Origin of the sequence: Mycoplana azooxidifex, assembly GCF_014196765.1 — a bacterium.
Classification (GTDB): Bacteria; Pseudomonadota; Alphaproteobacteria; order Rhizobiales; family Rhizobiaceae; genus Mycoplana; species Mycoplana azooxidifex.
The window spans coordinates 1-113,268 of record NZ_JACIEE010000006.1 but is presented as its reverse complement, the minus strand read 5'-3'; the positions used below and the strand labels follow the sequence as shown (position 1 = coordinate 113,268).

Below are 113,268 nucleotides of genomic sequence, written 5' to 3'. Positions count from 1 at the left end.
CCCCGACAGCCCGGTGCATCTCGACCTCGCCCAGGCGCGCCAACTCTATTTCCAGGCCGCCTCCACCTTCGGCGTGCCGGAGGCCCAGTATGAACTGGCCCGGATGATGCTGTCGGGCGAGGGCGGTTCGGCCAACATCCACCAGGCCAAGAAATGGCTGAACCGGGCGCAGAAGAACGGCCATGCCGGCGCGATGGGCCTGCTCGGCAACATCATGTTCCAGGAGGGGCAGGGTGCCCGCGGCCTGGCGATGATGACGACGGCGCTCGACCGTTGCAGCCCGAAGGACCGCCCCTGGCTGCAGGAGATGCAGGAACAGGCGTTTTCGCTGGCAAGCGAGAAGGACCGCCGCAAGGCGATCGCAATGGCCGAGGAGGCCAAGGCCGGCGTCAACTGATCCCGCGGGATCGCTGTGATCCCAATTTTCGGTCAGATCGCCCGGTCAGACCGCCAGATGCGCGACGACGGGGACGTGGTCGGACGGTTTTTCCCAATTGCGGACGTGCTTTTCCACCTGCGCGCTGACCAGCCGGTCGGCGGCTTCGGGCGACAGCATCAGGTGGTCGATGCGGATGCCGAAGTTCTTCGGCCAGCATCCGCCCTGGTAGTCCCAGAAGGTGTAGAGCGGGGTGGCGTCGGTCGAGGCGCGGACGGCATCGGTGAAGCCGAGGTTCTCCAGCCGGCGAAAAGCCTGCCGGGTCGGCGGCAGGTAGAGTGCGTCGTTCTCCCACACTTTCACGTCCCAGCAGTCGTGCGGCTCCGGGATGACATTGTAGTCGCCGGCCAGCACGATCGGCTCCTCGAGCGCCAGGCGGTCCTGCGCGAACAGGGCCAGCCGTTCCATCCAGGCGAGCTTGTAGGGGTATTTCACCGGATCCTCCGGCGGATTGCCGTTCGGAAGGTAGATCGAACAGACCCGCACCACGCGGCCCTTCACGGAGAACACGCCTTCGATGAAGCGCGACTGCTCGTCACCGTCGTCGCCCGGCAGCCCGCGATTGATCTCGTCGGGCCGGATCTTCGACAGGAGCGCCACGCCGTTGAAGCCCTTCTGCCCGTGCGTTTCCACGTGATAGCCGAGCCCCTCGATCTCCAGGCGCGGGAACGCCTCGTCCTGGCATTTGATCTCCTGCAGGGCGACGATGTCGGGCTGCGATTCCTTGAGCCAGGCGAGCAGGTTGTCGATGCGCGCGCGCACGCCGTTGATGTTCCAGGTCGCGATCTTCATCGACAGTCTCCGATTCATGCTGGGCCCGGCCGGGCCGTCGCCTTTCTAGCCGCTCGCGTTTCCTTTGACAAACCGGATCGCTCGCCCGAGCCGTCCGTTGCGCGAGGCTTGCAGCGCTCTTCCACGACACGGCCCGTGACGAGCGCAGCACAAAGCCTGCCGCCGTGAGGATGGCGGCCATCGGGACACAATGATTCGAGAGGGAGGCGGCGAAAACGTCGCTGCCTCGTTACCCCAGCAGGTCAGATGGAGAAGCTGGTGCCGCAGCCGCAGCTCGCCACGGCGTTGGGGTTCTTGATCTGGAACGACTGGCCCATCAGGTTGTCGATGAAATCGATCTCCGAGCCTTCCATGTAGACGAGCGAGAGCTGGTCGATCAGGACGCGGGCCTCCCCCTTCTCCAGCACGATGTCGTCATCGGCGGGGGCATCGACGAGGTCGAACTTGTAGGAAAAGCCCGAACAGCCGCCGCCTTCGACCGAGACGCGCATGGCCTTCTTGGCCGGGTCGGTGCTCAGGATGCTGGCAATCCGCTTTGCAGCCGCATCGGAAAGGGTCACGTTCTTGTCGTTCATCAAGTTCCTCCGGGCGGGTTCAAGGTCCGCCGAGAATCGATTCCTTGCCGGTCGCTTCCGTCCCCGGCATTGCGCTGCATCGTAACACGTTCCGCAACCGCGTGATATTGCTGGTAAACAGCCATTGCGCTTGCGATGCGGCTTTACGCTGTGCACACTATAGGTATGAAGGCATCGGGGCCGCGTCAATGGGCGGCCCGAATGCAGGTGAGCTATGACACTGGACAGACATGCCCTCGGCTTCGGCGCAGGCCAGCGGGCGATCTATGCGGCCGATCCCTGGACGAGCCGTGGCCGTCTTTTCGAGGAGGGCAAGAGCCCGACCCGTTCGGATTTCCAGCGTGACCGGGACCGGATCGTCCATACGACCGCCTTCCGCCGCCTGAAGCACAAGACCCAGGTCTTCATCGCCGCCGACGGCGACCACTACCGCACGCGGCTGACCCATACGATCGAGGTCGCCCAGGTCGCCCGCGCGCTGGCCCGCGCGCTGCGTCTGGACGAGGATCTCGCCGAGGGCGTGGCGCTGGTGCACGATTTCGGCCACACGCCCTTCGGCCACACCGGCGAGGACGCGCTGCACGAGGCGCTGGCCCCCTATGGTGGCTTCGACCACAATGCCCAGTCGCTGCGCATCGTCACCAAGCTGGAGCGGCGCTATGCCGAGTTCGACGGGCTGAACCTGACCTGGGAGACGCTGGAGGGCCTCGTCAAGCACAACGGCCCGCTGCTGACGCCCGAAGGCGAGGGCACGCGCGGCCCCGTGCCGCAGCCGATCCTCGACTACTGCGCCCTGCACGACCTCGAGCTTGCGAGCTATGCCAGCCTCGAGGCCCAGGTCGCAGCCATTGCCGACGACATCGCCTACAACACCCATGACATAGACGACGGACTGCGCTCGGGCTATCTCTCCTTCGACATGCTGGAGGAGATCCCATTCCTGGCCGGCCTGATGACGGAGGTCCGGCAGCTCTATCCGAACCTCGAGCCCGCGCGCTTCACCCACGAGATCATGCGCCGCCAGATCACCGCGATGGTCGAGGACGTCATTGCCTACGCGCAGGCGTCGTTGCGCGCCGTCCGGCCGAAGAGCGCCGACGACGTGCGCCAGGCCGGCCGGGTCATGGCCACTTTTTCCGACGAGATGCTGGTCACCGACCGGCAGATCAAGAAGATGCTGTTTTCGCGGATCTATCGCCATCCCGACGTCATGCGCGTGCGCGCCAACGCCGCCTCCATCGTCACCGACCTGTTCAAGGCCTATATGGACGATCCGCAGCTGATGAAGGGGCACTATTGGGTGGATCATATCCGCGAGATGCCGCAGGCCGCCAGGGCGCGCCACGTCGGCGACTATCTCGCCGGCATGACGGACAACTACGCGATCGATACCCACAGGCGGCTGTTTGACCACACCCCGGAATTGCGATAGTCACCCGGCCGACTGGAAATTCAGCGCTTTGGGCGCCTTTGCGCCGCTTCCGGCGCGCGGATGGTGGAAATGAACGTCTTTACCGATTTCGAGCGCAGGATCAAAAGCGTATTGGAAGAAATTGATGTCGTGCGTGAAAAGCGCGCCGACCTCGATTTCGGCCGCGTCGGCGTCGAGCCGCCCCGCGATTCCAGCCATGGCGACGTGGCCACCAACGCCGCCATGGTGTTGGCCAAGCCGCTCGGCACCAATCCGCGCGCGCTGGCCGAACTGATCGTGGAAAAGCTGCGCCAGGATCCGGAAGTGGCCGAGGTCACCGTCGCCGGCCCCGGCTTCATCAACGTGCGCCTGTCGGTCGGCTACTGGCAGAAGGTGCTCGCCGACATGATCCGTAGCGGCACCGATTTCGGCCGCAGCGACGCCGGTTCCGGGCGCAAGGTCAATGTCGAATACGTCTCCGCCAATCCGACCGGACCGATGCATGTCGGCCATTGCCGCGGCGCCGTCGTCGGCGACGCGCTCGCGAACCTCCTGGCCTTCACCGGCTACGCGGTGACGAAGGAATACTACATCAACGACGCCGGCTCGCAGGTGGACGTGCTCGCGCGCTCCGCCTTCCTGCGCTATCGCCAGGCGCTCGGCGAGAAGATCGGCGAGATCCCGCCCGGGCTCTATCCCGGCGACTATCTCGTCCCCGTCGGCGAGGCGCTGGCGGCCGAATACGGCTCGAGCCTGCGGCTGATGCCGGAGGAGAAGTGGCTGCCGATCGTCAAGGACAAGACCATCGATGCCATGATGGCGATGATCCGCGCCGATCTCGACGCGCTGAACGTCCATCACGACGTCTTCTACTCCGAGCGGACCCTGCATGCGAACGGCGGCGCGCCGATCCGCACGGCGATCAACGACCTGACCTTCAAGGGCCACGTCTACAAGGGCGTGCTGCCGCCGCCGAAGGGGCAACTGCCGGAAGACTGGGAAGACCGCGAGCAGACGCTGTTCCGCTCCACCGAGGTCGGCGACGACATCGACCGGCCGCTGATCAAGTCGGACGGCAGCTACACCTACTTCGCTGCCGACGTCGCCTACTTCAAGGACAAGTTCGACCGCGGCTTCGACGAGATGATCTACATCCTCGGCGCCGACCATGGCGGCTACGTCAAGCGGCTGGAGGCGGTCTGCCGGGCGATCTCGGAAGGCAACGCCAAGTTGACGGTGCTGCTCTGCCAACTCGTCAAGCTGTTCCGCGACGGCGAGCCGGTGAAGATGTCGAAGCGCTCCGGCGATTTCGTCACCCTGCGCGAGGTGGTCGACGAGGTCGGCCGCGACCCCGTGCGCTTCATGATGCTCTACCGCAAGAGCTCCGAGCCGCTCGACTTCGATTTTGCCAAGGTGACGGAACAGTCGAAGGACAATCCGGTCTTCTACGTGCAGTATGCGCATGCGCGCTGCATGTCCGTATTCCGGCAGGCACGGGAAGCGTTTCCCGGCGTCGATCTCAATGCTGTCGACCTTGCCGCTGCAGTCGAGGGCAGCATAACCGACCTGGCCGAACTGCAGTTGCTTGCCAAGCTTGCAGAGTATCCCCGAATCGTCGAGTCTGCCGCACTGGCACACGAGCCCCACCGCATCGCTTTTTACCTGTACGATCTGGCCAGTGCCTTCCATGCGCATTGGAACAAGGGCAAGGATCAGCCGGACTTACGTTTTGTTAATGATAAGAACCGACAATTGAGTATAGCCAGACTAGGGCTGGTGTTTGCTGTTGCATCCGTTCTCAAATCGGGCCTTGCCATTACAGGTACGGCCGCCCCGGACGAGATGCGATAGCGTCACCATTTGCCCACAATAAGCTGGCAAACGCGATTTTGAAGCTTGTGAGTGGAGCAGTATGGCAGACAAGAATCTCGCGCGAAGCGGCCCCGCCGATGCCGACCTTCTGTCGGACGATGATCCTTTGGCGGAACTCGCACGCATTGTCGGCTTCGAGCCTCGCAATGTGCCCACGGCTTCCCGTCCGGTGCCGCCCGAGCCTCTCCAGGAACCCGTCTTCGATCTCGAGGATGAACTTCTGCGCGAATTCGCGCTCTACGACGCGCCCGCGCTCGATCCGGCAGGCGAGTTCGAGAGTGTGCCAGAGCCGGTGTCCGTCCATCGGGATGAAACGCTCGAAGAGACCTTCGGTGAGGTGATACCCGCCGTCGAGGTGGTTGAGACGCATTTGCCCGACCTGGTCGAGCCTTCCTACGAGGAAGAAACTGCATCGATCTATGCGGAAGAACCCGTATCTGTCGCTGGTTCCGATTGGCAGGATGAGCCAGCGTATGCCGAATCCGAGGTAGACGTCGCACTGCAGTCCGGTTTGGACGTCCAGCCGGCCTATGAAGGTGAGCAGGCTGTGCCCGCGGTCGAGTATCCGGTCGAATATTCGGAGGAGGTCGCCTACGAGGCGCCGCAGGCCGACGCACCCGTGACTCAGGCTGCCGCAGAATACGATGACGGCCCCGCAGGTCCGACGTTCCTCGGCCTCCAGCCGGCGGACTATTCTGCGTCTTTCGATGAGCCCGTCGCGCTTGATCTGGACCAGGAGCTCGAGCTTTCGCTGGGCGAGGCCTTTGCCGAAACTTCCGAGCCTTCGGTCGTCGAACCGCAGGAAGAGGCCGCCCCGGCGCACGCGTGGCCGCCCGTCGAGAGCCACGCGCATCACGACGTTCACGCCTATGATCCGGCCGCGGCCGGCTATGCCGTCGTCGATACCGGCGACGCTCATGCCGGTATGGTGCAGGAAACCTTTGTCGAGGCCCTGTCTGTCGTCGCGCTGCAGGGTGCTGCGGAAGCCGCGTTTGCATCCGCCCCGACCTATGCCGATCCGGTTCCGGTGACGCCGTCCCTCGGCGAGGGCGCACACTTCGAGGCCGAGGAACTGCCGGTTGAGATCGGCTCGGTCGATTTCGTCCCGGACTGGGTCTCCGACCCGCATGCCGATGCGGCGTTCGCTGCGGCCGAGGAGGCCCTGTCTCCCCATGCTGCCGAAGCCCTGGATGCGGCGGTCTTCGAGCCCCCGCATTCCTATGAGGTCGCCCCGCCGGCACGCGCCGCCGACGGCTTCGACATGGACGAACTGCTGGCGGAAGTCGAACGCTACCCCGTTCCCGAAAACCGCCCGCCGCTTGCGGCTCCCCAGGCGGCCTCCCTGGAGGCTCCGCGCCCGCGCCCCGGCATGCTCGAGGGCTTCTCGAACGTGAAGTTCGGTCGTGCGACCCCGGTGGCAATGGCCCGCCAGTCCGTTGCAGCCCCTGAACCCGTCGCGATCCCCGAGACAGCCTTCGCCGAACCTGCAGCGGCCGAACCGCTTGCCGTCGAGCCGGTCGTTGACGTCCCTGTTCCTTTCGCGCTGGACGACGACTTTGCCGCGCCCGCTGCTTCTGTCGCGCCGGCCGTCGAGAGCGCCGCTGCGGATATCGATGACCCGTTTGCGAATTTCGAGCTCGACCTGTCGGACATCGAATTCGATCTGGACGCTTCCGAGCTGATGCCGTCCGTACCGCCCGAGCCGCCTTCGGCGCCGGCGATCGCCGCCATGGCAGCGGCAACGGTGGTCCCCGCAACATCGCTCGCCGCGCCTGCTGTGACGGAGGCGGAACCTGCCGTGCCGGCGCAGCCGCCGGCACCGACACCTGTAGCCCAGACATCCGTAGCACCTGCTCCTGTCGTCGCCGCGCCGGCCGATGCCCCGGTCGTAGCGGTGGTCCCGGTTGTCCCGCACGCCGAACAGGCGTCCGCGCCGGTTTCGCGCACTGTCTCACCGGTCGGCGAGACGGAGCAGCAGGAGCTGGATTTCGTTCTGCCCTTCGATCCGTCGCTCATCGCCGACACCGATGTCGGCGTCGCGCCTGTTGGCGAACTCGACGTCCCGCATCTTCCCGCGGTCGACAAGGACAAGCCGCCGGTCCATCAGCCGGATTACGATCTCGACATCGATGCCGAGATGGCGCAGTTGTTCGGCGAGCCTGCGGCCGCACCGGCGTCCAGCCGCGCCGCTGCGGTTGGCGCCGCCGCCAATGTGGTGCCGTTCAAGCCCGCGACGGGCGATGCGGAGGAATTCGACAAGGCGCTCGAGGAAGATCTGCGGCGCTCGCTGTCGCAGCCCGAGCGCCATGCCATCCCGCTCGACGCCCAGCAGGTCGACGACGACGATTATGTCGGTGACGGCTACGACGAACCGGCCCGCCGCGGGCGTGGCCTGATGCTCGCCGCGGCCGCCGCAACCGTCGTCGTTCTCGGCGGCGCCGGCGTCTACGCGTTCCTGGCAGGCACCGGCGCAGTCGGCACCGGCTCCGGGGAGCCGCGCGTCATTGCCGCCGACAAGGCGCCCGTCAAGATCGTTCCCGACGAGCGCGGCGGCCAGAGCGTCCCCAATCAGGACAAGGCCGTCTACGACCGTGTCGCCGGCAAGTCCGACAGCGGCCCGCAGCAGGAGCAACTCGTCACCTCGACCGAGGAACCCGTCGATGTCGTCCAGCGCACGCTGACGCCGGAATCGCTACCCTATGACGGCCCGATCGAGGACGATCCGGCAGCCACCGCCGAAAACGCCGCTGCCGACGACGAACGGCTGCTGCCCGGCGTCGACGATCAGGCCGCCGAGCAGGACGCAGGCGAGGGCAACGGTCCGGTCGTCTCGCCGCGCAAGGTCAGGACGATGATCGTCAAGCCGGATGGAACGCTGGTCGCCCGCGAAGAGCCCGTAGCGCCTGCGGAAACCGCACCGGCCCTGGCGGAAGCCACGCAGCCGGCTGCAGGTGCGCCAACCGTATCCGCCGATGCCGGCCTGCGGGCTCAGCCATCGGACGGCGCTCCGGCTTCGCAGGATGGCGACGAGCGGGCATTGCAGGAACTCGCCGGCGCGGCCGTCGAAGAGACGGCACCCGTGCGGACGGTGACGACGACCCCGGTCGCCGCGACCAGTGTCGCCGCAACAGGTCTCACCGCTCCCGATGCCGCCGCAGCACCGGCGCCGCAGGGAGAGGTGCCGCAGGGTGAGGTAATGGTCGGCACGCCGGTACCGGTATCGCGCCCGGCCGAGCAGCCCGTCGACGTGGTCGGCACAGTGACCGAGCGCGGCCGCGTAACCGGAACGGCTCCGACCGAAACGGCGGCGCTCGCCAGCGAACCGGTCGCGCAGCCCGCCGCGGCTGCTCCGGCACAGGCGGAGGCCCTGGCAGCCGCACAGCCGGCCGCGGCCAATCCGGGCGGCTACGTGATCCAGATCGCGTCGCTTCCTTCGGAGGCCGAGGCGCAGTCGTCCTACAACAGCCTGTCGTCGAGGTTCGGCAGCGTCATCGGCGGCCGCGGCGTCGATATCAAGCGCGCCGAGATTGCCAACAAGGGCACCTATTACCGCGTCCGCATCCCGGCCGGCTCGCGCGAGGAGGCCAACGCCCTTTGCGCCAAGTACAAGGCCGCCGGCGGCAGCTGCCTCGTCACCCGCTGAGGGGCGCGAGGAACGTGAAATAATGAAATGGCGCGTCCCGGACGCGCCATTTTTCGTTCGGCGGCAGCGGTTGCTGCGGGTTTCCTGTGAAAGAAATCGCCCGGCTCTCTCGCCTTTCGCCGCTTAAAGCCTATGATTCGTCGCATGAGCGAATCGAAATCTTTCATCTCCGGCTGCAAGGGCCTTGTCCTCACCGATGACGAGAAGGCCTTCTTCAGGGACGAGCGCCCCTGGGGCTTCATCCTGTTCGGGCGCAACATCGGCGAGCCGTCCCAGGTGGCCGACCTTTCGGCCGCGCTGCGCGAGACGGTGGGCGGCGACCCGGCGATTCCCGTGCTGATCGACCAGGAAGGCGGGCGCGTGCAGCGGATCAAGCCGCCGCATGTACCTCAGTATCCGAATGCCGCAGCACTCGGCGCCATCTATCGACAGGACGAGGAAAAGGGATTGCGCGCAGCCTGGCTGATGTCGCGGCTGTTTGCCTTCGATCTGTCCCGCCTCGGCGTCAATGTCGACTGCCTTCCGGTCCTGGACGTGGCCGTTCCGGGCGTGCACGACGTGATCGGCAACCGCGCCTATGGCCAGGAGCCTAGCATCGTCTCCGCCATGGGTAAGGCTGCCGCCGAGGGCCTGAAGGCCGGCGGCCTGTTGCCGGTGATGAAGCACATGCCGGGGCACGGCCGCACGATGGTGGATTCCCATCACGACCTGCCGGTGGTCCATGCGCCGCTGGAGCAGTTGCAGGCGATCGACTTTCTGCCCTTCCAGCACCTGCGCGACGAGCTTATGGCGATGTCTGCCCATATCGTCTTCACCGAACTCGACGCCGACAATCCTGCCACAACCTCGCCGAAGGTGGTCCGCGAGATCATCCGCGGCCACATCGGCTTCGACGGGCTCCTGATGTCGGACGACGTCTCGATGAACGCGCTGAAGGGCGACATTGCAACCCGTGCGCGCGGGATCATTGCCGCCGGCCTCGATTTGGTCTTGCATTGCCACGGGATCATGGAGGAAATGATTGCGGTTGCCGAGAACGTGCCACCGCTGGTAGGAGAAGGCCGGCGGCGCGCGGAAGCGGTGAAGGCCGGTTTTCCCATGGCCGACGGAGCCGACGAGCTAGCCTTGCGGGAAGAATTCAATGCGCTGATCGCGGTCGCCTGAGGACATCTCGCGCCGCGTCGGCAGGCCGTTCTTGGAGTGCAGGTGTACGGATCGAGGTTCAAGCCGCAGAAGACGGAAGCATCGGGCGCAGCGCCGCTGGAGGAGCTGTGGCAGGATGACCGCGACCGCGGGCTGCATGAAGAGGGCCTCGTCGTCGATATCGCCGGCTTCGAGGGCCCGCTCGACCTGCTCCTGCATCTGGCGCGCACGCAGAAGGTCGACCTTTCCCGCCTCTCCGTGCTGGCGCTGGTCGAGCAGTACCTGGCCTTCATCGAGCGCGCCCGGCAGATCCGGATAGAACTTGCGGCCGATTATCTGGTCATGGCCGCCTGGCTGGCCTACCTGAAATCACGCCTTCTCATCCCCCAGCAGCCCAAGGACGACGGACCGAGCGGCGAGGAGATGGCGGCGACGCTGGCCTTCCGGCTGAAGCGGCTGGAGGCGATGCGCGATGCGGCGACGCGACTGGTCAACCGCAACCGCCTGGGTCGCGATTTCTTCGCCCGTGGCGCGCCCGAACATATCCCGATCCAGCGGCGTTCCGCCTTCGATGCCTCGCTCTACGATCTGCTCAACGCCTATGCGTCGCTGCGCCAGCGTCACGCCATCACCCAGGTGACGATCGAGAAGCGCACCGTCTGGTCGCTCGCCGATGCGCGCGAGATCCTGCACAGGCTGATGGGCGAGGTCGAAGACTGGACGGCGCTCGATCATTTTCTCCTGCGCTATCTCACCGAACCCTCCGAGCGCAGGACGGCGATGGCGAGCGCTTTCGCCGCCACGCTGGAAATGGTGCGCGAGGGGCAGCTGGAGATCCGGCAGGACGGCGTGTTCCAGCCGATCTTCCTGCGCCGCGGCGCGCAGGCGCAGCGGGGCGAGCAGGGGGACGACGATCATGTCTGAGGTCGACGGGCCGCAGGATGCCGCTCCCGCCGCCGATGAGGTTGCCACCGTCGTCGACCCGCGCCGGCTGCATGAGGCCGCGCGGATTGCCGAGGCGCTGGTCTTCGCCTCCGCCGGTCCCGTTCCGGAAGGCTATATCGCCGACCGCCTGCCGGCCGGCGTCGATGTCGGCCACGTCATGCGCCAGCTGAGGGCGCTCTATGCCGGGCGCGGTGTCAACCTCGTCCAGGTCGCCGACCACTGGGCGTTCCGGACCGCACCGGACCTGTCCTTCGTCGTCCGCAGCGACGAGGGCGAGGTGCGCAAGCTGTCGCGCGCAGCCCTCGAGGTGCTTTCGATCATCGCCTACCACCAGCCGGTGACGCGGGCGGAAATCGAGGATATCCGCGGCGTGCAGACGTCGAAGGGAACGCTGGACGTTCTGCTCGAGGCCGGGTGGGTGCGGTTCCGCGGCCGCAGGCGCACGCCGGGCCGGCCCGTGACCTTCGGCACGACGAAGGATTTCCTCGACCATTTCGGCCTGGAAGAACTGCGCGATCTCCCGGGGCTCGAGGAGTTGAAGGGTGCCGGGCTTCTGTCCGGCCGCATTCCGTCCAATTTTCAGATCCCCCTGCCGCTAGGCGAGGACGAACTGGCCGACGACGAGGATCCGATCACGCAGATGGACCTCGAGGAACTCGGCCTCTTGACACCGGGCGGAAAAGAAGACGAATAGCGGAAGCTTATCGTCGCCCTGAATTGCCGCGCCCTGAATTGCCGCCGCTGTTCACGGCGTGTCGGCAGAAGCGCCGGGGCAGCATGTGCCCGGTGCGAACTCGGGGATTGGCAGGGAATGGCTTCGGATTCGTCGAATCTGAACGGGATCGAGGCGCTGACCGCGTCCGCGGTGACCTTCGCGGCAAAGCTCTCCTTCGAGGACATCCATCACAGCTATCACGGCAAGGAGACGATCCGCGGCATTTCCATGTCTGCCCAGCCGGGCGAGGTTCTCTGCCTGCTCGGGCCGTCGGGGTCCGGCAAGACGACGCTTCTGCGCATCGCCGCCGGCATCGAGGCGCAGGCCGGCGGCCGCGTGCTCCTGAACGACCAGGAGATCGCCGGGCCGAAGGTGTTCCTGCCGCCCGAGCGGCGCGGCGTCGGCCTGATGTTCCAGGATTTCGCGCTCTTTCCGCATATGTCCGTGCTGGACAACGTCCGCTTCGGCCTGACGGCGATCCCGAAGGCCGGAGCCATCGCCGAGGCGCACCTGGCCCTGGAGCGCGTGGGCCTTTCGCACTATGCCGAGAAGTTCCCGCACGCGCTGTCCGGCGGCGAGCAGCAACGCGTGGCCCTTGCCCGTGCGCTTGCGCCGCGCCCGGCGGTTCTTCTGATGGACGAACCGTTCTCCGGCCTGGATTCGCGGCTGAAGGATTCCATCCGCGCGGATACGCTGGCGATCCTGCGGCATAGTCGCGCAACCGCCATCGTCGTCACCCATGACGCCGAGGAGGCGATGCGGATGGGCGACCGCATCGCACTTTTGCGTGATGGCCGGCTGGTGCAGGTGGGCACCGCGGAGGAACTCTATCTGAGGCCTGCCGATCTGTTTGCGGCCGGGTTCTTTTCCGAGATCAACGTCTTTCCCGGCCACGTGCGGTCGGGGCGGGTGGAGACGCCGCTCGGAAACGTTCCGGCAGGCCCCCTCGCGGATGGCGCAAAGGTGCGGATTGCCGTGCGTCTGTCGGGTATCGCCATCTCCGAGGCGGAGGGATCGATCCCCGCCCGGGTCCTGTCGCGACGGTTTCTCGGCGTCGTCGAACTGCTGGAACTGGCCATACCGGGGACCGACCAATCCGTCCGTGCGCGAATCAGGGCCGGGCAACTTCCCGGTGGATTGCGCGACGTCACGCTTTCGGCTAACGAGCGCGACATACTAGTGTTTGAAAAAGACACCTGAACACCTTACATCGGGTACGAAATCCTAGAGGGAGTAAAATAACATGGGTTCATTCAGCATCTGGCATTGGCTGATCGTTCTGGCGGTGGTGCTGCTGCTGTTTGGCCGCGGCAAGATTCCCGAACTGATGGGCGATGTCGCAAAGGGCATCAAGAACTTCAAGAAGGGCATGTCGGACGACGAGGCCGCCGCCGCGGCCGACAAGTCGAAGACCGTCGAGCACAAGGCTGACGAGACCAAGTGATCGGTCTGGACGCGACGCACGGTCGCGATCCCGCAAGGACATTGCCTTATGCTTGAAGTCGGCTGGAGCGAAATTCTCGTCATCGCCATCGTTCTGATCCTGGTGGTCGGTCCAAAGGACCTGCCGCAGATGCTCAGGACGTTCGGCCGCATGGTCACGCGGCTGCGCTCCATGGCGGGCGATTTCCGCCAGCAGTTCGACGAGGCGCTACGCGAGGCCGACCTCGACGACGTTCGCAAGACCATCGGCGATGCGCAGAAGCTGAACCCGATGAACGCCATCCGCGAGGCGGTCAATCCGCTGCGGCAGATGGGCGACGAGATCAAGGCCGACCTGTCGAAGGTCACGTCCTCGCAACCGGCCTCCTCGACGTCCACAGCCGCAGCCGACAGCGCATCCGAAACCTCGGATGCCGCCCCCGTCCCGCCGCCTCCCGTCGTCTCTGCCGCGGCTGCAGCGGCCCCGGCGGCTGCGGTTTCGGCAACGACGGCAGACCCGCTTCCCGCCGCCCCCGTGCAGTCGGTGACGGCAGCGCCGGTCGAGCCGGTCAAGCCCGCGGCGTCTGGAGCAAAGACTGCCGTGGCCAAGGCGCCGCGGAAGGCTGCGACTAACAAGGCCCCGGCCGCCAAGCCGAAGGCGGCACCACGGAAGGCTGCGGCCAGGGCCGAGGCGCCCGCCAAGGCGGCGCCCAAGGCAAAGACGGCGTCTACGCCCGCAGCCGCACCGGCTAAAAAGGCCACCACACGCAAGCCCAAGAAGGATCAGGCATGAGCGGCGAGTACGAGGACAAGCCCCAGCCGCTGATCGAACACCTGATCGAACTGCGCCGGAGGCTGATGTGGGCCGTGGGCGCGTTCTTCGTCGCCTTCCTAGTCTGCTTCTACTTTGCCAAGGCCCTGTTCAACATCCTGGTGCAGCCGTTCAAGTGGTCGGTCGAGTGGGCGGGACTGTCCCACCGCAACGTCGAGCTCATCTACACCGCGCCGCAGGAATTCTTCTTCACCCAGATCAAGGTGGCGATGTTCAGCGCGCTGGTGATCGCCTTCCCGATCATTGCCCAGCAGATCTACAAGTTCGTCGCACCGGGCCTCTACAAGAACGAGCGCGCGGCGTTCCTGCCGTTCCTCGTTGCGTCCCCGATCCTGTTTCTCATCGGCGCGGCCCTCGTCTATTTCTTCTTCACGCCCATGGTCATGTGGTTCTTCCTGTCGATGGAGCAGGGCGGCGGCGAGGGCGAGGTCTCGATCCAGCTGCTGCCGAAGGTTTCCGAGTATCTCGGGCTGATCATGTCGCTGATCTTCGCCTTCGGCCTGGTCTTCCAGCTTCCGGTGGTCTCGTCGCTTCTGGTGCGCGCCGGCTTCATCACCGCGCAGACCCTGGTCGAGAAGCGCAAGTACGCGATCGTGATCGCCTTTGTCGCCGCGGCCGTCCTGACGCCGCCGGACCCGGTCTCCCAGATCGGTCTTGCACTGCCGACCATCCTTCTCTACGAGATTGCCATCTACACGGCCCGACTCATAGAACGGCAGCGGGCGCGCGCCGCCGCGCAAGCGGACTCCGACGAGGAGGATACGGCGCAGGCGCCGACATCGCAGGAAGCCGACAAGGCTTAAAGCGGTCGACGGCTTCTGGCGGACGCTGTCGGGCGGAGAGGGCGAAACCCTGCGACGCCTGGAGCGACAATGCTTGACATCAAATGGATCCGCGACAACGCCGAGGCACTCGATGCCGCCCTCGCCAAGCGGGGCGCCGAGCCGCTGTCGGCAAGCCTGATCGCGCTCGACGAGACCCGCCGCACGCTCATCCAGACAGCGCAGGACATGCAGTCACGCCGCAATGCCGCCTCCAAGGAGATCGGCGCCGCGATGGCGCAGAAGGATATGGCCCTCGCCGAGAAGCTGAAGGCGGAGGTCGCCGGGATCAAGACCGGGCTTCCCGCCGCCGAGGAGGAGGAGCGCCGGGTCACCGCCGAGCTTACCGACGCGCTGTCGCGCATTCCCAATATTCCCCTCGACGACGTCCCGGTCGGCAGCGACGAGAAGGAAAACGTCGAAAAGCACAAGTGGGGCGCCAAGCCCGCCTGGAACCACAAGCCGCTCGAGCACTATGAGATCGGCGAGGCGCTCGGCTGGATGGACTTCGAGGGCGCAGCCAAGATCGCCGGCGCCCGCTTCACCATCCTGAAGGGGCAACTCGCCCGCCTGGAACGCGCGCTCGGCCAGTTCATGCTCGATACCCACACGGGGGAACACGGCTACACAGAAATCCAGCCGCCACTGCTTGTGCGCGATGACGCTATGTACGGTACTGGACAGTTGCCGAAGTTTAGAAGCGACTTGTTCAGCGCGGTCACAATCCCGGACTACGAGTTCATAGTCAACATTTCAGGCCCGGGTCTCGATCACGCCAAGGTAAATGAACTGGCCGATTTGTTTATCAAGCGTGGTGATCCGGAGAGAATAAGGGGGTTGATTAGACAGATCTGGCCTAACGATCTCAAGCGTCAAGAGGAAGTTGAGGGCGCGTTTGTTGGCAAGCGGCTTTGGCTGATCCCGACCGCCGAGGTGCCGCTGACCAACCTCGTGCGCGAGGAGATCCTGGCCCAGGAAAAGCTGCCGCTGCGCTTCACCGCACTGACACCGTGCTTCCGCTCCGAGGCCGGATCCGCCGGCCGCGACACGCGCGGCATGCTGCGCCAGCACCAGTTCATGAAGTGCGAGCTCGTCTCGATCACCGATGCCGAAAGCTCGATCGAAGAGCACGAGCGGATGACCGCCTGCGCCGAGGAGGTCCTCAAGCGCCTCGGCCTGCACTACCGCGTCGTCACGCTGTGCACTGGCGACATGGGTTTCGGCGCGCGCAAGACCTATGACATCGAGGTCTGGCTGCCGGGACAGGACACCTATCGCGAGATCTCCTCCTGCTCGGTCTGCGGCGACTTCCAGGGCCGGCGCATGAATGCGCGCTACCGCGGCAAGGACGACAAGACCCCGAAGTTCGTCCATACGCTGAACGGCTCCGGCATCGCCGTCGGCCGCGCGCTGATCGCCGTCCTGGAGAACTACCTGAACGAAGACGGATCGGTGACGATCCCCGATGTGCTCTTGCCCTACATGGGCGGACTGAAGAAGATCGAAAAAGCGAACTGAAGGGAAGACGGCGCCCATGCGCATCCTGCTGACCAATGACGACGGCGTCCATGCCGAAGGGCTCGCGGTCCTGGAACGGATCGCCCGGTCCCTGTCCGACGACGTCTGGGTCGTGGCGCCGGAGACGGACCAGAGCGGGCTTGCGCATTCGCTGACGCTGTCCGAGCCGCTGCGGCTGCGCAAGGTCGGCGACAAGCGCTTCGCGCTGCGCGGAACCCCGACCGACTGCGTCATCATGGCCGTGCGCGAAATCCTTCCCGGTCCCGCCGACCTGGTGCTCTCGGGCGTCAACGCCGGCGCCAACATGGCCGACGACGTCACCTATTCGGGAACGATCGCCGGCGCGATCGAAGGCACGCTGCAGGGCATCCGCTCCATCGCGATCAGCCAGGCGTTCCGCTACACCGACGGCCACACCGTGCCGTGGGAGGTGGTGGAGCGACACGCGCCGGACCTGATCCGCCGCCTGGTGGACGTCGAGCTGCCGGACGGCACCTTTTTCAACCTGAATTTCCCCAATTGCCCGGCCGATGCGGTCAGCGGCATCGAGGTCACCTCGCAGGGCAAGCTCGATTTCGGCATCACCATCGAGGAGCGCAAGGACGGACGTGGCTTTCCCTATTTCTGGCTGCGCTTCGGCGACCGGCGCGGCGACTTCCGTGCCGGCACCGACATTCATGCGCTGCGGGAAAACGCGATCTCCGTCACGCCGCTGAAGCTCGACCTGACGGACTATACGGTTCTGGACCGCGTCCAGCGCGCATTGGCTGAGTGAGAGGTGGCGATTGAGCACGGCACGGATGGTTGAAAAGGAAGGTTTCGCCGCGCTGGCGCTTCGCCTGCGCGGCCAGGGCATCAAGGACATCGAACTCCTGACGGCCGTGGAGCAGACGCCGCGCACCCTGTTCGTGCCGCCGCAATTTGCCGGCGACGCATATTCCAGCCGCCTGCTGCCGATCGATTGTGGCGCCTTCGTCGAAGGGGTCGATCTGGCCGTGCGGCTCCTGCATCTCCTGAACCTCAAGTCCGGCCAGCGGGTACTGGAAATCGGCACCGGCAGCGGCTTCACCGCCGCCGTCATGGGGCGCCTGACCGAGCGCGTGCTCACCGTCGACCGCTACCGCACGCTGGTGAGCGGCGCGCAGCAGGGCATCGAGAAGGCCGGTATCCGCAACGTCGTCGTCCGCCAGGCCGACGGCAGCAACGGCATGCCGGGCGAGGGGACCTTCGACCGCATCCTCGTCACCACCGCCTTTCCCGCCATGCCGCGGCTCTTTGCCGAGCAACTCGTCTCCGGCGGCATGCTGCTGGCCCCGGTGATGGTGAGCGACACCGAATGCCGCATGCTGAAGCTGGTCAAGACCGGCAGCCGCTTCGATCGGGAAGACCTGTTCGAGGTTCCCTACCTGCCGATCGTGCCGCATCTGGCGCAGGCGCTCTGAAACCTTAGACACGTGAGAATCACTTTCCCGCACGGGCCACGGCACCGGTGCGGCGCGCCTTCGCGCCCGTCGATCGCCCCTGCACGCTTGCTATCGACGCCAACGGTCGCAGCCGCCAAGGGGCACCTGGGCGGGCCGCAGGAGGAAACTGCGCTGCTCGCGCCCAAATGGTTAACAAATCGTTAACCATGGTCAGCTTCGCGCAAGCTTCGCGCCATACTTCGTTGGTCTAGACGATATCCACGTCAACGCACGGCATCTTTGGGCAATCTCGCCGCTGAGGGAGATGGGCATGCAAATCTCGAACAGGATCGCCGGGACGGCGACACAGGACAGCCTCGCCAACCTCGCAGCCCGCGCCGCCGGGCGGACCAGCGAGGAGACGGTCGAAGCACCGCGCCCGAGCGCTTTCACGGCAGGCAATCACGATCCATCCGATCGCGTGTCGCTCTCCGTCGAGGCCCTGTTCGTCCTCAGCGCATCCCGTGACACCCAGAGCCTTCCCGCCCTGTCGGAAGACGAGCGCAACAACGTCGTATCGCACACCCTCGAGGAACGCGAATACGCGGCCTTCCGCCACTTCCGCCAGGAAGGCGACATGAAGAGCTACTATCGCGCCTACATCGAATACTACGACAAGCTCCAGCCGCAGGACCAGTCGAGCCCGCGCTATGCCGGGAGCCGACAGATTGCCGTCTCCGCCCTTCGCTCGCTGGCCTATGCCGAAAAGGCGATGGACGACGCGGTCGGCGAGGCTCCGGCGGTGATCGACACGATCCTTGCGGGCGTGGATACCGTGCGCCGCGACGTGCCGCAGATGGCCGCGGTGACAGCAGGCCTCACGGGGGCAGAAGCCTTCCACGCGGTCGGCGTCTCGCGTGCCACCTCGATGTATCTGGGCAGCTTCTAAAGCTTATCCACGCACAATCTAGCCTTGCACGAACCTCGCCATTGCATCCGGGCGGGCGTCGCATGGTTATCAACATCTCAAGAATAAGCATCGGCGGGAGCGGTCTTAACCGGGCGGTAACTCTAACGCGCTTTAATCATTGCACGGCAGTTGGTTGTGTTTCGATTGGGTAGTTTGACATGCGTAAGAGTGTATCGCCGCGTTTTGCTAGAACCGCTCCACGGGTCCTCGTGGCGGTGTTGCTGGCCGGTGTGGCAACCGGCTGCAGTTCCGACGCCACCCGCTTCGGTGGATTGTTCTCCTCTTCCGACGACATGACGACAGGCTCCATCCCGCGCAGGGCGGGAAATGTCGGCTATGTCCCGCGCGGCGATGTCAGCAGCGCCGGAGGCGTTGTCGCCTCCAATCAGGGCTACGCGTCCCAGGGCGCCGTTTCCGATGCGCCCATGGCCATGGAGACTGCGGACAACTCCGGTGTGCGCCGTGCCAGCACGCCGATGACGGTCCAGCGTAACACGCTGTCGGATCCCTCTGCAGCGCCGGCTTCCCCCGGGCGTGAAGTCGCCATGGCCCAGCCGATGCCGAACAATGCGGCGCCAACGCTCTCGGATGCGGTCGAGCCGCAGGCCCGTGCCGCGGCCCCTGCGCCTAAGCGGGGAGACGGTTGGTCGACCGCCAATGCGCCGGTCGTGATGTTGCGGCCGGGCGAGAGCGTCAAGACGCTGTCGAGCCGCTATGGCGTGCCGGAGAAGGAAATCCTGAAGGCCAATGGGCTGAAGAACGCCGCCGCTGCCGAGCCGGGCCAGAGGATCACCATCCCTGTCTTCGGCACCGCGCGCAGCGCCGCCAAGGCGTCGATCGACACGGCTCTGGATCCGAACGGCAAGCAGCCGGGCAACAAGCAGGATACCGGCGCCGAAGTCGCCATTCTCCCGAACTCCGCCAAGGGGCGCGACAAGGCGGCCGGCGAGGCCGGCAAGGGCAAGATCGCAGCCGGCGGCGACGGCAAGCCGGAGGGCGGCTACGAGGTCCAGCCGGGCGATTCGCTCGCCAGGATCGCCGCAAAGAACGGTGTTTCGGTCGACGCGCTGAAGCAGGCGAACGGTCTGGACGGTGCCTCGATCCGTGTCGGCCAGAAGCTGCACATCCCAGCCGCCTCCAGGCCTGCCACCGACGGCACGATGACCGCCTCGCTTCCCGACGCCAAGAAGGCCACCGCACCCGTTACGGAAAAGGCCGAAGCCTATGCGCCCGTCGAGAAGAAGCAGACGCTGAGCGAAATCGAAAACAAGACCGATGTCACCGAGGAAGCGCCCGAGTCGACCGGCATCGGCAAGTATCGCTGGCCGGTCCGCGGCGCGGTGATCGCGGGCTACGGCGCGAATGTCGAAGGCAGCCGCAACGACGGCATCGATATCTCCGTTCCGGAGGGCACCCCTGTGAAGTCCGCCGAAAACGGCGTCGTTATCTACTCGGGCAGCAGCCTGAAGGAACTCGGAAACGCTGTCCTGGTGCGCCACGACGACGGCACCGTGACCGTCTATGGCCACGCTTCGAGCCTCAACGTCCAGCGCGGCCAGAAGGTGCAGCGCGGCCAGACGCTCGCAGCCTCCGGCATGAGCGGCAACGCCACCCGTCCGAAGCTGCACTTCGAAGTCCGCAAGAACGCCTCCGCCGTCAATCCGATGACGTTCCTCGAATAGCCGGGCGGCGGACCATCGAACGCAAAAGACAAGCCGCACCGGAAACGGGGCGGCTTGTCTTTGTTTTCGACCTGCCGTGCTCGCGAGGAAGGGGTATTGCGCCGGCTATTGGGCGAGCCTCTTGCCGACGCGGCCGGCGAGATCCTGGATGAACTGCCAGGCAACTCGGCCGGAGCGGGATCCGCGCGTCGTCGCCCATTCGAGGGCGTCGGAATGGATCGCGCTGCGGTCTCCTTCGAGGCCGAAATGGTCGGCATAGCTGTCGATCATCGCGAGATAGTCGACCTGGCTGCATTTGTAGAAGCCCAGCCACAGGCCGAATCGGTCGGACAGCGAGACCTTTTCCTCGACCGCTTCGGAGGGATTGATGGCGGTGGACTGTTCGTTTTCCATCATGTCGCGGGGAAGCAGGTGGCGCCGGTTCGACGTGGCGTAGAGGATCACATTGTCCGGCCGGCCCTCCACGCCCCCGTCAAGCGCCGCCTTCAGCGACTTGTAGGAGGTATCGTCGTGGTCGAAGGAGAGGTCGTCGCAGAAGACGATGACAGACGCGGGCGCCTCCTTGAGGATCTCCATCAGTGCCGGGAGGGTCGAGATGTCTTCGCGGTGCACCTCGACGAGCTTCAGCGCCGTCTCGGTGGTCGCCGCCGCACTGGCATGGACGGCCTTCACGAGCGATGATTTCCCCATTCCGCGGGCGCCCCAGAGCAGCACGTTGTTCGCCGGCAGGCCCCTGGCAAAGCGGAGCGTGTTGTCCAGGAGGATGTCGCGGACGTGGTCCACGCCGACGATGAGGTCGATGTCGACGCGGTTGGGCCGGGGCACCGGCTGGAGATAGTGCCGCGCCGGGGCCCATACGAAGCAATCGGCGGCGTTCCAGTCGTTCTCGGCCGGCGCCGGGCCCGCGAGCCGTTCGATCGCGGCCCGAAGCCCGGTGATTTCGTTCAACAGCGACTGAATCTGTTCGTCCTGCACGTGCCTGCTCCATCCCTTTTTCCAGCCCCTCGGGCGGTAGCATGGAGAGGTCTGGCGGGAAAGAGAGAAAACCCTGAATTTCCGGCAGAATCTGGGCTCGATTGTTGCATTCAGGCCGGTCTTGCCTATAGTCGCGCCCACTGCTGCGGGTGGAAATGCATCCCCCGGCGTCCAGTTTCGAGGAGTTTTTGAATGTTGATTACCGAGGCTTTCGCCCAGACGGCGCCGGCTGCTTCCCCGGGCGGTACGGATCTTCTGATGTCCGTCCTGCCGTTCCTGCTGATCTTCGTGGTGATGTATTTCCTCATCATCCGTCCCCAGCGCGCCGCCATGAAGCGCCGCGAGGAGCTCCTGAAGAATATCCGCCGCGGCGACCAGGTCGTCACCGGCGGCGGCGTCATCGGCAAGGTGACGAAGGTGATCGACGACAAGGAACTCGAGGTCGAGATTGCCGAAGGCATCAAGGTCCGCGTCGTGCGCAGCGGCGTCACCGAGGTCCGCGTCAAGGGCGAACCGGTCAAGGAATAGTATGGTCCTGCCGTCCGGCGGGCCTTTTGGCCCCCGCCGGACGGCGCCTGGGATATCCACCGGCAGCGTGCCGGGCATTTCGAGATGGCTATGCTGCAACCCGCCCGTTGGAAAACCTCGCTTGCCTGGCTCGCCGTCGTGGCGGGCCTTCTTGTTCTGTTACCCACCGTTCTGACGGATGCGCAGAGGTCGGCCCTGCCTGGCTGGCTCTCGTCGCTGCGGCTGACGTCCGGCCTGGATCTCAGCGGCGGCGCCGGGCTCGTGCTCAAGATCGAGCGCGCCGACGTGGAGAGCGACCGGCTGCTGGCCGTCGTGAACGAGGTCGGGCAGACGCTCAGAAACGCCCAGATCCCCTATACGGGCCTGTCCGGGACCGGGCGGAACGTCGCCGTGCGGGTGACCGATGGCGCCCGCGTGGAAGATGCGCGCGCAGCCCTTGCCGCGATCGCCGGAACGCGCGTGGGCGCGCCGGAAACAGGAGGTGCGATCCGCCTCGAGATTACGGCCGAATCGGTTGCCACGGCCGAGGCCGAAGCCACAGCCTCTGCGGTCGAGGTCGTCCGGCAGCGCGTCGCCGGTGCAGGCGGTGTGGACGCGATCGTCGAGCATGCCGGCCCCGGCCGCATCGCCCTGCAGGTTCCGGGTTATGACGATCCCCAGCGGCTGAAGGACGTTCTGGACCAGCGCGGCCGGTTCTCGGCCAGCCTGGTCGAAACCGGCGTCTCCCTCCAGCAGGCGCTGGAGCAGGGGCCGCCGCCGGGCACGCAGGTCGTCTATACGCTGGGCGAGCCGCCGATCGGCTACCTCGTCCGCCGCGCCAGCATCTTCACGTCGCGTGACGTCGTCTCGGCCGAAGTGCTTTCCGACAACGGCGGACAGAGCGCGACCGTCGTCTACCAGCTCGGCCCGGATGCCACGCGGCGGCTGGCCGAGGCGACGGCAGCCAATGTCGGCCGCACGCTGGCGCTCCTGCTCGACGACCAGGTGCTGGCCGCCTTCATCGTCGCCGGCCCGCTGGTGGACGGCCGCGGCGAGATCTCCGGCGATTTCGACGCGGCCGGCGCCGAGAATCTCGCCGTCGTGCTCCGCAGCGGCGCCCTGCCGGCATCCCTGACCGTGGTCGAGGAGCGCTCCATCGAGCCTGCGCTCGGCAGTGCCTCGGCACGCTCAGCACTCACCGCCGTCGTGGCAGCCGGGATCGCCGTCGCCCTGTTCATGATCTTCTGGTACGGCGCCTTCGGCGCGATCGCGATCATCGCCCTGCTGTTCAACCTGATGCTGATCGTTGCGGTCCTCGTCCTCACCGGAACCGCCGTCACCCTTCCGGGCATAGCCGGCCTGGTGCTGATCATCGGCATGGCGGTCGATTCGAACGTCCTGATCTACGAGCGCATGCGCGAGGAGGCGGCCGGCGGCAAGCCGCTCCCCGAGGCGCTGGCTGCGGGCTTCACACGCGCCTTCTCGACGGTCACCGATGCGGGCGTCACCACGATGATCGCCGTCCTCGTCCTCTATTTCCTCGGCTCGATGCCGATGCGCGGTTTCGCCGTGACCGTCGCAATCGGCATCGTCACCACGCTTTTCGTGGCCTTCACGCTGACCCGCTGGCTCGCCTGGCGCTGGGTGCGCCTGCGGCGGATCACCCATCTGCCGCGCAGCGTCCGCACTGGCCTGTTCGCCAGCCTGCACCTGCCCTTCATGGCGATCCGCAACTACACCTTTGCCGGCACGGCGGTCATTTCGCTCGCCGTTGCCCTGCTGGTGGCGTTGAACGGCCTCAATCTCGGCATCGACTTCACCGGCGGCGCGCTGCTGCAGGTCCAGAGTCGGCAGGGCGCCGCCGACACAGGAGCGATCGCAGCGCGCCTCGAGGAAGCCAACCTCGGCGACGTCGCCGTCCGTTCGGGCCGTGATCCCGCCACCGCCACGGTCCGCATTCCGCCGCAGGGCGGCGGCGAAAATGCCGAGCAGACCTCCGCATTGGTCGCGCGCGGCGAGCTCGAGTCCGATTTCGACATCCGCCGGGTCGAGGTCGTCGGCCCCTCCGTCTCGGGCGACCTGATTTCGGCTGCGACGGTCGGCATGGCGTTCGCGCTTTTGGCGCTGATCGGCTATATCTGGATCCGTTTCGAGTGGCAGTTCGCGATCGGTGCTGTGATCGCCACCGCCCATGACCTTCTCCTGACCATCGGTCTGTTCGCGGTGACCCGCATGGAGTTCAACATCGGCAGCATCGCGGCGCTGCTGACGATCGTCGGATACTCGCTGAACGACACGATCGTCGTCTACGACCGGATCCGCGAGAATCTGCGGCAGTTCCGTCAGATGCCGCTACCGCTTCTGATCGACGCCTCGATCAGCCAGGCGCTGTCGCGCACCGTGCTGACAGCCGCGACCACGCTGATCGCGCTCCTGGCGCTGGCGATCTTCGGCGGCGAGGCCATCCGCGCCTTCGCGGTGACGATGCTCTTCGGCATTGCCGTGGGCACGTTCTCTTCTATCTATATTGCCGGCCCGGTCCTCATCCTGTTCCGGCTGAGGCCGGATCGCTATCGTCTCAAGGGACGCGGCAGCCCGGCTGCGAAGGCATGAAGATGGCCAAAGGCATAGAGATACGGCAGGCGCATTTCCCGGGCAGGGCCCCGATCGACGCCTATGGCAACGGCGGCTTCCGCTTCGCCGACATGTCGCACCGCGGTTCCGTCCTGTGCCTGCCGTCCGGCATCTACGGCTGGGACAAGGCCGACGCGAGCGACCTGTCGGTGGACGACCTTGCCCGCGTGCTGGCGGAGGCGGAACAGATCGAGGTGCTGCTGGTCGGCACCGGCGCCGAGATCCGTCCGCTTTCGGCGGAATTGCGCGCTGCCCTGCGCGAACGCCAGGTCCGCTCCGACCCGATGTCCACGGGTGCCGCCGTGCGCACCTTCAATGTCTTGCTGGCCGAATCGCGTGCCGTCGCCGCGGCCCTCATCGCGGTCTGACCCACAGCCTTCAGCCAATGCCCAATTCAGCTAATGCCAGTCCGGAAGGTCCGATGCACCCGAAAGAAGCCACGGCAGCAGGGCGCGCACCCGAGGCTGCCGCTGCCGAGATCTATGCCCAATGCCTCGCGGCGTTGCGCGAAACCGATCGCGACCGCTATCTCGCCTGCCTCCTGGCGCCCGCCGAAAAGCGCGGCGCGCTGGCCGCCCTCTATGCCTTCAACGCCGAGATCGCCCGCGTTCGCGACGTGGTGCACGAGCCGCTTCCGGGCGAGATCCGACTGCAATGGTGGCGCGATACGCTCGAGGGCAATGCGGCTGCGGGCGAGGCGGGCGCCAATCCGCTCGCAGCCGGCCTGCTGCGATGCATCGCCGAGCACAGGCTGCCCGTCGCCGTGCTGACGGACATGATCGAGGCGCGGATCTTCGACCTCTATGACGATCCGATGCCGGACCGGGCGGCGCTCGAGGGCTATGCCGGCGAGACTGCATCGGCGCTGATCCAGCTTGCGAGCCTCGTCCTCGATCCGCAAGGGGCTGCGCAATCGGCGACCACGGCCGGCCATGCCGGCGTTGCGCAAGCGATCGCGGGCATGCTGCTGCTTCTGCCGATCCACCGGCGGCGCGGCCAGGTCTATATTCCCGGCGACCTCCTGGCCGCCACCGGCCTGGACGCGGCGGCGCTGATCGCGGGCCGTGACCGCGAGCGGACGTCCCGCGCCGTGGAGGCCTTTGCCGGCCTTGGCCGCGAGCACCTGAAGAAGGCGGAAGCGGCCGGCGGCATCGCTCCGGCAAACCGCGCCGCCTTCCTGCCGGTGGCGCTGGCGCGCCATGTCTTCGCCCGCGCGGAACGGGCCGGCGCCGATGCGCTGGAGCATACGCTCCTGCCGGCGCAGTGGCGGCGGCAATGGTGGATGTGGAAGACGTTGCGCACTGGCCGGTTCTGACGCCGGTCCCGGACTGGACGACGTCTGGCACCGATCGCCTCCCGGCAGCTTGAAGCCGTCGACCGAAGGCACGACCGACCATCGCGTAAAACTGGCGCAAGCTACGCGGTCTAGACAGGGCGGACTCAACGGCCCGCGGAGGACCTGCAATGATATGGACTGTCGTGATCGCCTGCCTTGTCCTGGCGGCCTACGTCTATTTGCGGGCGCAGCGCCGCAGCGATCGGACGAGCGGCGCGGACGACACCGGTCTGGCCATCGTCGAGTTCGGCCGGGTCTTCCCGAACGAGGCGATCCGGGAGGTCATCAGCACCGCCGGCGGCGACGGCGTGTTCCTGCGGCTGCACGACGGCAAGGTCGGCTGCATGCGCGCGCGCGGAACGCGCTTCACCTGCCTTCTGATCGAACCCGGCGGCGTGCTCGTGCACAACAGCCCGAGCGGCAAGGGGCTCGCCATCGAGTTCCATGACAATCCGCGCGAGAACGGAAGCTTCGAGTTCAGCACCAGCGGGGAGGCCGCCGAAGTCTCGCTCTGGCTGCTCGGCAGCCTGCTGCCCGCCGCCGGCATCGAGGAAGCGCCCCGCACGCTTCAGCGCGATAGCTGAGCCCTCATCAGCGGTCCGATGCCAGCCACTGGCGGCAGTCCTCCAGCGCACGCGCCGAGACCGCCTGCTTCTTGGCCAGCGCCTTGTCCTTGCCCCGGAAGCGCTTGACGCCCTCGGGCTTGACGATTGAGCCCGGCGCGAGGTCGGGAAACAGGCCGAAATTGATGTTCATCGGCTGGAAGGAGCGCTTGCCCGGCTCGTCGTCGGACAGGATGTGCCCGCCGGTGATGTGGCTGAGCAAGGCGCCGAAGGCCGTCGTGGCGGGCGGCAGCGCCGGCGTTTCTCCGCGCCGTTCGGCAGCGGCGAACCTGCCGGCGAGAAGACCGATGCTGGCGCTCTCGACATAGCCCTCGCAACCGGTGATCTGCCCGGCGAACCGCAGGCCCGGCCGGCCCTTCAGCGTCAGCGACGGATCGAGCAGGGCAGGCGATTGCAGGTAGGTGTTGCGATGCAGCCCACCGAGCCGCGCGAACTCCGCATTCTCGAGGCCTGGGATCATGCGAAACACGTCGCCCTGCGCGCCGTATTTCAGCTTCGTCTGGAAACCGACCATGTTGTAGAGCGAGCCGAGCGCATTGTCCTGGCGCAGTTGCACGACGGCATAGGCCTTGACGGTCGGATTGTGCGCGTTGGTCAGTCCCATCGGCTTCATCGGGCCATGGCGCAGGGTCTCGCGCCCTCGCTCCGCCATCACCTCGATCGGCAGGCAGCCGTCGAAATAGGGCGTGCCCTCCCATTCCTTGAAACCGGTGGTATCGGCGCCAATGAGCGCATCGACGAAGGCATTGTACTGCGCCTCGTCCATCGGGCAGTTGATATAGTCCTTGCCCGTGCCGCCCGGCCCGACCTTGTCGTAGCGGGACTGGTACCAGCAGATATCCATGTCGATCGAATGGGTGTGCACGATCGGCGCGATGGCGTCGAAGAAGGCGAGCGCGTCGGCGCCGGTGCGCTCCTGGATCGCGGCGGCCAGGTCCGGTGCGGTCAGCGGGCCGGTGGCGATGATCGCCTGGTCCCATTCCTCGGGCGGCAGGCCCCTGATCTCCTCGCGGACCACCGTAATCAGCGGGTGGCTCTCGATCGCGGCGGTCACGGCGGCCGAGAAGCCCTCCCGGTCCACCGCCAGCGCACCGCCGGCCGGAACCTGGTTGGCGTCGGCGGCGCGCATGATCAGCGAGCCGGCAAGCCGCATCTCGGCATGGAGCACGCCGACGGCGTTGCTGGTGGCGTCGTCCGAGCGGAAGGAGTTCGAGCAGACGAGCTCGGCGAGCCCGTCGGTCTTGTGCGCATCCGTCCCGCGCACGCCGCGCATCTCGTGCAGTACGACCGGGATGCCGCGCTCGGCGATCTGCCAGGCAGCTTCGCTGCCGGCAAGTCCGCCGCCGATGATATGGATGGGGGAAGGGGAGGTCTTGTTCGTCATGGGCGGGTGCATATCATGCAGGACCGACGCTTCCAATCGCCGGAATCGAAAACGGCACCGAATGGTGCCGTTCGAAGCGTCTGTCGCGGTTGCTTATCGAAGTCGCGCCCTATCCGGCGCGCCTGCGCTTAGCGGAAGGAACGGGCAGCGATGCCGCGGATGTCGTAGCGGGTCAGGCCGATGTCGGACAGCGTGTGGGTGGAGAGGTTGCCGAGCTCGTTGAGGGTACGGCGGTAGCTGAGCCAGTTCTTGGCAATGCGGATCGGGTTCATGGCAGGTCTCCTGGGTGAGTTTGACGGGACGGCGTCGTCCTCGTTTGTTGAGACCCTTGTACTCCTTCTCCCGGTTATGGTGCAGTGCAAAGAAAATGCAGCTGCTATGCAATTGTGCAATTAGATGGACAAATAGTGTGCATTCCCGCGCAATGCCTGAAAACGAGCACTTACGAAGCGGCAGCGGCGGCCGCATTTCACGGCTGGACGCATGCTGTGTGACGGCTCTTTCGGGCTGCAGAGGCGGAGGGCGTCTCGGATCCCGAGACCACAAAAAGACAAGGCCACAAAAAGAAACGCCCTCCGGATTTCTCCGGAAGGCGTTTGGCCGGACCTGACGGGGTCGGCGTATTACCGGACGGCGTCGCGGGCAACGCGGCGGATGTCCGAGCGGCCGATGCCGAGGTCGTGCAGTTCGCGGTCGCTCATGCGGCCGAGTTCGGTGATGGTCTGACGATACTTGCGCCAGGTGTTGAACGAGCGAGAGATGTTCATGTCCGTTACCCTTCGTGGTGGGGCCGGCATTACCAATCAGCGCCGGCGTTCATCTGATGACCGGAATATACGATGCCGAGGGCCTGCATTACAGAGATAAAGCCGAATGGCAGTTATGCAATATGCGCATGTCAAGCGAAAATCTCATGCAGGGACTGGCTACGAATTGAGCACCAGATTTGTGCTTCGTTCGGATTGCAGCCATGTCGAGGGGAAGGGAAAATACAACGCCCGCCGGGGGAGGAGGTCCGGCGGGCGTCGATCCAGATTGGCAACTTGGGAGGAGGAGTGCTGCCAATCGCATCGGGGCTGGCTGGGAGGAGGAGTGCCGCACCCGATTGATGTTGAACTTATAGCGCCGGTCCTGATCGCGGTGAAGCGCCCATGCTGAATATCACGCATGCAAGAAGCGGATGGCTTGCCCAAACGACGGGCGGCGCGCCTGTGCAGATGCATAATAATTACGCAAAGAGCGCCGACTAGGACGTTGATTTCTTGCGGTATTGCCGTGATGGGACTTGGGAGTTGGTCCGTAAACGCAATAACGCCCGCCAGGGGAGGAGGTCCGGCGGGCGTCATTTGGGATGATTGGCAACTGGGAGGAGGAGTTGTTGCCAATCGTATCGGACAAGCGCTGGGAGGAGGAGTGCGCCGGTCCGAATTCTGTCAGCGGTCTTTCGACTGCCGGGCCTTTTCTGAACCAGGGTTCAGGTGGTTGGCCGCTTCCACTTTTTCAAGAGCCGGTCAGCAGAAGATGTCTGCGCCCTAGTCTCTTTGTTCTCGATCATTCCCGATCCGATGTTCACAATATAGTCCGACAAATCGGTTTTGTGCAGTGCAATATAAGCATGGATGATATGCGCTGCCTGCATGCCCGTCCGATCGATCGCCTGACGTGAGATCCGACGATGATCCGCCCGCATTTGCCCTCTCGGAAACCGCTTTTCAAGGGTAAATGTCGGTCAATCGCGGAAATATCATCAGACAAATGAGATTTTGTGCCATTTCGGCTTTTCACCGTCGCGTCCGCCATGCGTCTTCGCATCTGTTGACAGGGCGGGAATCGGCCATGCGGCAGGCTGGAATGGCGAGTTGCGCGCCATAACCTGCCCGGAATTGGCATGGGACCGACAAAGGCTTGCGTGAATCACATGTGCGGCATCATGCTGCCGGCAGGCAACGGGGAGGATGCGATGTATCGGGCACGCCTGCAGCGGGATCTCGATGGCTGGGCGGCGAAGGGGCTGATCGATCGGGCCACCGTCGGGCGGCTTCTGGCGGAGTTCGACCAGCGCGAAGGCGCGTTCAGCCTGGGGCGGGTGCTGATGGTGATTGCGGCCCTGCTGCTCGCCGGTGCCGTGCTGATGCTCGTTGCCGCCAATTGGGACCTGATCCCGCGGCTCGTGCGGCTGGTCGGCATCGTGGCGCTGATATGGGCGGCCTATCTGCTGGCCGCCTTCTTTCGCCTGCGCGGTTCTAAGGGCCTTTCCGAGGCGTTGCTCGTCGGAGGCGTCGTCAGCTTCGGCGGCGCGATCGCGCTGGTTGGCCAGATGTATCACCTCTCCGGCGATTCGACCGAGGCAGCGCTCGTCTGGTTTGCCGCCGCAGCAGTCACCGCTGCCCTGTTCCGCTCTCCCGCGGCAGTCACCGTCACCGGTTTCCTCGGCTTCGTCGTCTTCTTCGCGGAATGGTCGGAGAGTTTCGGTGCGCGGGACCGTCTGCTGCTCTGGCTGATGCCGGCGATGGCGGCGGTCGTGATCGCGCTCGTGCGCTATACGGATGCGGGGCGGGCCCGTCACCTGGCCTATCTGCTCATGATCGGCTGGGTCGTGATTCTGTATGGCGAGTTCGAGTATCCGGTGACCGCCCTTGCCATCGCCGGGGCCGGCGCGGTCTGCTACCTGCTGGCAGCACTTCCCGCCTCGCCGGCGCGGCAACTGGCGCGCGAAGCGGGTGCTGCGCCCGCCTTCTACGCCTTCCTTCTTCTCCTCGTCGGCCTCGGCATTCTTCATGGAGAGAGCGAGGGTGTCGGCCAACGGCTGCTGCTCGGCGTCGTCACGCTCGCCTCCGCGATCACCGCCGTCGCGCTGTCGGGCCGGGACAACGGCGCGGTGCGCTATCTCGGCTATGCGGTCTTTGCGGCGGAAACACTCTACCTTGCCTCGGAAACGCTGGGGACGATCCTCGGCACGTCGGGCTTCTTTCTCATTTCCGGCCTCGTGGTGGCGGCGATCGCCTGGTTCGTCATTCGCCTGGAGCGGCGGTTCTCGGGCGCAAGCACGTTGTCGGAGGAAAGATGATGAACGGCGAACGTCCTGGAGTTCGGCCCTATGTGGCGGCGATCCTGGCCGCAGTGATCCAGACCGCCATCCTCGGCTACATGGTCGAGAGCCGCGCCTCGATCCTGCGAAGCGGGGCGGAGGTTCGCCTGTTGACCGTCCCTGTGGATCCCCGCGATTTCCTGCGCGGCGACTATGTGGTGCTGAGCTACGGGATCTCCACGATCGACAGGGCGATCCTCACGGGCGATGCGCCGCAATCGGTCGGCCGCCACTCGCTGGCCGTGCGCCTCGAACCCGCGACGGACGGCCTTTGGGCTGCGACCGAAGCCTCCTTCGCCGATCTGCCAGCGAAACCCGGCAGTGTCGTCGTGCGTACGCTGCCGTTCGAATACTATCCCGGCCCCGATGGAGCCGCGTCGGAGCTGATGTCCGTTTCCTACGGCATCGAGCGCTACTATGTGCCGGAGGGCGAGGGCAGGGCGCTGGAAACCGCCCGCAACCGCCAGGGGGTGCAGATCGTTGCGCGCGTCTCGCCTGCGGGCCGGATGCAGATCGGCGAGATCCTCGTCGACGGCGTCCCGGCCTATGGCGAGCCGCTCTACTGACGGGGCGCGCCGGCAGTGCACCAGCGGATGCCACATTTCCCTTTGACCCCCGGGAAACGGGTGATATAGAGACGCGCGCTCGGGAAGCGCGCCGTTTGCGGCGCCGGGTTGACAAGCCGCCACGTGGCTTTCTGAACGCGGGTATGGTGAAATTGGTAGACACGCCAGATTTAGGTTCTGGTGCCGCAAGGCGTGGGAGTTCAAGTCTCTCTACCCGCACCAGAAACCGGAAGGCTGGCACGCTGGCCACGACCGGTGACATGCCGCCCTGCCGGCGGGACCCTCCGAGGTGAGGGCGCGGCACGGGCCTGGAATGGGCGCCTGGAGTTCGATCGATACTTTTCGATGGAACGGAACAGGCGCCGTAGCGCCATTTTGCTTGCCAAAAGGCCACCGATGACAGTAAAGCCACTCCCGGCAAATGGACCCGGAGGGGTGCCCGCCGACAGAGCCGGTTTCCGGCCGGGGCACCGCCAGATCGAAATAAAGGTTTGAACATGCAGGTTATCGAAACGCTCGCTGAAGGGCTGAAGCGCGAACTCAAGGTCGTCATCCCGGCGAAGGACATGGAAGCTCAGATGAACGAGCGCCTGGCCGAAGCAAAGGACCGCGTTCGCATCAACGGGTTCCGTCCGGGCAAGGTACCGGTCGCCCATCTCAAGAAGGTCTACGGCAAGTCGATCATGGCCGATCTCGTCAACGAGATCATCCGCGAGCGTCCGACGACGATTCTCTCCGAGCGCGGCGAGAAGTCGGCGACCCAGCCGGAAGTCGCGATGACCGAGGACGAGGCCGAGGCCGAGAAGATCCTCGCAGCGCAGGCCGATTTCGAGTTCACCCTGTCCTATGAAGTCATCCCGGCCATCGCGCTGAAGGATGTCTCCGGCATCAAGATCACCCGCGAAGTCGTCGACATCGACGACAAGGAAATCGAGGAGCAGATCCTCAAGATCGCCGAGAGCGCCCGTTCCTACGAGACCAAGAAGGGCAAGGCCGCCACCGGCGACCGCGTCACCCTGGATTATCTCGGCAAGGTCGACGGCGAAGCCTTCGACGGCGGCAAGGACGAGGACGCCGAGCTCGTCATCGGCTCGAATCGCTTCATCCCCGGCTTCGAGGACCAGCTCGTCGGCGTCAAGGCCGGTGACGAAAAGGTCATCACCGTGACCTTCCCGGCCGACTATCCGGCCGCTCACCTTGCCGGCAAGGAAGCCGCCTTCGACATCAAGGTCAAGGACGTCGCAGCCCCGGCCGACGTCAAGATCGACGACGAACTCGCCAGCAAGCTCGGCCTCGAATCCGCCGACCGCCTGCGCGAAGTCGTTCGCGGCCAGATCGAGAGCCAGTACGGCTCGGTCACCCGCCAGAAGGTCAAGCGCCAGATCCTCGATCAACTGGACGAGATGTACAAGTTCGACACGCCGCAGCGCCTGGTCGATGCCGAGTTCGAAAACATCTGGCGCCAGGTCAACACCGACCTGCAGCAGGCCGGCAAGACCTTTGCCGACGAGGACACCACCGAAGAGGAAGCCCGCGAGGAGTACCGCAAGCTCGCCGAGCGCCGCGTTCGCCTCGGCCTCGTCCTCTCCGCGATCGGCGAGAAGGCTGGCGTCCAGGTCTCGGACGAGGAAATGCAGCGTTCGCTGTTCGAGCAGCTGCGCCAGTTCCCCGGCCAGGAGAAGGAAATCCTCGACTACTTCCGCAAGACGCCCGGTGCTTCGGCTTCGCTGCGCGCGCCGCTCTTCGAGGAGAAGGTCGTCGATCACCTGCTGACCGAGGTCGCCGTCACCGACAAGACCGTCTCCAAGGAAGAACTGCTGGCTGACGACGAAGCCGAGGAAGGCAAGTCCGAAGGCAAGAAGGCCGCTCCGAAGAAGAAGGCCGCCGCCAAGGCAGACGCTGCCGAAGGCGAAGAGGCCGCTGCTCCGAAGAAGAAGGCTCCGGCCAAGAAGAAGGCTGCGGACGACAGCGCCGAATAATCTTCGATTGTCGATGCGAATTTGAAAGGGCCGCCCCGCAAGGGCGGCCCTTTTCGTTGCGTTGACGTTGTTCCGGCGCCCCCGTTGCAAGGGGCGGCGGTTCGCCTGGCACTCGTCAGTTGGTCTGGGACAGGCAATCCTTCATCGAGGTGGCGAGGCCGCGCATCATGTCGAAATAGAGCGTCGGGCCTGCAGCAAGGGTACCGGCTTCCGGGTCCAGCGTGCCGGCTTTGGCGGCGGTTCCCTCGAGCACGACGTTGACGATCTTCGGCTCGAACTGCGGTTCGGCGAAGACGCAGGCCGCGCCGAGCTCGGCGACCTTGCCGCGGATCTCGGATACGCGTTCGGCGCCCGGCATGGTCTCCGGGCTCACCGTGATCGAGCCGATGACCCGCACGCCGTAGCGATGCTCGAAGTACTGGTAGGCGTCGTGGAAGACGACGAACGGCTTGTCCTTGACCGGGGCGAGCGTGGCGGCGATCTCGGTGTCGAGCGCGTAGATGTTGGCGTCGAGGGCGGCGAGGTTGGCCTTATAGGCCGCGGCATTGTCCGGATCCGCCTTGGCAAGGGCCGCCTCGATCGCCATCGCCATCGCCTTGGCGTTCATCGGGTCGAGCCAGAGATGCGTGTCGAAGCCGCCCTCGTGCGCATGGTCGTGCCCGTGCGCTTTCCCGCCGGCCGCCGCGTGACCGTCTTCGCCGGCATGGTCGTGGTCGGCTTTTGCCTCGTGGTCGTGTCCGCCGCCTTCCGCCTGATGGTCGTGGCCCTCGGCTTCATGGGCGTGCCCCTCCGCCTCATGATCGTGCGTCTCGAACGCGCCGCCTTCGCGGAATTTCAGCTTCTCCAGACCCGGCGCATCCTCCAGTTCGACGATCGTCGCCTTGGTTCCGAGCGCCTCGAGCGGCTTTTCGAGAAAGGCCTCCAGGCCATGCCCGACCCAGAAGATCAGGTCGGCATCCTGGAGTGCCGCAGCATTGGATGGCTTGAGCGCGTAGGTGTGGGGGGATGCCGCGCCGTCGACGATCAGCGCGGGCTCGCCCACGCCCTGCATGATGGCGGCGACGAGCGAATGGATCGGCTTGATCGAGACGACCACGTTCGGTGCGTCGGCCCGTGCGGTGCCCGAGGCCGCAGCGAGCAGGGCGGTGGAAAGGAGGAGGGAGGCAAACTTCATCGTGGAACTCCGCATTGAATCTAAATGTAATGTTATTACATAAGTTGCGTTATGCTATAACGTGTGCCATAGCAAGAGGCAATCGAGGTTTCGGACAATTCTCATGCTGCAGACGAATGCTCCCGACCGGTCGACGCTCGTGTCGCTTTCGGCCGCCGGACTGTACAGGAAGGGGCGCTGGCTTGTGCGCGGCGTCGACTTTTCCATTTCCCGTGGCGAGATCGTCACGCTGATCGGCCCCAACGGCTCGGGAAAGTCCACCACGGCGAAGATGGCGATCGGCGTGACCCGCCCCGACGAGGGCCAGGTGAATCGCATCGCCGGGCTGAAGGTCGGCTACGTGCCGCAGAAGCTTTCGATCGACTGGACCATGCCGCTGACGGTGGACCGGCTGATGACGCTGACCGCGCCGCTGCGTGGACGCGAGATCGACGCCGCGCTGGAGGCGACCGGCATCCGTCATCTCGCCCGCGCCGAGGTGCAGCATCTCTCCGGCGGCGAGTTCCAGCGGGCGCTTCTGGCGCGTGCGATCGCGCGCAAGCCGGACCTGCTGGTGCTGGACGAGCCGGTCCAGGGCGTGGATTTCGCCGGCGAGATCGCGCTCTACGATCTCATCAAGACGATCCGCAATTCCACTGGCTGCGGTATCCTGCTGATTTCCCACGACCTGCACGTGGTCATGGCCGAGACCGACACGGTGATCTGCCTCAACGGCCACGTATGCTGCCGCGGCACGCCCGAGGCCGTCAGCCGCAGCCCCGAATATCAGCGCCTCTTCGGCGCCAGGGCGGGCCAGACGCTCGCGATCTACAACCACCATCACGACCATACCCATCTTGCCGACGGCCGCGTGCTGCATGCCGACGGTTCCGTCACCGACCATTGCCATCCCGACGACGGCCACCATCATGAGGATGGCCTGCCCGTCGGCCGCGCCGGGCCGATGCGGATCGTGCATACGCACGGACCGGACTGCGGCTGCGGAGCGGATCATTCTAGCCCGGCCACGACTGGCGGGGACAACGCGGCGGAGAATCGCGATGCTTGACGATTTCTTCATCCGGGCGCTCCTCGCCGGCATCGGCCTGGCGCTGACCACCGGACCGCTCGGCTGCTTCGTCATCTGGCGGCGCATGGCCTATTTCGGCGACACCATGGCGCATTCGGCCCTGCTCGGCGTGGCGCTGTCGCTGCTGCTCCACATGAACCTGACCATCAGCGTCTTCGCCGTCGCCGCGGTCGTCTCCCTGGCGCTGCTTTTGCTGCAGAAGCGCGGGACGCTGTCGACGGATGCGCTGCTCGGCATTCTCTCGCATGCAACGCTCGCCACCGGCCTCGTTATCGTCTCCTTCATGACCTGGGTGCGCATCGATCTCGTCGGCTTCCTGTTCGGCGACATTCTCGCCGTCACCGAGGCCGACATCAGCCTCGTCTGGGGCGGCGGCATCCTCGTGCTGCTGGCGATGGTCTACCTCTGGCGGCCGCTGATCGCCTCCACCGTCAACCCGGAACTGGCCGCCGCTGAAGGGCTGGAGCCGGAGCGCGCACGGCTCGCTTTCATGCTGCTGATGGCGGTGGTGATCGCGATTTCCATGAAGATCGTCGGCATCCTGCTGATCACCTCGCTCTTGATCATCCCCGCCGCCACGGCGCGGCGGTTCTCCGCAAGCCCGGAGATCATGGCCGTTCTGGCTTCGCTGCTCGGCGCCGTCGCCGTCGCCGGCGGCCTGTTCGGCTCGCTGAAGTTCGATACGCCCTCCGGTCCCTCGATCGTCGTCGCCGCACTGGCGATCTTTCTTGCAAGCCTGCTGCCGCTCGGCAGGCGGGACCACGGCGCCATCGCAAACGCCCATTCCTGAGGAGACAGCCGATGACGGCGCAGCAACTGACCAGGAACCAGGCGCTGGTGCTCGACGCGCTGTCCGCCGCTGAGGCGCCGCTCAGCGCCTACACCATCCTCGACAAGCTGCGCGGCGACGGCTTTCGCGCCCCCTTGCAGGTCTACCGCGCGCTGGAGAAGCTGCAGGATTTCGGCCTCGTGCACCGGCTGGAGAGCATCAACGCATTCGTTGCCTGCGCCCATCCCGACGAGGATTGCTGCTCGCACGGGCTGACCGCCTTCACCATCTGTGAAAGCTGCGGCAAGGTCACCGAGTTCCACGACCACATGATCGAGGAGCGGCTCGCCGCCTTCGCAAGCGACCGCAACTTCCGGCCCGGCAAGACCACGATCGAGATCCGCGGCCACTGCGCGGGCTGCGCCTGAGGACGGCTCCCGGCAGCCGCCACGGGCCTGCAGCGCTGTTCAATCGATCCGGCGCAGTTCCGCCTTGAAGCGTTTCCAGTTGCGGACATAGCTCTCGGCGGATGCCTTCAGTCCCGCGATCGCCGCCTCGTCCAGCGTGCGCACGACCCGGGCCGGCGCGCCGACGATGAGCGAATTGTCGGGGAACACCTTGCCCTCCGTCACCAGCGCATTGGCGCCGACGAGGCAGTTCCTGCCGATCACCGCGCCGTTCAGCACCGTGGCGCCCATGCCGACCAGCGAATTGTCGCCGATCGCGCAGCCGTGGATGATGGCGCCGTGGCCGATCGTGCAGCCTTCGCCGATCATGACCGGCTTGCCGGGGTCGGTGTGGATGACGGTGTTTTCCTGGATGTTCGTGCCGGCGCCGATCGTGATCGGCTCGTTGTCGCCGCGAAGCACCGCGCCGAACCAGATGCCGACGTCCGCGCCGATCTCCACCCGGCCGATCACCTGCGCATTCGGGGCGATCCAGCAGCGGTCGTCGGCGGGAAGGGTCGGAACGCGGTCTCCTAGCGCATAGAGCGGCATGGGCGGGCTCCTCAGACGACCGTAAGGGTCAGCGACGCGACGCCGTCGACGCCGCAGGCGATGCGGTCGCCGCGCTGCACGGATCCGACGCCGGCCGGCGTGCCGGTGAAGATGACGTCGCCGGGGGCGAGCGCAAACAGCTTCGACAGCTCGGCGATGATCTCCGGCACCTTCCAGCTCATCTGCCCGAGATCACCGTCCTGGCGCACCGTGTCGTTGACCGAGAGCCAGATCCGGCCGGAGGCGGGATGTCCCGTCCTCGAGGCCGGCACGACGGCCGACACCGGCGCGGAATGCTCGAACGCCTTGGCGGCCGTCCACGGCTTGCCGGCCTTCTTTGCTAGCGCCTGCAGGTCGCGGCGGGTGAAATCGATGCCGACGCCGTAGCCGAAGACGAGCGACAGCGCATCGGACGGCGCGACGTCGCTGCCGCCGGATTTCAGGAAGATGACCAGCTCGACCTCGTGGTGCACGTCCTGCGACTGCGGCGGGTAGGGGAAGCCGTCGCCGGCGGCCACGAGGTTGTCCGGGTTCTTCTGGAAGAAGAACGGCGACTCGCGATCCGGGTCGCCGCCCATCTCGACCACGTGGTCGGCATAGTTGCGCCCGACGCAATAGACCCGGCGGACGGGGAAGGTGTCGTCGGTGCCGTCGATGGCAAGCAGCACCGGTTCGGGGGCAGGGAAGGCGAGCGGCATGGCGTTCTCTTTTCGATTCTGTCGACGCAGTCTACCATCGCGGGGCGATGCGGGAACAAGTGGCAGGGCGGCGAGGGTGGCATTTTCGCCCACCTTGCGCTATGAGCGCGGCGAAACCATCTTTTCCGGCAGGGCGGCGTCCGGTGCGCGATTGTGCACGGCCGCCTCGGCATTGGCAACGACATCCACAGGGACCGACCATGTACCAGAAGGCACTCAAGACGGGGACCAAGATCTTCGCCACGGCGCCGATGATCGACTGGTCGGATCGCCATTACCGCTTTTTCGCCCGCCAGTTGACGAGGAACGCCGTCCTCTACACCGAAATGATCGTTGCCGACGCGATCCTGCGCGGCAACCGCGACAGGCTGCTCGGCTTCGATGCGGTCGAGCATCCGCTGGCGCTGCAACTCGGCGGCAACGATCCGGCGAAGCTCGCCGAGGCCGCGCGGATCGGCGCCGAGTTCGGCTATGACGAGATCAACATGAACGTCGGCTGCCCCTCCGACCGCGTGCAGTCCGGCACCTTCGGCGCCTGCCTGATGCAGGAGCCGCAGCTGGTGGCCGACTGCGTCGCGGCGATGAAGGCGGCCGTGGCGGTTCCGGTGACGGTGAAGTGCCGCATCGGCGTCGACGACCAGGACCCGGAACTGGCGCTGCGTGACCTCGTCGCCCGCGTGAAGGCGGCCGGTGTGGATGCGGTCTGGGTGCATGCGCGAAAAGCCTGGCTGCAGGGCCTGAGCCCGAAGGAAAACCGCGACATCCCACCGCTCGACTATGGCCTGGTGCGGCGGCTGAAGGCGGAAAACCCCGATCTTTTCATCGGCCTGAACGGCGGCCTTCATGCGCTGGATCAGGCGATCGCCGAGATCGGCCGGCCGGGCGAAGAGCTGGACGGCGCCATGCTCGGCCGTGCCGCCTACCAGGACAGCGGATTGCTGGCGGCGGTGGATGCGGCCTTTGCGCATCCCGCGGAACTTGCCACGAGCGCCGAGGCTGCCGTCCCCCTCATCCGGCCCTTCGGGCCACCTTCTCCCCGCGGGGGAGAAGAGGATGCCATGCGCGATGCGGCAGAGTGGGCCGGCGTGCGCGACGCGATGATGGACTATGCGGCGGGCGTGATGGCGCGGGGCGGTCGGCTGAACCATGTCACCCGCCACATGGTAGGCCTGTTCCAGGGCTATCCGGGCGCGCGCCGCTATCGCCAGATCCTCTCCACTGATGCGACCCGGCCGGGCGCCGGGCCGGAGGTGATCGCAGCCGCCTTCGCCGCCGTGCTGGAATCCTCGACCCCGAGACAGGCGGCGGAATAGGTCGCACAGGCCAGGGGTCGGCCCCATGGCCGGCCCCGGGGTCAGAGGATGAAGTCCGACTTGCTCATCGTCAGGCTCAGGTCAAGGACGATCGAGAAGTCGGCCTTTCCATCACCATTGACGTCGCCATAGACATAGATGTCGCCGTTCTTCTTTTTATTGCGCAATTCGCCGGCGGTCTTTGTGAATGTCTTGGTGCCGATGAAATCGAACGCCTGGTTGCCGCTGGCCTTGGTGTTCGCGTCGATCGCGGAAATGTCGATCTTGTCCTTTTGCGACTTGCTGAAGTCATGGATCGTATCGCGCCCGAATGCAGCAACCGTCGAATCCTTGACGGAACGGAAGAAGAAGGTGTCGGCGCCGGATCCACCGTACAGCTTGTCGGCGCCCAGCCCGCCCTCGATTCGGTCGTTTCCGGCGCCGCCCTTGAGAATATTGTTGCCGCTGTCGCCGGCGAGCGTGTCGTTGCCCCGTCCGCCGACGGCATTCTCGAAGTTCCTGATCAGGAAGTTGCCCTGGCTGGACGTGACCGTATGGGGGCCGGAGAGGGAGACCGACAGCTTCGCCGAGAGGGCGGAGAAGTCGATCGTGTCGGAATCCTTGAAGGCCGAGCTCGAGACGCGGGAGCCGCCGTCGATGACGACGGTCATGGTCGGGTCGTCGAGCCGGCTGAGCCTGATCGTGTCCGCGTCGCGACCGAGGCTGACATAGCCGGCTCCGCCGCTGCCGAGGGTGACGGTATCGTTGCCCCGGTCCGCGTCGATCGTGCCGACCCAGCCTTTGCCGGTCTTGACGGTGTCGTTGCCATGGCCGGCCAGAATGCTGTCCACATCCCCGGCGACAGTGATCGTGTCACGGCCCTTGCCGGCGAAGACGACGCCTGAGCCGCCCTTTCCGACCGTGACGGAATTGTTGCCGTGTCCGACGTTGATGGTTTCGACGAAGCCGTTGCCGGTGGTCACGCTGTCATTGCCGCCTCCGAGGAGCATGGCGCCGACGTGGGTCGAGCCGACGGTGATCTTGTCGTTGCCGTTGCCGCCTGTGATGACGTCCACGATCGTATTGTTGAGCTTGACCGTGTTGTCGCCCGCACTGCTGAGGGAAATATGCTCGATATGTCTTCCGCTGCCGGAGGTGGAATCGTTGATGACCGCCTTCGTGTTGCCCGCAGCGCGCAGTACCGCGACACCCCAGTCCGAGCCGGAGAGCGTGAAGGTCGCAGTGCGCGCGGTTGCGCCCCACGGCACCCAGATGTCGACCATCAGGAGGTGGCGATCGGCGCTCCAGGAATAGGTGTCGCTTCCGGCGGCAACGCTCGACGCGCCGTTCAGGTTGATGCTGATGTTGGATGATATCTGCCCCATATGCCTGCCTTTTCAACTGTGGAACCGCGGGCGCCGGCTTGCCGGTGCCATGTTAAGCGGGTTCGAGGCTACGCGGACATCGATGACGGATAATCCCCCGATCGGGGGATGTCCTGTCGGCCCGGGTGTGGTTGGGGAACCCGGTTGCGAATCATCGGCTGGCCGCCGCCGCCCTCAGTTGGGGCGAAGGATGCCGGTGGCGAGCCGGACGATGTCTCCCTGGCTGCCCGTCCCGGTCTTGGCGAAGATCGACTTCAGCTGGGAGCGGACCGTTTCCCGCTTGATGCCCGAGGCAAGGGCGATTTCCGTCAGGCTCTGGCCGGCGACGATCCCGGCGAACACGCGCGTCTCGGCGGGGGAAAGCCCCTGCGCGGCCGCAAGCGCCAGCAGATGCGACTTGACGTTGCCCTGCGGGTCGCCGACGAGGATAGCGATGGTCGTCCCGGCGAAGAATTCCGTGGCCCGGTCGCCGCCGACGCGGATCAGCCGCACGCCCGTCTGCGGGTCGTCCAGGATCCTGGTGGCCTGCCCGAAATATCCGTGCTGCAGCATGGTCTGCAACGAAGCCTGCAGCTCGGAACTGCTGAACCGGATACGCCCCATCGCGTCGAGGCCGACGGGGTCCCCGATGGCGAGCACCTGTTCGCCCGCGACCGATGTCTTCACCACCCGGAGATCGTCGTTGACGACGATCAGGCCCAGCCTGCTGGCGTTGCCGATGCCTTCCCCGAGGTCCAGCCCGGCAGCGTGGGCGTCACCGGAGCGGTAGTAGCGGAAGACGCGTTTCAGGTGCGGCGCGATCCGCGTGAGGACGTGGGCGCGTTCGAGGTTCCGGTCGACATCCCGGTCGTCGGTCAGCGTACTCAGCAGGAAATAGCAGCCCCTGTCCCTGTGGAGCGTGAGGCCGACGCCGGTCTCGAGGCCGTTCCGGTGAACGTAGTCGTTGTAGTATTCGCTCCGGTTGAACACCTCGCGCGGAACGATCTCCTCGCCGATGATGCCGCGGCCGACAGGGGTGGCGGCGACCTTTTTCATCCAGGGATTGAGGTTGCTGTAGTAGCCCTCGTAGTCCTGCAGCGCCTTCTCCCGGCCTTCCGAGCCGGACACATAGGCGACGGCGCCGGCCCTGGCGCGCAGGTCGTGAAAGAACAGCGTCGACAGCGCGCCGGGCGTGAAGCCGTTCAGCCTGTCGAGAAAGTCCTGCCAGCCGGTCTCTCCCAGAAGGGCCGCGTAGATCGCCGCCGTCAGCTCGTCCGCCCGTTCGTCCGCGCTCCTCAAACGTCTTCCCCTGCCTGAACCCTGCCTCGCCCGCAAATGCCGATCGATCCGGATGCGCACGGACCGACCCCAGATTGCAATGGGCGGCGCGGCGGGTCAAGCGCGGGGCAGGGCAGGGCTGCGGGACGGCTGCGGCAGTCGTTTGTCGCAAGCCCCCCTCTGGCCTGCCGGCCATCTCCCCCCACAAGGGGGAGAGGACCCGCCGCACCCTTCTGCCCGGAGGGAATTCCCGCGGAGCAAGCCCGGTCCGCGCCGCGGGGGAGCCGGTGCGCGCATTCCGGCTTCACCGGCCTGCCGGGCCGAAACGCGGGGCGGGAATCTCGCCCGTCACCTCCGGCGCGATCCGCTTGGCGCTGATGTAGCGCAGGAAGTCGCGGAGACGGGCAGGTCCCGGCCCCCATAGGGCGGGGCCGTCACGCCGTCGCGGGCGCGGCACCAGGCGCGGATACGCGCCTGCAGCGGGCTGCCGCACGGCAGCATGGCGCGGACGACCGCCACCGCCGCGTCCTGCAGCGCTTCGTGCAGGGCGCGGAGTTTCTGTTGTTCGAAGATGGACAGATGCGCTTCGCTCAACCATTTCTAAGAAGCTATACAAGGCGCTTTATGTCTGAATTGGTAGACCTTCGGCGTGATAACCTCAAGCTTGGTATGACGCGAAGAGCGCCGAGCCTTATCTCCCCGGCCGCCCCGTCTTTCCCTTGCCCTTCGCCTTCCGCTTCTCCTCGCTCGCGTCCTCGTAGCTCCCGACGCCGATCTTGCTGCGGATGACGGGTTTGGGGGAGGGACCCCCCTCTGCCCTGCCGGGCATCTCCCCCTCAGGGGGGGAGATCGGGTTGCGGTGCTCCGGCTGGCCTTCGGGCAGGGGCGAGGCGCGCTTCTTCGTGCTCTTCGCGGCTTCGGGTTTTTCCGGCAGGTGACCGGTGACCGGCTTTTCGGTGCGGCCGACGGTCATTTCGTCCAGGCTGTTTCTTCTGAAATAGCTTGTTCCCTGTGGTGCGGTTTCGCTGTCCGGGTCGGCGTCGTCTCCCAAGGCATCCGCGCCGGTGTTCTTGCGGGACAGCGGCCTGACCATGTCGGTGCCTGGGCCCATGTCGTCGAGCGAGGGCTTGGCGAAGTAGGAGCCCGATCTCCCCCCTTGAGGGGGAGATGCCCCGGCAGGGGCAGAGGGGGGTAATTCGCCGGCGGCTTTGGAGGGGGCACCCCCCTCTGTCCTGCCGGACATCTCCCCCTCAGAGGGGGAGATCGGCATGGGGCTGGCATCCGGCGATGAGGAGGCTTTTCCCTCTCCAGTCCTTCCGGCTTTCCCCTCCCCAACCCTCCCCACAAGGGGGGGGGAGCCGGCAGCGGTTGCGGCGCTCTTACCACTCTTACGCCCGCCCTCCAGGCTCCTGGCTTCTTCCCTGGCCATCGGGTCGTCCATGACGGCGAGTTCGGCGGCTTTGAGGCGCTTGATCTCGTCGCGGATGCGGGCGGCCTTTTCGAAGTCGAGGTCGGCGGCGGCGTCGCGCATGGATTTTTCCAGCGCGTTGAGATGGGTCTGCAGGTTGTTGCCGACGAGGTGGCCGCCATCGGCAAAACCCTTGCCGCCGGCACCGGAGATATCGGCGCGGACGTGGTCGCGCTCGTAGACCGAATCGAGGATGTCGGAGATCTTCGCCTTGACCGATTCCGGCGTGATGCCATGCTCGGCGTTGTAGGCCACCTGTTTCTCGCGGCGGCGGCTGGTCTCGTCCATCGCCCGCTGCATCGAGCCGGTGACGGTGTCGGCGTAGAGGATGACCTTGCCGTCGACGTTGCGCGCCGCGCGACCGATCGTCTGCACGAGCGATGTCTCCGAGCGCAGGAAACCTTCCTTGTCGGCGTCGAGGATGGCGACGAAGCCGCACTCGGGGATGTCGAGACCCTCGCGCAGAAGGTTGATGCCGACGAGGACGTCGAAGGCGCCGAGGCGCAGGTCGCGGATGATCTCGATGCGCTCCAGCGTGTCGATGTCGGAGTGCATGTAGCGCACGCGCACGCCCTGCTCGTGCAGGTATTCGGTCAGGTCCTCGGCCATGCGCTTGGTCAAGACCGTGACGAGGGTGCGGTAGCCGGCCTGCGCGGTTTCGCGGATCTCGCCGAGCACGTCGTCGACCTGGGTCTTGGCCGAGCGGACCTCGACCGGCGGGTCGATCAGGCCGGTCGGGCGGATCACCTGCTCGGCGAAGACGCCGCCGGCCTGCTCCATCTCCCAGCCGCCGGGCGTGGCGGAGACGGCGATCGTGTCGGGGCGCATCGCGTCCCATTCCTCGAAGCGAAGCGGGCGGTTGTCCATGCAGGAGGGCAGGCGGAAGCCGTATTCGGCCAGCGTCGCCTTGCGGCGGAAGTCGCCGCGGTACATGCCGCCGATCTGTGGGATGGTGACGTGGCTCTCGTCGATGAAGATCAGCGCGTCGTCGGGAATGTATTCGAACAGCGTCGGCGGCGGCTCGCCCGGCTTGCGGCCGGTGAGGTAGCGCGAATAGTTCTCGATGCCGGCGCAGGCGCCGGTCGCCTCCATCATTTCCAGGTCGTAGCGGGTGCGCTGTTCCAGCCGCTGCGCTTCCAGCAGGCGGCCGGCCTTCTCCAACTCCGTCAGGCGGAGCTTCAACTCCTCCTTGATCGACTTGATCGCGGCGTTAAGGGTGGGGCGCGGGGTGACGTAGTGCGAATTGGCGTAGATCTTGACCGACTTCAGGTCGCCGGTCTTGGCGCCGGTCAGCGGGTCGAACTCGGTGATCGCGTCGATCTCGTCGCCGAACATGGAGATGCGCCAGGCGGCATCCTCCAGGTGGGCTGGGAAGATTTCGATCGTGTCGCCGCGGACACGGAACGAGCCGCGGACGAAGTTGATGTCCTGCCGCTTGTACTGCTGGGCGACGAGGTCGGCGAGCAACTGGCGCTGGTCGAGCCGGTCGCCGACGCTCATCTGGAAGGTCATCGCGGTATAGGTCTCGACCGAGCCGATACCGTAGATGCAGGAGACCGAGGCGACGATGATGCAGTCGTCGCGCTCGAGGATCGCGCGCGTGGCGGCGTGGCGCATGCGGTCGATCTGCTCGTTGATCGACGAATCCTTCTCGATGAAGGTATCCGAGCGCGGCACGTAGGCCTCGGGCTGGTAGTAATCGTAGTAGGAGACGAAATACTCGACCGCGTTGTCGGGAAAGAAGTTCTTGAACTCCGAATAGAGCTGGGCTGCCAGCGTCTTGTTCGGCGCCAGGATGAGGGCCGGGCGCTGCGTCGCCTCGATCACCTTGGCCATGGTGAAGGTCTTGCCCGAGCCGGTGACGCCGAGTAGCACCTGGCTGCGCTCGCCGCCTTCGAGGCCCTCGACGAGGTCCCTGATCGCGGTCGGCTGGTCGCCCGCCGGCTCGTAGTCCGACACCATGCGGATCTCGATGCCGCCCTCGGACTTGTCCGGCCGGGGCGGGCGGTGCGGCGTCCAGATCTCGCCGTTCTTGTGTAGCGGATTGCCCGATTCGATCAGCCTGGCCAACGCATCGACGGTGGCGGTGACGGCGGTGCCGGCGTTCAGCGAGGACACGTCCTCCAGCGCCACGTCGAGACCCGCGACCGGATTGAGACCGGCGGCGGCGCGTGTCCTGGGATCGGACGAGGCGCCGATGGAGACGCCGCGGGAAGTCTTCTGGGCGCTCACGCCGTCGGCGCCTTGCCTGCGGCCGCCGGTGGATTTCTCCAGCGCCACCTTCTCCGCATGCTGTCGGGCGGCGTTCTCCACCTTCTTGCGGTGCTTGCCGGCCTTGGACGCGATTTCGCGCTGCGATTCCACACCCGACGCCTCGGCGTCAGCCTCCAACTGCTTCACCCAGTCGGCGACGCTGCCGGACATGGGGATGCCCTCGAAGTCCGACTGTGGGGCTTCCTCGAAGCCGGGCTTGGAGGGGGCGGGTTTCTTCGGTGATCTGGCCATGGTCCGGAATATGGAGAGAGTCCGGCGGAAAGGGAAGGGGGAGAGAGTACAAAAGGGAAACGGATCAGACGTCGCGCCGGCGCAAATCGCCATCAAGCCGCCATGCTTCTGTCGTTTCGCTGAGGCGCTGCGAACAGCTTTCGCCCGCCGTGCGCGAATCGTCTATGACTTGCACAATCCCCTCAGGAACCGGAACCGTCCATGCCCTTCGCCCTCAACCCCGCGGCCGTCTGGCCGATCGTGCTGCTCTGCCTTTCCAACGTGTTCATGACCTTTGCCTGGTACGGCCATCTCAAGGTCAAGGCAGCGCCGCTTTATCTGGTCATCCTGGCGAGCTGGGCGATCGCCTTCTTCGAATACTGCCTCGCCGTCCCCGCCAACCGTATCGGCCACCAGGTCTATTCGGCCGCACAGCTGAAGACGATCCAGGAGGTGATCACGCTGGTCATCTTCGCCGGCTTCTCGGTGTTCTTCCTCAAGGAGAGCCTGACCTGGAACCACCTGGTCGGCTTCGCCCTGATCGCCGCCGGCGCCGCCTTCGTCTTCAAGGGGTGAGGGCGCGGCCGATAAAAAAGCCGCAATCTCCGGACAGCGTGCATGGACAGGAATGGCTTCATGACGAACTCCATCGGCACCATCGCCGCGCATCGTTTCGGCACCGGTCCGCGCCCGGGCGAGCTGCCCGCCGGCACGGTCGATGCCCTGCTCGCGCAGGTGACGCGTGGCGTGGCTGAAACCTGTCCCTTTCCCTACGACGGCATTTCTGGTCGCCGCGCCAGCTTCCCCGCATTCCGGTCGCTGTATCAGAGCTATCGGGAGCAGCGCGAGAACGGTACCGTGCGCAAGGTGGGCGACCGCCTCGTCAACCCGTTCCAGATCGCGCTAAACACGGCCTTGCTCCGCGACCAGCACCTGAAGATCAGCCATGCGGTGCAGTCGCCGAACGGATTTTTCGAGCGGCTCGCCGCCTTCTGGTGCGACCACTTCGCCGTCAACGTCGGCAAGTCGTCCAGCATACGCATCCTCGTCGGCCTGTACGAGGCCGAGGCATTGCGGCCGAACCTGGCCGGCCGGTTCGCGTCGTTGCTACAGGCGGCGATCCTGCATTCGGCGATGCTCGCCTATCTCGACCAGCCGAAATCGGTCGGCCCCAATTCGCCGGTCGGGCGGAAGCGGGGGCGGGGGCTCAACGAGAACCTCGCCCGCGAACTGATCGAACTGCACACGCTCGGCGCTGACGGCGGCTATACGCAGGACGACGTCCGGGCGGCCGCATACGTGCTGACCGGGCTGGATCATGACGGCGGCGCGTTCGAGACGGTCTATCGCGTCGCCTGGGCGGAGCCAGGCATCCACCGCGTCCTCGGCCGCGACTATGGCGGCCCGAAGCGGAGCCTCGCCGACGTCGAGGCGCTCTTGGCCGATCTCGCCGCGCAGGAAGCGACGCGCCGGCACATCTGCCGCAAGCTGGTGGTGCATTTCATCGCCGACGAGCCGCCGCCCGAGATTGTCGACGCCATGGTGGCGGCATGGTCGCGCACCGACGGCGAGTTGATCGAGGTCTACCGCGCGATGCTGGAGCATCCGCGCAGTTGGGAACAGGACGGGCAGAAGGCCCGCCAGCCGTTCGACTTCGTGGTGGCCGGCCTGCGCGCGCTGGACGTGCCGGCGGAGGCGCTGGCTCCGCCTGCCGTGACGCCGAGGCGGCCCGAGCGGGCGGCGATGGCGATGCCGCAGGATGGGACGCCCGAAATGTCCATGATGGCGGCGGACGAAGCGGGAACGGAGGATGCGGCCGTCGAGATGTCGGCCGGCGGCGCCAACGCGGCGACAGTCACCGTCCTGGCCGCACCGACTGCCGACGGACGGGTGCCGATCCGCGCCAATCCGCTTTCCGTCGGCGCGCTGCAGCGGCTCGGCCAGCCGCTCTGGCGCCCGCCGAGCCCTGCCGGCTGGGACGAGGAGCTTTCCGTCTGGATCACGGCCGCGCAGCTGACGCAGCGGATCGACTGGGCGCGCGACCTCGTGGCGCGCTTCGGCGACGATCGCGATCCGCGCCGGTTCGTAAAGGCCGTGCTGGGCGATGCCGCCCGCGACGATACCATCCAGGTCGTGTCGCAGGCGTCGAGCCGGGAGGCGGGACTGGTGCTCACGCTGGCCTCGCCGGAATTCAACAGGCGCTAGGGGCCATCCGAGAACCCGGCGCGACTAGGATTTAAGAGGGCATACGCGTCCGGCGATTGCTGCCGGGCGAGATGCCGAGGAGACCGAGCGATGACGAACGAAATCAGCCGGCGCACCCTGCTCGGCGCAGCCTGCTGCCTGGCCGCCTCGCCGGTGGTGACGCCGGTGAGCTTCGCCGCGGTCCCCGGCGACAACCGGCTTGTGACGATCGTGCTGCGCGGCGCCATGGACGGGCTTGCGCTGGTGCAGCCTTACGGTGATCCGGCGCTGCCGCTTCTGAGGCCCAAGCTCGCACTGGCGCCGGAGCAGGGACTGCTGGACCTCGACGGCTTTTTCGGCCTGAATCCGTTGGCCGAGGCGCTGATACCACTGTGGCGGTCGCGCGAACTCGGCTTCGTGCATGCGATTTCGACGCCATACCGGTCCGGGCGCAGCCATTTCGACGGTCAGGACATGCTTGAAAGCGGCGGTGCGGCCCTGAACGACGAGCGCACGGGATGGCTCAACCGCGCCATCGCCAGCATCCCCCGCAGTGCCGAGCGCAAGGCGATCGACGTCACCACGACGTCCGAACTCATCCTGTCGGGCCCCAACCCGGTCGACGTCTGGTCGACCCGCGCCGATCTCGACATGGCCGAGGACGAGCAGATGGCGTTCGTGCGGCTCTATCGCAACGATCCCGTCTTCGCCGCGGCGATGGGCGACGCCATGGACACGGACATGTTTTCCGACCGCATCTACGGCGACGAACGGCGGAACGCGGGCGTCGCCGCGGTCGCAAGACTCGCCGCCGGCATGCTGTCCGGCGAGCACCGCATTGCGAGCTTCACCATCAACGGCTGGGACACCCATGTTGGCCAGGAGCGCACCTTCAAGCGGCCGGTCACCGATCTCTGCACCGCGATCCTGACGCTGAAGGCCAACCTGTCGCCGCAGGTCTGGCGGAAGACGGCGATCCTGGCGATCACCGAATTCGGCCGCACGGCGCGGGAGAACGGCTCCGGCGGGACCGACCACGGCACCGGCGGCCTGGCGATCATCGCCGGCGGCGCGGTGGCGGGCGGCAGGGTCTACGGAACGTGGCCCGGGCTTGCCGAAACGGCGCTGCTGGACGACCGGGACCTGATGCCGACCACGGACCTGCGCCAGCTGGCCGCCGCCATGCTCTACCGGCAGTTCGACGTCTCAGTCAGCGCCATCGACAATGCGATCTTTCCGGGATTGTCGTTCGACCGCAGCGCCGGCTACCTGCGCGCCTGAGCACAATCAGTCGATGATGTCGAAGGCCCGGAAGATCCAGCTCAGCTGGTAGAGCAGGCCAAGCGAGACGAAGGTGGCATGGAAGCGTCTGCTGGCGGTGAACGCCGCGATACCGCAGAGGACGATGTAGACGACGTTCCGCACAGGATACTCGTAGCCGAAGGATTCGAAATACGGCCGCCCCTTGATGGCCGTATCGGCGAGGTCGACCGCATAGGCCAGCGCCAGGAAGCCAAAGAACCAGCCCTTGCGCGACATGAAGTAGTCCTCGTAGCCGCTATACTCCTCCATCGACACGGGAAAGAGCAGCACGCAGAGGAAGAAGAACAGGCAGGCGAAGCCTATCAGGAACAGGTAGACGCCGAAATCGAGGAAGGTCAGCGCCTGCAGCCGGAATTCCCACCACCAGAAATGCAGCAGGAACAGCAGCATCGACAGCACCCAGCCGAGATGGACCCAGTAGACGCGCGTCTTTCCGGGATGCTGGACGAAGGAGGCGAGGCCGGTGAGAAGCCGGGCGAGCGACAGGCTGACGACCATGCCGATGACGATCCGCACATGGGTGAAGAGGGCCGGATCGGGGGCTGTGTGCTCCATCGGAATTTTCCCGGTCGTGGCTGATCGCACGGATCCGCCGGTTCATCCTTGTGACCGATTCGGCCGGTTCAGGCGGGCGCAGGATGGCAGGTGGATGCCGGCAGGTCCATGGTCGAGCGGGCGTTCACCTGGGCAATCGCCTATGGCAAGTCCCCCTCTGGCCTGCCGGCCATCTCCCCCACAAGGGGGGAGAGGACCCGCCGCATCCGTCTGCCCCAAGTGAATTTCAGCGGCGCGGCCCGGTTAAGCCATCCCCCTCGTGGGGAGGGTGGGGAGGGGCTTTTTCATATGCGATTGCCCTGGGGCGATCACTCTGCCGGAACGGCCGTCGGGTGGCCGTCGCGGTCGAGGGCGACCATGACGAAGGTTGCGCCCGTGACCTTGTCGAGACGTCCGGTCAGGTAGCGGCGCGCCCAGGCTTCCACCAGCAAGGTGATCGAGGTGCGGCCGACGGCGACGATCTCGGTATAGACGTTGATGGTGTCGCCGATCTTGACCGGCAGTTCGAATGCCATCTCGCGCACCGCGCGGGTGACGACGCGGCCATGCGCGCGCTCGGCGGCGCGGATGCCGGCTGCAAGGTCCATCTGCGCCATGACCCAGCCGCCGAAGATGTCGCCGGCGGCATTGGCGTCGGCGGGCATCGCCAGCGTTCGGAGCGTCAGCTGCCCCAGAGGTGAAGCGTTCTCGGTCATGAATCGATACTCCGTGCACGCATCCGATTTAGACCAAAGGCGCTCCAAGAAACAGTGCGCAACGCCGCCATGCATGTTTTGCGTTAAGATGCGGGCCGGCGAAGAGCATAAAAGCCAGGAAAATTGGTACATCGTAATTTAGTCGAATTTAACCTATCGCGACAAAGATCGGCGCCCGGGCCGGCAACGCCATTTGCCGGATTTGAGGGGGATCATTGTGAGCAAGTTGAAGATATCCGCCAGACTGTATCTGCTCGTGGGGCTGGCGCTCGCCGTCTTTTCGGCCGTTTCGGTCTACGCGCTGTTTCACTATCAGGACGCGATGGTCGTCGAGCGCAAGTCGAAGCTGCGCGCGTTGGACCAGAACATGGTGAAGCTGTTCGAATTCTATCACGGCCAGGAGGCGTCGGGGGCGCTGACGCGGGAGGAGGCGCAGGCGCGCGCCAAGGACGCCGTCCGGGCGTTGCGCTACGAGGATAGCGGCTACTTCTGGATCAACGACCTCGATGCCCGCATCGTCATGCATCCGATCAAGCCGGAACTCGACGATACCGATCAGTCCGGGATGAAGGATCCGACCGGAAAGTTCATCTTCCGCGAGTTCGCCGACGTGGCGAAGGCGAAGGGCGAGGGCTTCGTCGACTACTACTGGCCGAAGCCCGGCGCGGAAGAGCCGGTCTTGAAATATTCGCATGTCGCGGGCTTCGCGCCCTGGGGCTGGGTTGTCGGCACGGGCGTCTATGCCGACGACCTGTCGGCCATGTTCCGGCGCAACGCGGTCTCCATGGTGGGCTGGCTGGGCCTTGGTGCGGTGGCGATCGTCCTTGTCGCCTTTGCGATCGTTCGCAGCGTCGTAGGCCCGATCGGCCGGCTGAAGACCGCCATGCAGGCGATCGCGCAGGAGGACGTCTCCGGCGATGTGCCGGGGACGGAACGGCGCGACGAGGTGGGCGACATGGCCCGGGTCGTGTCGGTGCTGCGCGACAGCGTGCGCGAGCGCGCCGAGATGCGCATTCGCGAAGGCGAGCAGCAGCGACGCACCAATGCCGAGCGCAGCGAGGGCGAGCGCCGCCAGCGCGCGATCAGCCAGTCGCAGGTCGACGCGATGGACACGGTCGGCACGGCGCTCGAGCGGCTGGCCCGCGGCGACCTTTCCGCACAGATCGATGCGATCGCGCCGGAATATGCCAAGCTGCGCGAGGACTTCAACCAGGCGGCGCAGGCGCTGAACGGCGTCATCGGCGCGATCGCCCATTCGACCGACGTGGTGCACGGCAATGCCGGCGGCATCGCCGTCGCGGCCAACAACCTGTCGCAGCGTACCGAGCAGCAGGCAGCCTCCCTGGAGGAGACGGCCGCGGCGCTCGACGAGATCACCGCCGCCGTCCGCAGCGCATCGGACCGCGCCATGGAGGCGAGCCGCATGGTCGGGCAGACCAAGGAAAGCGCGGGCCGCTCCGGCGCCATCGTGCGCGAGGCGGTTGCGGCGATGGGGCGGATCGAGGATGCCTCCAACCGCATCAGCCAGATCATCGGCGTGATCGACGAGATCGCCTTCCAGACGAACCTGCTGGCGCTCAATGCCGGCGTCGAGGCGGCGCGCGCGGGCGAGGCCGGCAGGGGCTTTGCCGTCGTGGCCCAGGAGGTGCGCGAGCTGGCGCAGCGCTCGGCCAATGCGGCCAAGGAGATCAAGGGCCTGATCGGCAATTCGGCCACCGAGGTCGGCAACGGCGTGGCGCTGGTGCGCTCCACCGGCGAGGCGCTGGCCGAAATCGAGCAGCTGGTTCACCAGGTCAACGACCAGGTGCAGTTGATCGCCACGGCCGCCCGCGAGCAGTCGGTCGGGCTGGCGGAGGTCAATACCGCCGTCAACCAGATGGACCAGATGACCCAGCAGAATGCCGCGATGGTCGAGGAGACGAGCGCCGCCGGCCAGACGCTGTCGCAGGAAAGCGAGGAACTGCGGGCGCTGCTGCAGCGCTTCCGCCTCGCCGCACAGTCGGCGACAACGCGCGCCCGCGCCGCCTGAGGCAGGCGAAAGGCAACTGCGGATCCAATCGGCCCCGGCGTGACGCGCCGGGGTCGTCTGACTTCTGACGAAGCCTTGTTCCGGGCGTCCATGTCTTCGAACAGGCCAGCAACGGGGGGCGTCATGCCGGACTAGATCCGGCATCCAGCACGCTCAAGTCCTTGAGCGAAAAAGGTTCTTTTGCACCACAGACGCGGCGCTGCTGGACCCCGGATCAAGTCCGGGGTGACGGAAGAAAGGGAGCTCCTACCAAGGGCGAGTTTGTCAACGAACTGTTGGCCCCGGCGTCACCCGCCGGGACCGCTTCGTCTTCCCCAGCCGGTCACGATGGCGAGCGTGTGCGATCGCGCGGAGCGGCCGGAAACCCTTCGTTTACCCTGTGGGCCTAAAATTTCGTTGTTTTGCAGGGCGCTGGCCCGGCGCGGGCGCCGTCGCCCGGATTCGTCCCGAATGCGGACACTTGGGGGCGGCAGCATGCCGGGACCTGGAAGCTTGCGGATCGGTCGTGCGGGCACAGGCGGAACGGGAATTGTCATGAGTATCACGTCTGCTTTCTCACCGGCGCGACCGGCCGCTATCCTCGCGGCCCTCTTTCTTGCCGCCTGCTCGGGCGACCTGATCCCGCCGGGGAGCGTCGACGGTGAAAGCACGGTCAGCGCCATCAGGCCGGTGGGCGCGCAGCGGATGCGGGCCGGCGCGAACGATACCGGCGCCTCTGCCGCCTATCCGGCCGGCGGGACGCCGGTCGGCACCGCCAGCGACAGAGCGGGCGCCTTCGGCGGTCCCGGCGAAATCGAAACGGTCGGGCAAGCCATGCCGGCGGAGCCCGGACGGGAGCCAGGCCGACTGCCCAGGATCGACAGCGACGAGGCGATGGGCGTGGCCGGCGGGGCGCAGGTGGCCTCCACCGGCGGCGTGCTGCAGGTCCCGGAGGACGGGGTCAACATGGATGCGGGCCTCGGCGTCGGCCAGGGCGAGTCCATCCAGGGGCTTGCCGAGGCGCAGGCCGATGAGATCGCCGAGGGCAATGCCACGCAGGTGGTCGTCGATGGCATCGGCTCGGACGACCCGCGGCAACTGGGCCAGCCGCAAATGTCCGAACCGGTGCCGATGCCGGAAACGGAGGCGGAAATGACGGCTCCCGCAGCCCAGCCCAGCGCCCGCCGTGTTGGGGCGGAGCAGAAGGTCGCCTTCATCCCGCGCTTCGACAACCCGATGTCGGTGCCAGAGAGCCAGGGCGGCATGCCGGCAGCCGAAAAGGCCTGCCGGCAGCGGTTGCAGCGTCTCGGCGTAAAATTCCGCGACGTGCCCGCGATCGGCAAGGGCCGTTCCTGCGGCATCGCCTATCCGATCGAGCTGCAGGGACTTTCCGGCGGCATCCAGATCCGGCCGGCCGCGCAGGTCAACTGCCAGATCACCGAAGCCTTCGCCAAATGGGTGAAGAACGAACTCGCCCCGTCCGCGCGCCTGCGCTACGTTTCCGGCGTCAAGTCGATCCACCAGATGTCGTCCTATTCCTGCCGGACCATGAATTCGCAGCGCGGCGCCTCCATGTCCGAGCATGCCAAGGGCAACGCCATCGACGTCGGCAAGATCGTGCTGAACAACGGCAAGGAGATCCTGATCCGCCGGAAGGGCTTCTTCGCCTTCCGCGAGAAGGGGCTGCTGAAGGCCGTGCGCACCGACAGCTGCAAATATTTCACCACCGTGCTCGGCCCCGGCAGCGACCGCTTCCACAAGGATCACTTCCACTTCGACCTGCGCATGCGCAAGTCCGGCTACCGGCACTGCAGCCTGTAGCAACAGCGATATCTGCCAAAAAAAGGACCGGCTCGAAAGCCGGCCAAGAAACGCGTCAGAGAGGTGCGTCGCCACGCCAACTCGATACAAGGCCCTGCGAGAGGGGATCCCGGAGGGCGGCGCAGTTCATGCAGACGGTTCATCCGTCCATTCGGCCCGGCAGGGGGCTGCCGGGCGAGGCGCTGTCGCAATCATTGCGAGCCGAAAGCGCCCGGGCGACGCGGCGGCGGCTTCCTGCCTCGTGACCCAGAGTGATTGAAAACGATCACGGTTTCATGACACTTAGGGCTCGAGCGACTCGATTTTCGCACGGGTCCGACAGCAATCAGGAGTAGCCCGTGCCGCCCGTAGCCGACCTCGTCGTCACGCCCTATGGCGTCAGGATCGCGCATGCGCTGAGCAAGCGCCACCTGGAGATCGCCTTCGGACTGTTCCTGCTCTTCGTCGGGGTGCGTTTTCTCTACAGCATCTACGGTTGAGAGAATATTTTTTCGCGGTCGGGGGTGAAAACCGCGTCCGTCTCCCCCATATTGCGCCGGCATCCGCCCAGGGAGGGGCGATGCGCGGTCCGGCGCCCGCCGGCATTCCCTCCGACCTCCCGTCACATGGTTATTGCATGGCGCCCATCGTTCGCATCGAAAACCTGACGAAACACTATGCCACCGGCTTCCAGGCGCTCAAGGGCGTCAGCCTCGACATCGAGGAAGGCGAAATCCTGGCCCTGCTCGGACCGAACGGCGCCGGCAAGACGACGATGATCTCGATCGTCTGCGGTATCGTCACGCCGTCCGGCGGTCGGGTGACGGTCGCAGGCCACGACGTGGTCAAGGACTTCCGCCGCACCCGTGAGATCATCGGGCTCGTGCCGCAGGAACTAACGCTCGACGCCTTCGAGACGGTCTCCAACACGGTCGCCTTTTCGCGCGGGCTGCACGGCAAGAAGCCGGATCCGGCACTGATCGAACAGATCCTGCGCGAGCTGTCGCTGTGGGACAAGAAGGACACGATGCTGCGCCATCTCTCCGGCGGCATGCGGCGGCGCGTGCTGATTGCCAAGGCGCTGTCCTACGAGCCGAAGGTGCTGTTCCTAGACGAGCCCACCGCCGGCGTCGACGTGACGCTGCGCAAGGAGATGTGGCAATTGGTGGAGCGGCTGCGCGCCACCGGCGTGACCATCATCCTGACGACGCACTATATCGAGGAAGCCGAGGAGATCGCCGACCGGATCGGCGTCATCAACAAGGGCGAGATCCTGCTGGTCGAGGACAAGGCGGCGCTGATGAAGAAACTGGGACGCAAGCAGCTCACGGTCGAGCTCGCCGAGCCGCTGTCGGCGGTTCCCGAGGCGCTTTCCGGCTTTCGCCTGCAGCTCGGGAATGGCGGCCAGTCGCTTGTCTACGACTACGATACGGCCGGCGAGCGCACCGGCATCACCGGCCTGCTGGCCGCGATGGCGGAGCAGGGGCTGCGGCTCAAGGACGTCTCGACCGAGCAGAGTTCGCTCGAGGACATCTTCGTCGAACTGGTCGGAGCGGAAAAATGAACATCGAGGCCATCAAGTCGATCTACGCCTTCGAGATGGCGCGCACGCGCCGCACGCTGATGCAGAGCGTCGTCTCGCCGGTCGTCTCCACCTCGCTCTATTTTATCGTCTTTGGGGCGGCGATCGGCTCGCGCGTGCAGGAAATCCAAGGCGTGCCCTACGGCGCCTTCATCGCGCCAGGGCTGATCATGCTGACGCTTCTGAACCAGTGCATCGGCAACGGTTCGTTCGGCATCTATTTCCCCAAGTTCACCGGCACGATCTACGAAATCCTGTCGGCGCCGATCTCCACGGCGGAGATCGTCATCGGCTATGTCGGCGCGGCCGCGACCAAGGGGCTGATCATCGGCACGATCATCCTGGCCACCGCGTCGCTCTTCGTCGACATCACCATCGCCCATCCGCTGCTGATGATACTCTTCTTCGTGCTGACCGCGGTCAGCTTCAGCCTGTTCGGCTTCATGATCGGCATCTGGGCGAAGGATTTCGAGCAGTTGAACATCATCCCGATGCTGGTCGTTCCGCCGCTCGTCTTCCTCGGCGGCAGCTTCTACTCGATCGATATGCTGCCGCCGTTCTGGCAGACGGTCAGCCACTTCAACCCCGTCCTCTATCTCGTCTCGGGCTTCCGCTGGAGCTTCTTCGAGATCGCCGACGTCAACCCCTGGATCAGCCTGGCGATCGTCGTGGCCTTCCTGGGGGCGTGCCTTGCCGTTACGGCATGGATCTTCAGGACCGGATACAAGCTGAAGAACTGACCGGTCTGGTTCCACCTTCGATTGAGATGGCGATTGCCCGTTCTGCGGACATTTGTGTATGCGCGGCTGCAATCTGCGCTTCAAAAGATATACGACCAAGCTAAAAAGCTGCGATTATCAGTGAGATAGGCGAAGGTACAGGTTGCGGATTAATCGAATTTCAACCTTCGATGTCCATACATGTCGGCATCTGGAATGCTCGCTACGGTAACATGACTGTTGCCTCACATATCCTCTGTCCATTTCTCCCAAAAATTCCTGGAGTGCAGCAATGACGTTGCTTTCGTTTGGCCGCGGTGCCGATGCGCGGGCTATCCTGAGTGCGATGGACCGGTCACAGGCCATCATCGAATTCGACATGAACGGAAAGATCCTCTCCGCCAACGAGAATTTCTGCAAGGCGATGGGCTACGAGCTTGCCGAAATCATCGGCCAGCAGCACCGCATCTTCGTGGAGCCGCAGTTTGCCGCAAGTGCCGAGTATCGCGCATTCTGGGAGCGGCTGGGGCGCGGCGCGTTCGACCGCCAGCAATATCGCCGGCTCGGAAAGGGCGGGCGCGAGGTCTGGATCGAGGCGTCGTACAATCCGGTCCTGCGCGGCGGCAAGCCCTACAAGGTGGTGAAGTTTGCAACCGACATTACCGACATCAAGTTGAGGAGTGCCGAGGATTGGGGCAAGCTGGAGGCGATCTCGCGCGTCCAGGCGACCATCGAATTCACGCCGGAAGGCCGGATCCTGACTGCAAACCAGAACTTTCTCACCACGCTTGGATACCAGCTGGACGAGATCGGCGGCCGTCACCATTCGATGTTCTGCGATCCCGGCTACGTCGCAAGTCCGGAATATGTGGCGTTCTGGCAGAAGCTGGCGGCGGGCGAATTCATCGCCGACGAGTTCATGCGGATCGGCAAGGGCGGCAGGCAGGTCCATATCCAGGCCTCCTACAATCCGATCTTCGACATGAACGGCAGGGTGTTCAAGGTGGTCAAGTTCGCCACCGACGTGACCGAACGCGTCCGCGCGGTCAACGAGTTGGCCTCCGGCCTTCACGAACTGGCCGAGGGCAACCTCGCACAGACGCTGGACCGGCCGTTCATTCCGACTCTCGACAAATTGCGCGCGGATTTCAACGTCTCGGTCGGCCGGCTGCGCGGCGCCATCCAGGCGATCGCAGGAAATGCCGAAGCCATCGCCTCTGGCTCGCAGGAGATCCGCACGACCTCCGAAGGCCTGTCGCGCGAAATCGAGCAGCAGGCGGCATCGGTGGAGGAAACGGCATCCGCGGTCAACCAGATCACGGTCACGGTGAAGGAGACGTCGATCCGCGCCAACGAGGCCGGTACGCTGGTCGCCGATGCCAAGGCAAGTGCGGACCAGTCGGGCGAAGTCGTCCGCCGGACGGTCGACGCGATGTCGAAGATCGAGACGTCGTCCTCGCAGATCGCCGGCATCATCGGCGTCATCGACGTGATCGCCTTCCAGACCAACCTGCTGGCGCTGAACGCGGGCGTTGAAGCGGCACGTGCCGGCGACGCCGGCAAGGGCTTTGCGGTCGTGGCCCAGGAGGTTCGCGAGCTCGCCCAGCGCGCGGCCACCTCGGCCAAGGAGATCAAGAATCTGATCGCCATCTCCGAGGAGCACGTCCGCGACGGCGTTGGTCTCGTCGGGCAGGCGGGCGAGGCGCTGGCGAAGATCGCAGATCAGGTGACGCGCGTGCACGAGAACGTCGGCGCCATCGTGGAGGCGAGCCGCGAGCAATCCCTCAGCCTGCAGCAGGTCAACGAAGCGGTGACGGTCATCGACCAGGGGACCCAGCGCAACGCCGCGATGGTCGAGGAATCGGCGACCGCGAGCAAGGGGCTGGCGGACGAGGCCGAGGCGCTCTTCGGGCTCGTCAGCCAGTTCCGGACCGACATCCAGCCTGCCGCACACGCCTCGACGCCGCAACGCAGGGTGGCCTGACGGCGCGCTGCCGGCAGCCGGGATTCGTCCCGGCGCGCGGGATCGCATAGGAATGAAAACCCCTCCCAACCTCCCCACGAGGGGGAGGGCTTAACCCGGCCGCTCCATCAGCGCTCCATTCGGGCAGATGCGTACGGCAGGTCTTCTCCCCCCTTGTGGGGGAGATGGCCGGCAGGCCAGAGGGGGACTTGCCACGTGCGATTGCTTGACATTGCCCCAAGCGATCGGATCGAGGTCTAATCGCGCAGGCGCAGTTCGTCGCCGCGGATCTCGATCGAGCCGAGGGTGCCGAGGAAGCTCATGCCGAGCAGGCTCTGTTCGAGCCTCCCGACGCCGGCGACCATGGCGCGAACGTTTCGCCGTTCGATCGGGCCGATCGTCAGGCTGTCGAGCCGGACCGGTGCGGCCAGCGCCGTACCGTTTGCGGTCGAGACCATCTGGTTGAAGTCGAGTGTCTCGGGCTGCAGGCCGAGGCGTTCCGCGTCCGCGTAGGACAGAACCACGGCGCTGGCCCCGGTATCGACCAGCATGGCGACCGTGCCGCCGTTGATCTGGGCATCCACCTGGAAGTGGCCGTGGTCCATCTTGTGCAGGACCAGGATCTGCTCGCCGGCGGCATCCGTTACCATCACCGCACGTCCGGGGACGAGGCCGGCGGTCATGCGGCCAGCCACGCTTTGCAGGTCGTCGCGATAGACATAGCCGGCCACGAAAACGAGCATGATCAGCAGCCAGAGGGCGGCATTGCGCACAGTCTCGCTGATCCGCCCGCGGGTGACCAGAAATCCGGTCGCGAGCAGGGCGGCGATGGCCGAAAGCTGGACTACTTGAGCGAAATCGTCGTTGCCGAGGCCGAAGCTGCGGCCGCTTTGGTGGTTCCACAGGAGCATCGCCAGGCCGAAGCCGAGTACGCCGAGGATGATCCAGAATCTCATGCTTCGCCGCGCTCCCGCGCCATCCGCGCCCGGCGGGTCTCTCGCCGCGGCCTGCGCTCGATCACAGACAGCCGCTCCGGCAGCGCCGCCATCAGCGCGCGCCGCTGCTCGGAGGTGTATTGCGTCCAGGCGCCGATCTCCTCGCGCGTGCGGCCGCAGCCGAAGCAGTAACCGGTGGCGTCGTCGATCGAACAGACGAGGATGCAGGGCGATTCCATCGGGTCTCCGGGTTTTCGTGTCGAAAATTATATCGGACGCTCAGAGCGCCAGCGCAAGGGCGCCGAGCGCTGCGATCTCGGCCATCTGCTGGCTGGCGCCGATCGTGTCGCCGGTATGTCCGCCGATCTTGTCGCGCACGACATCGGTGAAGGCGAAGACCGCGGCGCAGACGGCGAGCGCCATCGAGGCGATTGCGAGCAGCGAGGCACCGGGCAGGAGAAACAGCAGCGCGAGCACCGCGCCGGAAACGAGCGCGATCTGCACGGAGGCGGTCTCCGGCTCGCCGGCGGCGACGGCGACACCGTCGCGCCTTGCCGCCGGAAGCGCGTTCCAGTGCCAGACCATCGCCGCCCGGCTGGTGGCCGCAACCGCCATCAGCGCAAGGGCGGCCTGGACCGGGGACAGCGCTGGCATCATCGCCGCGAGCGCGGCACCACGCAGGCCGAAGGACAGCACCAGCGCGACGACGCCGTAGGAGCCGACGCGGCTGTCCTTCATGATCGCAAGCGCGCTCTCCCGGTCGCGCCCGCCGCCGAGGCCGTCCGCCGCATCGGAAAGACCGTCCTCGTGCAGCGCCCCCGTGAGAAGGGTCTGCGCGGCGAGCACCAGGAAGGCGCAGAAGAGGGGGGCCGCGTCCAGCATCCGCAACAGCCCCAGAAGGACTGCCGCGGGCAGGACGATCAGCACGCCGGCCACCGGAAAGGCGCGGACTGTGGCGGACAGGCGGCCGTCATGGCCGACGAAGTGCCGCTGCGGCACGCGGATGCGCGACAGGAAGGCCACGGACCGGGCCACGTCGTCGATATAGTCGCGGATGTCCACCTGCGTTCTCCTGCCGCATTGTGCCGACGCGCCCGGCGGTCATTGTGAAGGCCGGTGGCGGCAGGTACATCCTACCGATTCTCCACCGGAACGGCATGCCGAAACGGCGACAGGCACCGGCGCAAATACGGTTGTCCGATTCGCTCCCGATCTCTAATAGGAGGCAACCGATCCTACTTTGGAAGCAGAATACGAGGAAGTTGCCGATATGAGTGCCAGCGGTCTGCCGTTCGATGATTTTCGTGAGTTGCTGCGCAATCTGCCCGGCCCGGATTCGGCGGCGCTGGTGGCGGCGCGCGAGCGCGATGCGCAACTGACCAAGCCGCCCGGCGCGCTCGGTCGGCTGGAGGAAATCGCCTTCTGGCTGGCGGCCTGGACCGGGCGCCCGCCCGCCGTCACCCGCCCGCTGGTGGCGATCTTCGCCGGTAATCATGGTGTTACGAAGCAGGGTGTCACGCCGTTTCCGCCGTCCGTGACAGCGCAGATGGTGGAGAATTTCGCCGCCGGCGGCGCCGCGATCAACCAGATCTGCGTCACCCACGACCTCGGCCTGAAGGTGTTCGACCTGGCGCTGGACTATCCGACCGGCGACATCACCGAGGAGCCGGCATTGTCCGAGCGCGACTGCGCCGCTACCATGGCCTTCGGCATGGAGGCGGTGGCCGGCGGCACGGACCTTCTGTGTATCGGTGAAATGGGCATCGGCAACACGACCATCGCGGCTGCGATCAACCTCGCCCTCTACGGCGGCACCGCCGCCGAATGGGTGGGGCCGGGCACCGGATCCGAAGGCGAGGTGCTGGCGCGCAAGATCGCCGCCGTGGAGAAGGCCGTCGCCCTGCACAGGGACCACCTGTCCGATCCGCTCGAGGTGCTCCGACGCCTCGGCGGCCGCGAGATCGCGGCCATGGCCGGCGCGATCCTCGCCGCCCGGATGCAGAAGGTGCCGGTGATCATCGACGGCTACGTCGCCACCTGCGCCGGCGCCGTGCTCAGGGCCGCCAACCCTTCCGCGCTCGACCATTGCCTGATCGGCCACGTCTCGGCCGAACCGGGTCACATGCGGGCGATCGAGAAGCTCGGCAAGACCCCGCTTCTGGCGCTCGGCATGCGGCTGGGCGAGGGGACGGGAGCCGCACTTGCAGCCGGCATCGTCAAGGCGGCGGCCGCCTGCCATGGCGGCATGGCGACCTTCGTTCAGGCCGGTGTCAGCAACAAGCAGTAGCGACAGGCGGTCCGATGCAATCCCGATCAGGCGGGCGGCTCAGGACGGTGGGCCGCAGGCCCGGCGCGCTGGAGGCCCCGGCGCAGCGCGCCTGCGGCCTTCATTCTGCCACCTCGGCTCCCTAAGGGCCGGGCGGCGGACATGGCAATGCAATGTTTGCACTTTGCAGGCATGATGTGAACACTATGTGACGGAGAGGGCGTGCGCGCAGCCGCCAGCGAGAGAAAACGATGACCATGGCCGAAGGCAGGATCGATACGAGCCCGGTGAAGAAGCACAAGGGGCTGGCCCATCTCTTCGCCGCCGCGAGCTACTCGCTCGGCGGCGCGAGGCGCCTTCTGGGTGAGGCGGCCTTTCGCCACGAACTTCTCGCCTTCGCAGCCGTGATGGTCGGTTTCGTCGCGACCGGCGCCACGCTGTTCCAGTATGTGGCGATGAGCATCCTGTTCCTGCTGATGATGGCCTTCGAGGCCATCAATACGGCGATCGAGGAGATCGTCGACCGGGTATCGCCGGAAATCTCCGACATGGGCCGCAACGCCAAGGATCTTGGCTCGTTTGCCTGCTTCTGCCTGATCCTCGCCAATGCGGTCTATGCGGCCTATGTGGTGATCTTCTCGCACTTTCTCTGAGCGTGGAGTGAGCGATAGGGGCCTCAGGCGAAGCTCTTGCGGCGCGGCGAGACCGTCTTGATCTTCTCCATTGGCAGGCTCTGAAGCACCCGTTTGGCCGGCAGGATCGCGATGGCTTCCGTGCCCTCGCGAAGCTTGGACTTCAGGATGAACTCGCCATTGTGCTTGGCCAGGATCGCCTGGACGATCGGCAGGCCGAGGCCGGTTCCCTGTTCGGCGCTCTTGATCGCGATCGCACCCTGGCCGAAGGCCGAAAGAACGATCGGTATCTCCTCTTCGGCAATGCCGGGGCCGTTGTCGCGGATTGCCAGATACTGCCCGCCGCCGGCCGTCCAGCCGACCCTGACGGTGATCTCCCCGCCCAGCGGGGTGAATTTGACGGCATTGGAGAGAAGGTTGAGCACCACCTGGCGCATCGCCTTCTCGTCGGCCCAGACGTCGGGCATGTCCGTTTCGAACTGCTCGCTGATCGAGATGTTTTTGGTGCGGGCGCGCAACTGCACCATGCCGATGCAGTCCTCGCAGATCTCCACCAGCCGGATGGCTTCCTCACTGAGGTCGTACCGGCCGGCCTCGATGCGCGACAGGTCGAGGATCTCGTTGATCAGGTTCAGCAGGTGCTTTCCCGAGTTGTGGATGTCGGCCGTATATTCCTTATAGACCGGATTGTTCAGCGGGCCGAGCACCTCCGTATTCATGACCTCGGAAAAGCCGAGGATCGCGTTCAGCGGCGTCCTCAGTTCGTGGGACATGGAGGCGAGGAAGCGGGATTTGGCGAGATTGGCCTCCTCGGCCCGCCGGCGCGCCTCGTCCGACATCGATTTCGCCACTTCCAGCTCCGCGATCAGGTCGTCCTTCTCCGACTGGAACGACAGGAGCTGCTGGCTGGTGTGGCGCATGCGCTTGGTGACGAAGGTGAGGAACACCAGTGCCACCGAGATGAAAGCCGTCATCCCGAGCACGATCGGGTCAGGCTTGCGCGTGGCGTTGTAGATAAGCGCGAGCACCGTCGGCAGGAAGGCGTAGAGGACGGCGTTGCGCAGCATCAGCGCGCTCATCGAGGTGACGCAGAGCGCGACCAGCAGCACCGTCCCCTTGTAGAAGTCAAAGCCGTTGCCGGCGCAGGCGCTGCAGTCCTGCAGCGCAAAGACGGCCCAGCCCACGCCCATCAGCACCTGGGCGGCGAGCAGGAGCCGGTGCCAGCGCCTGACTTCCTCGGGCGGAAGCCCCTTCAGGCGCACGTGCTTTGCCAGAAGGATGCTGATCGCGTGCAGGCTGAGCGCCAGCAGGCCCCAGGCGATGAAGGCCGCGTCGCGGGTCAGGTAGAGACCGAGGCCGGTGATGGCGAAGACCAGCACAGGCATCACCAGGGCGCCGTTCAGCACCGCTTCGATGTAGAGCAGAAGCATGTCGCGTTCGAACGCGGGCGACGTCCCGGTCGCCGTCTGCAGCCGCTCTCGGGTCGCGCGAACGGCCCGCGAGACAGCCTTGTTTCGGTGGCTGCGCGATCTGTCGACGATGATCTTGTCGTGCGTGGTACTGACGCCGGGACCCATGGCCTGTGCAACTGTTGCGATTACCAGGCGAAGTCTATTGTGGAATTCTTAAGAAGATGCTGCCGGGCATTAGCGATTTGCGAACCATTTCGAAGCTAAGGCCAAATTGTTGCGCGGGCATCCGGGGGGAGGCGCGACGGGCTGGCGAAGACAGCAGCAAGACGTTGATATCGTGCATGCCTTCCGATCCGCTGCAGGACCGGGAACGCATGCGGTGCGTCGGGGCGGTCAAGCCCCGGCGGTATGGCGTAACGCGGCATGAAGGCCGGTCCGGGGCAGAAGCCCAAGGGTGCATACGATGTTGGGCTATGGTTTTATCTATCGCAGGAAATGGGCCGACCTTGTCGTCACCGCAGCGATCCTGGCGCTGATGGCGCTGATCGCCCTGCGCCTCAACGATGGTCCGGCGACGGAACTGTTCGCGGGCACGGCAAGGGCCGCCGACGGTGATACGCTGACGGTGGACGGCCGCCGGATCCGCCTGTCGGGCATGGATGCGCCGGAGTTGACGCAGGTCTGTCGCCGCGGCGAGACGGACTGGTATTGCGGCGCGTCCGCGCGCTCGCACCTGGCCGAGATGCTGAGGCATGGCGGCATTGCCTGTAGCCTCATCGGTACCGACAAGTATGATCGCACGCTTGCCCGATGCCGCATCGGCGAGGAAGATGTCGGCGAGCGGATGGTGCGCGATGGCCTTGCCGTTTCCTATGGCGACTACGAAGAGGCCGAGAGCTTTGCGCGCCAGGAGCGCAAAGGGCTCTGGAGCAGCGTGTTCGACCGCCCGCAGGATTGGCGGCGGCGGCACGGCCGGCCGCAGGAGGAACCGCATGTGCCGGTGGAGACCTATCTGGGTGCGTTTCTGCGCTTCTTCGGGGCGGGCTGACGGGAGCCTGCGATGACGGCGGCCCAATCTGACGCTGCCAAGCCAGACGCTGGTAAGCCTGATTCTGCGCAGCCTGACGCTGCCATGATCGAGGCTCTGCGACTGTCGATTGCGGCCTGTCGCATCTGTCGCGACGCGCCATTCGGCGGCGATGCCTTCCGGCTGCCGCACGAGCCCCGGCCCGTCGCCGTCCTGTCGGACCAGGCCCGCATCCTGATCGCCGGGCAGGCGCCCGGCCTGCGCGTGCACGAGACCGGCCTGCCGTTCAACGACGCCTCGGGCGATCGCCTGCGCGACTGGCTGCAGGTCTCCAGGGAGGAATTCTACGATCGGGACCGGTTCGCGATCGTGCCGATGGGCTTCTGTTTCCCGGGCTATGACGCCGCGGGCAGCGACCTTCCGCCGCGACGGGAATGCGCGCCGCAGTGGCGGGCAGCCGTCATGGCCGCGATGCCGCAGATCCGGCTCGTCCTTGCCGTTGGCCAGTATGCGCAGGCCTGGCATCTCGGCCCGCTGCGCGAGCGATCGATGACCGCGACCGTCCTTTCCTGGCGACGCTATCTCGACGGCGATGGCCGTCCGTCGATCCTGCCTCTGCCGCATCCGAGCTGGCGAAACAGCGGCTGGTTGAAACGCAATGCATGGTTTGAGGAGGAATTGCTGCCGGAGTTGCGAAAGCGGGTGAAAACCTTGACCGGCTGAAATATCGTTCTTTCTTTTGCCGCAAGAGTGGTTCAAATAGAAAATTCGTTTCAATGAGGGGAGTATCCATGGACCGCCTAGACCGCAAGATCCTGCGCCTGCTGCAGGAAGATTCGACGCTCGCCGTTGCGGATCTTGCCAAGAAGGTCGGTCTGTCCACGACACCGTGCTGGCGGCGGATCCAGAAGATGGAAGAGGACGGCGTCATTCGCCGCCGCGTCGCGCTGCTCGATCCCGTCAAGGTGAACACCAAGGTCGCCGTTTTCGTGTCTATCCGCACGAGTTCCCATTCGACGGAATGGCTGAAGCGGTTTTCCGAGGTCGTGGTCGAGTTTCCCGAAGTGGTGGAGTTCTATCGCATGAGCGGGGACGTCGATTATCTCCTGCGGGTGGTCGTCCCCGATATCGCCGCCTACGATGCCTTCTACAAGCGATTGATCGCCCGCATCGAGATCAGGGACGTCTCCTCGAGCTTCGCCATGGAGCAGATCAAGTACACGACAGAGTTGCCGCTCGACTACATGATGGTGGACCAGAAGTCCGGCGAAGACTGAGGCCACCCGCGCCGAGACGGGGACCTCTGCCGTAGCGCTCTGCGGGGGAAGCATGCGGACCGAACAGGACGTGCTGCGCATCTCGATCCTGGCCACGCTGGTCGTGGCCGCATTCGGCATCGTCTTCGGACTCCTGTCCGGATCGTTCTCCATTGTCTTCGACGGCGTGTATGCGCTCGCGGACGCCAGCATGACGGTGCTGGCGCTGTGGGTATCGGCGCTGATCGTCAAGTCCGCGCAGGGCACCTTGCCCGGCCGGTTCGCCCGTCGTTTCACGATGGGGTTCTGGCATCTCGAGCCGATTGTGCTCGGGCTGAACGGCGTGCTCTTGATCGCCGTCTCGGTCTACGCCCTCATCAATGCCGTATCGAGCATCCTGAACGGCGGGCGCGACCTGGAGTTCGGATACGCCATCGCCTATGCCGCCGTCACCCTCGTCGCCTGCCTTGCGATGGCCGCACTCGGCTGGCGGGCAAACCGGGTCCTGAAATCCGGTTTCGTCGCGCTCGACGTCAAGGCGTGGCTGATGTCGGGCGGGATCACCGCTGCACTGCTCGCAGCCTTCGTCCTGGGCCTCTCGGTGGAGGGAACGCGGCACGGCTGGATGGTGCCCTATGTCGATCCCGCCGTGCTGGCGCTCGTCTGCATCGTCATCATCCCGCTTCCGGTCGGCACAGTCCGGCAGGCGTTGGCGGATATCCTGCTGATCGCGCCGTCCGACCTGCAGGCGCAGGTCGATCGCATTGCCCAAAGGACCGTGAGCACATACGGATTCTTCTCCTATCGGGCTTATGTCGCAAGGGTCGGCCGCGCGCGGCAGATCGAGCTCTTTTTCATCGTTCCGCCAGGCCAGCCTGCCAGAAGCATCGAGGCGTGGGACCGGATCCGTGACGAAATCGGCGACGAGATCGGCGGCGACGTCGACAATCGCTGGCTCACGATCGCCTTCACCGCCGATGCCGAATGGGCTGAATGAGGAGAGCAGGTGAGCGACAGCGCGCGCGCACTGCCGCTCCTTGGGCTTGAGTGCGGCCTACTTGCGCTCCAGCCGGGCCAACAGCGACGAGGTGTCCCAGCGTTTGCCGCCCATGTCCTGGACGTCGCCGTAGAACTGGTCGACGATCGCGGTGACGGGGAGGCGGGCGCCGTTGCGCTTGGCCTCGGAAAGAACGATGTCCAGGTCCTTGCGCATCCAGTCGACGGCGAAGCCGAAGTCGTACTTGCCCTCGTTCATCGTCTTGTGGCGGTTTTCCATCTGCCACGAGCCGGCCGCCCCCTTCGAGATGACCTCGATGACCTTCTCGATGTCGAGCCCGGCGCGCTTGCCGAAATGGATGCCCTCGGCGAGGCCCTGGACGAGGCCGGCGATGCAGATCTGGTTGATCATCTTGGTCAGTTGGCCCGCACCCGACGGCCCCATCAGGCCGACCATGCGGGCGTAGGCGCCGATGATCGGCCTGGCCTTCGCAAACGTCGCCTCGTCGCCGCCGCACATGACGGTCAGCACGCCGTTTTCCGCGCCCGCCTGGCCACCGGAGACGGGGGCGTCGATGAAGCCGCAGCCCTTCTGCCGTGCCGCTGCGTCGAGTTCGCGGGCGACCTCGGCCGAGGCGGTGGTGTTGTCGATCAGGATCGCGCCGGGCTTCATGCCCTCGATGGCGCCGCCTGCTGCCGTCGTGACCGAGCGCAGGTCGTCGTCGTTGCCGACGCAGACGAACACGAAATCGGCATCCCTGGCGGCCTCGGCCGGCGTCCGGGCGGCCTTGCCGCCGAACTGTTCCACCCATTTTTCGGCCCTGGCGAATGTGCGGTTGTAGACGGTGACCTCGTGCCGGCCCTTGACCTTGAGATGGCCCGCCATGGGATAACCCATGACGCCGAGCCCGATGAATGCGACATTTGCCATGCTGGACACTCCTGTGATCGTCGCCGACGGGTTTAGCCGAAACGGCGGCGAGGCGGAAGGGTGCGTGGCAATCCGGGTCGTTCAGGCGACGGGCGCCGATGCAACGAAGGGCAGGGACTGGAGATGGGACGGGCTGTCGGGCGCAAATCGAAGTCCATTCATCCGCCAGCGGTCAGGGATTCCGTACTTGTCCGCTGCCCCGATGCCCCTGGGTATCCGGCAGGGCCTCTGAGCGCTTACCGAGCGTGCGGGAAATGTCGTTCCAGATCAGCCGCAACCGGCGCACGTGCAGGTCGTCACCGATCCAGCGCATCAGATGCTCCACCGAGAGCTTCGCGCGTGCCGGTTCTGTTCCGATGACGGTGCGGGCCCAGATGCAGTAGGCGTCCACAGTCGCCGGCGTCACCTTGCCGTCCTCGATGATCATGGGCTGGTTGCCGCCGATCTGGGCGGCCTTGCGCAGATTGTCGGTGGCTGCAAACAGCACGCCGGCATAGATCGTGTCGACCTCGTCGGGGCCGTCACGGCTGTCGATGGCTCTTTCCAGGTCAAAGATCGTACGGATGTTCAGTTCGCGCATCATCAGGAACTTCTCAAGGCCGAGGATGTGGCAAAGCTGCGCCTGAGCTACCCAGTCGATGCACTGGTAGATGCCGAAGGGCGATTCGATGTGCAGCATGATCGGGTTGGTGGTGGCGAGGTTCTGGACGTCGTAGATGCCGCAGATCTCCAGACGGAAACGCGTGGGAAAATCGATGCCGTCGATGGCGTCGACGGTGGTGACGCGCGTGACCTCCTGGAAGCGGTCGTCTTCGGTCTTGAACCAGGTGATGAGGTTCTTCGTCTTCATGTAGACAAACTGGGTCGCCGAACGCGGCATCAATCCCAGGATCGGGGCGAGAGCGATCCACAGCCACGGGATTCCGTCGCTCTCCGTACCCCTGGTGAAGGGTTGGAGGGGATCGGGAATGGCTGCGAAGGCGATCATGGTGAAGATGATGGCTGCGACCATCTCGCCGGTCTGGCGCAGAAAGGTGTAGGCGCTGAGATCGAAAACCGCCAGGTGCCGAAGGAACGTGCGAAAAGTCTCAACGAAGGCGCCAGCAAAGGCGAGTCCACCGATCGTGACCAGGGCGCTGTAGGTGACGCCCGTGTTTTCGCTCGCGTTGAGCGCTGCATCGCAGGGTGCGAAATGGGTCAGGGCGCAACTGCATGTGACGCTGCCGAAGCCGCAGGTGATTGCCGCCAGAAGGGCATCGACGCCGAAATAGAGGACGATCATCAGGCCGACGGACGACGCCAGCAGGCGACGGTCGCGCCGCCGGCCCAGCCGCGTGATCCGGTCAAGGATCTCTTGAATCTGCGCGGCGTTGGGATGCTGGTAGTCGGGTTGGCTGAACGTGCCCGCCATGTCCACATCCGAGAGATACTTCGACCGCACGAATTCGAAGGACGGGTTGATCTTCTTGCCATCCTCGCTCGTCCTGATGTTCCCGAAAGTGCGCTCGAAGTCGAAGATCTGTCGGACACGGCGCAGCCGGATTTCCTGGCGACCGAAGATAATGAGCGCCGGCGTCAGGACGGCGACCAGCAGGGCCCACCCGTCCACATTCTGCCAGAGCCAGAGCGGGATCGACACGAGGTAGTCGTAGAGCGAAAGTTCCGCAAGCTGTGCCATCTGCGCCCGCCCCCCTCAAGCCGATGCGGGCGCGAGTCTAGCTGTTTTCCGGTAGCGATCTACAAACCGGCTGCTATCAGCGGTGGTGGCTGCCTATACCTCGCCCCTGTACCGCGCCACCACCAGTTGGCCGGCGATGGGTTCGCCTTCTTCCAACCGCACGGTGATGTCGCCGATTTCGACGAGGTCGAAACCGGTCGCCTCGAGGCGGTCGCGGACGTAGCTTTCGGCATGGGCGAAGCGCTGGTGCGGGCCGACCACGAAGCCGCTTTCGGCGAAGGCTTCGGCCGGCAGCGTCTCAGACGAGAAGACGAACAGGCCGCCGGTCTGCAGGTTGTCGGCGGCGCCGAAGAAGAGTGGCTCGAGCGCGCCGACATAGGGCAGCACGTCGGTGGCCGTGATCAGGTCGAACGGCTCGTCGTCGTTGTCGTCGAGGAAATCGACGGCCTCGGCGACGTAGAGCGTCTCGTAGAGGTCCTTCTCGTGTGCGACCTCGACCATGTTCTCAGACAGGTCGACGCCGGTGATGTCCTCGACCATGTCGCGCAGCGTCCCGCCGGTGAGGCCGGTGCCGCAGCCGAGGTCGAGCATCCGCGCGAACGGTCCCAGCGCCAGCGCCTGCAGGCGCTGGCGCACCAGCACCGGCACGGCATAGCCAAGCTGCTCGACGAGCACGTCCTCGAAGACCTCCGCATGCTGGTCGAAGAGGGTCGCGACATAGGCGTCGGGCGCCTTCTCGGGCGTCTCCCCGCGCCCCATCGAGGCGATCCGCACGGCCGCGCCGCCGTGATCCTCCGGGTCGAGGGCCAGCACCTCGCGATAGGCCGCGACGGCGGCATCGAACTGGCCGGATTTCTCCAGGGCAAGGGCGCGGTTATAGGCTTCCGCGAGCGCTTCTTCGTCGATCTTGGTCATGAACGGTGTCATAGGGTGGGGCAGGGCGTTTGGCAATGACGGCGGAGATCGGGGCCGGCGTCCGGCGATGGTTGAAATTGACATTTCACAAGTGGAACAAAGAGGAGCATCATTCCCTTCAACAGAAACAATAAAAGGGAGGTGGGCGATGAATGGCGAGGTGGCGGCGCTGTCGGCGCAAGGACAAAGGGAGCCGCATCCATCGCCGGCGCCTCCGGTGACCTCGACGGAGGCCATCAACCTGATGGTCCACTACTACCGCGGCGAGATGGGGCGAATGGCAGGCTGGCGCGACCGGATCGACCGGACGACCAACTGGGCGATCACCGTCGTGGCGGCACTGCTGTCGGTCTCGCTGTCGACGCCCAATTCCCATCATGGCGTGCTGCTGTTTGCCATGCTGCTGGTGACGCTGCTGCTTCTGATCGAGGCGCGACGCTACCGCTTCTTCGACGTCTATCGCGCGCGCGTTCGCCAGGTGGAGAAGAAGTATTTTGCTGAATTCCTGCAGCCGCACGGCGATCTGGCGCCGGACTGGGGGGCTGCGGTCGCGGCCAGCCTCCGCAAGCCGGAATTCCTCATCAGCTACCGCGACGCCGCCTGCCGCCGGCTGCGCCGCAACTATTCCTGGATGTACCTCATCCTGCTTCTGGCCTGGGCACTGAAGATCTCCTCGTCGAGCATGACGGAGACCGAAAGCACCGTCGATGTCGCGCTCTCGTTCGCACAGGTGCTGAAGAACGCCGCCTTCGGGCCGATCCCCGGCGCCGTCGTCCTTGCCCTCGTCCTGGCTTTCTACGCCATCATCTTGGCCGGCGTGTTTCATCGCGACAGCGGAGAGGGCGAACGGGTGCGCGGCGAAGCGCACGTCTGATGCCGGTCGGAGGGGCGTTTGCGGCACGACCCTCAGTGCAGGATGAACTCGCCCTTCAGCGACCGCCACTCGGTGGCCGAGATGAGCCTGCGGTGAACGTAGCGCACCGAGTGCAGCGGCCCGTCCAGCGTCTCCTGCCAGAACTGCAGGAAATGGTGCATCTCGGGGAAGTCCGGCGCCAGGTCGTATTGCTGCCAGATGTAGGTCTGCAGCAGCGAAGGGTGGTCCGGCATGCGGTAGAGAATCTGGGCCGTGGTCATGCCGTAGCCCTTCAGCTGCAATTCCATGTCCGATGTCATCCAGGACCTCGTTCCATCGTGAATGATCACCGATGATCCGCCGTCCTTGCCGACAAATCAATTGCCGATTTTCATCCATGACAAAGAATAGTCTTGAAAAACAGAAGCTTGGCAGCAGATCGCGACGAGTGCTGCCAAGGTCGCGGCCAATTGCGGCTAGCGCTTGAGGTGGCGGGTCAGGCGCGCTTCGAGCCAGGCCCAGACGTTGCGCATCAGTTCGACGATCATGAGGTAGAGCAGCGCCGCCCAGAGATAGGTCTGGTAGTCGAAGGTGCGCGAGAAAGCGCGCCGCGTCTCGCCCATGAGGTCGAAGACGGTGACGATCGAGACGATCGCCGAGCCCTTGATCATCAGGATGATCTCGTTGCCATAGGGCCTAAGCGCGACGATCAGCGCCTGCGGCAGGATGATCTTGAAGAAGGTCACGCGTCCCGGCAGGCCGAGCGAGGCGGCACCCTCGTGCTGCCCGCGCGGCACGCTCTCGATCGCTCCGCGCAAGATCTCGGCCTGGTAGGCGGCGGTGTTCAGCGTGAACGTCAAAAGCGCGCAGTTCCAGGCGTCGCGGAAGAAACCCCAGAGGCCCATCGCCTTGAGTTCGGCGGAAAAGCTTCCCAGGCCGTAGTAGACGAGGAAGAGCTGGGTCAGGAGCGGCGTGCCGCGGAAGAAATAGACATAGGCATAGGCTGGCCAGGACAAAAGCTTGTTGTTCGACATACGCGCGAAGGCGAGCGGCAGCGAGACGACCGCGCCGAGGGTGATCGAAAGAGCAACCAGAAGCAGCGTCACCCCGAGGCCGGAGAGATAGTTCGGCGCATAGCGCGAGAATTTTGCCGGATCCCAGCCGTCGACGACGGTAAGGAAGATGCCGACGGCCAGCGCCAGCCAGATGCCGAGCACGGCGCTGCCGACGAAGCGCGACAGCGTGTAGGGCCGGGCGGGGGCAGGCGGTGGCGCCTGCGGCGGCAGAAGTGTGGTGACCACGCTCATCGCCGCACCTCCGAGCGCTGCACCCGCGCCTCGATCATCGAAAAGACGATCGACGACAGGAAGGCGAGCACGAGGAAGAGGCCGCAGGCAATGCCGTAGAACAGGAACGCCTCCTTGGTCACGCGCGCGGCGATGCCGGTCTGCCGCAGGATGTCCGAGAGCCCGATCACCGAGACCAGCGCGGTATCCTTGAGCAGCGCCATCCAGAGATTGCCGAGCCCGGGCAGCGCGATGCGCACGAGTTGCGGCACGATGATCAGGCCCATCGTGCGGCCATGGTGCAGGCCGAGCGCATAGCCCGCCTCGTACTGGCCGCGCGGGATGGCCCGGAAGGCCGACAGCAGCACCTCCGAGCAATAGGCAGAGAAGACGACGCCGAGCGCGATCATGCCGGCGACGAAGGCGTTGATCTCGATCGCCTGTTGATAGCCGAGCGCGGAAAGCAGGTTCTGCACCAGGATCTGGATGCCGTAGTAGACGATGAACAGCGTCAGCAGTTCCGGCAGGCCACGGAAGATCGTGGTGTAGATGTCGGCGGCAAGTCTGAGCGAACGCTCCGGCGACTGCTTGGCGAGCGCGATGAAGAAGCCGATCAGCAGGCCCAGTGGCAGCGTGGCGACCGCAAGGCTGGCGGTGACGAGAAAGCCGATCGCGATCTCGTCGCCCCAGCCCGCATCGCCGCAGGACAGCAGCGTGCCCTCGGCGAACCAGCGGAACACGCCGGCCGGGCCGCACAATGGATCGATGAAGCCGAGAAATGCGGAAACCGCCTCCGCGATGGCGGAAAAGAACCCGCTCATGCCTAAAGAACCCCCGGGGCGCGTTTCGCGCTCGTCTTGCAGCGTTTTGGAACGCCTTTTGATTGCAGCAGTTCTCAAACAAAAAAAACGGGAGGGCAAGCCCTCCCGTCGTCACAACACTCGATCATGCCGGAAAATCTGCGTTCCGGCGGGCAGGCGTCATTCGCCGTAGACGTCGAAGGGGAAGTACTTGGCGTTGATTTCCTGGTACTTGCCGCTGGCGCGGATGGCCGCGATCGCCTGGGTGAACTTGTCGGCAAGTGCCGTCTCGCCCTTGCGGACGGCAACGCCGGCGCCTTCGCCGTTGATGACCGGATCGATCGGCAGGGTGCCGAGCAGCTTGCAGCAGGCGCCGTCGTCCGTCTTCAGCCACTCCGACAGGACGACGACATCGTCGATCACGCCGTCGATTCGGCCGTTGGCGATGTCGAGCTTGTACTCGTCGGCGGTCGGGTAGAGCTTCAGCTCCGCATCCTTCATATGCGCTTCGGCATAGTTGGAGTGCGTCGTGGACGACTGGGCGCCGAGCGACTTGCCGGCCAGCGCCTCGGGCGTGGCGGCGGTGATGTCGGAATCCTTCGGCACGACGATCGCCGGCGGGGTGTTGTAGTACTTGGCGGAGAAGTCGACCTTCTGCTTGCGCTCCTCGGTGATCGACATGGAAGCGATGAGGGCGTCGAACTTCTTGGCTTCAAGGGCAGGGATGATGCCGTCCCAGTCCTGCGTGACGAAGGTGCATTCTGCCTTCATTTCCTCGCAGAGCGCCTTGGCGATGTCGATGTCGAAACCGGTGAGCGTGCCATCGGCCTCGAGATTGTTGAAGGGCGGGTAGGCGCCTTCGGTGCCGATGATGATCTTTTCACCATCGGCCATCGCCGCGCCGGCCATCAGCGTGAAGACGGCAGCGGTTGCAGCCATGGTGAGACGTTTGGAGATGCGCATTGAGATCCTCTCTGTTTGTTCAGGCCGGCCGGGTTTTTGTGGTTCTGCCGGCGCTCGGCGGACACGGTAGGTCCGCTTGCGGCGATAATCGCCAGCTTTTGCGGAAAAAATCAACGGCCAATCCGCCGCAGAGCGACCGGGGACGGGCCGCGGGCTGTGGATTGCGGGAACCATCGACGTGGACGGGCGTTGACCTGTCCCGAAGGTGAACGAAGGTTCAACACGACGTTCACGACGAGTTCAGGCGGAGGCCGATATCGTTGAATATCAAGACGCTAACCGTTCCGGTTGAAACACAAATTCGCCCGGAATGATTGGTTGACCCTCGCCACCGAGGAAACGCAACAACAAGGAAAAGACCATGGGTACTCGAACCAAACTGCTTGCCACGGTAACGCTGCCGATCGCATCGATGATCTGGCAACCGGCCGACGCTGCGGCCTATCGGGCGATGCACCCGGTCGAAGTCGCGCAGGACGTGATCCTTGCCCAATCGAACGGCGACCCGTCCGAAGAGGAACTGCGCAAGCAGCGTCGCAAGCAGCGCGAGGAAGGCCGTCAGCAGGAGCAACGCGGCGACCAGCAGGAGCGCAGCAAGAAGCGTGAGCAGGCCGAGGAGCCGAAGCGCAGCGACGAGAAGCGTCAGTCCGACAGCCAGCGCCAGCAGCGTGAAGAGCGCAGCAAGAAGCGCGAGCAGCAGGCCGAGGAGCCGAAACGCAGCGACGAGAAGCGCCAGTCCGACAGCCAGCGCCAGCAGCGCGAAGAGCGCAGCAAGAAGCGTGAGCAGCAGGCCGAGGAACAGAAGCGCAGCGACGAGAAGCGTCAGTCCGACAGCCAGCGCCAGCAGCGCGAGGTGCGCAACAAGAAGCGCGAGCAGCAGGCGGAGGAGCAGAAGAAGAACGACGACAAGCGCCAATCCGACAGCCAGCGCCAGGAGCGCGACAAGAAGCGCGAACAGCAGGCCGAGGAACAGAAGCAGGGCGACGACAAGCGCAAGTCCGACAGCCAGAAGGCCAGGGACCAGAAGCGTGAGCAGGAACAGCGCGCCGGCGACAAGGACCAGCGCCCCTCGGACAGCAAACAGACCGACCGGAAGGACTCCGATCGCAAGGACTCCGATCGCAACCAGGCCGGGCGTGACCAGCCCGATGGCAAGCAGACGGACGGCAAGCAGACCGACAGGGAGCGCGCCCGCGAGGAGCGTCGCCAGAAGGCCGGAGCCGACCGCGAGCGCCGTGCGGGCGAGGAGAACCGTGAGCGTCCCCGCCGCGAGCGCGATGCCGAGCGCGAGCGGATCGCCCGCGATCCGTCGAAGACGACCGAGACGATCGACCTGCCGGTGGTCGGCGGCGCAGCCGTGCTCGACAGCGACAAGGACGCCGACAACCGCCGGGATCGTTCGCGCGAGGAAACCCGCAAGAAGCGCGAGGAGGAGCGTCGCAAGGCTAACGTGCGCGTGCCCCGCTCCGATGCGGACGCCCAGGTGGACCGCGACGGCAACCGCCGCCGCTACGACCGCCACGAATCGATCGATCGCGAGCGCGGCGAGCGCCGCGACCGGCGGCCGGACTATCGCGACCCGGACAATGTGCGGATCGGCCGGCGCGAGGACAACCGCGTGATCTACAACATCGACAACCGCACCTTCGTGCGGCACTACGACAGCGACCGCCTGTCGCGCCGGGGCGGCGACACCTACTACGAGACCCTGCGCGACGGTCGTGTCCGCGAAACGATCGAGCGCCCCGGCGGCGTCCGGGTGGTGACGATCCGCAACGACTATGGCACCGTCATCCAGCGTTCGCGTTTCGTCGGCGACCGGGAATACGTGCTCTACTACGTGCCGGAGGTCGATTACGTGGACGACCGGCCGTTCTACGATCCGGGCCTCGACCTGCCGCCGATGCGCCTGAGCGTGCCTGTCGATGAGTACATCATCGACACCTCGTCCGACTACGATCGCGACTATCGGGAGTTCCTCGAGCTTCCACCGGTCGAGCCGGTCGAGCGCGTTTATACGCTGGACGAGGTGAAGTACTCGGCCCGCATCCGCGACAAGGTGCGCCGCATCGACCTCGACACGATCACGTTCGCCACCGGCAGCGCCGAGATCTCGATGGAGCAGGCATCGACGCTGCGGCAGGTCGCCGACGCGATCAACGAACTGCTGGACAAGGATCCGAGCGAGACCTTCCTGATCGAGGGCCACACTGACGCGGTCGGATCGGACGATTCGAACCTGATCCTGTCGGACGAACGGGCCGAATCTGTCGCCAACCTCCTGACGGACGTCTACGACATCCCGCCGGAGAACCTGTCGACCCAGGGCTACGGCGAACGCTACCTCAAGGTCTCGACCGACGGCGCCGAGCAGCTCAACCGCCGCGTCACCATCCGCCGCGTCACCCCGCTGGTGAAGCCGGTCGCCTCGGCCGAGTGAAGCGGGACGTCAAGAAGATTTACCAAGGCCGCCGGAGCGATCCGGCGGCCTTGGTGCGTCTGCTGTCGTTCATATCTCGGCATGTGTGAAGGCTAACCATTCTTCCAACATTCGCCTGATGGCGTGCTCTGCTTCGCCGTGGCGGGTAAACGCCCACCACGTATGAGCACCCTGCCATAGCGCCGCCATCTGCCATCCAAGCCGTTCCGCCTCATGCTGATCGCTGGAAAGGCGACGGCCCAAAGCGCAGGCAAGAGTACGACCCCAGTTTGCGCCTCGAGCACGAAGATTGGGGTTGCGGATATCCTCCCTCAACAGCAGCAACCCATCGGCCGCATTGTGCTCCGCAGCTTCGGGCGGCATCAGGCGCATGAGGAGGTCTATGGCACCTTGTGGCGTCACCGCCTCCTCGATATCCGCCGCCTCCGTTTCGGCTTGCAGCCGGTCCCACGCCCGCAGCAGCACGGCCTCGACGAGCCCCTGCCGGTTGCCATAGCGCTGGACCAGGGTCGCCGGCGACAGGCCGCAGGCCCTGGCGCACAGCGCGAATGTGAGACCGTCCGGTCCGGTTTCCAGAATCAGGTCGAACAGGTCATCGAGCACCTGCTCGTCGGAAATCATCTTGTGTCTTGGCATGGATTATTTATAAACGTACATTCATTTATATTGCAAGGAGGCGGTCATGGCGAGAATTCTGGGTTATATCGCAGCGAGCCTGGACGGGCTCATCGTTTCCGGCGAGGGCTCGCTCGACTGGCTGTACAAATATGACGACATGGAGCTTGGCGAACATGACTACCGCCGTTTCATTAAACGCATCCGCACCGTGGTGATGGGGCGCGGCACCTATGACTTCATTGCCAGCGATCCATCACCCTGGGCCTACGCAGATCAACGGGTGATCGTCGTCACCTCGCGGCCGCTCGACAATCCGAAGGGGCTGCTGGAAATCTGCAACGATGTCGATGCGCTGATCGCAAGACTGCGCGCCCTCGACGATGGCGACGTCTGGATGGTGGGAGGAGGGCAGTTGCAGATGGCGTTCATGGAACGCGGTGCGCTGGACGAGATCGAGATCTACGTCATACCTGAAATACTCGGCGCCGGGCAGCCGCTCTTTCCCCTCACCGGTTTTCGCGCAAGTCCGACGCTGATCAGCGCGGCAGTGATCGACAAGGGCTGCGTGCGACTCCATTACCGGATGTAACGCCCTGCGGATGCCGGGTAGGGGAATTCTTGCGCGACCATCCCCGAACGCAGGACAGCTAGTGGCCCAGGACGGGGTCAGCTCTGTTTCGGGGGCAATCCCACCGTCTGCAGCACGAAGTCCGCAATCGCATCGGTGTCGTCGAGATCGAACACCGGCAGTGCGGTGTCGGTGACGGGGTGGTCGGCGGCGATCGCCACGATGTGGGGATCCTCCGGCGCGAGCGGCGTGCGGTTGGCGGATTCCTGGCGCCGTGCCTCGATCTTCGGGATCGGCTCGCGTTTGTAGCCCTCGATCAGCACGAGGTCGCACGGCGCGATCCGCGCCAGGATCTCCTCGAAGCTCGGCTCCGGCGCGCCGCGCAACTCGTGCATGATGGCAAAACGCGTTCCCGAGACGATCGTCACCTCCTGCGCCCCGGCCTGGCGATGGCGGTAGCTGTCGGCGCCGACCTTGTCGATGTCGAAATCGTGGTGTGCGTGCTTGATGGTGGAGACCCGAAAGCCGCGGGAAACCAGCGTTTCGACGAGCCGCACGGCCAGGCCCGTCTTGCCGGAGTTCTTCCAGCCGGCGATGCCGAAGATGCGGGGAGGGGATGTCGTCATCGGTCGAGTGCCCTGAGCCAGATTTCCGCCCTTTCGAGATCGCCGGGCGTATTGACGTTGAAGAACGGGTCGAGCGGCCCTTCGGCCGTCTCGCAATCGGGGAAGTGGGCAGCCTTGGCATCGTGCCGTTCGAGCCAACTGCGCAGACGGAGCGTGCCGGCGCTGCGCATCCAGCCGGCAAGATCGTCGGCGAGCGCGACTGGCCAGAGCGCGAAGACGGGGTGGGCGCCGCCGGAGGACGTGGCGAACGCGATCCCGTCTGGTCCGTCCACGGCAGCGCGCAGCCGGGCGACGAGGTCTGCCGGGAAGAAGGGGCTGTCCGTCGGCACCGTCACGACATGGGAGACGGCCGGATGGCTGAGCTGCGCATCCCGGAGTGCAGCGAGCACGCCGCCGATCGGCCCGGATCGGACGCCCTCCGGGTCGCCGAGGAGCGGCAGCCCGAAGGCGTGGAGCACCGGCGAGGACGTGTCGTTGGTGCTGATCGCAAGCGAGGAGACCTGGGGAGCGAAGCGACGCAGGGCGTGCTCCAGCAACGGCACGCCGCCGAGGCGGACATGGGCCTTGTCGGCACCCATGCGGCTGGACAGGCCGCCGGCGAGGACGACGCCGGGGACGGAGGATCCGGGGTAGGGGGGTGTGGTCTGTGCGTTCGGCTTATCTGTCACGGCGGCGCGGGCCTGGCTAACTGTTTCAATCTCTATCCTGTTACGTCCGATTCTAGACCTGTCTTCCAACGGTGCAACGCCCCCTCCACGATCGTCCGGGCCGGCGGACCAGCGCTCAAGGTCCCTCGATCGCCGACGTCTGCGCGATCGGCTCCGCGCGCCTGCGGTTTTCCCTGTTGAAGGCATAGAGGCCGGAAGCGACGATCACGGCCACGCCGACGCACATCCAGAAATCCGGAATATCGCCGAAGAAGACGATGCCGATGCCGATCGCCCAGATGAGGCTCGTATAGCGGAACGGCGCCACGAAGGAGATTTCGCCTGCCCGCATCGCAAAGACGATGCACTGGTATCCGATCAGGAGCGCGACGCTCGAAACGGCGAGCCGAACGAAGATGTACCACTCGATCGGCTGCCAGCCGCCCATCGGCACGATCATCAGCGCGCCGAAGGCGGTTATGGAGAGCGCGGTGACCACGGTGATCAGCGCCGCGGGGATATCGGGATCGATGCGGCGGGTGAGGATGTCGCGCGTGGCGGCGAAGACGACGGCCGCGATCGCGAGGGCCGCGCCGATCGAAAATCCGTCCGGACCGGGCCGGATCACGATCAGCACGCCGACGAAGCCGCAGATGATCGCGAGCCACCGCCGCCATCCGACGGTCTCGCCGAGAAACAGCACCGCGCCGAGCGTCACGGCCAGCGGCAGCGAAAGCAGGATCGCGGCGGTGTTGGCGAGCGGCAGCAGGCCGAGCGCCATGATGTAGGTGAGGGCGGCGCCCACTTCCGCAGCCGCCCGCACCAGCACCTTGCGGTCCGGCAGCACGCGCCGCCAGAACAGCGCCCGGGCGGGCCAGGCGAGCGCGATGATCATGGCCCCCGGACGAACATGATCTGCCCCGGGTTCATCGCCCCGGTGACCGACTTCACGAGCGCGTCGTTGACGTTGAAGCTGGCCATGGCCAACGCCATGAAGAGTGCGCCCTTGTGGTTTGCGGAGAGGTTCATGCTGCGATTCCCGAGACGTCTGCCTGTGATAGCCGCGATGGCGGCGGGGCGCCAGTGCGACGCCCGGTCGCCTCGAAGGGGGAACGGCGGGCGGCCGGCGGACCGTGGCTTGCGAAAAGCCACCATGCCGATTTCGCGTTTCGTTAATCATCCACACCTATCGTAACGTCACCCACAGGACCCATCGCATGACGCGACGGGTGGCGGGAGCGCGAAGCGAATAGGCCGCGCCCCTGCTTGTCTTGCCGTCGGGCGCCAAGCGCGCCGAAAGCCACAGAGGCGGACGCAAGCAATCGGCCACCGGTCGGGTATGAGGTGGACAAGAACAATACCCTGGGGAACCCATGTCCTTCATCGATCGCTTGCTGCAGCGCCGACGTATCGTCACCAAGGTGCTGCTTTTCGTCGTCCCGCTCGTCGTCCTGATCGCCGGCATAGGGCTGGTCGGGTTCTTCACCGCCAGGACCCTCAACGGTCACATGACGGTGACGCGCGAGACGATCAGCAGCCTGTCGGATTTCCAGTATCTCCGGACAGCTCTGCAGGATTTCGTCGACGCGCCGACCGAGGAGGCGCGCACAGCGCTTGTCGAGCGCATCGATGCGCAGGATCGCGGCATCCACGCCCTGGACGCGCTATTGCCGGACGCTGCCGAGAAGGAAGAAATCGCAACGGTCGTAGCCCTGCCGCCGCAGATGCGCGCGCAGGCCGAGACGCTGTGGTCGGTGCGCGAGGAACAGGACCGGATCACGGGTGAGCTCGAGGCGGCGCTCGCCGGCCTGACGGCCGAGGGGCAGTTCGCCGAGAAGCAGATCGGCGTCATCCGCGGCGAATCCGACGAGAAGGAAAAATTTGCCCGCACACTCCTGTTCGACGCGGCCGCCTACCAAGGGCTCGCCGAGCGGATCGGCAAGTTCCGCAAGCCGGTGGCGCTGGCGATGAAGCCGGAGGACAAGGTCAAGGCCGCCACGACCTACCTGCCGCCGTTCCTCAAGCAGCTCGGCGAATCCGAGAAGATCGCCTCGGCCAAGGCGCTCGGCCAGTTCGTCCTCGTCAAGAACGAGATCGCGCAGATCGAGAAGGTCCTTGCCGCCAGCGACGACGCGGAGGCCAAGAAGCAGGCCTTCACGCCGATCCTGTCGAAGCTTTCCAAGTACGACGCCGATTTTCTCAAGGCCGCCCAGCAGAATTCGGACATGGCCGCCAAGCGGTTTGTCAGCATGGACACGGAGATTGGCACCCTGAAGACGCTGATCGCGCTGATGGGCGATACGTTCCTGCAGATCGACCGCACGCGGCTGCATATCAGCGAGCTGCACCGCAAGCCCGACCAGAAAAGCCGCGAGTTCGTGCTCGCCGACCTGACTGCAGTCGCAAAGAGCGCCGACGAACTTTCCAGACTCGGCGGCCGGAACGCCGCGCTGCGCGACCTGGCTTCGAAGCTGAAGCCGCACCTTGCCGCAATCGAGCAGGGCTCCCAGGCGTTGATCAACGTCGATCAGCGTTGGCGCGAGGCCAGGGCAGGGGCCCGCACGCTGGTGGCCGATGCCAGCCAGACGCTCGAGGCCTTCGTCAGCAGCGCCCAGGAAGCCGGCAAGCGCGACAGCCAACGCTCAGCCGACATCTCGATCATCGCCATGGTCGCAGGCACCCTGCTCGCCATCGTCGGCGGGCTCATGCTGGTCGAGACGCTGCGGGGCCCGCTGAAGCGCGTCACCGAGGTGATGTCGCGGCTTGCAAGCGGCGATCTGGACGTGTCGATCGAGGGCCGCAACCGTGGCGACGAGATCGGCGACATGGTGCGCTCCGTCGCCGTGTTCCGCGATTCGGCGCTCGAAAACGTCAGGCTGGAGCAGGAGGCCGAGGCGCAGCGGGTGCTGACGGCCGAGGAGCAGGCTCGGCGTGCGGCCGCGCAGGCCAGGGTGGAAGCCGAACAGATGGAGGCGCTCAACGCGCTTTCCGGCGTCCTGGGCAAGCTTGCGGAAGGCGATCTCGAGGAGAGCATGACCGAGGCGCTGGCGGCCGAGTATGTCGCCATGGCCCGCACCTACAACAACGCCGTGGAGGCGCTGCGGGCGACGCTGTCGGACGTCCGCGCCACGACGCAGGAAATCAACGGCGGCACGAGCAACCTCGCCGCATCGGCCGACGACCTCGCCCGGCGAACCGAGCAGCAGGCGGCGGCGCTGGAGGAAAGCTCGCGCGCGCTGCGCCAGCTCACCGACATCGTCCGCTCGACCGCCGAGAGCGCCCAGCGCACGACCGCCTCGGTCGACGAGACGCACAGCTATGCGATCAAGTCCGGCCAGGTGGTCGCCCAGGCCGTGGAGGCGATGGCACAGATCAACCGCTCCTCGGAGAAGATCGGCACGATCATCGGCGTGATCGACGAGATCGCCTTCCAGACCAACCTTCTGGCGCTCAACGCGGGTGTGGAGGCTGCGCGGGCGGGTGAGGCGGGCCGGGGCTTTGCCGTCGTCGCCCAGGAAGTGCGCGAACTGGCCCAGCGTTGCGCAGGCGCGGCCCGCGAGATCAAGGGGCTGATCTCAGACAGCTCCGCCCAGGTCCGTAGCGGCGTCTCCCTCGTGCAGGAAACCGGCAACGCGCTGACGGTGATCAACGAGCACATCTCCTCCATCCACGACCTCGTCGGCAACATCGAGAAGGCCGCCGCCGCCCAGTACGAGGGCCTCAGCGAGGTCAACCAGGCGGTGCACCAGGTCGAACTGATCACCCAGCAGAATGCCGCGATGGTGGAGGAGAACAACGCCGAGATCCACGGCCTGCGCAGCCGCGTGGAATTGCTCAACCGCAAGATCGACCGGTTCAAGACGGGCGAGTTCGAAACGCCCGCCGGCAGCTACTACGCCGCGTGAACGGGCGCGCCGGTGCGGTTGTCGGGAGACGGCCGCCTTCGCCAGCTTGCCATTTGGTGGACGCATCACGGCGATCTCCCTCTTCTCCCCAGCGGGGAGAAGTGCCGAGCGAAGCGATGAGGGTGAGCGGCGAGCGCCGCGTTTGCCGCACCACCCCCTCATCCAGCCCTTCGGGCCACCTTCTCCCCGCTGGGGAGAAGAGGGAGCCAGGGGCTGCCGCTCAGCGATGCTTCATCCCGATTGGGACCTGATAGCGGGAGATTGCTGGATGCGTTACACGACGGGTCGGCGATCTCCCTCTTCTCCCCTCGGGGAGAAGTGCCGAACGCAGTGAGGCGATGAGGGGGCGCATCCGCACGACCTTGCCGCGCCGCCCCCCTCATCCGACCCTTCGGGCCACCTTTTCCCCGATGGGGAGAAGAGGGAGCCAGGGGCTGCCGCTCAGCGATGCTCATCCCGATTGGGGCCTGATAGCGGGAGATTACTGGATGCGTTACACGACGGGACGGCGATCTCCCTCTTCTCCCCTCGGGGAGAAGTGCCGAACGCAGTGAGGCGATGAGGGGGCGCATCCGCACGACCTTGCCGCGCCGCCCCCCTCATCCGACCCTTCGGGCCACCTTCTCCCCGCTGGGGAGAAGAGGGAGGTGCCGGCGGCCGTGCCGTTCAGCCGCCGGTGACGCTCATGTGGCGGGCGACAGCTGGGCGGTTGTTGCGGCTGATGATGAAGTCGTGGCCCTTGGGTTTGCGGCCGATTGCCTCGTCGATCGCCTGCGACAAGAGCGCGTCGTCCTCGGAGGCGCGCAGCGGCAGCCGCAGGTCGGCCGCGTCGTTCTGGCCGAGGCACATGTAGAGCGTGCCCGTGCAGGTCAGCCGGACACGGTTGCAGCTTTCGCAGAAATTGTGCGTCATCGGCGTGATGAAACCCAGCCGCCCGCCGGTCTCGGCGACCGTGACGTAGCGGGCCGGACCGCCGGTGTGGTAGTCGATATCCGCCAGGGTGAACTCTTCGGCGAGGCGTTCGCGCATCTCCGAAAGCGGCAGGTAGTGCTCGGTGCGGTCCTCGTCGATCTCGCCCATCGGCATCGTCTCGATCAGCGTCAGATCCATGCCGCGTCCGTGCGCCCAGCGCAGCATGTCGGGGATCTCGCGGTCGTTGAAGTCCTTCAGCGCCACCGCGTTGAGCTTGACCTTGATGCCGGCGGCCTGCGCCGCATCGATGCCTTCCATCACCTTGGAAAGATCGCCCCAGCGGGTGATGGTGCGGAACTTGTCGGCATTCAGCGTATCGAGCGAGACGTTGATGCGGCGTACCCCGCAGTCGGCCAGCTCCGCAGCGTGCTTGGCAAGCTGGGAACCGTTCGTCGTCAGAGTCAGTTCGTCGAGCCTGCCGGCTTCGACGTGGCGGCCGAGTTGCCGCACCAGGAACATGATGTTCTTGCGCACCAGCGGTTCGCCGCCGGTCAGGCGCAGCTTGCGCACGCCCTTCTGGATGAAGGCGGAACAGAGCCGCTCGAGCTCTTCCAGCGTCAGAAGGTCCTTCTTCGGCAGGAACGTCATGTTCTCCGCCATGCAGTAGGTACAGCGGAAGTCGCAGCGGTCGGTGACAGAGACGCGGAGATAGGTGACGGCGCGCCCGAACGGATCGATCATCGGTGCATCCGAGGTGCCGAGCGCCGTTACCCTGTCGGTCGTTCCTACGTAGCTGTTCACGTCTATCCTCTTGAATTGCCGGGAATGTGGTCCCCATGCTGCCTGCCGTCAAGGGGTTGACGGGCAGATCAAGCGAAGTTGACGCTTGCCTCAGTTGAACACCGGGCCTAGTGCTGCGGAGATTGAGCGGGAGAGACGACGATGAGCGAATACTGGCCGACTGAACTGCGGGTATCGCCGGATCGCCAGCGATTGACGGTGGCGTTCGACGACGGGCAGCGCTTCGAGCTTTCGGCGGAGATGCTGCGGGTGCTGTCGCCTTCGGCGGAGGTCCAGGGACACGGGCCGGGACAGCGGGTGACCGTTCCCGGAAAGCGCAACGTCGCCATCATCGCGATGACGCCGACCGGGAACTATGCCGTGCGCATCGGTTTCGACGATTTCCACGACACGGGGATCTACACCTGGACCTTCCTGCGCGAACTGGGCGAGAAGGGTGACGAGCTCTTTGCCGCCTATGAGCGCGAGCTGGCTGACAAGGGCATGACTCGCGATCGGTCCGAGAAGCCGAGATAGGCAGCCGTCACGCAAACGTCACGCGCGTGTGCCAACGACACCCGAACTCCACCCTGCGAGAGACCTGCCCAACCCTGCGAGGACCTGCCATGACCGTCGTGACCTCCGTCGAGCAACTGAACACCCTCTATGGCGAGCCGGGCGAGGCATCGCTCGTCAAGGTGACCGATTTTCTCCTGCCGGAATATAGGACGATGATCGAAGCCTCGCCGTTCATGATGCTCGCAACGGTCGGCCCCGAAGGACTGGACTGCTCGCCGCGCGGCGATGCCGGCACCGTCGTCCACATCGAGGACGAGCGGACGCTGATGCTGCCCGACTGGCGCGGCAACAACCGGATCGATTCGCTTTCGAACATCGTGCGCGACCCGCGCGTGGCGCTTCTGTTTCTCGTGCCCGGCTCGAACACCACCATGCGCCTGAACGGTCGCGCCGTCGTCCGGATCGACGAGGAACTCACGTCGCGGTTCGAGATGGACGGCCGCCATCCGCGCGCCGTCGTGGTGATTTCGATCGAGGAGGTCTATTCGCAGTGCGCCCGCGCGGTCATGCGCGCCGACCTGTGGAACCCGACCAGATATCACGATCCGAAGAGCCTGCCGACCGTCGGCCAGATGCTGGCTTCGGCCAAGAAGGGCTTCGACGGCAACACCTACGATCGCGAGTGGCCGGACCGCGCGGCAAAGACGATGTGGTAAGCAAATCCCGTCCCGGTCGGGTGGCGTTCCTGGAAGGCGTGCCTCCGGGGATACACGTTACAAGCTCCACCGGAGGCACGCACCCAGGCCCCCACCTGATTGGTGAAGCGCTTCTTCCAAAGGTCGCCGCAACGCGCTTGGGAGGATCCGCGCGGCGCCCTGAACTGCTTGGGGCCTGAACGACGGGAGGAGTATCTGCGCAATCGCGCGTTGGTGCTGTTACCGGGGGAACAGCCGGCCAGAAAAGAGAACGGCGCCGAAAGGGCGCCGCCAGAGTTCCCGAAGGGTCCGTGACCCTTTCTGACGCCGCCATGCAGGACCTCGGCATGGCGCGCCCGGATGGCCGGCTACTTGCGATAGATGAGCCAGCTCTTGGAGAAGTCCTTCTTCATGCCGTCCTCGAAGGGCATGGTGCGGTTGCGCCCGCCGTTCTTGGCACAGTAGAGCGCGATGTCCGCCTTGCTGTAGAGTTCGGCCGGGCCGTCGGCCTCGCTCGCCATGCACAGCCCGAGCGAAATCGTGATCGGCCCGTAGTTCACGCCGGTCTTGGAGTTCTTGAACGGGGTGTGCTCCAGCGTGGTGCGGATGCGCTCAGCGATCGTCATCACCTCTTCCTGGTTGTTGCCTTCGACGATCATCGCGAACTCCTCGCCGCCGGTGCGGGCGATGAAGACATCCTTGCGCACGCTGGCGCGGATGATGCTGCCGACGGAGGCCAGGATCTTGTCCCCGACCGGATGGCCATAGGTGTCGTTGATCTTCTTGAAGTGATCGATATCGGCCAGCACGAGCGCGGTGACGTTGTGCAGCATCGCGTTGTCGTAGATCGCGGCGAGCCTGTCGTCGAAGGCGCGGCGGTTGGAGAGTTGCGTCAGCGAATCGGTATTGGCGATGCGTTTGTACTCATCGAGCTCCCGGCGGACGACGTCCATCTCCCGCGACCGCTGCGTCACGGTCTCCACCATCTCCTTGCCCTGGCTGATCGTGTCGCCGGTCGCCGTCGATAGCACGTTGATGGCGCCCCGGATGATCTCGGCGCTCGTGTTGTTCTTGTTGGCGATGCGGCTGTAGGTCTCGTCGAGCAGCTGGTTGTAGCTCTCGAGCGACGTCTGTTCCTGCCGCAGCAGCTGCAGGAGGCCTTCCAACTGGCTGCTGAGCTTGCTGTGGGCGCCGTCGATCGCCTCGGCCCGGTGGTGGTGGCCGAAGAACTGCCGCCCGATCTGGTCGAGCTCCTCCTGCGTGGCCCTGTTGCCAAGCGCTGCGACCTCGCGTGTCAGCTTCGGGCTCGAGCCGATATAGGCCTCGTAGAACAGCTCGTAGTTGCGGGGTATGGGGGCGACGCCCATGATGCGCATGGCATAGGCCACCTGCGCGGCGATATCCGGCGCCTGCACTTTCTGCGCGATGGGAGTGTTCAACGCTGGCTCCTGTCGGGGTTCGCTTTCAATCAGTCAAATTAGGGGGAAAAGATTTGGAATCGATTAACGATCTTGTGTTCGCCGCAGGAATTCCGGCAACGAAAAAGGCCCCGCGGGCGAACCGGCGAGGCCTTGGGAAATGCTGGTATTTCAGGCGTTTCAGCCTGGCATGATCATCTTTTCGGGACGGACGACCTCGTCGAATTCCTCGTTCGTGACGTAGCCGCCGCCGACGGCTTCCTCACGTAACGTCGTGCCGTTCTTGTGGGCGGTCTTGGCGATCTTGGCGGCGTTGTCGTAGCCGATTTTCGGCGCCAGCGCGGTCACCAGCATCAGCGAGCGCTCCAGCGCCGCCTTGATGTTGTCCTCGCGGGCCTCGATGCCGACCACGCAGTTGTCGGTAAACGAGACCGCGGCGTCTGCGAGCAACTGCACCGACTGCAGGAAGTTGTAGGCCATCAGCGGATTGTAGACGTTCAGTTCGAAATGGCCCTGGCTGCCGGCAAAGGTCAGCGAGGTGTTGTTGCCGAAGACCTGGATGCAGACCTGCGTCAGCGCCTCGCACTGGGTCGGGTTGACCTTGCCGGGCATGATCGACGAGCCCGGCTCGTTTTCCGGCAGCGACAGTTCGCCGAGGCCCGAGCGCGGGCCGGAGCCGAGCAGGCGGATGTCGTTGGCGATCTTGAAGAGGGCGACGGCGGCCGAATTGATGGCGCCATGGGAGAAGACCATCGAATCGTGGGCGGCCAGCGCCTCGAACTTGTTCGGCGCGGTCTGGAAGTCGAGGCCGGTGATCTTCGATATCTCCTCGGCCACCTTCTCGGCAAAGCCGATCGGCGCGTTCAGGCCGGTGCCGACGGCGGTGCCGCCCTGCGCCAGTTCCATCAGGCCCGGAAGCGTCGCCTCGATCCGCTTGATCGAGGAGGCGACCTGGGCGGCGTAACCGGAGAATTCCTGGCCGAGGGTGAGGGGGGTGGCGTCCTGCGTATGGGTGCGGCCGATCTTGATGATATGGTCGAACGCCTTGACCTTGGCTTCGAGCGCGGTAAGCAGGTGTTTCAGCGACGGCAGCAGGTGATGGACGATGCGCTCGCCGCAGGCGACGTGCATGGCCGTCGGGTAGGTGTCGTTCGACGACTGGCTCATGTTGACGTGATCGTTCGGATGCACGGGCTTCTTCGAGCCCATCTCGCCGCCGAGCATTTCGATCGCGCGGTTGGAGATCACCTCGTTGGCGTTCATGTTTGACTGCGTGCCGGAACCCGTCTGCCAGACCACGAGCGGGAAGTGGTCGTCGAGCTTGCCGTCGATCACCTCCTGGGCGGCGACGACGATCGCCTCGCCGAGCTTCGGATCGAGCCGGCCGAGCGCCACGTTGGCGCGCGCGGCCGCCTGCTTGACGATGCCGAGCGCACGGACCACCGAAAGCGGCTGCTTCTCCCAGCCGATCTTGAAATTGCCGAGCGAGCGTTGTGCCTGCGCACCCCAGTAGCGGCTGCTGTCGACCTCGATGGGGCCGAAGGTATCGGTTTCGGTACGCGTAGATGTCATTTCTCTTCCCGCCGTCACTCCATGCGCTCTCGGTCGGCGACTGCCGCCGCATGGAAGCGGCCGTCTCCGGGCGGCGCGCGGAAGGTGGCGCCGTGCTCGAAATCCGGCGCATTCTCTGGCCCATAAGGTCCGTCCTTGTAAAGGGCGTGGGTGCCGCAATTTCCGGCTCCGTCCGCTAAAATCGATTAGCGCGGCACGCGCGTGCGCGCTCCCGATCCGCAGCCGCCGCTGTTGCGATTGCGGCACAGCTGTCCGCATTTTCGTGGCGGCGCAGGCGCCATGGTGGGGCAAAATTGTGGCAATGGGCCCGGACGGCTCGGGATTCCCGTTGTCTTTCATGTCGTTGAACGTATCGACGCGCTCGGGTCTGCCTGTCGAAATGGTACGGTTGCGGTGTCGCGGCTACGACGCGTTTCCTTTTCATTCACCATCGGATTCTATAGTTTCCGGACTCGCATGGTCGGGTGCAATCCAGTTCGCCGCCACTACCGGCGGTACAGGGGAATGAAGCAGTTATGACGTTGAAGAAGTCCGCGGCGCTCACGGCGCTCTTGATCACCTGCGCCGTTACGGTCGCCGACGTGGCTCCGGCCTATGCGGCGCAGCCGAACCTGCTGGAATTTCTGTTCGGCAAGCGCAGGCGCCAGGAGCCGGCTCCGCCGCCGGGCGTGGACACGCCCGTCCGCGCTCCCGCGGCCGCAAGGGCTGCCGCCAAGCCCGCGCCGCTGCCGCGCGTGAGCGCGCCGAGCTACTATACCTACAAGGCCGAGCCCTTGAAGACGATCGCGATGGACAAGTTCGCCGATCCGGTCGTCACGGGCTCCATTGACGTTGCCGCGCTGAACGGACCGCAGCCCACCCCGGAAGGCGAGATCAGGCGGGAATTCGCCACGGTCAAGGCCCGGGCCCCGGCCGAAAGCGCCAAGGCGGTCGAGGAATATTACAGCCACAATACCAGCCTCATCTGGGTGTCGGGCGGGCAGATCAGCGAACGCGCGCGCGCCGCACTCGCGGTGCTCGCGGATGCTGCCTCGACCGGCCTCGATCCGCAGGACTACGCCGTCGACGTGCCCTCGGCCGTCTTCGACAGCGCCGACATGGTGTCCCGCTACCAGGAACTCGCCGCCTTCGAGGTCAACATGTCCTCGGCGGTGGCGACCTACGTGCTCGACACCGTGCGCGGGCGCATCAACCCGAACCGGATCTCCGGCTACCATGATTTCGCCCGCAAGAACGTCAACCTGGTCGCGACGCTGAAGAACCTGTCGATGAGCCCCGACGTCGCGGCCTATCTGAAGACCCGCGAACCCTCCGGCAGCCATTTCCAGGCGCTGAAGGCCGAACTGAAGGCGCTCAAGGCAGAAAGCGGCACGTCCGAGCCGGTGGTGATCGCGCCCGGGACGCTGCTGAAGCCCGGCCAGAGCAATCCCGAGCTCGCAAACATCGTCAAGGGCGTCGTCAGGCACGCCTCCGAGGTGCTGAAGGCCGAGCAGGCGGCGACGATCGCAGCCTACAGGGATACGCCGGACTATTCCCCGGAACTCGTGTCCCTCGTCGAGGCCTTCCAGAAGGAGCGCGGACTGAAGGCGGACGGGATCGTCGGGCAGGCGACGATCCGGCACCTGGTCGGTGGCGACAGCGTTGCCGACAAGATCTTCAAGGTCCAGGTCGCCATGGAACAGGCGCGCTGGCTCCCGGCGGAACTCGGCGCGCGCTACGTCTTCATCAACCAGCCGGCCTTCATGGCCTATTACCACGACCAGGACGCGGAGAAGTTCTCCATGCGCGTGGTCGTCGGTTCGAAGTCGAACCAGACCTATTTCTTCGAAGACGAGATCCAGACCGTCGAGTACAACCCGTACTGGGGCGTGCCGCAGTCGATCATCATCAACGAGATGCTGCCGAAGCTGCGCTCCGACCCGTCCTATCTCGACCGGATGGGCTATCAGGTCGAGCTCAACGGTCGTGCGGTCTCCTCGTCTCAGATCAACTGGAGTTCGACCAAGGGTGTGGCTGTCCGCCAGCCGCCCGGCGACGACAATGCGCTCGGCGAGCTGAAGATCCTGTTCCCGAATGCGCATGCGATCTACATGCACGACACGCCGTCCAAGAGCTATTTCAAGAAGGACATGCGTGCGCTGAGCCATGGCTGCGTCCGCCTGGCCGACCCGCGGTTGATGGCGGCGGCGGTCCTCGGCACGAGCGTGGACCAGGTCGGAGCGGAAATCGCCAAGGGCCGCAACAAGGCCGTCAGCGTTCCCGAGCGCATCCCCGTCTATGTGTCCTATTTCACCGCATGGCCGGACAAGGACGGCAAGATCGAGTTCTTCGACGATGTCTACGGCCGCGACGACTACATGCGCAAGGCGATGGAAACGACGCGGGAAGCCCGTCAGGCACAGAGCTGAGCACGCCTCGCTTTTCGCGGGCAAGAAGATGACCGGCTGACGGCCCGCTCCAGTTTCGTGGAGCGGGCCGTTTGGTTTGAAAGTCAGGCTGCGGCGGCTCGGGCGATCAGGCTCTCGACGAGCTCGGGATGGAGCTCGTCAAAGCTGTCGATGACGTGGCTGGGCTCCAGGCTGGCGATGGAAACGTCCGAATAGCCGAAGGGAACGCCGATCGAAGGTACGCCCGCATTGCGCGCGACCAGCACGTCGTTGAGGCTGTCGCCGACCATCACCGTGCGCGCGGCATTGCCGCCGGCTAGGCGAACCGTCTCGAGCAGGTGGGCGGCATCGGGCTTGCGCACGGCAAAGGTGTCGCCGCCAGTGACGGCGGCGAAGCGCTGCGTCAGGCCGAGCCCGTCGAGCAGCCGCCGGGCCAGCCCCTCCATCTTGTTGGTACAGACGGCCAGGTGGAAGCCCGCCTGCTGCAGCCGGTCCAGCGCCGCGACGAGGCCGGGGTAGGGGGCGGATGCGCCCGGCATGCCCTGCCCGTAGTGGTCGACGAAGACCTGCACCATGGCCGGAAGGTCGTCGTCGGACAGATGTCCGCCACGAAGCTCGAAGGCGCGCCGGATCATCACCTGTCCGCCGTGCCCGACGAGATAGGTGAGGTCGGAATAGCTGACCGGCTCGAGGCCGGCGGTGCCGATCGTGTGGTTGAGGCTGCTGACGAGATCCGGGGCGGTATCGACGAGGGTTCCGTCCAGATCGAAGACGACGAGGGGAGCTGTCACGGCGTGTCCTTCGGTTGAGGTGCTTGCAAAGGAGGTAAGGGATGGCGCCTGCGAATGCAATTGCCAAGGCGTGCACAGCTTCCGGGACGCTGTTGCGGCAGGACGCTTCCAAGGGCGAATATGGCTTTCGTTCCCGCGTGATGGCGTGTAAGTGTCGATCCGGATATCTGCCGGGCCACGGCAGGGATTTCTAGAGGAGCTGGAGGCGGATGGACGCCCGCGAAATGAAGATCAGGGCCGCCGCCGCGGCGCTCTCCTATGTCGAGGACGGGATGCGCCTCGGCATAGGCACGGGTTCGACCGCCGACGAGTTCGTGCGGTTGCTGGCCGAACGGGTGGCGAACGGCATGTCGGTCGTCGGCGTTCCGACCTCGGAGCGGACGGCCCGGCTCTGTGTCGAACTCGACGTTCCGCTGATGTCGCTGGACGAGCTGCCCGAACTCGATCTCACCATCGACGGCGCCGACGAGGTGGATGGCCAACTGCGCCTGATCAAGGGCGGCGGCGGCGCGCTGCTGCGCGAGAAGATCGTCGCAAGCGCGTCCAGCCGCATGATCGTCATCGCCGACGAAACCAAGGTGGTCGAGACGCTGGGTGCCTTCAAGCTCCCGATCGAGGTCAACCCCTTCGGCATGGTCGCCACGCGAATCGCAATCGAAAAGCTGGCCGCGAAGCTCGGCCTCTCCGGCGCCATCGAACCGCGCCGGTCGGGGGACGGGATCTTCACGACCGACGGCGGGCACTATATTCTGGACGCATCATTTGGCCGTATTCCTGATGCAGAGGCGCTGGCAAGTGCCTTGAACGCGATTCCGGGCGTCGTGGAACACGGTCTGTTCATCAACATGGCGTCGATTGCCATCATTGCCGGGCCGGCAGGTGCGCGGACGCTGAAAGCGGACAACTAGACAGGAGCAATGACCAAAATGACCATTCTTGCCGGCTTTGGCCGCACCCTTGCCGCAACGCTCGTCGCTTCCGTCGCCTTCGCGGGTTCCGTGATGGCACAGGACGCAACGCCGGAACAGGTCACAGCCGCCCGCGCGGCGATGACAGCGCTGAACGCGACCGGACAGTTCGACGCCATCCTGCCGCAGATCGCGGAGCGCCTGAAGGGCACGCTCATCCAGTCTTCGCCGAACTTCGGCGACCTGATCAACAAGACCGTCGACGACGAGGCACTGGCGCTCGCGCCGCGTCGCGCCGATCTCGAGCGCGAGGTCGCAAACATCTATGCCAAGACCTTCACCGTCGATGAACTGAACGCGATCGCTGCCTTCTACAGCTCGGACGCCGGCAAGAAGCTTCTGCAGTCCGGTCCGCTTGCCGCACGCGAAGTGATGAAGGCCGCCGACATCTGGGCCGCCGGCATCTCGCGCGACCTTGCCGTCAACAGCGACAAGAAGCTCGAAGCCGAGATCGGCGCGCAGAAGAAGGCCGAAGGGCAGCAGCAACCCCAGTAAGGGGACAGCCCTTCCGTATCGGTTTTGCAAGGCCCGGAGCGACCCGGGCTTTTCTTTTGGGCATGCCACCACCTATATCTCTGCTGGCGAACGCAAGCGTCACCTGCGCCGCGCCGTCCCGTCCAACTGCAATGCGGAGTGCCCGATGCCTGCTTTCGACTATGACCTCTTCGTGATCGGTGGCGGCTCGGGCGGCGTGCGAAGCGGGCGGCTCGCCGCAGCCATGGGCAAGAAGGTGGCGATCGCCGAGGAGTTCCGCTTCGGCGGAACCTGCGTCATCCGCGGCTGCGTGCCGAAGAAGCTCTACGTCTACGCCTCGCAGTTCGGCGAGCAGTTCGAGGACGCAGCCGGTTACGGCTGGACCGTCGGCGAGACACGCTTCGACTGGCGGGCGCTGGTGGCGGCCAAGGAGCAGGAAATTACCCGGCTGGAAGGCCTCTACCGCAAGGGGCTGGACACGTCCGGCGCCGAGATCCTCGACACGCGGGCAGTCCTGGTCGGCCCGAACACGCTCAGGCTTTCGTCGACCGACGGGCTGGTGACGGCGGAGCGCATCCTGATCGCCACCGGCGGCCATCCGTCACCGCACAAGGACCTGCCGGGTCACGAGCTCTGCATCACCTCCAACGAAGCCTTCGACCTGCCGGAACTGCCGAAATCCATCCTGATCGCCGGCGGCGGCTACATCGCCGTCGAATTCGCCAATATCTTCCACGGGCTCGGCGTCGAGACGACCCTGATCTATCGCGGCAAGGAGATCCTGTCGCGCTTCGACCACGACATGCGCCAGGGCCTTCACAAGGCGATGGTCGGCAAGGGTATCCGCATCCTCTGCGAGGATATCGTCCAGGAGATCGTCGAGGGCCCCGACGGCAGGCGGCAGGTGCGGACGCTGAAGGGCGATGAGCTCGTCGTCGACCAGGTCATGCTGGCGCTCGGGCGGGTGCCCAACACGACGGACCTCGGGCTGGAGATCGCCGGTGTCGAGACCGACCAGAGGGGGGCGATCGTCGTCGACGAATACTCGCGGACGAACGTTTCCGGCATCTTCGCCATCGGCGACGTCACCGACCGCGTGCAGCTGACGCCGGTGGCGATCCACGAGGCGATGTGCTTCATCGAGACCGAGTTCCGCGGTCGTCCGACCTCGCCGGATCACGATCTCATCCCCACGGCGGTGTTCTCGCAGCCGGAGATCGGCACGGTCGGCATGAGCGAGGAAGCCGCAGCGAAGGCCTTTGCCGAGCTGGAAGTCTATCGCGCCGAGTTCCGGCCGATGAAGGCCACACTTTCGGGCCGCCAGGAGCGCACGATCATGAAGATCGTGGTCAACGCGGCGGACCGGAAGGTGCTGGGCGTGCACGTGCTCGGCCACGATGCCGGCGAGATGGCGCAATTGCTCGGCATCGCGCTGAAGGCGGGCTGCACGAAGGATGATTTCGACCGCACGATGGCGGTACATCCGACCGCGGCCGAGGAACTGGTGACCATGTACCAGCCGAGCTACCGGATCCGCAACGGCGAGCGGATATGAACCGGCCAGCCCCCGCCATGCCCCCGCTAGGCAAGCGGGGCTTTCCGGTTTATAAGCCCGCATCCTAATGAAGGCGGGTGTGCGGACGCGCTGTCGCGCACGCCCCGAAACAGGTGAACGAGATGGCACAGAATTGGACCCCGAGCAGCTGGCGGCAGATGCCTATCCAGCAGGTGCCGGACTACCCGGACGCTGCGGCGCTCGCCGCAACCGAGGAGCAGCTCGCTTCGTATCCGCCGCTCGTCTTCGCCGGCGAGGCCCGGCGCCTGAAGAGTGCGCTTGCGAACGTGGCCGAAGGCAAGGGCTTCCTGCTGCAGGGCGGCGATTGTGCCGAGAGCTTCGCCGAGCACGGCGCCGACACGATCCGCGACTTCTTCCGCGCTTTCCTGCAGATGGCGGTGGTGCTGACCTTCGGCGCGCAGCAGCCGGTGGTCAAGGTCGGCCGCATCGCCGGCCAGTTCGCCAAGCCGCGCTCGTCCAATTTCGAAAAGCAGGGCGAGATATCGTTGCCGTCCTACCGCGGCGACATCGTCAACGGCATCGAGTTCACCGATGAGGCCCGGATTCCGAATCCGGAGCGCCAGATCATGGCTTACCGGCAGTCGGCAGCGACCCTGAACCTGCTGCGCGCCTTCGCCATGGGCGGCTACGCCAACCTCGACAACGTGCACCAGTGGATGCTCGGCTTCGTCAAGGACAGCCCGCAGGCCGAGCGCTATCGCAAGCTGGCGCACCGGATCTCCGAGACGATGGACTTCATGAAGGCGATCGGCATTACCGCCGAGAACCACCCGAGCCTGCGCGAGACCGATTTCTTCACCAGCCACGAGGCGCTGCTGCTCGGCTACGAGCAGGCGCTGACCCGCGTCGATTCGACCTCCGGCGACTGGTATGCGACCTCCGGGCACATGATCTGGATCGGCGACCGTACGCGCCAGGCGGACCACGCCCACGTCGAGTACTGCCGCGGCATCAAGAACCCGATCGGGCTGAAGTGCGGTCCGTCGCTGACGGCTGACGGCCTTATCGAGCTCATCGACGCCCTGAACCCGGCGAACGAGGCCGGCCGGCTCACCCTGATCTGCCGCTTCGGCCACGACAAGGTGGCCGAAAACCTGCCGCGCCTCATCCGTGCGGTCGAGCGCGAGGGCAAGAAAGTCGTCTGGTCTTGCGATCCGATGCACGGCAACACGATCACGCTCAACAACTACAAGACCCGCCCGTTCGAGCGGATCCTGTCGGAAGTCGAGAGCTTCTTCCAGATCCATCGTTCCGAGGGCACGCATCCGGGCGGCATCCATATCGAGATGACCGGCAAGGACGTGACCGAATGCACCGGCGGCGCTCGTGCGCTGTCGGGCGACGACCTGGCGGATCGCTACCATACGCACTGCGATCCGCGCCTCAACGCCGACCAGGCGCTGGAGCTCGCCTTCCTCCTGGCCGAGCGCCTGAAGAGCGGACGCGACGAAAAGCGGATGGTCGTGAACGGCTGATCGCCTTTCGTTCACGGTTTGGCGCCGTCCATCAACGACGTTGAAATGACTGATGAATTTTCTGCATTTGACAGGGCCGGGCCAGCTGCCGAAGCTGGCCCGGTTTTTTGTTGTGCCGCTCAGGCACACAGAACCAAAAAAGAAAGCAATAAGGGGAGCCCATGGCCGAGAACCACACCGGACAATGCCTTTGCGGCAGCGTCCGCTTCCGCACGACCGCGCCGCTGCGCGAGGTGATCGCTTGCCACTGCAGCCAGTGCCGCCGCCAGACCGGCCATTTCTATGCCGCCACCAACGTGCGGGACGAGAGCCTCGAGATCGAGGGCGCCGACAACGTCACCTGGTTCCGGGCAAGCGACATGGCCGGGCGCGGCTTCTGCCGGACCTGCGGCTCGGCGCTGTTCTGGAAGGGCGACGGCTCCGACTACACCTCCATCATGGCCGGTGCCTTCGACCGGCCCACGGGGCTGAAGATCGGCTTCCACATCTTCTGCGCCGACAAGGGCGACTACTACGAAATCGAGGACGGTGTCCGCCAGTTCCCGCAGGGCTACTGAGCCGAGCCCTCCGGGGAGCCGGGCTGCCTACTTGCGTTGCGATCCGCTTCTGGCCGCCGGTGCCTCGACCGGCGGCTCCACCATTTCCGGCTGTTTGATCTCGCCCATGCGGTTCCAGGCGTCGAGCCCGGCGATCTTGTAGGCTTCGGCGAGCGTCGGATAGTTGAAGGTGTTCTCGACGAAATATTCGACCGTGCCCTTCAGGTTCAGCACCGCCTGGCCGATGTGGACGAGTTCGGTCGCGCCTTCGCCGACGATGTGGACGCCCAGCAGGCGTCGGGTCTTGAGCGAGAAAATGAGCTTCAGCAGGCCAGAATCGAGCCCCATGATGTGGCCGCGCGAGGTTTCGCGGAAACGGGCGATGCCGCATTCGTAGGGGATGCCGCGTTGCTTGACCTCTTCCTCGGTCAACCCGCAGGTGGAGATTTCCGGCACTGCATAGATGCCGTAGGGGAAATACTTCTGCGGCTCTTTGGCGATCGCGCCGACCGCGACGCGTGCGGCGACGCGGCCCTGTTCCATCGAGGTGGAGGCGAGGCTCGGGAAACCGACGACGTCGCCGGCGGCGAAGATGTGCGGCACCGCCGTCTGGAACGTCTCGAGATTGACCTTCAGGCGCCCGCGGTCGTCGGCCTCCAGCCCGGCCGCAGCCAGGTTCAGCGTATCGGTGGCGCCCATGCGGCCGGCGGCGTAGAGCACCATGTCGGTGACGACCGTACGGCGGTTATCGAGCGTGATCGCGCATTTGCCCGTTTCGAGCTTCTCGATCTTGTCGGCCTTGGTGCCGAGCAGCAGCTTCATGTTGCGGTCGCGCAGCTGATAGGTGAAGTCCTCGACGATCTCGCGATCGATGAAATCGAGGATCGTCGACTTGGGATCGATCACGGTGACCTGCGCGTCCAGCGCGCTGAAGATCGTCGCATACTCGATGCCGATGACGCCGGCGCCGATGACGGCGAGCGAGCGCGGCAGTTCCTCGATCTCCAGCAGTTCGTCGCTGTCGAGGATGGTCTTGCCGTCGAAGGGGATGCTGGCAGGGCGGTAGGGCTTGGTGCCGACCGCGAGCATGATGCTCTTGCCCGAGACGTGGACGATCTCGCCGTCGTCCTTGACGATCTGCAGCGTTCCCGGCGTGAGGAAGCTCGCCTTACCGCGAATAAGCTGGACCCGGTTGCGGGCAAACTGGTGCTCCAGCACCTCGACCTCGTGGTCGAGCGTGATGAGCAGGCGGCGGCGCAGGTCCTCCGCGCTGATCTCCTGCTTGACGCGGTAGGCGCGGCCATAGAAGCCGCGCTCGCGCCAGCCGGTCAGGTTGAGCGCCGTCTCGCGAAGCGTCTTGGACGGGATCGTGCCCGTGTGCACGGATACGCCGCCGACCCGTTTTCCCTGCTCGATGACGAGTACCTTGTGGCCGAGCTTGGCGGCCTGGATCGCCCCCCTGCGACCGGCGGGGCCACTGCCGACGACGACGAGATCAAATTCTTGCATGGAGCGCTTCCGGAATTTGGACAGAATCTTTTGCATTGCGGCATTTTCTGCCGTCGTACCTATAACCTCTATGTGATCGCTTAACAAAGCCCTCGCGCAATTGCTGCGGCGCAAGAAAAATTTCACTGCGTTTATCACGCGAGATCCGGAGTCAGATCAGCCGCAAGCCTTTGAGGCTCGCATGGCCTTCGCGGCCGATGATGATGTGGTCGTGGACGACGATGCCGAGCGGACGGGCGGTCTCGACGATGGTCTTGGTCATCTCGATGTCCGCGCGCGAGGGGGTCGGGTCGCCGGAGGGGTGGTTGTGCACGAGAATGATGGCCGTCGCCGAAAGCTCCAGCGCCCGCTTGACCACCTCCCGCGGATAGACGGGGGTGTGGTCGACGGTGCCGCGTCCCTGCACCTCGTCGGCGATGAGCACGTTGCGCTTGTCCAGGAACAGGATCCGAAACTGCTCGCGGCTCTCATGCGCCATCGCGGCATGGCAGTAGTTGATGACGGATGACCAGGAGCCGAGCACCTGCTTGTTGCGCAGCTCGCTCTTCAGCATGCGCTGGGACACGGTCGCGATCAGCTTCAGGTCGAGCGCTACGGCCTCGCCGATGCCCTTGACCTCCTGAAGCAGCGCCGGCGGCGCGCCGAGGACCCCGGAGAGCGTGCCGAACCGGTCGAGCAGGGCCTTGGCGATCGGCTTGGTGTCGCGCCGGGGAATGAGACGGAACAGCAGGAGTTCCAGCATCTCGTAGTCCGCCAGCGCCGCTTCCCCGTGCTCGCGGAACCGGCTGCGCAGCCGCTCGCGGTGGCCGTGATAATGGGCGGCTTCGACGTCGGCAGGCGCCGCTGCCCGGGTTCCGCGGATCGATCCGTGGCGGGCGGAGCGTTCGGCGAAATGCCCGCGCTCGTCGTCGCCGAAAAGGAGGCTGCCGTACCCCGCCGCCGATTGCGCTTCCTCGGAAGCGGACGTGTCGTCACTCGGTGCGGGGTCTTTGCCCATTGGATTCCTATCCGGGTAGGCCGGGCCGGTCGAGGCCGCCAGGCGAAAGCGTGAAGACTTCGCAGCCGTCGGCGGTGACGCCCACGGCATGTTCGTACTGCGCCGACAGCGAACGGTCGCGGGTCACCGCGGTCCAGCCGTCGGAGAGCACCTTCACATGCGGCCGGCCGAGATTGATCATCGGCTCGATCGTGAAGATCATGCCTTCCTTCAGTTCCGGCCCCTCGTTGGCACTTCCGTAGTGGAGGATGTTGGGGGCGTCGTGGAAGAGGCGGCCCAGGCCGTGGCCGCAGAAATCGCGCACGACCGAGCAGCGCTCCGATTCGGCAAATTTCTGGATGGCCTCGCCGATCGCGCCGGTGCGCACGCCCGGCCTGACGGCGGCGATGCCGCGCAGCAGGCACTCATAGGTCACCTCGAGTAGCCGTTCGGCCGAACGCTTGATCTGGCCGACCGGATACATGCGGCTGGAATCGCCGTGCCATCCGTCGAGGATATAGGTGATGTCGATGTTGGCGATATCGCCCTCGCGCAGCGGCTTGTCGTTGGGAATGCCATGGCAGACGACGTGGTTGAGCGAGATGCAGGACGACTTCGTGTAGCCGCGATAGTTCAGCGTCGCCGGCAGGGCGCCGTGGTCCATGCCGAACTCGAGCACGAAGCGGTCGAGCTCGTCCGTCGTCACGCCGGGCTGGACCAGCGGATAGATTTCGTCGAGCGCACGCGCCGTCAGCTGGCTGGCTTTGCGCATGCCTTCGAATGCCTCGCTGCCGTAGAGGCGGATCACGCCGGTATTCTTCATCGGCGCGGAGAAGGCTTCGATATAGGTCACCATCGTCGAACTTTCGATTGTCTTTCAAGTTTTCATAAAGCAGCTATGGCTGTTTCGTCCATGGCGATCAATGCATCGGGGCGAATTTCCAGCGCAGACACGGTGCATCCGACCGCATAGGCCTCGACGCCCCGCGACCGCGCGCGCTCGAAGGCGATTGCATAGACCGGGTCGAGATCGCGGCAGATCCGGAACCGGTCGCAGTCGCCGCGCTGGACGACATAGAGCATCACCGCGCGGCAGCCCGCCTCGGCGACGTCCCCGAGTTCCTCCAGATGCTTCGCGCCGCGCGCGGTCGCCGTGTCGGGAAATTCGGCAAGGCCGCGCGTGCGGGAGAAATGGACGTTCTTGACCTCGACATAGGTGGGCGCGCGACCATCGCCCGACAAGAGCAGGTCTATGCGCGAATTGCGGCCATACTTCCGTTCCCGTTCGACCACGGGATAGCTGGCAAGATCGCTGACGAGGCCGGCGCGGATCGCCTCCTCGGCCAGTCTGTTTGGCAGTCCGGTGTTGACCCCGACCACCGTCCCGTCGGCCTCGATCAGCTCGAACCGGTGGCGGTACTTGCGCAAGGGCCCGTCGTGCTCGGAAAGCCAGATGCGCGAACCGGGCGCCGTCAGCCCACGCATGGAGCCGGTGTTCGGGCAGGACCCGGTGATCGCCGTGCCGTCCCCGAGGACCGCATCGAACAGGAAGCGCTTGTAGCGCTGCACCAGCGTGGCCGGGACGAGGGGCGGAGCGAAGATCATGGCGGGACCGTGAGGAAGGGGCGGATGTGTGTCGGAGGGCGAGGGGCCTGCATAGCAGAGGCGGGCGGGGAGGGAACAAAGAATAGCCTATAGCGAATAGCGAATAGGTGTCAGTCCGTTGGGACGTGGACGCCGGGTGAATGGTCGACAGCTTGGGGCGCGGTTGCGGGCCGCGACCGCCACCCTCCCCTTGAGGGGGAGGGTCGGCACGCAGTGCCGGAATGGGGTGATCCGTAGGGTCCGGCCGAGAATGGTTTGTCACTGCTCCGCGGCGTGTCACCCCACTCGTCGCATTGCGGCGACCTCCCCCTCAAGGGGGAGGTATGGGCCTGCACCAGCTCGGGCCGTGACAATTCAGGCCAACGAGCCTCAGGCCCGGACCCGAACATAGGAGCCCGGGGCTTCCTCGATCGAGTTGAGCGGACCGCCGGACTTGCGCGCCGGCACCTTGCGGCCGTCCAGCTTCTCGATCCAGGCGTGCCAGTGCGGCCACCACGACCCGGCGGTCTCCTTCGACGTCTTCACCCAGTCGTCGTATTCGCCCTTGGGCGGTCCGCCCGTCCAGAACTGGTACTTGTTCCGGTCGGGCGGGTTCACGACGCCGGCGATGTGGCCCGAACCGGACAGCACAAAGGTGACCTTGCCGCCGAAGATGCTGCTGCCGACGAAGACGGAACGGGCGGGCGCGATATGGTCTTCCCTGGTCGCGAGGTTGTAGATCGGGATCTTCACGTCCTTCAGCGACAGCTTCTTCCCGGCCAGCGTCATCTCGCCCCGGCTGAGGCTGTTGGTCAGGTAGCAGTTGCGCAGGTAGTAGGAATGGTTCGCCGCCGGCATGCGCGTCGAATCGGAGTTCCAGTAGAGCAGGTCGAAGGGCAGGGGCTCCTGGCCCTTCAGGTAGTTGTTGACGAAATAGGGCCAGATCAGCTCCGAGGAGCGCAGCATGTTGAAGGCGTTCGCCATCTTCGAGCCCTCGAGATAGCCGACCGCCGCCATGCCCTGTTCGAGCGCTGCGATCTGGTCTTCGTCGGCGAATATCTTCAGGTCGCCGGCATGGGTGAAGTCGACCTGGGTGGTAAAAAGCGTCGCCGAGCGGATGCGCTTGTCGCCTTCCTGGGCATGCAGGGCAAGCGTGGCCGCAAGCAGGGTGCCGCCGACGCAGTAGCCGACCGCGTTGACCTCGTCCTCGCCGCAGGCCTGCTTGATCGTCGTCAGCGCGAAGTCGATCCCCTCGCGCGCATAGGCTTCCCAATCCTTGCGGGCATGCCGCTCGTCCGGGTTGACCCAGGAGATGACGAACACCGTCTGGCCCTGGTCAACCGCCCATTTGATGAAGGATTTCTGCGGGTTGAGGTCGAGGACGTAGAACTTGTTGATCCACGGCGGGCAGATCAGCAGCGGTCGCTTCAGCACCTCCTCGGTGGTGGCGTCGTACTGGATCACCTGGCAGACGTCGCTCTGGGCGACGACCTTGCCCGGCGTCACCGCGAGGTTCTCGCCGACGGCGAACTTGCTGGTATCGGTCTGCCGGAGCTTCAAGTCGCCCTTGCCGGCCATGATGTCCTCGGCCAGCATCCGCATGCCGCGCACGAGATTCTCGCCGTTGCTGGCCACCGTCTCCCTGTAGAGCTGGGGATTGGTCGTGACGAAGTTGGACGGCGACAGCGCGCTGGTGATCTGGCGGACGTAGAAGGCGGCCTTGTGCCGCGTATGCTCGTCGAGGCCCTCGGCCTCCGACACCATCTTCTCCGCCCAGTCGGAGGTGACGAAATAGGCCTGTCGCAGGAAGTCGAAGAACGGGTTCCGGGCCCAGTCCTCGTCGGCGAATCGCTTGTCCGTGGCAAACCGGACATCGTCCGGGGCTGCGTCGGCTTCGCCGCCGAGCTTCTGCAGCGTTCGCGTCCAGATGCCGAAGTAGCTGCCGAACAGATGGGTCTGCGCCTCCAGTGTCCGCCGCGGATCGGAGATCCAGTATTCCGAAACCCTGGCCAGCGTCTTGACCATGTCGACCACGGGGTCTGCGACGGTGTCGACCTTCTCGCCGCGCTCGCGCGGCGCAAGCCAGGCGGATGCGGCCCGGCCGAGCTGCTCGACCGTGCGGGCCAGATTGACGGCGAGTGCCTCGGGATTCCTGACGACATAGGGTTCGATCGTCTTGGGGTCGAAACCTGCAAACCCGGCTGCCTCGCGCGTGTCGCCGTCCTTCTCCTGGCTCACCCGTTTCCTCCGGATTTTCTTGTTAGTTCAGTTTTTACATCCTGCCGGAAAAAGAATAAAAGGGCCATAGAGTTCTTCGGCGCCACCTCTGGGCGGGCGCCGTCCGGACCGGGCGGCAGCGCGCCGTCGGACTGGGGTTTTTGGCTGCGCGGAGCGGGATGGGCATGGCGTATGATTTGAGAAGGCTTGGTGCGGCTGTCGCGATCGGCAGTGCCTTGGCGGTTGCCGCCGGATGCACCTCGACATCGACCACGACGACGAATGCGCAGATCGCAAATCCCGGCGCCGACCGCACCGCCACCTTTCCGGACATCACCGCAAGGGTCCAGGCCGCGACCGTCCAGATGAGCAACGAGGAAGCGGCCAAGATCAGCGCTCGGGTCAGCGGCCTCGCCGCGCGGCGGCGCGCAGGCACGATATCGGAAGCAGAGTATCGGCGGCAGATGGCCGAGATGGACACGCTGGCCCAGAATCACGGGGCCGACACGCTCAAGGAAATCCAGAATTAGCGCTTGCCTTTGGCCACGATTGGACGCAAAGCCTTGAATGGTCGAAGTGACCGTTTCGGTGGGCGGTGTGTCATCAAATCGGACATATTCCCGCCTAACCGGATATCTTGATTTGCACGGAAGGCGGGGCGTCCGATCGCTGGGTCGCAACGATGACCGTGCCCAACGGGGTCTGAGATGGAAGAGTTTCATAAGGTCCGGCGTCTGCCGCCATACGTTTTCGAGCAGGTCAACCGTTTGAAGGCGAGCGCGCGAGCGGGCGGGGCCGACATCATCGACCTCGGCATGGGCAACCCGGACCTGCCGACGCCCAAGGCGATCGTGGACAAGCTGTGCGAGGTCGTTCAAGACCCCCGCACCCATCGCTACTCCGCCTCCAAGGGCATTCCCGGCCTGCGCCGCGCGCAAGCCGCGTACTACGCCCGTCGCTTCGGCGTGAAGCTGAACCCGGATACCCAGGTCGTAGCGACCTTGGGCTCCAAGGAGGGCTTCGCCAACATGGCCCAGGCGATCACCGCACCCGGCGACGTGGTGCTGTGCCCGAATCCGACCTATCCGATCCATGCCTTCGGCTTCCTGATGGCAGGCGGCGTCATCCGCTCGATTTCGGTGGAGCCGGACGAGAGCTTCTTCGGCCCGCTCGAGCGCGCCGTGCGCCACTCTATCCCCAAGCCCCTGGCGCTGATCCTCAACTACCCGTCGAACCCGACGGCCCAGGTGGCGAGCCTCGATTTCTACAAGGACGTCATCGCGTTCGCCAGGAAGCACGACATCATCGTGCTGTCGGACCTCGCCTATTCCGAGATCTACTTCGACGGTGCGCCGCCGCCATCGGTGCTTGAGGTGCCGGGCGCGGTCGACATCACCGTCGAGTTCACCTCGATGTCCAAGACCTTCTCCATGCCCGGCTGGCGCATGGGCTTTGCAGTCGGCAACGAGCGGCTGATCGCGGCGCTGACGCGCGTGAAGTCCTATCTCGACTACGGCGCGTTCACGCCGATCCAGGTGGCGGCGACGCACGCCCTGAACGGCGACGGGGCGGACATCGCCGAGGTCCGCAGCATCTACAAGCGCCGCCGCGACGTGATGGTCGATACCTTCGGCAAGGCCGGCTTCGAGGTGCCGCCGCCGGCCGCCACCATGTTCGCCTGGGCCAAGATCCCGGAGAAGTTCCGCCATCTCGGCAGCCTCGAATTCTCCAAGCTCCTGGTCGAGAAGGCGGACGTGGCGGTAGCCCCGGGCATCGGCTTCGGCGAACAGGGCGACGACTACGTGCGCATCGCGCTGGTCGAGAACGAACACCGCATCCGCCAGGCGGCGCGCAACATCAAGCGCTTCCTGTCGTCGGCCGACGAGACGATGCACAACGTCATCTCGCTCAACGCGCACCGCTGATCTCCTTGGCCCGCCGGTTCCCGCCGGTGGGCACAATCCATATCGATAGGACTTTTCATCATGGCTGATGCCCTCAAGATCGGCATAGCGGGCTTGGGTACCGTTGGGTCTTCGCTCGCGCGCATCCTCGTCGAACGCCGGGAGAGCCTCGCCTCGACATGTGGACGCCCGATCGAAATCGTCGCCGTCAGCGCCCGCGAGCGCAAGCGCGACCGCGGCGTCGACCTCTCCCGCGTAGCCTGGTTCGACGATCCGGTGGCGCTGGCCGAAAACCCGCAGATCGATGTCTTCGTGGAACTGATGGGCGGCGCCGGCGATCCGGCCTATGCGGCCGTCAAGGCGGCACTTTCGCGCGGCGTCCATGTGGTCACCGCGAACAAGGCGCTGCTGGCCGCTCATGGCGTCGAGCTTGCGACGATCGCCGAGGAGCGCGGCTGCCTGCTGAACTACGAGGCGGCGGTCGCCGGCGGCATCCCGGTCATCAAGGCGCTGCGCGAATCCCTGACCGGCAACGTCGTCTCCCGCGTCTACGGTATCATGAACGGCACCTGCAACTACATCCTGACGAAGATGGAGAAGGAAGGTCTGAGCTTTGCCGAATGCCTGAAGGAAGCCCAGCGGCTGGGCTATGCCGAGGCCGACCCGGCCTTCGACATCGAGGGCAACGACACCGCGCACAAGCTGTCGATCCTGACGACACTCGCCTTCGGCAACAGGATTTCGGCCGACGACATCTATCTCGAGGGCATCAGCAACATCTCGATCGAGGACATCCGTGCAGCCGCCGACCTCGGCTACCGCATCAAGCTTCTGGGCGTTGCGCAGAGGACCGATACCGGCATCGAGCAACGGGTGCATCCGACGATGGTGCCGATCGAATCGGAGATCGCCCAGGTGGGCGGCGTCACCAATGCGGTGGCGATCGAATCCGATATTCTCGGCGAACTGCTGATGGTCGGCCCCGGCGCCGGCGGCAACGCCACGGCGTCCGCCGTCCTCGGCGACATCGCCGACATCGCCAAGAGCCGCCCCGGTGCGCAGATGGTGCCCGTGCTCGGCCGGCCGGCTGCTTCGCTTGCGCCCTACAAGCGCGCGCAGATCCGCAAGCATCACGGCGGCTATTTCATCCGCATGACGGTCGAGGACCGGGCAGGGGTGTTCGCCAACATCGCCGGCCACATGGCCGAGAACGGCATCTCGCTGGAATCGATCGTCCAGCATTCCAGGCATCACAGCGATGCGGCCGAGCCGAAGACGATCATCCTCGTCACCCACGCGACGATGGAGGACAGCGTCCGCCGCGCGGTGGCAGCGATCACCAAGGAGGGTTATCTTGCCGGCGAGGCGCAGGTGATCCGCATCGAGCGGCCGAAGTCGGCCTGATCTATCGCGCCGTTTCCACGGCGCGCCCCAAGGAGAGTGATGAACCAGGAGGTCGACCCCGTCCAGCGCGCATTCCTCGGGGTCGAGACATCGGCCACCGGGCAGCGCTGGATCGCCCGCCTCGACCAGGCCGGCGAGAACCGCGCGCTGGCGATGACCCAGACGCACGGCATCCCGGACCTGATCGCCCGCGTGCTCGCAGGGCGCGGCGTCGGCTTTGAGGAGGCGCTGGAGTTTCTCGACCCGACGCTGCGCCGGCTGATGCCGGATCCCTATCGCATGACCGACTGCGAGGCGGCGGCCGAGCGCATCGCAGCCGCGATCGCCCGGCGCGAGAGGATCGCGATCTTCGGCGACTACGACGTCGACGGCGCCTGCGCATCGGCGATCCTCTACCGCTTTCTCGGACATTTTGGCGTCGATGCCGAGATCTACATTCCCGACCGGATCTTCGAGGGCTACGGCCCCAACCCTCAGGCGATCAACACCCTGATCGATCGCGGCGCGAAGCTGATCGTCACCGTCGATTGCGGATCGACCAGCTTCGAATCGATCGCGCACGCCCGCGAGCGCGGCATCGACATCGTCGTCATCGACCACCATCAGGTGGGCCAGGACCTGCCGGCCTGTGCAGCACTCGTAAACCCGAACCGAGAGGACGACCTTTCCGGCCAGGGGCATCTCTGTGCCGCAGGCGTCGTCTTTCTGGTTCTGGTGGCGCTGCAGCGGCTGATGCGCGCCCGCGACAGCCGCGCCGGCAGCCTCGACCTACTCGCCATGCTCGACCTCGTGGCGCTGGCGACCGTCTGCGACGTGGTGCCGCTGAAGGGCCTGAACCGCGCCTACGTGGTCAAGGGGCTGGTGGCCGCGCGCCATCTCGCCAATCCGGGGCTCGCCGCCCTCCTGAAGCAGGCGGGCATCGGTGGCCCGGTGACGCCCTATCACCTCGGCTTCCTCGTCGGACCGCGCATCAATGCCGGCGGGCGGATCGGCGATGCCGCGCTCGGCAGCCGCCTGCTGACGCTCCAGGACGATACGCAGGCCGAGGCGATCGCAGGCCAGCTGGACGGATTGAACCGCGAGCGCCAGGCGCTGGAAGTGGCGATGCTGGCCGAAGCCGAGGCCGAAGCCGCTGCGGAATACGGCACCGGCGAGAACGCATCCGTCATCGTCACCGCCCGCGAGGGCTGGCACCCGGGCGTGGTCGGCCTTCTGGCCTCGCGGCTGAAGGATCGCTTCCACCGGCCGGCCTTCGCGATCGCCTTCGACGCCTCCGGCAAGGGGACCGGGTCGGGCCGGTCCATTAACGGCTTCGATCTCGGCCGGATGGTGCGCGCCGCCGTGGAGGAGGGGATCCTCGTCAAGGGCGGCGGTCATGGCATGGCGGCAGGCCTGACGGTCGAGCGCGCCAATCTCGGGCGGCTCAGGAGCTTCTTCGAGGAACGGGCGGACAAGAGCGTGCGCGAGCTGACCGCGACGCGGACGATGAAGATCGACGGGGCGCTCTCGGCCTCCGGCGCCACGATCGCGCTGGCCGACCTGCTGGAACAGGCGGGACCCTATGGGGCCGGCCATCCCCAGCCCGTCTTCGCGCTCGCCGCTCACCGCCTGGTCGACGTGCGCCAGGTCGGCGTCAACCACCTGAAATTGACATTGGAAGGCCCCGACCGCGGCCGGATCGAAGGCATGGCCTTCCGCGCCGCCGACGCGCCGCTCGGCGCATTCTGCATGAGCCGCCGCGGCCAGGCGCTGCACGTGGCCGGCACCGTCTCCGCCGACCAGTGGCAGGGAACCAGACGCGTGCAGTTCCGCGTCAGCGATGCGGCGCAAGCGTTCTGAGAGGCTTTGGGGGCTGAGTAGGAAGGTGGTACGCCCAACGGGAATCTGTGTGATCTGATAGCTCTTGTAAAATCAACGATTTAATCGGTTGGTGTCAAGAGTGGTCGTAGAGAAATTTCCGGGGCCACCGTAGAGAATTTCAACGATTGCCCTAAATGATAAAAGCCGCCGGTAAGGTCTGGAGCTTCTTTTTACGCCTCATTTTAGACAGGGTGCAGCCGGTCGTCGTCTGTCACCTTAGCATCCGGGATGTTTGCTACAGTCTCGACATCAGCGATTTTATCCATGACATACAAGTTTCTATTGCCCACCTGTCCTGATATGGATTCAGTTCCAGCGCCGGGTGGGCCCCCGGACCATGCCCGAGCTTATTACGAATTTCGCGAAAGAAACTCCTCAAAAACTCGGATTCCCAAACAGCTATGAAGCGACCATTCTTCTCGCTTACCAGATTGTCGATGTAGTTTGCGGCGCCTTTTTCGTTGCCAGTTGTCCAGCCTTTGTCGTCGCAAATGATCTTTATGGTGCTTTCCAACGCCTTCGCTGCTGCCAAGGCGGCGTTTCTACGTTTGGTGTCGCGAAGGTCGATTGCTTCCAACATGTCGTGCTCGACATTTTTCCATTTAGCATCGGAAACAAGTGCCCAAAAAGGCTGCTCTATTTCCCGGGCGATAACAGAGTCGTCCGAAATTTGAATGTAGCCATTGCGGTACATGAGCGGAAATTTTGCTTGCCTGAATCTCTCGTTTAATTCTGTGACATTTCCCTCAAACACAACATTGAGAGCTTTGTTGTGTCTTACGACATATTCCTCGGTAAATGTCGGTACGCGCAACGCGCGCGCCAACTTCGGAAGCTCTTTGTTACTCTTCAATTCAGCGAGTTTATGAGTGAGATTGGCATTAGAAGCCTTCACCTCCGTCTCATACTCGCGGAACGCAAGCTCCACTAAACTCAAACGGCGCTTTATGAAAGTGTCCGCATTGTCTGTGAGTTCAAAGCTCCTTTGGAAAAAATTTTTGACAATGTCATTGATCGGATAACGATACGTGCCTTTGAAGAGAGGCGAGAGCGGATCAATGCCAATCTCCATCGCGAGTTTGTCATGGAGTGATTGGAGACTCGTTTCCGCCGATGTGTTCACGCTTCCGTCAATGTAGTACGGAAACAGCTGCTCAGTGATAATCTTCGACGCTTGAACCATGAAACGGCGTTCGTATTCGCCAAACGAACTCCAAATTGGCGTGTCATCGTATCGGTTTACAAAAACATCAGTGAGCATAGCTTATGGACTTATTGAAACTGAGCGGCATTCTCTCTCCGAAAATAGCGGGGCGAGGCAGATGCTGGCAATGCTCTCCCACTCATTGATCAGCCGCATCACGCTCTTCCACAGAACTTTTTGGACAAATTAAGAAGATTAGCCAGAACGCTCGCCTTCGCGGGAAACTAAATTCCCAGCGCGAGCTTCCGATGCAAAACACGATGACAGTTGGCGCATAGACATTTGAGGTCATCCGTCACCGACTCGTGACCAGCGTGCATCTGCGCAACGAAAGTTCGATGATGGTGAACTTCGATACATGCAGGTCCCGCTTCCTCACCGTATCGCTCCGAGGGATCAAGTCCGCAGTCCTCGCAAAAGAGTCGCCCATGCTTTGCCACGAACTCGTCGCGCTTCCGTTTCGCTAAGCCGGGATGTCGCTCACGTTTCAGATGGACCACAATTTTGGGGTTGCCCTCGATCCACACCTGTTCCTCTTCAGTAGGCAAGAAGCGGGAAAGTGCGGACTCTACAACCGAGCGGCGCGCCTTTGGGCGCGCCGCTGCGCCCTTCTTAGGTACTATCCAGAGACCTGCCTCTTCGAGTAATTCAAAGCTGATCTGTCCCCATCCGGCGCTAAAGTGGGCAGGAAAAGCCTCTATGCCAAGCGCCTCCTCCAACGCCAGACCGAACACCTTTTTGGGTGCCAAGGGATTTCCGTCATCGGTCAGAACATCGTAGTCGCGGGACGGTGCGAAGTTCGGGGCATCACCACCATCAAGAAGTCTTTCGACTGCTCGATGAATATGAGATGGTGTTACCCTACGGAGGTGGCTGGCTGGCAAGCGGTCGATGATCGGGGCTTCCTCAGCAGCACGAACAACAGCGCGTAATTTGTCGGGGCTTGAACCGGGTACTTCAATCAGAAGTCTTCGCCATGCGCCGTGACTGTTGGTTCCATGGTTCATTGCACTTACAATCTCGTTGAACCGAGTTGCAACCGGCACATTGCGACTAAAAATTAGACGACGATCAGCGAGTGGTATGCTTTGGACCGGATGGCTATCCACGTAGATTTCGTACCCAACACCAGCAATATCCAGTCTGGACAGTAATAACTCAAGTGCTTTTCGATAGTCGCGGCTACGGTCTGTGCCGCTGCGACTATGCAAAACGATACCAGACGCGTTGATCTCAATTTTTGCTTTGAGAGGCGCGCCATTGTCGTTGATAAGGATCATCTGGTTACTATTCCTCAGAACAATATAGAAAGTACGGGATCGTCCATGTCCATTGGCGACAAATAAACTCTGACAGTTTCCGCTTATTCTCGTGTCTCGACTTACAACTCCTATCGGAATTGGGATTGCGCCAAATTATCGGAAGCGGAGTGGCGGTGTTCACAGGAAGCGCGAAAAAAGCTTGGGAAATTCTTCTTATATTTGTTTCAGAGAATGTATACTAAAGAAAAAACCACGGGATAACGCAGCTATCAAAATCCAACATGTTGGCAGGCTCTATATCTAATAATCTTGCGCTATGGCGGGCCCTGTCTATCCATTGATAGGCCTCATCAATCTCAAATATTTCTAACAGATAACTGTCTTTTCCGTTGTCGTGATGTTTTAGGCGATTTCGTGTTTCGTTCCAATGCTTGAACGCTTCCTTTTTGGTAATTGTTCCAGCTAAGGGGATGCCGAGCGACCGAATGTTCTCAACTTGCGCCCAAGTTGCTTCAGACGGTGCTTTCCCGCCTGCTGCTTCAATAAGCCCGCAGAATATCGCATCTGCCGCACCCGCAAGGGTAATTGCCGACAGATACCGCTTCTCTAAAAAGAGCCGAATAGCATCCTCAAGTTGAAGTATGCCGACGTCGCGTTTTGCGACGATGCGCGGTGGATCGTCTGTAAATTTTCCCATGCATCACTTTATGGACTATGCCACGGTTCTCCTCGATTTCGTTCGGCTTCTGATGCCAGAATTTACTTTCTCCGCATGCTGTCCAGCCGTTTTTGCGCAGCGACGAGAACCTCTGGCTCAAAAAGGCTTCTCCACGGCTCCCTAACAATTAGAGATTCAACGGTAAGATCGAGCCTATTTAGAAGCAACAGCTCCCCAAATCCCGGCGATGGTTGTGGAGCGAGCACAAGCCGGCGGGCAGTGTTCATCGCACCTTGTTCCTGTAGCATTGTCCAGTAGCCGCTTGCTGTGTATCCGGCTGCTTTCGCCTCGTGGTATATGTTCCTCATCGCCGTCTCAAATTTTGCGAGGGTGGGTTTGACGTGCTTGGGGAAGTCCCGTTGGAACACGTCGCTCGCCATAGACTTGAGGAACTTGATGATGTCTTTGGCGCTGCTAAGCGCCAGCTTTTCACCTTTCTTCGCCGTTCCTGCCTTGGTCGCCACGACACGCTTCTGAAGATGAATTGCGTAGTCCGCTGTCTGACTTGTCGTGATGTCAAGAATGTCGATGTCGCCGATTACCTTCTTGAAATCATCCTTCGGTCGGCTGTACCGCGCCCATTTGGTCTTCTGTTCATTGAGCGGCAGATTTTCCCATTGCCCTACACATATCTCCTTGTAGCGCTCAAACATGCGGTCGAGTGACATCCCGGGTTTGGCTTCGCCAGCCATTGCAGACAGATCGATGTTGCTTGGGTTCTTGCCAAGCCATGCCATGGCATCGAACCGTTCGCCAAACGCTTGCAGTTTTTCGGTGAAGGACGCTTTCTTGATTTCTTCCCGAGTGCGGTAGTCAAAGCCAAGCTTCTCTTTGGAATGGCTCTTCAGGTCCGTATAGGTGAACGACGGGGAAGGGGCGTCGGAAGCCGAAGCGCCATTAGTCTCAAACAGATTTTGGTAATATGCGAGCTTCTGACCAGACCGGGCAATCGCCTTCTTGCGGTCAGTTGTCTTCAGGGATTCTGGAGTTGCCCCCAAAAGACCGGACATGCTCAGGTTTGAGATTGCGAGCTGATGAACTCGCGCGGGGATTGATATCCTAAAGCGCTGTGCGGGTG

At 65.0% G+C, this 113,268-nt stretch carries 101 protein-coding genes, 1 tRNA gene and 2 pseudogenes (1 of these 104 only partly in view); 62 read left to right on the top strand and 42 right to left on the bottom strand.

All coding sequences use genetic code 11. The features are described from left to right. Positions 1–397: the final stretch of an exopolysaccharide production regulator ExoR gene (exoR, locus tag GGQ64_RS14960; protein WP_183805683.1), read on the top strand. Its footprint begins 407 nt before the window's first position; the window shows 397 of its 804 coding nt (coding positions 408–804); its start codon lies off the left edge, out of view; its stop codon occupies positions 395–397. Between the two features lie 45 nt (positions 398–442). On the opposite strand, the gene xth is transcribed toward exoR, so the two are convergent. Together xth and erpA are read right to left on the bottom strand one after the other, a co-directional pair. Then, entirely contained in the window at positions 443–1,228 is a 786-nt protein-coding gene (gene xth, locus GGQ64_RS14955; protein WP_183805681.1) for an exodeoxyribonuclease III, read from the bottom strand. A gap of 242 nt (positions 1,229–1,470) precedes the next feature. Then, complete coding sequence (gene erpA, locus GGQ64_RS14950; RefSeq protein ID WP_183805678.1) at positions 1,471–1,803, bottom strand: iron-sulfur cluster insertion protein ErpA; 333 nt, start codon at positions 1,801–1,803, stop codon at positions 1,471–1,473. Between the two features lie 214 nt (positions 1,804–2,017). Between erpA and GGQ64_RS14945 the strand changes: the two genes are divergently transcribed. From GGQ64_RS14945 to GGQ64_RS14875, 15 genes are all read left to right on the top strand, one after another. Further along, on the top strand, positions 2,018–3,235 hold the full coding sequence (locus GGQ64_RS14945) for a deoxyguanosinetriphosphate triphosphohydrolase (protein ID WP_183805676.1): 1,218 nt from the start codon (positions 2,018–2,020) through the stop codon (positions 3,233–3,235). 69 nt (positions 3,236–3,304) lie between these two features. Continuing rightward, the gene (gene argS, locus GGQ64_RS14940; RefSeq protein ID WP_183805675.1) at positions 3,305–5,065 is read left to right on the top strand and encodes an arginine--tRNA ligase; all 1,761 of its coding nucleotides are present in this window, start codon (positions 3,305–3,307) and stop codon (positions 5,063–5,065) included. Between the two features lie 61 nt (positions 5,066–5,126). Further along, the gene (locus GGQ64_RS14935) at positions 5,127–8,729 is read left to right on the top strand and encodes an SPOR domain-containing protein (RefSeq protein WP_183805673.1); all 3,603 of its coding nucleotides are present in this window, start codon (positions 5,127–5,129) and stop codon (positions 8,727–8,729) included. A gap of 144 nt (positions 8,730–8,873) precedes the next feature. Further along, positions 8,874–9,893 carry a beta-N-acetylhexosaminidase gene (gene nagZ / locus GGQ64_RS14930; RefSeq protein WP_183805671.1) on the top strand — a complete coding sequence of 340 codons (1,020 nt, stop codon included), beginning with the start codon at positions 8,874–8,876 and terminating at the stop codon, positions 9,891–9,893. 42 nt (positions 9,894–9,935) lie between these two features. Continuing rightward, on the top strand, positions 9,936–10,796 hold the full coding sequence (locus GGQ64_RS14925; RefSeq protein WP_343059484.1) for a segregation and condensation protein A: 861 nt from the start codon (positions 9,936–9,938) through the stop codon (positions 10,794–10,796). Continuing rightward, on the top strand, positions 10,789–11,511 hold the full coding sequence (scpB, locus tag GGQ64_RS14920) for an SMC-Scp complex subunit ScpB (protein WP_183805669.1): 723 nt from the start codon (positions 10,789–10,791) through the stop codon (positions 11,509–11,511). Before GGQ64_RS14925 ends, scpB begins: the two co-directional genes overlap by 8 nt. Before the next feature lie 117 nt (positions 11,512–11,628). Beyond that, entirely contained in the window at positions 11,629–12,732 is a 1,104-nt protein-coding gene (locus tag GGQ64_RS14915) for an ABC transporter ATP-binding protein (RefSeq protein WP_183805667.1), read from the top strand. 43 nt (positions 12,733–12,775) lie between these two features. After that, entirely contained in the window at positions 12,776–12,976 is a 201-nt protein-coding gene (locus tag GGQ64_RS14910) for a twin-arginine translocase TatA/TatE family subunit (protein ID WP_183805665.1), read from the top strand. Positions 12,977–13,024: 48 nt separating this feature from the next. Next, on the top strand, positions 13,025–13,747 hold the full coding sequence (gene tatB, locus GGQ64_RS14905) for a Sec-independent protein translocase protein TatB (RefSeq protein WP_183805663.1): 723 nt from the start codon (positions 13,025–13,027) through the stop codon (positions 13,745–13,747). Further along, positions 13,744–14,589, top strand: coding sequence for a twin-arginine translocase subunit TatC (gene tatC, locus GGQ64_RS14900; protein ID WP_183805660.1), 846 nt, complete (start codon positions 13,744–13,746; stop codon positions 14,587–14,589). Before tatB ends, tatC begins: the two co-directional genes overlap by 4 nt. 69 nt (positions 14,590–14,658) lie before the next feature. Then, entirely contained in the window at positions 14,659–16,125 is a 1,467-nt protein-coding gene (serS, locus tag GGQ64_RS14895; RefSeq protein WP_183805658.1) for a serine--tRNA ligase, read from the top strand. Positions 16,126–16,141: 16 nt separating this feature from the next. After that, complete coding sequence (surE, locus tag GGQ64_RS14890) at positions 16,142–16,900, top strand: 5'/3'-nucleotidase SurE (RefSeq protein WP_183805656.1); 759 nt, start codon at positions 16,142–16,144, stop codon at positions 16,898–16,900. Between the two features lie 25 nt (positions 16,901–16,925). Next, on the top strand, positions 16,926–17,567 hold the full coding sequence (locus GGQ64_RS14885; protein ID WP_183806370.1) for a protein-L-isoaspartate(D-aspartate) O-methyltransferase: 642 nt from the start codon (positions 16,926–16,928) through the stop codon (positions 17,565–17,567). A gap of 292 nt (positions 17,568–17,859) precedes the next feature. Further along, the gene (locus GGQ64_RS14880; protein ID WP_183805654.1) at positions 17,860–18,477 is read left to right on the top strand and encodes a biotin biosynthesis protein BioC; all 618 of its coding nucleotides are present in this window, start codon (positions 17,860–17,862) and stop codon (positions 18,475–18,477) included. Between the two features lie 179 nt (positions 18,478–18,656). Continuing rightward, the gene (locus GGQ64_RS14875; protein ID WP_183805652.1) at positions 18,657–20,180 is read left to right on the top strand and encodes a peptidoglycan DD-metalloendopeptidase family protein; all 1,524 of its coding nucleotides are present in this window, start codon (positions 18,657–18,659) and stop codon (positions 20,178–20,180) included. A gap of 105 nt (positions 20,181–20,285) precedes the next feature. Here GGQ64_RS14875 and GGQ64_RS14870 read toward each other — a convergent pair whose 3' ends face one another. After that, the gene (locus GGQ64_RS14870; protein ID WP_183805650.1) at positions 20,286–21,155 is read right to left on the bottom strand and encodes a DUF815 domain-containing protein; all 870 of its coding nucleotides are present in this window, start codon (positions 21,153–21,155) and stop codon (positions 20,286–20,288) included. Positions 21,156–21,347: 192 nt separating this feature from the next. On the opposite strand from GGQ64_RS14870, the gene yajC reads away from it, so the two are divergent. The 5 genes from yajC (at position 21,348) to GGQ64_RS14845 (ending at position 26,216) form a co-directional block, all read left to right on the top strand. After that, complete coding sequence (gene yajC / locus GGQ64_RS14865; RefSeq protein WP_183805648.1) at positions 21,348–21,683, top strand: preprotein translocase subunit YajC; 336 nt, start codon at positions 21,348–21,350, stop codon at positions 21,681–21,683. Between the two features lie 84 nt (positions 21,684–21,767). Continuing rightward, positions 21,768–24,275, top strand: a complete 2,508-nt coding sequence (secD, locus tag GGQ64_RS14860) for a protein translocase subunit SecD (protein ID WP_246422683.1) — start codon at positions 21,768–21,770, stop codon at positions 24,273–24,275. 2 nt (positions 24,276–24,277) lie between these two features. After that, complete coding sequence (locus GGQ64_RS14855; RefSeq protein WP_183805644.1) at positions 24,278–24,664, top strand: Mth938-like domain-containing protein; 387 nt, start codon at positions 24,278–24,280, stop codon at positions 24,662–24,664. Positions 24,665–24,717: 53 nt separating this feature from the next. Continuing rightward, the gene (locus tag GGQ64_RS14850) at positions 24,718–25,611 is read left to right on the top strand and encodes a phytoene/squalene synthase family protein (protein ID WP_183805642.1); all 894 of its coding nucleotides are present in this window, start codon (positions 24,718–24,720) and stop codon (positions 25,609–25,611) included. Positions 25,612–25,760: 149 nt separating this feature from the next. Then, positions 25,761–26,216 carry a hypothetical protein gene (locus GGQ64_RS14845; protein ID WP_183805640.1) on the top strand — a complete coding sequence of 152 codons (456 nt, stop codon included), beginning with the start codon at positions 25,761–25,763 and terminating at the stop codon, positions 26,214–26,216. A 7-nt stretch (positions 26,217–26,223) separates the two neighbouring features. Here the strand turns inward: GGQ64_RS14845 and trmFO are convergent, their stop codons facing one another. The 3 genes from trmFO to GGQ64_RS14830 all read right to left on the bottom strand — a co-directional run bounded on the left by trmFO (position 26,224) and on the right by GGQ64_RS14830 (position 28,406). Further along, positions 26,224–27,639 (bottom strand): methylenetetrahydrofolate--tRNA-(uracil(54)-C(5))-methyltransferase (FADH(2)-oxidizing) TrmFO, encoded by a 1,416-nt coding sequence (gene trmFO / locus GGQ64_RS14840; protein WP_183805638.1) that lies wholly within the window; start codon positions 27,637–27,639, stop codon positions 26,224–26,226. 128 nt (positions 27,640–27,767) lie between these two features. Then, a complete protein-coding gene (locus tag GGQ64_RS14835) occupies positions 27,768–27,911 on the bottom strand; it encodes a DUF1127 domain-containing protein (protein WP_183805636.1) in 144 nt (47 codons plus the stop codon). 351 nt (positions 27,912–28,262) lie between these two features. Further along, positions 28,263–28,406, bottom strand: a complete 144-nt coding sequence (locus GGQ64_RS14830; protein ID WP_183805634.1) for a DUF1127 domain-containing protein — start codon at positions 28,404–28,406, stop codon at positions 28,263–28,265. Between the two features lie 1,193 nt (positions 28,407–29,599). On the opposite strand from GGQ64_RS14830, the gene GGQ64_RS14825 reads away from it, so the two are divergent. From GGQ64_RS14825 to tig, 4 genes are all read left to right on the top strand, one after another. Continuing rightward, complete coding sequence (locus GGQ64_RS14825) at positions 29,600–30,706, top strand: DUF2157 domain-containing protein (RefSeq protein ID WP_183805632.1); 1,107 nt, start codon at positions 29,600–29,602, stop codon at positions 30,704–30,706. Further along, complete coding sequence (locus tag GGQ64_RS14820; protein WP_246422680.1) at positions 30,706–31,293, top strand: GDYXXLXY domain-containing protein; 588 nt, start codon at positions 30,706–30,708, stop codon at positions 31,291–31,293. Before GGQ64_RS14825 ends, GGQ64_RS14820 begins: the two co-directional genes overlap by 1 nt. A gap of 137 nt (positions 31,294–31,430) precedes the next feature. Then, positions 31,431–31,515, top strand: a tRNA-Leu gene (locus GGQ64_RS14815). Positions 31,516–31,790: 275 nt separating this feature from the next. Further along, complete coding sequence (gene tig / locus GGQ64_RS14810) at positions 31,791–33,272, top strand: trigger factor (protein ID WP_183805628.1); 1,482 nt, start codon at positions 31,791–31,793, stop codon at positions 33,270–33,272. 115 nt (positions 33,273–33,387) lie between these two features. Here the strand turns inward: tig and znuA are convergent, their stop codons facing one another. Then, positions 33,388–34,461, bottom strand: a complete 1,074-nt coding sequence (znuA, locus tag GGQ64_RS14805; RefSeq protein ID WP_183805626.1) for a zinc ABC transporter substrate-binding protein ZnuA — start codon at positions 34,459–34,461, stop codon at positions 33,388–33,390. An 88-nt stretch (positions 34,462–34,549) separates the two neighbouring features. On the opposite strand from znuA, the gene GGQ64_RS14800 reads away from it, so the two are divergent. From GGQ64_RS14800 to GGQ64_RS14790, 3 genes are read left to right on the top strand one after another with little or no spacing between them, the layout of a single operon-like run. Beyond that, a complete protein-coding gene (locus tag GGQ64_RS14800; protein WP_183805624.1) occupies positions 34,550–35,494 on the top strand; it encodes an ATP-binding cassette domain-containing protein in 945 nt (314 codons plus the stop codon). Further along, positions 35,487–36,305: a metal ABC transporter permease gene (locus GGQ64_RS14795; protein ID WP_183805622.1), complete on the top strand. Its 819-nt coding sequence runs from the start codon at positions 35,487–35,489 to the stop codon at positions 36,303–36,305. The genes GGQ64_RS14800 and GGQ64_RS14795 overlap by 8 nt, the downstream gene beginning before the upstream one ends. 11 nt (positions 36,306–36,316) lie before the next feature. Beyond that, entirely contained in the window at positions 36,317–36,712 is a 396-nt protein-coding gene (locus tag GGQ64_RS14790) for a Fur family transcriptional regulator (protein ID WP_183805620.1), read from the top strand. A gap of 39 nt (positions 36,713–36,751) precedes the next feature. Here GGQ64_RS14790 and GGQ64_RS14785 read toward each other — a convergent pair whose 3' ends face one another. Both GGQ64_RS14785 and GGQ64_RS14780 read right to left on the bottom strand, forming a co-directional pair. Next, positions 36,752–37,282, bottom strand: coding sequence for a gamma carbonic anhydrase family protein (locus GGQ64_RS14785; protein ID WP_183805618.1), 531 nt, complete (start codon positions 37,280–37,282; stop codon positions 36,752–36,754). Positions 37,283–37,293: 11 nt separating this feature from the next. Then, complete coding sequence (locus GGQ64_RS14780; protein WP_183805616.1) at positions 37,294–37,980, bottom strand: fumarylacetoacetate hydrolase family protein; 687 nt, start codon at positions 37,978–37,980, stop codon at positions 37,294–37,296. A gap of 200 nt (positions 37,981–38,180) precedes the next feature. Here GGQ64_RS14780 and dusA point away from each other — a divergent pair, with 200 nt between their 5' ends. Next, entirely contained in the window at positions 38,181–39,293 is a 1,113-nt protein-coding gene (gene dusA / locus GGQ64_RS14775) for a tRNA dihydrouridine(20/20a) synthase DusA (RefSeq protein WP_183805614.1), read from the top strand. Between the two features lie 41 nt (positions 39,294–39,334). Here the strand turns inward: dusA and GGQ64_RS14770 are convergent, their stop codons facing one another. From GGQ64_RS14770 to uvrB, 3 genes are all read right to left on the bottom strand, one after another. Continuing rightward, positions 39,335–40,657, bottom strand: coding sequence for a calcium-binding protein (locus tag GGQ64_RS14770; protein ID WP_183805613.1), 1,323 nt, complete (start codon positions 40,655–40,657; stop codon positions 39,335–39,337). Between the two features lie 174 nt (positions 40,658–40,831). Continuing rightward, positions 40,832–41,935: a helix-turn-helix transcriptional regulator gene (locus GGQ64_RS14765; protein WP_183805610.1), complete on the bottom strand. Its 1,104-nt coding sequence runs from the start codon at positions 41,933–41,935 to the stop codon at positions 40,832–40,834. A 670-nt stretch (positions 41,936–42,605) separates the two neighbouring features. Then, positions 42,606–45,887 (bottom strand): excinuclease ABC subunit UvrB, encoded by a 3,282-nt coding sequence (gene uvrB, locus GGQ64_RS14760; RefSeq protein ID WP_183805608.1) that lies wholly within the window; start codon positions 45,885–45,887, stop codon positions 42,606–42,608. A 201-nt stretch (positions 45,888–46,088) separates the two neighbouring features. Here uvrB and GGQ64_RS14755 point away from each other — a divergent pair, with 201 nt between their 5' ends. The 3 genes from GGQ64_RS14755 (at position 46,089) to GGQ64_RS14745 (ending at position 49,331) form a co-directional block, all read left to right on the top strand. Beyond that, the gene (locus GGQ64_RS14755) at positions 46,089–46,442 is read left to right on the top strand and encodes a DMT family protein (protein ID WP_183805605.1); all 354 of its coding nucleotides are present in this window, start codon (positions 46,089–46,091) and stop codon (positions 46,440–46,442) included. Between the two features lie 60 nt (positions 46,443–46,502). Next, positions 46,503–48,071 carry a DUF1800 domain-containing protein gene (locus tag GGQ64_RS14750; RefSeq protein ID WP_183805603.1) on the top strand — a complete coding sequence of 523 codons (1,569 nt, stop codon included), beginning with the start codon at positions 46,503–46,505 and terminating at the stop codon, positions 48,069–48,071. Between the two features lie 90 nt (positions 48,072–48,161). Beyond that, positions 48,162–49,331, top strand: a complete 1,170-nt coding sequence (locus GGQ64_RS14745; protein ID WP_183805601.1) for a DUF1501 domain-containing protein — start codon at positions 48,162–48,164, stop codon at positions 49,329–49,331. Positions 49,332–49,337: 6 nt separating this feature from the next. On the opposite strand, the gene GGQ64_RS14740 is transcribed toward GGQ64_RS14745, so the two are convergent. Continuing rightward, a complete protein-coding gene (locus GGQ64_RS14740) occupies positions 49,338–49,928 on the bottom strand; it encodes a hypothetical protein (protein ID WP_183805599.1) in 591 nt (196 codons plus the stop codon). Positions 49,929–50,236: 308 nt separating this feature from the next. Continuing rightward, positions 50,237–50,623, bottom strand: a complete 387-nt coding sequence (locus tag GGQ64_RS14735; protein WP_183805597.1) for an acyl-CoA thioesterase — start codon at positions 50,621–50,623, stop codon at positions 50,237–50,239. Positions 50,624–50,840: 217 nt separating this feature from the next. Here GGQ64_RS14735 and GGQ64_RS14730 point away from each other — a divergent pair, with 217 nt between their 5' ends. The 6 genes from GGQ64_RS14730 (at position 50,841) to GGQ64_RS14705 (ending at position 58,716) form a co-directional block, all read left to right on the top strand. Beyond that, the gene (locus tag GGQ64_RS14730; protein WP_183805594.1) at positions 50,841–52,652 is read left to right on the top strand and encodes a methyl-accepting chemotaxis protein; all 1,812 of its coding nucleotides are present in this window, start codon (positions 50,841–50,843) and stop codon (positions 52,650–52,652) included. Positions 52,653–53,186: 534 nt separating this feature from the next. Next, positions 53,187–54,452 carry an extensin-like domain-containing protein gene (locus GGQ64_RS14725; RefSeq protein ID WP_183805592.1) on the top strand — a complete coding sequence of 422 codons (1,266 nt, stop codon included), beginning with the start codon at positions 53,187–53,189 and terminating at the stop codon, positions 54,450–54,452. Between the two features lie 338 nt (positions 54,453–54,790). Beyond that, positions 54,791–54,931 (top strand): hypothetical protein, encoded by a 141-nt coding sequence (locus GGQ64_RS14720; protein ID WP_183805590.1) that lies wholly within the window; start codon positions 54,791–54,793, stop codon positions 54,929–54,931. Positions 54,932–55,068: 137 nt separating this feature from the next. Next, on the top strand, positions 55,069–55,995 hold the full coding sequence (locus tag GGQ64_RS14715; protein ID WP_183805588.1) for an ABC transporter ATP-binding protein: 927 nt from the start codon (positions 55,069–55,071) through the stop codon (positions 55,993–55,995). After that, the gene (locus GGQ64_RS14710; RefSeq protein ID WP_183805586.1) at positions 55,992–56,753 is read left to right on the top strand and encodes an ABC transporter permease; all 762 of its coding nucleotides are present in this window, start codon (positions 55,992–55,994) and stop codon (positions 56,751–56,753) included. The genes GGQ64_RS14715 and GGQ64_RS14710 overlap by 4 nt, the downstream gene beginning before the upstream one ends. Positions 56,754–57,024: 271 nt before the next feature. After that, positions 57,025–58,716: a methyl-accepting chemotaxis protein gene (locus tag GGQ64_RS14705; protein ID WP_183805584.1), complete on the top strand. Its 1,692-nt coding sequence runs from the start codon at positions 57,025–57,027 to the stop codon at positions 58,714–58,716. Between the two features lie 236 nt (positions 58,717–58,952). Here GGQ64_RS14705 and GGQ64_RS14700 read toward each other — a convergent pair whose 3' ends face one another. From GGQ64_RS14700 to GGQ64_RS14690, 3 genes are read right to left on the bottom strand one after another with little or no spacing between them, the layout of a single operon-like run. Further along, a complete protein-coding gene (locus GGQ64_RS14700; RefSeq protein WP_183805582.1) occupies positions 58,953–59,651 on the bottom strand; it encodes a retropepsin-like aspartic protease family protein in 699 nt (232 codons plus the stop codon). Continuing rightward, on the bottom strand, positions 59,648–59,869 hold the full coding sequence (locus tag GGQ64_RS14695) for a DUF1289 domain-containing protein (protein WP_183805580.1): 222 nt from the start codon (positions 59,867–59,869) through the stop codon (positions 59,648–59,650). Before GGQ64_RS14695 ends, GGQ64_RS14700 begins: the two co-directional genes overlap by 4 nt. A 40-nt stretch (positions 59,870–59,909) precedes the next feature. Then, positions 59,910–60,692 carry an adenosylcobinamide-GDP ribazoletransferase gene (locus GGQ64_RS14690; RefSeq protein ID WP_183805578.1) on the bottom strand — a complete coding sequence of 261 codons (783 nt, stop codon included), beginning with the start codon at positions 60,690–60,692 and terminating at the stop codon, positions 59,910–59,912. 208 nt (positions 60,693–60,900) lie between these two features. Here GGQ64_RS14690 and cobT point away from each other — a divergent pair, with 208 nt between their 5' ends. Both cobT and GGQ64_RS14680 read left to right on the top strand, forming a co-directional pair. Continuing rightward, positions 60,901–61,917 carry a nicotinate-nucleotide--dimethylbenzimidazole phosphoribosyltransferase gene (gene cobT / locus GGQ64_RS14685; protein WP_183805576.1) on the top strand — a complete coding sequence of 339 codons (1,017 nt, stop codon included), beginning with the start codon at positions 60,901–60,903 and terminating at the stop codon, positions 61,915–61,917. 230 nt (positions 61,918–62,147) lie between these two features. Beyond that, a complete protein-coding gene (locus tag GGQ64_RS14680) occupies positions 62,148–62,549 on the top strand; it encodes a diacylglycerol kinase (protein WP_183805571.1) in 402 nt (133 codons plus the stop codon). 23 nt (positions 62,550–62,572) lie between these two features. Here the strand turns inward: GGQ64_RS14680 and GGQ64_RS14675 are convergent, their stop codons facing one another. Further along, complete coding sequence (locus GGQ64_RS14675; protein ID WP_183805570.1) at positions 62,573–64,105, bottom strand: sensor histidine kinase; 1,533 nt, start codon at positions 64,103–64,105, stop codon at positions 62,573–62,575. A gap of 298 nt (positions 64,106–64,403) precedes the next feature. On the opposite strand from GGQ64_RS14675, the gene GGQ64_RS14670 reads away from it, so the two are divergent. From GGQ64_RS14670 to GGQ64_RS14655, 4 genes are all read left to right on the top strand, one after another. After that, positions 64,404–64,988, top strand: coding sequence for a thermonuclease family protein (locus GGQ64_RS14670; RefSeq protein ID WP_183805569.1), 585 nt, complete (start codon positions 64,404–64,406; stop codon positions 64,986–64,988). 84 nt (positions 64,989–65,072) lie between these two features. Next, a complete protein-coding gene (locus tag GGQ64_RS14665; protein ID WP_183805567.1) occupies positions 65,073–65,690 on the top strand; it encodes a uracil-DNA glycosylase family protein in 618 nt (205 codons plus the stop codon). A 68-nt stretch (positions 65,691–65,758) separates the two neighbouring features. Next, positions 65,759–66,244, top strand: a complete 486-nt coding sequence (locus tag GGQ64_RS14660) for an Lrp/AsnC family transcriptional regulator (RefSeq protein ID WP_183805565.1) — start codon at positions 65,759–65,761, stop codon at positions 66,242–66,244. A gap of 52 nt (positions 66,245–66,296) precedes the next feature. After that, on the top strand, positions 66,297–67,220 hold the full coding sequence (locus tag GGQ64_RS14655; protein ID WP_183805563.1) for a cation diffusion facilitator family transporter: 924 nt from the start codon (positions 66,297–66,299) through the stop codon (positions 67,218–67,220). Between the two features lie 57 nt (positions 67,221–67,277). Here GGQ64_RS14655 and GGQ64_RS14650 read toward each other — a convergent pair whose 3' ends face one another. The 3 genes from GGQ64_RS14650 to GGQ64_RS14640 all read right to left on the bottom strand — a co-directional run bounded on the left by GGQ64_RS14650 (position 67,278) and on the right by GGQ64_RS14640 (position 70,755). Further along, positions 67,278–68,150 carry an NAD(P)-dependent oxidoreductase gene (locus tag GGQ64_RS14650; RefSeq protein WP_183805561.1) on the bottom strand — a complete coding sequence of 291 codons (873 nt, stop codon included), beginning with the start codon at positions 68,148–68,150 and terminating at the stop codon, positions 67,278–67,280. A gap of 172 nt (positions 68,151–68,322) precedes the next feature. Further along, positions 68,323–69,828 carry a hypothetical protein gene (locus GGQ64_RS14645; protein WP_183805559.1) on the bottom strand — a complete coding sequence of 502 codons (1,506 nt, stop codon included), beginning with the start codon at positions 69,826–69,828 and terminating at the stop codon, positions 68,323–68,325. 93 nt (positions 69,829–69,921) lie between these two features. Next, positions 69,922–70,755 (bottom strand): class I SAM-dependent methyltransferase, encoded by an 834-nt coding sequence (locus GGQ64_RS14640; RefSeq protein WP_183805557.1) that lies wholly within the window; start codon positions 70,753–70,755, stop codon positions 69,922–69,924. Positions 70,756–70,891: 136 nt separating this feature from the next. Between GGQ64_RS14640 and GGQ64_RS14635 the strand changes: the two genes are divergently transcribed. Further along, the gene (locus tag GGQ64_RS14635; protein ID WP_183805555.1) at positions 70,892–71,617 is read left to right on the top strand and encodes a DUF2270 domain-containing protein; all 726 of its coding nucleotides are present in this window, start codon (positions 70,892–70,894) and stop codon (positions 71,615–71,617) included. A gap of 32 nt (positions 71,618–71,649) precedes the next feature. Here GGQ64_RS14635 and GGQ64_RS14630 read toward each other — a convergent pair whose 3' ends face one another. The 4 genes from GGQ64_RS14630 to GGQ64_RS14615 form a co-directional block, all read right to left on the bottom strand. Further along, positions 71,650–71,916 (bottom strand): usg protein, encoded by a 267-nt coding sequence (locus GGQ64_RS14630; RefSeq protein WP_183805553.1) that lies wholly within the window; start codon positions 71,914–71,916, stop codon positions 71,650–71,652. Between the two features lie 156 nt (positions 71,917–72,072). Continuing rightward, positions 72,073–72,903 carry an ABC transporter permease gene (locus tag GGQ64_RS14625; protein WP_183805551.1) on the bottom strand — a complete coding sequence of 277 codons (831 nt, stop codon included), beginning with the start codon at positions 72,901–72,903 and terminating at the stop codon, positions 72,073–72,075. Next, complete coding sequence (locus GGQ64_RS14620) at positions 72,900–73,703, bottom strand: ABC transporter permease (protein WP_183805549.1); 804 nt, start codon at positions 73,701–73,703, stop codon at positions 72,900–72,902. The genes GGQ64_RS14625 and GGQ64_RS14620 overlap by 4 nt, the downstream gene beginning before the upstream one ends. 159 nt (positions 73,704–73,862) lie before the next feature. Continuing rightward, the gene (locus GGQ64_RS14615; protein WP_183805547.1) at positions 73,863–74,645 is read right to left on the bottom strand and encodes an ABC transporter substrate-binding protein; all 783 of its coding nucleotides are present in this window, start codon (positions 74,643–74,645) and stop codon (positions 73,863–73,865) included. A 361-nt stretch (positions 74,646–75,006) separates the two neighbouring features. Between GGQ64_RS14615 and GGQ64_RS14610 the strand changes: the two genes are divergently transcribed. Further along, entirely contained in the window at positions 75,007–77,085 is a 2,079-nt protein-coding gene (locus GGQ64_RS14610; protein WP_183805545.1) for an OmpA family protein, read from the top strand. 69 nt (positions 77,086–77,154) lie between these two features. Here the strand turns inward: GGQ64_RS14610 and GGQ64_RS14605 are convergent, their stop codons facing one another. After that, entirely contained in the window at positions 77,155–77,721 is a 567-nt protein-coding gene (locus tag GGQ64_RS14605) for a TetR/AcrR family transcriptional regulator (RefSeq protein WP_183805543.1), read from the bottom strand. Positions 77,722–77,767: 46 nt separating this feature from the next. Here GGQ64_RS14605 and GGQ64_RS14600 point away from each other — a divergent pair, with 46 nt between their 5' ends. Next, a complete protein-coding gene (locus tag GGQ64_RS14600) occupies positions 77,768–78,292 on the top strand; it encodes a dihydrofolate reductase family protein (protein ID WP_183805541.1) in 525 nt (174 codons plus the stop codon). Positions 78,293–78,369: 77 nt separating this feature from the next. On the opposite strand, the gene mobB is transcribed toward GGQ64_RS14600, so the two are convergent. The 3 genes and pseudogenes from mobB to GGQ64_RS14585 all read right to left on the bottom strand — a co-directional run bounded on the left by mobB (position 78,370) and on the right by GGQ64_RS14585 (position 80,573). Beyond that, entirely contained in the window at positions 78,370–78,897 is a 528-nt protein-coding gene (mobB, locus tag GGQ64_RS14595) for a molybdopterin-guanine dinucleotide biosynthesis protein B (protein WP_183805539.1), read from the bottom strand. Beyond that, a complete protein-coding gene (gene mobA, locus GGQ64_RS14590) occupies positions 78,894–79,565 on the bottom strand; it encodes a molybdenum cofactor guanylyltransferase MobA (protein WP_343059481.1) in 672 nt (223 codons plus the stop codon). Before mobA ends, mobB begins: the two co-directional genes overlap by 4 nt. 115 nt (positions 79,566–79,680) lie before the next feature. Beyond that, positions 79,681–80,573 (bottom strand): annotated as a pseudogene (locus GGQ64_RS14585) (DMT family transporter). Between the two features lie 344 nt (positions 80,574–80,917). Here GGQ64_RS14585 and GGQ64_RS14580 point away from each other — a divergent pair. Beyond that, the gene (locus GGQ64_RS14580; protein ID WP_183805535.1) at positions 80,918–83,449 is read left to right on the top strand and encodes a methyl-accepting chemotaxis protein; all 2,532 of its coding nucleotides are present in this window, start codon (positions 80,918–80,920) and stop codon (positions 83,447–83,449) included. Positions 83,450–84,030: 581 nt separating this feature from the next. Next, positions 84,031–84,126 (top strand): annotated as a pseudogene (locus tag GGQ64_RS28305) (endonuclease domain-containing protein); the annotation flags it as partial. Here GGQ64_RS28305 and moaA read toward each other — a convergent pair. Further along, complete coding sequence (gene moaA, locus GGQ64_RS14575) at positions 84,116–85,102, bottom strand: GTP 3',8-cyclase MoaA (protein WP_210300276.1); 987 nt, start codon at positions 85,100–85,102, stop codon at positions 84,116–84,118. The pseudogene GGQ64_RS28305 and the gene moaA sit on opposite strands and share 11 nt — an antisense overlap. Before the next feature lie 201 nt (positions 85,103–85,303). Here moaA and GGQ64_RS14570 point away from each other — a divergent pair, with 201 nt between their 5' ends. Both GGQ64_RS14570 and GGQ64_RS14565 read left to right on the top strand, forming a co-directional pair. Continuing rightward, complete coding sequence (locus GGQ64_RS14570) at positions 85,304–85,678, top strand: gamma-butyrobetaine hydroxylase family protein (protein ID WP_183805533.1); 375 nt, start codon at positions 85,304–85,306, stop codon at positions 85,676–85,678. An 89-nt stretch (positions 85,679–85,767) separates the two neighbouring features. Further along, positions 85,768–86,376, top strand: a complete 609-nt coding sequence (locus tag GGQ64_RS14565; protein ID WP_183805531.1) for a pyridoxamine 5'-phosphate oxidase family protein — start codon at positions 85,768–85,770, stop codon at positions 86,374–86,376. 347 nt (positions 86,377–86,723) lie between these two features. On the opposite strand, the gene GGQ64_RS14560 is transcribed toward GGQ64_RS14565, so the two are convergent. Both GGQ64_RS14560 and fumC read right to left on the bottom strand, forming a co-directional pair. Continuing rightward, positions 86,724–87,794, bottom strand: coding sequence for a GGDEF domain-containing protein (locus GGQ64_RS14560; RefSeq protein WP_183805529.1), 1,071 nt, complete (start codon positions 87,792–87,794; stop codon positions 86,724–86,726). 159 nt (positions 87,795–87,953) lie between these two features. After that, positions 87,954–89,345 (bottom strand): class II fumarate hydratase, encoded by a 1,392-nt coding sequence (gene fumC, locus GGQ64_RS14555; RefSeq protein ID WP_183805527.1) that lies wholly within the window; start codon positions 89,343–89,345, stop codon positions 87,954–87,956. Between fumC and GGQ64_RS14550 the strand changes: the two genes are divergently transcribed. Continuing rightward, positions 89,339–89,524 (top strand): hypothetical protein, encoded by a 186-nt coding sequence (locus GGQ64_RS14550; RefSeq protein WP_183805525.1) that lies wholly within the window; start codon positions 89,339–89,341, stop codon positions 89,522–89,524. The two genes, fumC and GGQ64_RS14550, sit on opposite strands and share 7 nt — an antisense overlap. Before the next feature lie 336 nt (positions 89,525–89,860). After that, positions 89,861–91,753: a L,D-transpeptidase family protein gene (locus GGQ64_RS14545; protein WP_183805523.1), complete on the top strand. Its 1,893-nt coding sequence runs from the start codon at positions 89,861–89,863 to the stop codon at positions 91,751–91,753. Positions 91,754–91,836: 83 nt separating this feature from the next. Here GGQ64_RS14545 and GGQ64_RS14540 read toward each other — a convergent pair whose 3' ends face one another. After that, on the bottom strand, positions 91,837–92,523 hold the full coding sequence (locus GGQ64_RS14540; protein ID WP_183805521.1) for an HAD-IA family hydrolase: 687 nt from the start codon (positions 92,521–92,523) through the stop codon (positions 91,837–91,839). A 209-nt stretch (positions 92,524–92,732) separates the two neighbouring features. On the opposite strand from GGQ64_RS14540, the gene rpiA reads away from it, so the two are divergent. The 5 genes from rpiA (at position 92,733) to GGQ64_RS14515 (ending at position 97,573) form a co-directional block, all read left to right on the top strand. Further along, positions 92,733–93,431 carry a ribose-5-phosphate isomerase RpiA gene (rpiA, locus tag GGQ64_RS14535; RefSeq protein WP_183805518.1) on the top strand — a complete coding sequence of 233 codons (699 nt, stop codon included), beginning with the start codon at positions 92,733–92,735 and terminating at the stop codon, positions 93,429–93,431. Between the two features lie 18 nt (positions 93,432–93,449). Further along, positions 93,450–93,986: a DUF2059 domain-containing protein gene (locus tag GGQ64_RS14530; RefSeq protein ID WP_183805516.1), complete on the top strand. Its 537-nt coding sequence runs from the start codon at positions 93,450–93,452 to the stop codon at positions 93,984–93,986. A gap of 145 nt (positions 93,987–94,131) precedes the next feature. Next, entirely contained in the window at positions 94,132–95,520 is a 1,389-nt protein-coding gene (gene gor, locus GGQ64_RS14525; RefSeq protein ID WP_183805515.1) for a glutathione-disulfide reductase, read from the top strand. Positions 95,521–95,642: 122 nt separating this feature from the next. Beyond that, positions 95,643–97,016, top strand: coding sequence for a class II 3-deoxy-7-phosphoheptulonate synthase (locus tag GGQ64_RS14520; RefSeq protein ID WP_183805514.1), 1,374 nt, complete (start codon positions 95,643–95,645; stop codon positions 97,014–97,016). A 161-nt stretch (positions 97,017–97,177) separates the two neighbouring features. Continuing rightward, positions 97,178–97,573 (top strand): GFA family protein, encoded by a 396-nt coding sequence (locus GGQ64_RS14515; RefSeq protein WP_183805513.1) that lies wholly within the window; start codon positions 97,178–97,180, stop codon positions 97,571–97,573. 27 nt (positions 97,574–97,600) lie between these two features. Here GGQ64_RS14515 and sthA read toward each other — a convergent pair whose 3' ends face one another. The 5 genes from sthA to phaC form a co-directional block, all read right to left on the bottom strand. Continuing rightward, complete coding sequence (gene sthA, locus GGQ64_RS14510) at positions 97,601–99,061, bottom strand: Si-specific NAD(P)(+) transhydrogenase (RefSeq protein WP_183805512.1); 1,461 nt, start codon at positions 99,059–99,061, stop codon at positions 97,601–97,603. A 151-nt stretch (positions 99,062–99,212) separates the two neighbouring features. Further along, on the bottom strand, positions 99,213–100,058 hold the full coding sequence (gene radC / locus GGQ64_RS14505) for a RadC family protein (RefSeq protein WP_183805511.1): 846 nt from the start codon (positions 100,056–100,058) through the stop codon (positions 99,213–99,215). Positions 100,059–100,065: 7 nt separating this feature from the next. Continuing rightward, complete coding sequence (gene map, locus GGQ64_RS14500; protein ID WP_183805510.1) at positions 100,066–100,893, bottom strand: type I methionyl aminopeptidase; 828 nt, start codon at positions 100,891–100,893, stop codon at positions 100,066–100,068. Positions 100,894–100,922: 29 nt separating this feature from the next. Beyond that, positions 100,923–101,642 carry a DNA/RNA nuclease SfsA gene (gene sfsA / locus GGQ64_RS14495; RefSeq protein ID WP_183805509.1) on the bottom strand — a complete coding sequence of 240 codons (720 nt, stop codon included), beginning with the start codon at positions 101,640–101,642 and terminating at the stop codon, positions 100,923–100,925. A gap of 369 nt (positions 101,643–102,011) precedes the next feature. Then, entirely contained in the window at positions 102,012–103,859 is a 1,848-nt protein-coding gene (gene phaC, locus GGQ64_RS14490; RefSeq protein WP_183805507.1) for a class I poly(R)-hydroxyalkanoic acid synthase, read from the bottom strand. 164 nt (positions 103,860–104,023) lie between these two features. On the opposite strand from phaC, the gene GGQ64_RS14485 reads away from it, so the two are divergent. The 4 genes from GGQ64_RS14485 (at position 104,024) to recJ (ending at position 108,985) form a co-directional block, all read left to right on the top strand. Beyond that, complete coding sequence (locus tag GGQ64_RS14485; RefSeq protein ID WP_183805505.1) at positions 104,024–104,368, top strand: SHOCT domain-containing protein; 345 nt, start codon at positions 104,024–104,026, stop codon at positions 104,366–104,368. Between the two features lie 177 nt (positions 104,369–104,545). Then, positions 104,546–105,763 (top strand): LL-diaminopimelate aminotransferase, encoded by a 1,218-nt coding sequence (locus GGQ64_RS14480; protein ID WP_183805503.1) that lies wholly within the window; start codon positions 104,546–104,548, stop codon positions 105,761–105,763. A 60-nt stretch (positions 105,764–105,823) separates the two neighbouring features. Continuing rightward, a complete protein-coding gene (locus GGQ64_RS14475) occupies positions 105,824–107,146 on the top strand; it encodes a homoserine dehydrogenase (RefSeq protein WP_183805502.1) in 1,323 nt (440 codons plus the stop codon). Positions 107,147–107,185: 39 nt separating this feature from the next. Continuing rightward, positions 107,186–108,985 (top strand): single-stranded-DNA-specific exonuclease RecJ, encoded by a 1,800-nt coding sequence (gene recJ, locus GGQ64_RS14470; protein ID WP_183805499.1) that lies wholly within the window; start codon positions 107,186–107,188, stop codon positions 108,983–108,985. Between the two features lie 256 nt (positions 108,986–109,241). On the opposite strand, the gene GGQ64_RS14465 is transcribed toward recJ, so the two are convergent. The 4 genes from GGQ64_RS14465 to GGQ64_RS14450 form a co-directional block, all read right to left on the bottom strand. Beyond that, positions 109,242–110,267, bottom strand: a complete 1,026-nt coding sequence (locus GGQ64_RS14465; RefSeq protein WP_183805497.1) for an AbiJ-NTD4 domain-containing protein — start codon at positions 110,265–110,267, stop codon at positions 109,242–109,244. Positions 110,268–110,434: 167 nt separating this feature from the next. Continuing rightward, positions 110,435–111,490, bottom strand: a complete 1,056-nt coding sequence (locus GGQ64_RS14460) for an HNH endonuclease (RefSeq protein ID WP_183805495.1) — start codon at positions 111,488–111,490, stop codon at positions 110,435–110,437. A 220-nt stretch (positions 111,491–111,710) separates the two neighbouring features. Further along, positions 111,711–112,169 (bottom strand): hypothetical protein, encoded by a 459-nt coding sequence (locus tag GGQ64_RS14455; RefSeq protein ID WP_183805493.1) that lies wholly within the window; start codon positions 112,167–112,169, stop codon positions 111,711–111,713. A 62-nt stretch (positions 112,170–112,231) separates the two neighbouring features. Continuing rightward, positions 112,232–113,268, bottom strand: a 1,037-nt coding sequence (locus tag GGQ64_RS14450; protein ID WP_210300266.1) for a hypothetical protein, incomplete at its 5' end; no start/stop codon positions are given.

Excerpts from the sequence above, each read along its gene's own strand:
- GGQ64_RS14630 (WP_183805553.1), bottom strand. The coding sequence starts at position 71,916 with ATGACATCGGACATGGAATTGCAGCTGAAGGGCTACGGCATGACCACG.
- GGQ64_RS14885 (WP_183806370.1), top strand. The coding sequence starts at position 16,926 with ATGGTTGAAAAGGAAGGTTTCGCCGCGCTGGCGCTTCGCCTGCGCGGC.
- GGQ64_RS14580 (WP_183805535.1), top strand. The coding sequence starts at position 80,918 with ATGTCCTTCATCGATCGCTTGCTGCAGCGCCGACGTATCGTCACCAAG.
- GGQ64_RS14520 (WP_183805514.1), top strand. The coding sequence starts at position 95,643 with ATGGCACAGAATTGGACCCCGAGCAGCTGGCGGCAGATGCCTATCCAG.
- trmFO (WP_183805638.1), bottom strand. The coding sequence starts at position 27,639 with ATGACGAACAAGACCTCCCCTTCCCCCATCCATATCATCGGCGGCGGA.
- surE (WP_183805656.1), top strand. The coding sequence starts at position 16,142 with ATGCGCATCCTGCTGACCAATGACGACGGCGTCCATGCCGAAGGGCTC.
- GGQ64_RS14620 (WP_183805549.1), bottom strand. The coding sequence starts at position 73,703 with ATGAGCGGGTTCTTTTCCGCCATCGCGGAGGCGGTTTCCGCATTTCTC.
- GGQ64_RS14910 (WP_183805665.1), top strand. The coding sequence starts at position 12,776 with ATGGGTTCATTCAGCATCTGGCATTGGCTGATCGTTCTGGCGGTGGTG.
- GGQ64_RS14515 (WP_183805513.1), top strand. The coding sequence starts at position 97,178 with ATGGCCGAGAACCACACCGGACAATGCCTTTGCGGCAGCGTCCGCTTC.
- GGQ64_RS14740 (WP_183805599.1), bottom strand. The coding sequence starts at position 49,928 with ATGGAGCACACAGCCCCCGATCCGGCCCTCTTCACCCATGTGCGGATC.
- GGQ64_RS14455 (WP_183805493.1), bottom strand. The coding sequence starts at position 112,169 with ATGGGAAAATTTACAGACGATCCACCGCGCATCGTCGCAAAACGCGAC.
- GGQ64_RS14485 (WP_183805505.1), top strand. The coding sequence starts at position 104,024 with ATGGCGTATGATTTGAGAAGGCTTGGTGCGGCTGTCGCGATCGGCAGT.
- GGQ64_RS14640 (WP_183805557.1), bottom strand. The coding sequence starts at position 70,755 with ATGACACCGTTCATGACCAAGATCGACGAAGAAGCGCTCGCGGAAGCC.
- GGQ64_RS14845 (WP_183805640.1), top strand. The coding sequence starts at position 25,761 with ATGATATGGACTGTCGTGATCGCCTGCCTTGTCCTGGCGGCCTACGTC.
- GGQ64_RS14855 (WP_183805644.1), top strand. The coding sequence starts at position 24,278 with ATGGCCAAAGGCATAGAGATACGGCAGGCGCATTTCCCGGGCAGGGCC.
- GGQ64_RS14675 (WP_183805570.1), bottom strand. The coding sequence starts at position 64,105 with ATGGGTCCCGGCGTCAGTACCACGCACGACAAGATCATCGTCGACAGA.
- GGQ64_RS14945 (WP_183805676.1), top strand. The coding sequence starts at position 2,018 with ATGACACTGGACAGACATGCCCTCGGCTTCGGCGCAGGCCAGCGGGCG.
- GGQ64_RS14680 (WP_183805571.1), top strand. The coding sequence starts at position 62,148 with ATGACCATGGCCGAAGGCAGGATCGATACGAGCCCGGTGAAGAAGCAC.
- recJ (WP_183805499.1), top strand. The coding sequence starts at position 107,186 with ATGAACCAGGAGGTCGACCCCGTCCAGCGCGCATTCCTCGGGGTCGAG.
- xth (WP_183805681.1), bottom strand. The coding sequence starts at position 1,228 with ATGAAGATCGCGACCTGGAACATCAACGGCGTGCGCGCGCGCATCGAC.
- GGQ64_RS14700 (WP_183805582.1), bottom strand. The coding sequence starts at position 59,651 with ATGAGATTCTGGATCATCCTCGGCGTACTCGGCTTCGGCCTGGCGATG.
- GGQ64_RS14820 (WP_246422680.1), top strand. The coding sequence starts at position 30,706 with ATGAACGGCGAACGTCCTGGAGTTCGGCCCTATGTGGCGGCGATCCTG.
- GGQ64_RS14600 (WP_183805541.1), top strand. The coding sequence starts at position 77,768 with ATGGCGAGAATTCTGGGTTATATCGCAGCGAGCCTGGACGGGCTCATC.
- GGQ64_RS14635 (WP_183805555.1), top strand. The coding sequence starts at position 70,892 with ATGAATGGCGAGGTGGCGGCGCTGTCGGCGCAAGGACAAAGGGAGCCG.
- GGQ64_RS14880 (WP_183805654.1), top strand. The coding sequence starts at position 17,860 with ATGCAAATCTCGAACAGGATCGCCGGGACGGCGACACAGGACAGCCTC.
- tatC (WP_183805660.1), top strand. The coding sequence starts at position 13,744 with ATGAGCGGCGAGTACGAGGACAAGCCCCAGCCGCTGATCGAACACCTG.
- secD (WP_246422683.1), top strand. The coding sequence starts at position 21,768 with ATGGCTATGCTGCAACCCGCCCGTTGGAAAACCTCGCTTGCCTGGCTC.
- GGQ64_RS14735 (WP_183805597.1), bottom strand. The coding sequence starts at position 50,623 with ATGACCGAGAACGCTTCACCTCTGGGGCAGCTGACGCTCCGAACGCTG.
- GGQ64_RS14660 (WP_183805565.1), top strand. The coding sequence starts at position 65,759 with ATGGACCGCCTAGACCGCAAGATCCTGCGCCTGCTGCAGGAAGATTCG.
- GGQ64_RS14565 (WP_183805531.1), top strand. The coding sequence starts at position 85,768 with ATGACCGTCGTGACCTCCGTCGAGCAACTGAACACCCTCTATGGCGAG.
- GGQ64_RS14545 (WP_183805523.1), top strand. The coding sequence starts at position 89,861 with ATGACGTTGAAGAAGTCCGCGGCGCTCACGGCGCTCTTGATCACCTGC.
- GGQ64_RS14825 (WP_183805632.1), top strand. The coding sequence starts at position 29,600 with ATGTATCGGGCACGCCTGCAGCGGGATCTCGATGGCTGGGCGGCGAAG.
- GGQ64_RS14710 (WP_183805586.1), top strand. The coding sequence starts at position 55,992 with ATGAACATCGAGGCCATCAAGTCGATCTACGCCTTCGAGATGGCGCGC.
- GGQ64_RS14850 (WP_183805642.1), top strand. The coding sequence starts at position 24,718 with ATGCACCCGAAAGAAGCCACGGCAGCAGGGCGCGCACCCGAGGCTGCC.
- GGQ64_RS14625 (WP_183805551.1), bottom strand. The coding sequence starts at position 72,903 with ATGAGCGTGGTCACCACACTTCTGCCGCCGCAGGCGCCACCGCCTGCC.
- dusA (WP_183805614.1), top strand. The coding sequence starts at position 38,181 with ATGTACCAGAAGGCACTCAAGACGGGGACCAAGATCTTCGCCACGGCG.
- GGQ64_RS14530 (WP_183805516.1), top strand. The coding sequence starts at position 93,450 with ATGACCATTCTTGCCGGCTTTGGCCGCACCCTTGCCGCAACGCTCGTC.
- znuA (WP_183805626.1), bottom strand. The coding sequence starts at position 34,461 with ATGCGGAGTTCCACGATGAAGTTTGCCTCCCTCCTCCTTTCCACCGCC.
- radC (WP_183805511.1), bottom strand. The coding sequence starts at position 100,058 with ATGGGCAAAGACCCCGCACCGAGTGACGACACGTCCGCTTCCGAGGAA.
- GGQ64_RS14715 (WP_183805588.1), top strand. The coding sequence starts at position 55,069 with ATGGCGCCCATCGTTCGCATCGAAAACCTGACGAAACACTATGCCACC.
- GGQ64_RS14915 (WP_183805667.1), top strand. The coding sequence starts at position 11,629 with ATGGCTTCGGATTCGTCGAATCTGAACGGGATCGAGGCGCTGACCGCG.
- GGQ64_RS14745 (WP_183805601.1), top strand. The coding sequence starts at position 48,162 with ATGACGAACGAAATCAGCCGGCGCACCCTGCTCGGCGCAGCCTGCTGC.
- GGQ64_RS14705 (WP_183805584.1), top strand. The coding sequence starts at position 57,025 with ATGACGTTGCTTTCGTTTGGCCGCGGTGCCGATGCGCGGGCTATCCTG.
- GGQ64_RS14875 (WP_183805652.1), top strand. The coding sequence starts at position 18,657 with ATGCGTAAGAGTGTATCGCCGCGTTTTGCTAGAACCGCTCCACGGGTC.
- GGQ64_RS14475 (WP_183805502.1), top strand. The coding sequence starts at position 105,824 with ATGGCTGATGCCCTCAAGATCGGCATAGCGGGCTTGGGTACCGTTGGG.
- GGQ64_RS14655 (WP_183805563.1), top strand. The coding sequence starts at position 66,297 with ATGCGGACCGAACAGGACGTGCTGCGCATCTCGATCCTGGCCACGCTG.
- tatB (WP_183805663.1), top strand. The coding sequence starts at position 13,025 with ATGCTTGAAGTCGGCTGGAGCGAAATTCTCGTCATCGCCATCGTTCTG.
- GGQ64_RS14835 (WP_183805636.1), bottom strand. The coding sequence starts at position 27,911 with ATGAACCCGATCCGCATTGCCAAGAACTGGCTCAGCTACCGCCGTACC.
- GGQ64_RS14755 (WP_183805605.1), top strand. The coding sequence starts at position 46,089 with ATGCCCTTCGCCCTCAACCCCGCGGCCGTCTGGCCGATCGTGCTGCTC.
- scpB (WP_183805669.1), top strand. The coding sequence starts at position 10,789 with ATGTCTGAGGTCGACGGGCCGCAGGATGCCGCTCCCGCCGCCGATGAG.
- GGQ64_RS14460 (WP_183805495.1), bottom strand. The coding sequence starts at position 111,490 with ATGATCCTTATCAACGACAATGGCGCGCCTCTCAAAGCAAAAATTGAG.
- mobB (WP_183805539.1), bottom strand. The coding sequence starts at position 78,897 with ATGACGACATCCCCTCCCCGCATCTTCGGCATCGCCGGCTGGAAGAAC.
- argS (WP_183805675.1), top strand. The coding sequence starts at position 3,305 with ATGAACGTCTTTACCGATTTCGAGCGCAGGATCAAAAGCGTATTGGAA.
- GGQ64_RS14770 (WP_183805613.1), bottom strand. The coding sequence starts at position 40,657 with ATGGGGCAGATATCATCCAACATCAGCATCAACCTGAACGGCGCGTCG.
- GGQ64_RS14665 (WP_183805567.1), top strand. The coding sequence starts at position 65,073 with ATGATCGAGGCTCTGCGACTGTCGATTGCGGCCTGTCGCATCTGTCGC.
- GGQ64_RS14570 (WP_183805533.1), top strand. The coding sequence starts at position 85,304 with ATGAGCGAATACTGGCCGACTGAACTGCGGGTATCGCCGGATCGCCAG.
- GGQ64_RS14670 (WP_183805569.1), top strand. The coding sequence starts at position 64,404 with ATGTTGGGCTATGGTTTTATCTATCGCAGGAAATGGGCCGACCTTGTC.
- GGQ64_RS14795 (WP_183805622.1), top strand. The coding sequence starts at position 35,487 with ATGCTTGACGATTTCTTCATCCGGGCGCTCCTCGCCGGCATCGGCCTG.
- GGQ64_RS14785 (WP_183805618.1), bottom strand. The coding sequence starts at position 37,282 with ATGCCGCTCTATGCGCTAGGAGACCGCGTTCCGACCCTTCCCGCCGAC.
- GGQ64_RS14480 (WP_183805503.1), top strand. The coding sequence starts at position 104,546 with ATGGAAGAGTTTCATAAGGTCCGGCGTCTGCCGCCATACGTTTTCGAG.
- uvrB (WP_183805608.1), bottom strand. The coding sequence starts at position 45,887 with ATGGCCAGATCACCGAAGAAACCCGCCCCCTCCAAGCCCGGCTTCGAG.
- GGQ64_RS14605 (WP_183805543.1), bottom strand. The coding sequence starts at position 77,721 with ATGCCAAGACACAAGATGATTTCCGACGAGCAGGTGCTCGATGACCTG.
- GGQ64_RS14800 (WP_183805624.1), top strand. The coding sequence starts at position 34,550 with ATGCTGCAGACGAATGCTCCCGACCGGTCGACGCTCGTGTCGCTTTCG.
- GGQ64_RS14830 (WP_183805634.1), bottom strand. The coding sequence starts at position 28,406 with ATGAACATCTCTCGCTCGTTCAACACCTGGCGCAAGTATCGTCAGACC.
- GGQ64_RS14725 (WP_183805592.1), top strand. The coding sequence starts at position 53,187 with ATGAGTATCACGTCTGCTTTCTCACCGGCGCGACCGGCCGCTATCCTC.
- yajC (WP_183805648.1), top strand. The coding sequence starts at position 21,348 with ATGTTGATTACCGAGGCTTTCGCCCAGACGGCGCCGGCTGCTTCCCCG.
- GGQ64_RS14610 (WP_183805545.1), top strand. The coding sequence starts at position 75,007 with ATGGGTACTCGAACCAAACTGCTTGCCACGGTAACGCTGCCGATCGCA.
- fumC (WP_183805527.1), bottom strand. The coding sequence starts at position 89,345 with ATGACATCTACGCGTACCGAAACCGATACCTTCGGCCCCATCGAGGTC.
- GGQ64_RS14790 (WP_183805620.1), top strand. The coding sequence starts at position 36,317 with ATGACGGCGCAGCAACTGACCAGGAACCAGGCGCTGGTGCTCGACGCG.
- GGQ64_RS14615 (WP_183805547.1), bottom strand. The coding sequence starts at position 74,645 with ATGCGCATCTCCAAACGTCTCACCATGGCTGCAACCGCTGCCGTCTTC.
- tig (WP_183805628.1), top strand. The coding sequence starts at position 31,791 with ATGCAGGTTATCGAAACGCTCGCTGAAGGGCTGAAGCGCGAACTCAAG.
- serS (WP_183805658.1), top strand. The coding sequence starts at position 14,659 with ATGCTTGACATCAAATGGATCCGCGACAACGCCGAGGCACTCGATGCC.
- GGQ64_RS14935 (WP_183805673.1), top strand. The coding sequence starts at position 5,127 with ATGGCAGACAAGAATCTCGCGCGAAGCGGCCCCGCCGATGCCGACCTT.
- erpA (WP_183805678.1), bottom strand. The coding sequence starts at position 1,803 with ATGAACGACAAGAACGTGACCCTTTCCGATGCGGCTGCAAAGCGGATT.
- cobT (WP_183805576.1), top strand. The coding sequence starts at position 60,901 with ATGAGTGCCAGCGGTCTGCCGTTCGATGATTTTCGTGAGTTGCTGCGC.
- map (WP_183805510.1), bottom strand. The coding sequence starts at position 100,893 with ATGGTGACCTATATCGAAGCCTTCTCCGCGCCGATGAAGAATACCGGC.
- gor (WP_183805515.1), top strand. The coding sequence starts at position 94,132 with ATGCCTGCTTTCGACTATGACCTCTTCGTGATCGGTGGCGGCTCGGGC.
- GGQ64_RS14645 (WP_183805559.1), bottom strand. The coding sequence starts at position 69,828 with ATGGCACAGCTTGCGGAACTTTCGCTCTACGACTACCTCGTGTCGATC.
- sfsA (WP_183805509.1), bottom strand. The coding sequence starts at position 101,642 with ATGATCTTCGCTCCGCCCCTCGTCCCGGCCACGCTGGTGCAGCGCTAC.
- GGQ64_RS14695 (WP_183805580.1), bottom strand. The coding sequence starts at position 59,869 with ATGGAATCGCCCTGCATCCTCGTCTGTTCGATCGACGACGCCACCGGT.
- GGQ64_RS14650 (WP_183805561.1), bottom strand. The coding sequence starts at position 68,150 with ATGGCAAATGTCGCATTCATCGGGCTCGGCGTCATGGGTTATCCCATG.
- sthA (WP_183805512.1), bottom strand. The coding sequence starts at position 99,061 with ATGCAAGAATTTGATCTCGTCGTCGTCGGCAGTGGCCCCGCCGGTCGC.
- GGQ64_RS14465 (WP_183805497.1), bottom strand. The coding sequence starts at position 110,267 with ATGCTCACTGATGTTTTTGTAAACCGATACGATGACACGCCAATTTGG.
- GGQ64_RS14550 (WP_183805525.1), top strand. The coding sequence starts at position 89,339 with ATGTCATTTCTCTTCCCGCCGTCACTCCATGCGCTCTCGGTCGGCGAC.
- moaA (WP_210300276.1), bottom strand. The coding sequence starts at position 85,102 with ATGATCGATCCGTTCGGGCGCGCCGTCACCTATCTCCGCGTCTCTGTC.
- GGQ64_RS14780 (WP_183805616.1), bottom strand. The coding sequence starts at position 37,980 with ATGCCGCTCGCCTTCCCTGCCCCCGAACCGGTGCTGCTTGCCATCGAC.
- nagZ (WP_183805671.1), top strand. The coding sequence starts at position 8,874 with ATGAGCGAATCGAAATCTTTCATCTCCGGCTGCAAGGGCCTTGTCCTC.
- rpiA (WP_183805518.1), top strand. The coding sequence starts at position 92,733 with ATGGACGCCCGCGAAATGAAGATCAGGGCCGCCGCCGCGGCGCTCTCC.
- GGQ64_RS14750 (WP_183805603.1), top strand. The coding sequence starts at position 46,503 with ATGACGAACTCCATCGGCACCATCGCCGCGCATCGTTTCGGCACCGGT.